Consider the following 113,617-nt stretch of genomic DNA (forward strand, 5'->3'; position numbering starts at 1 on the left):
CCTCGTGGTGCAGCTTGTAACCCTCGTATTTGTCGGCCTTGCCGGATCCGTCATTCGGTGTGAATAAACCCATCGGGATATAACCGCGATAATTCTTGCGCGTGATGGCCTGATCCCATTTGCGGGATTCATTGATGGCAAAGATCTCTCTTGTGGTTTGACGGACGTGATTCACTGTCCGCTGGGACACACCTGTCCCGGTGATGGACAGAAACCCGATTCCTGTGCAGGCCTCAATTATGCCTTGTACCGTTGCGGCAAAGGCTGCGCTGCCGGGATCGGACAGCGGCGAGATGTCTATGGTCGGAATTCTGTCCATCAGTGAATCCTGACCCCCTGACGTTGCAGTTCCGCGTGAACAGGTGCCAGATTCAGCTGGTCCAGCTCCTGATTGCTTTTCAATGATACCGCTGCGGCGATTCCCGCGCCCTGGCCCATGACGGCGCAGCAGGCCATGTTGCGCGTGGCGGCATGGGCCACCCGGTCCGCGCCATGCGACCGCCCGGCGACCAGCAGGCCCTTGACACCCCTGGGCAGCATCGAGCGGTAGGGGACCTGCATGTACCGCCCCGTGGTCGGCAGGATCAGAATGCCATAGCCGTCGATGAATTCGGGATAGATGCCGATCGTGTCCTCGAACCGGCCCTGATGGCGGGCGTCGTTTTCGGTCATGTTGTAGACCGCATCGATCTTGCGGGTGTCGCGGATACCGATGGTCATCCCGAAATTCCGAAGCCGCGCGTTTTCGCATCCCGGCATGAACCGGCGCAGCGCCTCGATGGCCAGCATGGTCTGACGGCGGCCTTCGATCTCGCCACGTGTCAGGCTGTCGGGGTCGGTCCCATCAATCTCGGCCAGATGGATGAGGTTCATGTAGGTCAGTTCGCCCGTGTCATGCATCGCGCCCCAGGTGCCGGCAATGGTATTCAGATGCGGCGGGATCAGCCCCTGATCGATGGCCTGCTGGAAGGGCTTGTGCACGAAGGGCGAGAACATGTCGTCCTCTTTGCCGCTGGTTTCGATGTTCCACTCACCACCGCCGCCCCAGTCCTTATAGGTCTGCGGGTCGGCCTTGACGCCCTCGATAAAGGCGCGCTTGTCCACCCCGGCCAGATGAAACATGACCGACGCCGCCATCATGTCCTCCCGAGCGGTTTTGTGCGTCGGGGCCCCCGCGCGATGGGCCACATCGGCGTCGCCGGTGGCATCGATTACCACCTTGGCCAGTATCGCCTCGCGCCCGGCCTTGGACTCGGTAATGATACCAGTGATCCGGTCCCCTTCCATGATGGGGGCGACGAATTGCCGGTGCAGCATCGGGTGAACACCCGCCTCTTCGACCAACTTGTCCGCCACCAGCTTGAACCCTTCGCTGTCCAGTTCATAACTGAGCGACTGGCTTTCGGGCACCGCCGCGCCCGTTTCTTTGGCGCGGGTTTCGAACTCCATCCCGATGCCGCCGGCCTCGACGGTTTGCTCGTGCCGGTACCAGGCGAATCCTTCGACGCCGACGGCAGTGATGTTGCCGCCCATACAGCCGAACCGGTCAACCAGCGACACGTCTGCGCCTGCACGGGCCGCTGCCAGCGCTGCTGCCAACCCGGCCGGGCCAGAGCCCACGACCAGAATATCGGTCTGGTGGATGACAGGTATCTGCCGGGCGGGTTCCTGAATTGTCTGCAACAGTGCCTCCTGGGGTTGGTGTTCCCGTCACAATTGAAATTCCCAATTGGCGGGTCAATCAAAAACCCGACTGACCTCGGGTCGCAAACGCGCCATTGCCGGGCGTCGCATTCACAGCCCGCCAGCGCAGAGAGCCGACGTACCGGGCCGAAACGTGCTATACTGACGCCCTGCCTTGGGGGACGAAGCAATGCCCGACATCTATCAGAGCCTGGATCAGCAGGGGGAAGACACGGTTCGCGTCGTTGCGGACCGTCTGGAATTTCGCGGCGAAATGCCGGATTTCATAAAAATGCGCGAACGCTATTTCGACCGGCTCGACTGGGCCTCGTGCCGCCGCATCGTCGATCTGGGCTGTGGCACGGGCGTCGTGACGCGGGCGCTGGCCGACCGGGTCGGCCCGGAGTGCGAGATTGTCGGGTCGGATCTGGCGGCGGAACTGATCAAGGTCGCAATGGAAAAGACGGACGCTGCGGGGTTGGCGGGGCGCATACGGTACGAGGTTGCGGATTCCCGGAACACCGGTGACGGCGAAGGTAGCTTTGATATCGTCATCGCGCATACGGTGATCAGCCATGTGGTGGACCCGGCGGCGATGCTGGAGGAAGCCGCGCGACTGACGCGGCCCGGCGGCACGATCGCCGTTTTCGATGGCGACTATGCGTCGTTGACGATCGGCGCTGGCGACCCTGACGCCAACGCGATGGCGGTGAACGCGATCTTGCAGACGGTGGTCGGCAATCCGTTCGTTCTGCGGCATCTTCCGTTCCTGGCCCGGCAGACGGGGCTGGAAGTTTCCGGTTTCATCCCGGAATTGCTGGCCGAGGCTGGCCAGACCTCGTTTTTCGGAAACATGATCGACGCCTATGTCGGCCCCTGCATTCAGGCCGGCGCAATCGACGCCGAGACCGCCTTGAAATGGGCCGAAGGTCAGAAAACAGCCGCGCGGGAAGGCACGTTCTTTGGTTCGTGCAACTATTACACTTATTTGATGCGCAAGCCTGAATGATGCGCCGCCTTGCCTAGCCTTTGTGGATCGCGTAGAGCATTCGGGCTTTCGCTAGACAAATAGGATCGTTCATGCGCCTCAGCCGTTACTTTCTGCCCGTTCTCAAGGAAAACCCGTCCGAGGCCCAGATCGTTAGCCACCGGCTGATGCTGCGTGCCGGGATGATCAAGCAGGCTTCTGCGGGGATTTATTCCTGGCTGCCGCTGGGCTTCAAAGTGCTGCGCAAGCTGGAAAACATCGTCCACGAGGAACAGGCCCGGGCTGGTCACATCGCGATCCAGATGCCCATCATCCAATCGGCGGATCTGTGGCGCGAATCCGGCCGCTATGACGATTACGGGCAGGAAATGCTGCGCATGAAGGACCGGCATGACCGGGACATGCTGTTCACGCCCACGGCCGAAGAACTGGTGACCGATATTTTCCGCGGTCACGTGAACAGCTACAAAGACCTTCCGCTGACCCTCTATCAGATCCAGTGGAAGTTCCGCGACGAAATCCGCCCGCGTTTCGGTGTGATGCGAGGGCGCGAGTTCTATATGAAGGACGGCTACAACTTCGACCTCACCAAGGAAGATGCGCTGCACGCCTATAACCGCCATCTTGTCAGCTATCTGCGCACCTACGAGCGTATGGGCCTTCAGGCGATCCCGATGCGCGCGGATTCGGGGCCCATCGGCGGCGATGACACCCATGAGTTCCTGGTGTTGGCTGACACTGGTGAATCCGAGGTCTTCTATGACAGCGCCGTCACCGATCTGACCTTTGGTGATCGTGAGATTGACTATGACAGCCGCGAACAGTGTCAGGCGATCCTGGAAGAGTTCACCTCGAAATACGCGCGCACGGATGAAACGCATGACGAGGCGCTGTTCAATCAGATCCCCGAAGAACGCCGCCGCGTGGCGCGTGGTATCGAAGTTGGGCAGATCTTCTATTTCGGCACGAAGTATTCCGAGCCGCTGGGCGCCACCGTGCAGGGCCCGGATGGAAAACCGGTTCCGGTGCATATGGGCAGCCATGGGATTGGTGTCAGCCGCCTGGTCGGTGCGATCATCGAGGCCAGCCATGACGACAAAGGCATCATCTGGCCCGAGGGCGTGACCCCGTTCCATTGCGGCATCGTGAACCTGAAACAGGGCGATGAAGAAGCGGATGCGGCCTGTGACAAAATCTACAATGCTCTGACTGCCTTGGGGCTGGAGCCGCTTTATGATGACCGCAATGAACGGGCAGGGGGCAAGTTTGCGACCATGGATCTGATTGGTCTGCCCTGGCGGATCACGGTCGGGCCGCGTGGCCTGAAGAATGGTGTCGTTGAACTGACTTGCCGCCGGACCGGTGAAAGCGAGGAACTGAGCCCCGAGGCGGCCGTTACCAAAGTTGCTGAAATCTACCAGCAGATTGCCTGAGCACCGTCACCGGTGACGGGTCTTGCTGTCACGCAACACAGATCCATTTCGCGAAGGTGGCCATGCGATTGGCTTGGCCACCAAATGTGAACTGACCAATTTGATTGGTTCAGACGTCAGTCTTGGTCTACCGTCGGGCGCGTTGCAAGGATGTCGCCGTTGGCGCCATCGCCGCGTGCGACCACGATCGGACGGCCCAGCCGGTTGACCAGGTCGCGAAACTCAAGACCCAGAAATCGCAACCCGCAAACCCGCGCGTCCGTAGTGCGATCCGTGATACACAGACGTCCTTGCCGGAAAACCAGACGGTACCCTTTGTCTTTCAGGATATCAGTCAAGTTGCCCCAGCTTGCCGCGCTGGCAAAGATCGGCCGAATGGCCGCACGCAGCAGCGCCGCTGTTTCACAATCCAGTTCTTTTGATGCTTGGCGAGACGGAATAACCCCCGCACCGTTGGTTGAAATTTGAAAATTCATTGAGCGACCCCCGCTCCTTAAATGTGTTCCCCCACATACAGGGTGACAAAGTTTCTGAAAATAATCAAAAAGAGTAATAAAATTTCGCGCCCATTGTTGCCTTTTCGATTCAGGAGCTCACAAAGCGCGACGATTAACTTCATACATGAAACAATACCAGTTTGTCTGTGATGCGCTTCACAACTCATGGTGTAGCGCCAGAATTCCAAGTCATCCGTTTGGCCCAGCCACAGTGCTGGGCAACCGGATTGATTCGGCTCGTTCAGGCTGAGGAACGGGTGCGGAATGACAACCGGCTTGACCATCGGGTGAAATGTCGAAACTGTCCCCGCGAACATGAACACCCCGGAGCAGGCATGGCCAAGACACCCCCGCCCTTTGCCCCTTTTGAATGGAAAATCGCATGGCGTTATCTGCGGGCCCGCAGGGCCGAGGGCGGCGTCAGTGTGATGACCTGGATTTCTCTGATCGGGATCACATTGGCAGTGTTTGCCCTGATCGCGACATTGGCGGTCCGGTCCGGCTTCCGTTCGGAATTTGTTGGCACCATTCTGGGCGCCAACGCGCATGTGACGGTCTATTCGTCAGGCGAGATTGATGCGCAGGGGCGGGTGGATCGCACAATCGCCGACTTTGAGGAACGCGCGGCCCGGGTCGCGCAAGTGCCCGGTGTTCAACGCGCGGCTCCCTTGGTAAAGGGGCAGGTACTGATCACCAACCGCGACCGCAGCAGCGGGGTCGAGGTGTTTGGAATCCGACCCGACGATCTGCGTGATCTGCCCGGAATTGCCCAGGCAGAGCAGGCTGTGGGGGACTTGTCTGAATTCCAGGCGGGTGAGGATGTCATCGCAATTGGTTCAGGCGTGGCGCGCAGCATCGGGGCAACGGTCGGGGATGTCGTCAAGTTGACGTCGCCCAACGGCGTCAAAACCGCCTTTGGTACGTCGCCCCGCGTGAATGCCTATCGCGTTGTCTATGTGTTCTCGGCCGGGCGCTATGACATCGACCGCACCCGCGTCTACATGCCGTTTTCGCAGGCGCAGGGCTTTTTCAATCGCGAAGGTGTGGCCGATGAAATCGAAGTGATGGTGGACAACCCCGAAGACCTGGGCCCGATCCTGATTTCGATTCTCGAAGCATCGGGCGAGCGCAGCCAGATCTGGACCTGGCAGGATGCATCCGGTGGGTTCCTGCGGGCATTGGAAGTTGAAGACAACGTGATGTTCATCATCCTTTCGATCCTCGTTCTGATCGCTGCGATGAATATCGTTTCGGGCCTTATCATGCTGGTCAAAAATAAGGGGCGCGACATCGGCATCCTGCGTACCATTGGCCTGAGCGAAGGGTCGGTTCTGCGTGTTTTTTTCATCTGCGGCGCTTTTACCGGCCTGATCGGAACGGCAATGGGGGTCATCCTGGGATGCCTTTTTGCGATCTACATCGATCCGATCTTTTCCTTCGTGAATTACGTGATGGGCGGCGGCGTCTGGGATCCGTCGATCCGGGGCATCTATGCCTTGCCCGCCGAGCTGCATCTGAGCGACGTGCTCAAGGCGATCGGCCTGTCGCTTGGCCTGTCCTTTGTCGTCACCTATTTCCCTGCCCGTCGAGCGGCGCGGCTGAACCCGGTCGAGGCGTTGCGCTATGAATGATGTCACATTGCGTCTGAAAGGTCTGACCAAGACCTATCTGAAAGGCAAACCGGGCGAGGTGCGGGTTCTGCGCGGAGTTGATCTGGATCTGCGCGCGGGTGAGGCCGTAGCGATGGTTGCGCCCTCTGGGGCAGGTAAATCAACGCTTCTGCATATTGCTGGTCTGCTGGACATGCCCGACGAAGGAACCGTTGAAATCGGCGGGCAGAACGTATCGGGCAAGGGCGACCGGACCAGAACCGCACTGCGTCGGCAGGATATCGGGTTCGTGTATCAATTCCACCACTTGCTGCCGGAATTCACGGCCTTGGAAAACATCACCCTGCCGCAACTGGCCAATGGTGTACCGGACAAGGCCGCACAGGCCCGAGCGCTGGATCTGCTGGACCGTGTCGGCGTGGCCGCACGCGCCAGCCATCGCCCCGCCGCACTCTCTGGTGGGGAGCAGCAGCGGGTGGCGTTTTGCCGGGCCTTGGCGAATGCGCCCCGTGTTTTGTTGGCGGATGAACCGACGGGCAATCTGGACCCCGAAACCTCGGATCAGGTCTTTGATACACTGATGAAGCTGGTGCGGGACGAAGGGTTGTCGGCGTTGATAGCAACGCACAATCTTGACCTGGCGGCGCGCATGGACCGGATGGTCCGGCTTGAGGGCGGAGTGCTCAGGCCAGTTGAGTGATCGCAACGCCAATGGCCATGACGGCGATCCCGCCCATCCGCATAAGCGTAAGCGGTTCGACCTGTGCGCCGAACAGGCCGAAATGGTCGATGGCCGCAGCGCTGATCAATTGCCCGAGCAGCACAAAGAACACTGCATTGCCCACCCCGAAATGTGGTGCGACATGGGTGATCGACAGGACATAGAAAGCAATCAGGACACCTGCAAGCAACAGGTGTTTCGGCGCATTGGCAACCTTGGACAAGGCCGCAAATCCGGGAAACAGCGCCATGACCAAGGCGGAGGCGGCGAAGGCAATGGCAAACAGCACAACAGCTGCCGCAGTTGGCGACCCGATGACTTTTCCCAGCGCCGCGTTGAGCGCGGCCAGGATCGGAATTCCAAATCCGGCGGCCAGCATGATGGCGGCGTATTGTGTCATTGCCCGAAACCTCTGTACCTTTTTCGTTGATCTGGATCATTGCGCCAAGACGGTCATCGGGCAACCCTGCAAATGCCAATCCAGGCAGGAGGATACGATGTTCAAGGCAACAATCAGTGTAATGGTTCTTGGGGTTTCGGCTGCTGCCTCGCAGGCCGCCTGGGCTCAGGACGCGAAGACCGGAGAGGAACTCTATGTGCACCATTGCGCGACCTGCCACGGAATCGATGCGATGGGTCAGGGTCCGATGGCAGCCGTGCTGGTGGTTCAACCAAGTGATCTGACCGCTTTGTCCAACGAAGAGGGCGTGTTCCCGACTGCGGGCGTTGTCGCCCGCATTGATGGTCGGGATCCGCTGGTCAGCCATGGTAGCCCTATGCCGGTTTATGGTCCTTATTTTGACGGGCAGGACACATCCATGAAAACGCCGCAGGGTCAGCCAATTCTGACGAGCCAGCCCATCGTGGATCTGGTGGCCTATCTGGAAACACTTCAGAAGAATTAGGTTCCGCTGCAAATCCCGTCGATCTCGGCCTCGCTCCAGGGAAGCAAGATCGCGCGCTCACGCCCTTTTTGCGGAAGCGGGGACAGATCAAAATGCGCACTCAGCATCCTGTGCAGCCGTTTGGTTCGGGTGGCCTGAGGGTCCAGCGCACGGCAGCAAACGTATTCCTCAACGATGGCGCCCTGCTGTTCAAACCCGTAGGACAGGAAGTCCGGCGAGGTTTCGAGGTCAAAAAGATACGGGTCGCTGCGCCCACCATGTTCCGCCGCTGCTCGCAACGGGTGGTAACCGGTGGTCCGGCGATTCTGCCACTGCCAGACATGCGTCAGTTCATGGGCCAGCAGCATCGCGGCCACCAGGTTCATCTGATCCGGAAAATCGGACATGTAGTCTTCCAGATACCAGTCGCGCGCAAAATAGACCTTGTTGAACAGGGCCACGGCTGCGGGCCTGCCGGTCACCGGCCCGGGTTCTACCGGAGGAAGGATGCGCTCGCGGCAGGCCAGACGTGGCCGCTCTTCGCGGAAATACGTCACATTGGTAACCGGCGCGCCTTGTACCAATCGCACGCTGTCCAGATTCAGGGTCTCGCCCTGAATGGCATCCGCAAAGTCGCGCTCTTGCTTTGTCAACGGACGGCCGCAAGAGGACAGCAAAAAAAGAGCACACAGGAATACGCGCAGAACCATGAGGTGAATCCTAGTCCTCTGCTTGCGATCCGCAAACGGTTTTCACAGGCTCATGGCCAGAACCCGGCTGATTTCCGTCAAAGACCGCCCGGATTGATCCATCCAGGAATTGAAGGCCCGTTGTACCGCCGCCATGGCTTTTTTCGACGTAGCGGGTTTGTCGATCACGCCCTCGGCGATCAGACGGGCGGTGACGTCCTGCGATAGAATGAAACTGTCGCGGCCCGCAAAACGCATTGCATATTGCGCCGAAGCCCCGCCAAGACGAGACCCGCGTTTGGCCAGCATGGCTAGAAGGTTGACATAGTCATCAGAGGGCCAGCCCCCCAGAACCTGGCCCGCGCCGCCTTCGTTGCGCAGTTCCAAAAGGAACGCCGCGTTGTCCCGCACTGCTGCGATCTTGGTTCCATTGCGGACAATGCGTGTGTCTTGCAGCAGGGAATCGAACTTTTCATCATCCATGAACGCACACCGGCCCACATCGAAGCCGTCAAAGGCGGCCTCGAATCCATCCCATTTGTTTTCGATGACCTTCCAGTTGAAACCGGCCTGAAAGACGCATTTCGTGATGATCGATAGCCACCGGTCGTCGGGCATCGCCGCCAGTTCTTCGTGGCTTTTGGGCTTGTTCAGCTGTGCTTCAAAGGCTTCGATCCCACCGTGGCGAGAGGCGGCAATATCAAAGATCTCGTCAAATGAACGCATGAACCCAACCTCAAAGCTGTCTTAGGAAGAGTGTTTTGTTTTGCCTTCCTTTTGCAATGGGAATTTTCGGTGTTCGAAAGCCACTTGACCGGAAATGAAACTCGGCCCGAACAAGAAAAACACTGAACTGTCAAAGAAATGCTCGACAAACGGGTTTAAAACGGTTTGTGATTGACTCGTCAGTCAACATTCCGTGCCCCGGGGCGGGGGATAATGGCGGGTTGGGCTGGGGTCCTTGCGGCGCCTGCGGGAAAAAATCAACGCTTCAGCGGCAAGAAAGCCGCGCTGTTACAAACTGATCACTTTCCTTTTCCGACCAAATTTGTGCATGTTGCGGCATGGTATTGTCATCAGACAAAGACACCGGCGGGAAACCCCTGCCGGGGTGGGCAAAACAAATAAGACAGGGAGAAAATCCATGAAAAAACTGAGTGTAAGCCTTATGGCCCTGACCGTTGCCGGTGCGGCGCATGCGGCGGATATGGGGGCCGTGGACGAGCCGATCAAACTGGCGATCAACGAATGGACCGGTCAGCACGTGACCACGCATGTGGCGGGTGAAATGCTCAAGGCCGCCGGTTATAACGTGGAATATGTGACCGCCGGCATGATGAACCAGTTTCAGGCGCTGGCCGATGGAGACATCGACGCGACGCTTGAAATCTGGTCGTCCAATGTTTCGGATGAATATGCAAAGAAGATCGAGGAAGGCACGGTTGTCGAAATCGGCGATCTTGGCCTGGATGCCAAGGAAGGTATCGCATACCCGGCGCATGTCGCTGATCTGTGCCCCGGCTTGCCTGCGTGGGAAGCGCTGAAAGACTGCGCGCAGGTGTTCGCCACGGCGGAAACTCTGCCCGGTGGCCGTCTGGTCGACTATCCGGCCGACTGGGGCACGCCTGGTGCGGATCGCATGACTGGCCTTGAGCTGCCGTTCAAGGCTGTCCCCGCCGGTTCCGAAGGTGCCCTGATCGCTGAACTTCGCGCATCGACCGAGCGTAAATCGCCGCTGCTGATCACATTCTGGCAGCCGCACTGGGCGATGTCTGCCTATGACGTGCAGTTCGTTGAACTGCCCGCAGGTGAAGAGGCATGTTTTAACGATCCGGCGTGGGGTCCGAACCCGAACGCGGTAAACGATTGCGACTTTTCGCCATCGCGCATCTTCAAAGCCGGCTGGAGCGGCCTGGAAGAAAAGTGGCCGGCCGCCTATGAGATCCTGTCCAACTATCAACTGGCGGTCGAAGACCAGCAGCCGATGATGGGCGCGATCGATGTCGACGGCGGTCAGGTCGAAGAAGTTGTCGCCGCATGGATGGCCGAGAACGAAGACAAATGGCGTCCTGTTGTCGACGCGGCGACCAAGTGAGCCACTTAGGTGACTGACACGACTGTGCCAGCCATCGCCTGCCGGAATCTCTGGCAGGTGTTTGGCCCGGGCGCTGACAAAGCCCTGACCGACGCGCTGTCTCGGTCAGGGAATGACGCCGACAAGGCTGCCGTCGCCCTTCGCGAACAGGGGCTGATCCCCGCCGTTCAGGATGCCAATTTCGAAGTTCAGGAAGGTGAACTTTTCGTCATCATGGGCCTGTCGGGCTCGGGCAAATCCACGCTGATCCGCTGTATCTCGCAACTGCTGCCGGGCACCGGTGGTGAAATTCGGGTGGATGGCGAGAATGTCATAGGCGCCTCAAAAAAGGCCCTGACCGAGCTGCGCCGGAAAAAACTGGGCATGGTGTTCCAGCATTTCGGCCTGTTCCCCCACATGACCGTTGCTGAAAACGTCGCATATCCTCTGCGCGTTCAGGGCGTGGGCAAAAAGGAACGGCTGGACCGCGCGCAGGAAGTGATTTCGCTGGTCGGTCTGGAAGGGCGCGAAGACAGCTTCCCGCGACAACTTTCCGGCGGGCAGCGGCAGCGGGTGGGTATCGCCCGCAGTCTTGCCGTAAACCCTGACATCTGGTTTCTGGACGAACCGTTCTCGGCGCTTGATCCACTGATCCGTCGCCAGTTGCAGGATGAATTCCTGCGCATTCAAGCGACGTTGAAGAAGTCGATCGTCTTCATCACCCACGATATTCAGGAAGCGCTTAAGCTGGCTGACCGCATCGCCATCATGCGGGACGGCAAGATCGTGCAGATCGGCACGCCCACGGATATCGTCCTGCGACCCGTCGATGACTATGTGCGCGAATTCTCGAAGGACGTCGCCAAGGGGCAGCATGCCAAGGTCGCCTCGGTCATGCGAAACGAGGCAGAGTGCGGCCCGGACGATCCCGGCCTGACCACATCGATGACACTGGACGCGGCCCTGGCCCATTGCATGGAACTTTATGAACCCGTGCCGGTGCGGGATGCCGATGGCAATGTCGTTGGCACGGTGCACCCTTCCGATCTGGCTGCCGCGCTTCAGGTGGACGAAACATGACTGCCGTAACTGAGGTTCCGACGCAGCACGGCGCGCGGCTGACGGCAGGCGCCAAGGCCGCCCTGATCACGGTTGTCGTCGGTGCGGTTTGCCTTGCACTCGAGGGCATCGCCCCATGGCTGGTTAAATGGCCCGCCGCGTGGGAACTGCCTGCAACCCAATGGGTGGGCACGTTTCTGGACTGGTTTCTGAACCTGATCAAACCGGCGATGCGGTTGTTCTCGGATTTGATGACCTATCCGATGAACTGGGCGAATTTCGTTCTTGGCAACACACCATGGCCCATTCTGATCGGGATCGTGACCGCGCTGGGCTGGTATCTGGGCGGTTTGCCCATGGCCGCGCTGGGCTTTCTGGGCCTCAGCTTTGTTCTGGCGTCGGGTTACTGGGCTGAGAGCATGAACACTCTGGCCTTGGTCGCAGTATCCGTTCCGGTGGCGTTGATACTGGGTGGTGGCATCGGCATCCTCGCCAACGAGGTACCGCGGGTGAAATCCTTCGTTCAGGCGGTTCTGGATGTCATGCAGACGGTGCCGACCTTCGCATATCTGACACCACTGTTGCTGCTCTTTGGCTTTGGCCCGGTTGTCGGTCTGATCGCCTCGGCCATCTATGCTGCGCCGCCCATGGCGCGCAACGTGATGCTGGGGCTGGAACGGGTGGAGCCCGAGATCAAAGAGGCCGCCATCATGTCCGGTGGCACGCGTTTTCAGCAACTGTTTCAGGTCGAAATTCCCGCCGCCACGACGCAGATCATGGTCGGTGTGAACCAGTGTCTGATGGCGGCCTTGTCCATGGTCATCATTGCCGCCGTCATCGGTGGGTTCAACGATATCGGCTGGGAGGTTCTGCTGACCATGCGCAAGGCGCAGTTCGGGGAGTCTCTGATGGCGGGTCTGGTCATCGTGGTCTTTGCCGTCGTCATAGATCGCATGAGCGGCACCTTGGCGACCGAGCGCAAACGTTATGACAGCCGGGTTGTCTGGGCGATGTTGGGTTTCGCCGTGGTCTTCACGGCCGCCTTCTGGGCGTGGTTGCCGAACCCATCCGAACTGACCTTGCTGGATCCGATGGCCGAGGCCGTGGACAGCGGCCTGACCGCGTTCACTCAGGCCAATGGCCCATGGTTGGATGCGCTCAAGAACAACTCACTTTTCTATGTGCTGCTGCCTTTGCGGATCGGTCTGGATCAGGCGGTGCTGCCCTTCACCTGGGGCTTCCAGTGGACGCCGGGCATGAGCTTTGGCCTGTTTGCCGCAGGTGCCGGGATCGCGCTGTTGATGGCATGGCGTGGGCGGCTGACGGGTGGTCTGATCGTCATGATTCTGATTGGAATGCTGGAAACCGGCATTGCCAACCTGCCGTGGCCCTTTGTCCTGACCGGCGCCGCTGCTCTGGGCTGGGTCGCGGGGGGCTGGCGTCTGGCGGCGCTGTGCGTGGGGCTGCTTTGCACTATCCTCGTTTCGGGCCTGTGGGAGAGAGCGCTCTTGTCGCTTTACCTCAGCGGTGCGGCGGTGTTTTCCTGTGCCGTGGTCGGCGGCCTGATCGGCCTTGCCAGCGCGGTCTGGGAACCGGTGTGGAAAGTGGTCCGTCCGATCTGCGACATGTTGCAGACAATCCCTCTGTTCGTGTTCCTGATCCCGGTTCTCATGGTGTTCCAGATCGGCGAGTTCTCGGCCTTTCTGGCAATCTGCGCCTATGCGATCGTGCCCATGATCCGCTACACGCGGCACGGGTTGGTCAACACGCCGGACGAGATGATGGAGGCCGCGATCTCAAGCGGTGCGACCGAGTGGCAGATCATGCGCGACGTGCGCGCGCCCTATGCCGCGCCCACGATCCTGCTGGGGTTGAACCAGACCATCCTCTACGCCTTTGCGATGCTGGTGATCGCCGCCCTTATTGGCACCACGGGTCTGGGGCAGTCGATCTATCTGGCGCTAGGTCAGGCAGATGTGGGGCTTGGCATTTCGGCCGGGGCCGCGATGGCGATTCTGGCGCTGATTGCCGACCGCATCGTGCAGGGGTTTGCCGAAGAACGCCGCGCGGCGCTTGGATTGTAAACAGGGCAGGGGCGATGCACCGCCCCTGCGCCGAACTTGATTTTGGACAAGGATACCAGTGCCGTCCTGATCTAGACCGATCCCAATAACGCGGAGATCACCATGACCGGTTGGGTCCTATTCCTTGCAGCGCTCGTCACATTCCTTCTCAGCCACGCGATTCCGGTGCGACCCGCCATACGCGGACGGCTGATCGATACACTCGGACGCCGGGGGTATTTTACGGCCTATTCGGTTCTGTCGCTGGCCGTCCTGGCGTGGTTGATCATCGCCGCTGCCAACGCTCCTTATGTCGAGGTCATTCCGCCATTTGCGGTTTTGCGCTGGGCGCCGATTCTGATCATGCCGGTGGTCTGCTGGCTGGCTGTTGCGGGGCTGATCATTCAGAACCCGTTCTCATTCGGAGGGCTGGGCAATCGGCCCTTTGACCCAGAACAGCCCGGTATCCTGCGCACCACCCGGCACCCGATCCTTGCCGCGCTGATGCTGTGGGCGGTGGCACATCTCCTTGCCAATGGCAGCCTGTCACATGTGATTCTGTTCGGCCTGTTTGCCGGTTTTGCAGCCATGGGCATGGCCCTTGTCGACCGGCGCAAGTCGCGGGAAATGGGCTTTGAATGGGTCCGCTTGTCCCGCAACACGGCGCGGTTCTCACTGCGCGCACCGCGTCCCTGGCCGCGTCCCGGGGTGTGGCTGGCCGCGCTGGCCGCCTATGCGGTTCTGCTTCACCTGCACGCTCCCGTGATTGGCCTGTCCCCGCTTCCGTGAACGAGGGAGTGGCCGGGCGGTGTCATGCGTGCTATTTGAAACGTCACAAACGAATTACAAGAGATCCAAGATGCATCTGGCCTATGTCACCACCACCGATCGCGGCGCGACGGACCGCCTGCTGAGCGCCGTTGCGGACCGCCTGCTGGCCTCCGGAGCAAAACTGGCCGGTGTCGTGCAAACAAACACGGAATGCGCCGACAGCAGCAAATGCGATATGGACTTGCGCGTGCTGCCAGACGGTGAAACCATCCGCATTTCGCAGTCTCTGGGCACCCAGTCGCGCGGTTGCCGTCTGGACCCGGCAGCGCTGGAACAGGCGGTGGGATATGTGACCGCCTCGCTGGAGGACGCCCCCCAATTGCTGATCATCAACAAATTCGGCAAGCATGAATCCGATGGACGGGGGTTCCGCCCCGTGATCGGCGAAGCACTGGCGATGGATATCCCGGTTCTGGTCGGCGTGAACGGTTTGAACGAAGAGAAATTCCAGACCTTCGCGGATGGCGAGGCGGAAGCCCTGCCGGCGGATCTGGATGCAATCGAGGCGTGGTTCAACAAGGTCTCGGAACTGCGCCCGGCGGCGGAATAGAACCTTCCAAACTCTTGGTTAAGAAACAAAAAACGGCGCTGACAAACAATCAGCGCCGATTTTTGATGCTGGGTGGAACTAGGAAGCCTTAAGCTTGCGGTACCCGAACAGGCCCAGAACGGCCCCGAACAAAAGCAGCCCGCTTGCGGGCAGGGGGACCGGTGCGACAACAAGATTGTCCACATGAAATTCACCGCACCATTGGCTACACCAAGCAGTGTTTGGTGTGGTAGGATAAATGCCCCAGGTCGGTGCCGGGCTGTTAAATGTGATCTGCAACGCATCAATTGCTGAGAACGCGCCGTTGAGGCCAACTGTGCTTAACGCCATAGGTGCGAAGGTTTGGCTTGCCACGACCGCACCATTCCTCAACCCGGAAAAAGTCAGTGTCGGAAAAGCGGCAGGGCCTCCTGTCAGCCATTGGTAATAAGCTGAAGTCCCAAAAGTAGGCGCGGGGCCGGATCCAGTTGTGTATGCTAGGGACCACCCGACCAAGTCTACGGTATGCGCCGCGAACCTTTTTCCATCAACCGGCCTGATTGTTGTAGAAAGAACCCCGTTGTCATCGTGAAGGTTTATGAAGTTTCCGAAGTTGTAAACCGTCGCGTAATTGAATGTGTAACCTTGGCTTGTGCCTTGATTTATATTGGGGCCAACAGTTTGGTCGTTCGCAAGATCAATATCGAACGTAACGGTCAGCGCATTCGCTGCGCCCGCGACACAAACGGCAAGCGCCGCCAAAAGCAGTCTCATAACAAATCCCTCGCAACTACGTGAACAGACTAGCGAGCGATGCCCGGTTTCGCAACTTTTACGAGTCTTTGCAGCCGTCATTGCGCATAAGCATGCACATAAGCACGCGTGGGCAATGCGTTCTGGCCATCTTTGAATTCTACGGGAAAGATGGTGGGCGACCCTGGAATCGAACCAGGCGTGCGTCTCCGCGAGGGAGTTACAGTCCCCTGCCACACCTTGCGGCCTGTCGCCCACTGTCAGGCGTTGCACCTGACGTGGAGGCGTGATTACTAGCGCACCAAAGGAGCGTCAACAGGAAAATTTCGCTTTGGCGCAGGAAACCGAATTCCCGGCCCGGAGGCCTGAAAAATGAAGAAACCTAAATGGGTCGTTGAGAAGGAACAGGCGCGCAAGGCCGCGGCTGCTGAAACCGTTTGGCTGTTCGGTCTGCATGCAGTTCGCGACGCTTTGATGAACCCCAATCGGCAGAAATTGCGCCTGATCGTAACGCGCAATGCGCGGGACAAACTGGCGGAAGCGATTGAATTCTCTGGTATCGAGCCCGAGATGGCCGATCCGCGCAAGTTCTCGGCGCCCATCGATGCAGGCTCGGTGCACCAGGGTTCCGCGTTGGAGGTAAAGCCGTTGGATTGGGGCGGACTGGCCGAAAATTGCATCGGTCGGGAAAATCCACGCGTTATCCTTCTGGACCGCGTTACGGACCCGCACAATGTCGGGGCGATTCTGCGCTCGGCCGAAGTTCTGGGTGCTAGTGCCGTCATAGGCACCCGCCACCATTCCGCGCCCGAGACCGGGGCCCTGGCAAAAACCGCCAGCGGCGCGCTGGAGCGTCAACCCTATCTGCGGATGCGCAACTTGGCCGACACAATTGTTGAACTACAGAATATGGGATTTCTGGTCCTTGGGTTGGATGGTGAAGCAGAGGTAACGATCGAAGGCGCGCTGAGCGACGGTCGGGACCGCCCCGTCGCACTTGTTCTGGGGGCGGAAGGCCCGGGATTGCGCCAAAAGACGAAGGAAACCGTGGATCAATTGGTGAAAATTGACGCAGCCGGGGGATTCGGATCGCTGAATGTCTCAAATGCGGCGGCAATCGCCTTATATGCATCCCGGCCCTGACAAAAAAAGGAGAGCGCTATTTCCGGTCCATCCAAAATTGCGACCTGCTGCTATTGCGGGACCCGGGCTGCGCTGGTCCTGAGGGGCAAAGAACGGCACGAGCTGAGCTGTTCCAGTTGTGGCGCACCTTTGCACGATCTGAAGATGCTGCCCAAGCGGAAGGCCGCGCCTGCCAAAACAGTGCGATCTGAGGTTTCTCATGCCCCTCCGCGGAAGGCCAAGCGAAAAAAGAAGAAAAAGAGCATGTTCTCGCGCGTGTTCGATGAAGCCTGGGATGTGATCGAAGACATTTTCGATTGAACGTTTTTGGGTGAAGATCGTTCACATCCACGTCAACAGGGGTTCCGCATGCAGCAAAAAATTGCATCTTGATACCCCAGTGATTTCTGATTCTGACATGGCAATGCTGACCCGACGTTCCACACTTGGCGCGCTGTGCGCTTTTTTTCTGGCGCCTGCCACGTATGCGCAGGAAAGGCCCGTTTACTACGCCACCGAAGGGGTGGCGTTGGCCGGGTATGACGCCGTGTCCTATTTCGACGGTTCTACGCCGATCATGGGCATGCCCGAGAATTCCGTGATGTGGAAAGGGGCGCGGTGGCATTTCACCTCGCAGGAGAACCGCGAGCTGTTCGAAAGCAATCCCCGTGCTTTCGCGCCGCAGTTCGGCGGGTATTGTTCATATGCAATGGCGATGGGCGTTCTGAAGAGCTCGGACCCCAAGGCCTGGAAAGTCGTGGATGGTCGTCTGTACCTGACACACTCGATCGAGATCGAAGAAATCTGGAAGCAGGATCAGGCAGAATACATTGAGTTGGCTGAAGAAAACTGGCCGGCAATCCTCTATCACGAATGAGCGGGAATCAGCTAATTGTGATGAGTCATCACAAAAATGCGCCGCCCCTCTTTTTTTTAACAAATATATGCCTAAATGACACAGTGACCGCGGAATGGAACTGCCGCGGGTCATTTCACTGTCCCTCGTTCCAACAACTGGCGCCCAAGGTTTCTTGGGCGCTTTTTTCTTTTTGGAACCCTGCTAAGGATAGGGCATGCCAGACTATTCCGATCAGCACCTGAGAACCATTCTGCAACGCACCAAGTCCGTTGCCGTTGTCGGGGTGTCCATGAACCCGGTGCGGCCCAGCTACTACGTCGCCCGCTACCTGTCGTTGAAAGGGTTCAACGTGATCCCGGTCAATCCGGGCCATGCCGGGAACGACTTGTTTGGCCAGACGGTACGCGGCAGCCTTTCGGAGATATCCGAACCCGTGGACATGGTAGACATCTTCCGACGGTCCGAATCCGTGCCGCCCATTGTGGACGAAGCGTTGGAGGGGTTCCCGTCCCTCGGAACGATCTGGATGCAGATCGGGGTTGAACACCCTGAAGCGGCAGCCAAGGCCGAGGCCCGCGGTGTGGACGTCGTGATGAACCGCTGTCCGAAGATCGAGTATCAGCGCCTGTTTGGCGAGCTGCGCATGGGTGGGTTTTCCACCGGGATCATCTCGTCCAAGCTTTAGGGCGTTGCTGGCTGATAGGGTTTCAGGCGGGCAACCTGTTCCTGTCGTCGTTTTTCCAGCACCACGTCCCGAGGGACCCAATCATATCGGGTATCCTCGACCAGAGGTGACCAGAACAAAACCCCGCCATAGCGCCACGGATCCAGCACGACGCCCTCATACAGCGATTCACCCTTGCGACTGATAATCGCGGTGCTGTGGTCGATCCTCAACGGATTGTCGGCGTTGGCGATGGCGCGGTGCAATTCCAGCGTCTGGAAGTTTTCCTGTTTCAGACGACGCTCGATATCCTCGGCCCAATGCCAGCACAGACCACGCGGGCGCAATCCCTTGTTGACCTTCGCATTGTGGATCAGCGGCGGGTCGGTGATCTGGTATTCGTCCACCAGCTGCGCGGTATAGGAATAGGCGACTTGCGCCGCCCGGCGGGCTTCTTCCGGATCGATATCCGGGCCAAGACGCTGAATCTCGGCTGTCAGGCGTTGCACCTCATCCCCGGTCGAAGGGGGAGGCGCCGCACATGCCGCAACGATGGCAAGCGTTGCCACAAGCATCAAAATTCGGATCATGTCGCGCCCTCGGCCTGTCATTCTGACGCCCGAGTATAACGGGCGTTGCGGCGGCGCGGAACCCGGCCGTTACCCTTTGGGGCGGGCGGCTTTTTCGGCAATGCCGCTGATGCCCTGACGGCGCGCAAGTTCGGCCAGAACATCCTCCAGCGCCACGTCCCGGGCGGCCAGCATGACCAGCAGGTGATACAGCACGTCTGCGGCTTCGGCGGTCAGCTTGGCCTGATCGCCCTTTGTGGCTTCGATGATGGCTTCGATGGCTTCTTCACCAAATTTCTCGGCGCATTTCTCGGGACCCTTTGCAAGCAGCTTGGCTGTCCAGCTTGAATCGGGATCAGCCCCTTTACGCGCCTTAATCGTGGCAGCAAGGTCGTGCAGAATGCTCATGTCAGCCTCATCGGAATGCCTGCGGCGGCCATATGCTCTTTGGCTTCGCGGATCGTGTATTCTCCGAAATGGAAGATCGAGGCTGCAAGCACCGCACTTGCGCCACCTTGGGTGACGCCTTCGACCAGATGGTCCAGTTTACCGACACCGCCGCTTGCGATCACGGGCACATCCACGGAATCGGAAATCGCGCGGGTCAGGGGCAGGTTGAAGCCAGCCTTGGTGCCGTCGCGGTCCATCGAGGTCAGCAGAATTTCCCCGGCGCCTTTGGCGACAACAGTTTTTGCGAACTCGACCGCATCAATGCCCGTTGGCTTGCGGCCGCCATGCGTGAAAATCTCCCACTTTCCGGGGCTGACCGTCTTGGCGTCGATGGCGCAGACGATGCACTGGCTGCCGAATTGATCTGCTGATTCCGCGATCACGTCGGGATTGGCGACGGCTGCCGAGTTGAAGCTGACCTTGTCTGCCCCCGCCAGCAACAGGGCGCGGACATCATCCTTGGTGCGAACTCCGCCGCCGACTGTCAGAGGTACAAAGCACTGCTCGGCGGTGCGCTGTACCACATCGAACATGGTGCCGCGGTTTTCGTGGGTTGCGTGGATATCAAGAAAACAGATTTCGTCCGCGCCTGCGGCGTCATACGCCTTGGCCGATTCCACGGGATCGCCCGCATCGCGCAGACCGACGAAATTCACGCCTTTGACCACGCGGCCATCGGCAACATCAAGGCAGGGAATGATCCGGGTCTTCAGCATCTGATCGTCCTTCGTTGCCGGACCTTTACCGACAAAGCGCCGCCGATGCCACAGACGTTTTGCCGCCCATGGCCCTGGTAGCACGGGCCATGGGCGGAGCGGGGGGCTTAGTGATCCCGGTTCTTCAGCAGTTTCAGTGCCGAAAGCAGGTTTGCCTTACCATCGGTCCATGGCAGCGCTCCGTCGGTTTCGACGATTTGCCAGTTTCCATCCTGCGCAAAACTCTCAATTCGGGATTTGTCGGGGCTCAGGATCACAACGCTGCTGGTGGCGGCTCCGGTTTCAACCTGCTCTTTACCCACGGCCAGCTGCTGATGCGCAGCGGTCAGGTTCAGGCTGTCGGCAATTCGGGCCAAAGGCTGGACCAGATCGTAGAACCGGTTTGTGATGTGGAACACCAAAACCCCATCATCGGCCAGACGGCTGGTGTACATCTCTACCGCCTCGCGTGTGATCAGGTGAAGCGGAATCGCGTCCGAGCTGTACGCATCCAAAACCAGGATATCGAAGGCAAAAGGCTTCTGCTTCAGAACGATCCGGGCGTCACTCAGATGGGTCTCGGAATCGGGCGTGCATTCCGACAGATAGGTGAACAGCGAAGGGTCGCGTGCGATCTGGTCAACGGTCGCGTCGATCTCGAAGAAGTCCCAGTTTTGAGCAGGCTGCCGATAGCAGGCCAGTGCACCTGTTCCAAGACCGACAATTCCGATGCTGTTGGATTGCTTGCCGAAGTCCGACGTGATGACCTGCGCCATCGGTCCTTCGGGGTGATAATAGGACAGCGGTGTGGGTCGAGTGCCATATTCGGATTCGCGTTGCCAGCCATGCACCGTGGTGCCGTTCTTGTAAAGACGGTAGCCCTTGCTTGAATACACGGAATGCACGCCGAAAAAGCTGCGATCTTCGAACACCGGATTGTTCTTTACCGCAAATGCGGGAAGCAGAACGACGGTAAGAACCACAGGGATACGCATGGCCTGCGCCCGGAACAGGTACAGCACTGCGAATATCAGCACGAACAGCGCGCCTGCTCGCGGGATATCCGCGCTCAGCGCCGCGACGCCGCGTGTCGCACCTGCGATGACGAGGATGAAAACACTTGCCGCGATGCCCATGATGACATGGCGAAGGGCAAATCCCGGGGCGCGGACAAGAAACAAGCCTCCGGCCAGAATCATGGTGATTGGCGCCTCCAACTCACGTGTGAAGGCAATTGGCGCAACGATCGAGTTGAACAGCCCGCCAATTGCTCCGCCCATGGAAAGGGCGATGTAGAACACGGTCAATTGCTCGGCGGATGGGCGCATGTCGTACAGCAGGCGGTGCGCAAAAAGGGCGATGATGAACAACACCGGGACATAGAGCAGAATAACCACCGGCGCGTCATGCTCGCTGACCACCTTGGACACCAGTAAGACACCCGCCGCCAGCGCCGCCAGCATGGGCAGGTTCAAGGCATCAAGCGTCAGGTGTTTCCATTTGGCAAACGCGATGATGAAGGACAGGATATAGACCGCCAGCGGAACAACCCAGATCAACGGGAGAGCACCCAGATCCGTGCTAACCCGCGTTGTGAAGGACAGCATCAAGGAAGAGGGGATGAAGGCGACGAACACCCAGACAGCGATCTGCCGCAGGGTCGGGAAACTGGCCTTGAGCGCCGTTTGAACCGACGGCTTCGTGTGCCGTGATCCCCGCAAGGCGATCATGCCACTGCCAAGCAAAAGCGCGCCGAACAGCACGAAGCCGACCAGCCAGGCACGGCTGATCTCGGCTGCGCCAAAAAATGGATCCGCAACCAGGGGGAAGGCCAACAACGCCAGCAAGGATCCGACATTGCTGGCGCTGTAGAGGAAATACGGATCATCCGCCGAAGGCCCGCCCGACCTGGCGTACCAGGCCTGCAACAGGGGCGCATTTGCCGACAATACCGCAAAAGGTACACCCACACCTACGGCGAACAGGCCAAGCGTTTGCAGCGCGGTCGAGGTCGCGGCGTCATAGCTCCAGCTTTCGCTGGTGGACAGCGGCAGGAAAGTCAGCGCCGCCACCCAAAAGGCAAAATGGGCGATGATCTGCCAGCGCAAGGGCAGAAACTTGGTCAACAGGTGCGCGTAAACATACCCGAATATCAGCACCACTTGGAAAAACAGCATAGCCGTCGTCCAGACCGCCGGGGCGCCGCCGATTTTTGGAAGAACCAGTTTGGCAAAAAGCGGCTGGACAAAGAACAGAAGACTGGCGCTCGTGAAAATCGCCGCACAGAAGATCGCAATGGTTGCCGATCCGAATCTGGACGTTTTGGGAACGTCTAGGTTGGAAACACTCACGTTTGCCACCCGGGTTGTTGTGTTTGATGAAGGAGTGAAGCGGGGATTCCGCCCGAATTATGGCTCAACCCAGTGAAATGTTTGGCTTCTGGTCGGATTGTTCTCCAAAGCCAGGATAAAATGGGCGTCATCAATTCTGGCAAAGCTTTGCTGATGCCAGACTTGTGATTGTCAGATTTCCAAAACCTGTGAGAATTGGAGTGAATATTACAGAAGGAATACCGACATGCGTAGCTTGATACTTGCTGCAATTTTTTCGCTCGGAGGGGCTTTGGCCGCCATGGCTGACGACATCATCAAAGTTCAAACGAACAAATCCGTAGCCGAGGCGCTGGATGCGCTGGAAGCAGCGGTTGGCAACGCAGGGGCCACTGTCTTCGCCCGTATCGACCACGCGGCCGGGGCGGAAAAGGTCGGTACGCCCATTCCGGCCAATCAAGTGCTGATTTTCGGCAATCCTGCGCTGGGCACGCCGGCCATGCAGATCGATCCGCGTGCAGGATTGTTCCTACCGCTCAAGGTGCAGGCGTTTGAGGATGGGAACGGTCAGGTCTGGTTGGCCTATGAAGACCCCAAGGAAACGATGGACGAGCTGGATGACGTCGAAAAGTCACCTGTAGTCGAGAAGATGCGCGGTGCGCTCGCCAAGTTGACCGCTGCGGCCGCGGGTTAGACCTTTTGGGTCATGTGCTTGCGCTTTTCACACGCGCAAGCGCGTTTCGCGCGATCAGGATGTGAAATGGCAGGATCGCAGCCAGGTACAGGCGCCCGCCAAGGTTATGGCGTCGGACCCATGTGGCCAGCGAGATGCGGCCGTTTTCCGACAGGACGGACACCCGGAAATCCAGGTGGCGATCGTTGAAACCTGCGATCACCTCGGTCCTGCCATCATGTTCAACCGGGAAGATCCCCAGCTTGTCGTCAGCATCCGGGCCGGTCGTGCTGAGGCCAAAGGGTGTCACCAACAGGCCGCGCAGCCGAACCAATGCCAGCACCCATCCGGGGAACGCGGTGATGATTTCCGCGGCCCGGCGCGGCGGAAGATTGGATTCAACACTGAAGCAGTCCAGAAAGTCGCCGGTTTTGAACCGTTCGTTCAGCAGGCTGTGCGCGGACAGTTCGGAACGCTTTACCGGCGAATGAAACATAAAGCTATCCTCTGAGCGTGGTCAGAGCCTCTTTCAGATCAATCGCTCCATCATAAAGCGCGCGGCCGGAAATGGCACCGTTCAAAGCTGCGCCACAATCGCGCAGGGCGATCAGATCGGCGATCGAGGACACGCCGCCAGATGCGATGACCGGAATATCGACCGATTTGGCAAGCTCTGCGGTGGCCTCGACATTGGGGCCCTGCATCGCGCCGTCCCGGTTGATGTCGGTGTATATGATCGCAGCCACGCCCGCGTCTTCGAAGCTGCGGGCCAGATCGGTTACCTGAACGTCGGTTTCTTCGGCCCAACCCTTGGTGGCAACCAGACCGTTGCGCGCGTCGATGCCCACGGCGACCTTGCCGGGAAAGGCTTTGGCCGCTTCGCGCACCAGATCGGGGTTCTCGACCGCGACCGTGCCCAGAATCACTCGGGCCAGACCTTTGTCGATCCAGGTCTCGATGGTGGCCATGTCGCGGATGCCGCCTCCCAATTGCGCGGGCACGTCGCAGGCTTTCAGAATCGCTTCGACCGGGGCGGCGTTGACCGGCTCACCTGCAAAAGCGCCGTTCAGATCGACCAGGTGCAGCCACTCGCACCCGGCCTCGACAAAGGCGCGGGCCTGCGCGGCGGGGTCTTCGTTGAACACGGTGGCCTTGTCCATTTCACCACGCAGCAGGCGCACGGCATTGCCGTCTTTGAGGTCGATGGCGGGGTAGAGGATCATGTCGGGCGGCCCTATATCTGTGTTGCACGCGCGGGATATCGCACAGGCGGGGCAGGGGATGCAACGCGACGCTGGGTCATTCTTGCCCGCAGCTGGTTGCCGGGTCAGACTGCCATCAAAACAGGGAGACAATCATGAAGAAATTTACGTTTGCAGCGGGTTTGATGTTTCTTGCGACCAGCGCGATGGCTGCGGATCCCGTCGACGGTCTGTGGAAGACTGCACCCGGTGATACCGGCGGCTATCTGCATGTGACGATTTCCGGATGCGGCAGTGCGATCTGCGGAACCATCGACAGCGCCTTTGATGCGGATGGCAACGAGCAGCTGGAATATGAAAACCTGGGCAAACAGATCATTTGGGACATGGTGCCCGATGGCGGCGGAAGCTATGATAGCGGCAAGATCTGGGCACCGGACCGGAACAAAACCTACAATTCAAAAATGTCACTGGACGGCCAGAACAAACTGACCGTCAAGGGATGTGTGGCGGGCGGTCTGATCTGCCGCGGTCAAATCTGGACGCGTGTTCAGTAAGCCTCAGGGTTTCCAGGTCAGGAAGTTGCCCAGCATGCGCAGGCCAACGTCCTGGCTTTTCTCGGGGTGAAACTGCATTCCAACCATCGTGTCGCGGCCAATGACGGCCGTGACCTCCTGCCCGTAGTCCACATAAGCCAATCTCTGTGCCGGGTCGGACACCCGGAAGTGGTACGAGTGGACGAAATAGGTGTGATCGCCGGATTTCACCCCGTTGAACACCGGGTGATCGCTGTCCAGAACAAGATCGTTCCAGCCCATATGCGGAACTTTCAGCGATGTGTCTGACGGCTCGATCCTGACGACATCGCCGGCAATCCAGTCCAGACCATCCGTTTCGCTGTATTCATGGCCCTTGGTTGCCATCAACTGCATGCCCACACAAATGCCCAGAAACGGGCGGCCTTTCTGTTCGACCGCCTCGACCATCGCGTCATAGATGCCCTTGTGCCCACGCAATTCGGCAGCGCATGCCGGAAACGCCCCGTCGCCGGGCAGAACCAAGCGATCCGCGCGTGCCACAACATCCGCGTCCGAGGTGACGACAACCTCACCGGCGCCGACCTCTTGCGCCATGCGCTGAAACGCTTTTTCCGCCGAGTGCAGGTTGCCGCTTTCGTAGTCGATAATGGCGGTCAGCATTTACAACGCGCCTTTGGTCGACGGAATCGCATCTGCCTTGCGCGGATCGGTTTCAACGGCGTCTCGCAGCGCGCGCGCTACGGCCTTGAATGCGGCCTCGGCGATGTGGTGGCTGTTGAAGCCGTGCACCTGGTCGATATGCAGCGTGATGCCGCCATGGGTGCTGAGCGCCTGAAAGAACTCGCGCACAAGTTCTGTATCGAATGCACCGATTTTCTGCGTCGGCAGGTCCACATTCCAGATCAAATAGGGGCGGCCGGACAGGTCCAGCGCACAGCGCACCTGAGCATCATCCATCGGTAGGTGGCATTCTCCGTACCGCCGGATACCCTTTTTGTCGCCCAGGGCCTGCGTCAAAGCCTGCCCCAGCGCGATGCCGGTATCTTCGACCGTGTGGTGATCATCAATGTGGTAATCGCCCTTGGCGCGGATCGTCATGTCGATCAGCGAATGGCGCGCCAGTTGATCCAGCATGTGATCAAGAAATCCAACTCCGGTCTGGTTGTCATACATGCCGGTGCCATCCAGATTGATCTCGACCGAAATTTCGGTTTCGGCAGTCTGGCGGCTGATCTTTGCGCTGCGCATGGGCGAATTCCTTTTGCTACAGGCGCGCTTATAGACGGGGAAGGTCGGGGGTTTCCAGACCGCGCGTTGCGATCGCTGCAAACTGTTGCAGGGGATTGCACCCGGCTTGGCCCCGTGTCAGCTTGCGAACAACACGAACCGATAGGGTCAAACCATGTCCACCTGCGTTTTCATCCAGATCCGCTGCAAGCCCGGCACCACCTACAAGGTCGCCGAGGAAATCGCCCTGCGCGAAATCCACTCCGAACTGTATTCCACCAGCGGTGAATATGATCTGCTGCTCAAGCTCTATATCCCCGAAACCGAGGATGTGGGTCATTTTATCAATGAACACCTGCTGGTGATTCCCAATATCGAACGCTCGCTGACCACAATGACGTTCAAGGCGTTTTAACCCAGTTCGAATGAGGTGACGCCAAAGACACGGCTCAGATCGATATCCGGCGCGTGGCCGGAATACATCCGGGCCGTTTCAAAGACCTTTTCAAGACCCAGCGCATCCGCCAGCGCAAAGGCGGCGGCGTTGGGCCGCGGCATGTCGATGAACACGTCATGCGTGGCGTGATCGTCGGGGATGGCTTCCAATACCGAGGCCAACAGGGCTTGGGCAATCTCGGCGTCGTCCGCGAACAACGGCCCGATCTTGTATCCGCTTTGACAGGGCCGCAGGGTCGCATAGCCCCGGATCACCCCGTTCTCGGCAATCACGCGCGAGGCGTGGCTGGGCGCGCTCAGCCAATCGCGAAGGAAGATGTCGCGCGGGGCAGGGAACATCTGCCGGTCATAGGCGGCTAGATCGTCCGAGAGGCTGTTCAGCTCCTCAGCCCGCGCAGCTGGTTGCGCCCCGAGCGCGGCCAGAATCCCGCGTTTTGTCCCGCCAAAGCGGTAGTTGTTATAGGCAAAGGAAAAACCGGACTTGCGGTAGTTATCCTGCTGCTCGACGACCCCATCCAGGCCGATGTTGTCCGCATTGCAGTTTTCCAAGGCGTGCCGCCAGATTTTCAACCCGTGGCCCGATCCGCGAAACTCGGGCCGGACGATGTAGAACCCAAGGAACGCAAAGGCGTCATCATACTGAACGACCGAGATGGAAGCGATCATCTCGCCATCCAGGAACCCGCCGAGAAACCCGCGGGTATCCGTGCCGTGGAAGCAACGAGCATCGTGATACCCCGGGTTCCACCCTTCGCGCCCGGCCCAATCGACGGCCTTTTGCACCTCGTCAACGGTAAGAGGGCGGATGACGTAATCAGACATGGGTGAATCCTGCGTTGGGCAATGCAACCAGAATGACGCAATGTCATGTGAAGAACCAGCATGTCTGGAGAATTTTGTATCTGGAGCGGGCGAGGCGATTCGAACGCCCGACCCTAACCTTGGCAAGGTTATGCTCTACCCCTGAGCTACGCCCGCATCAGATACATATGTGGTCCGAAGACCTCTCAATGGAGCGGGCGAGGCGATTCGAACGCCCGACCCTAACCTTGGCAAGGTTATGCTCTACCCCTGAGCTACGCCCGCGCCGTTGAGTGAGGAGGGATTTATAAATTCCCACGCGGGGCTGCAAGCGGAAAAACACAAAAAAGAGGAAAAATATTTCGACGGAACCTGGCATCCGGCCCGTTCAATCTCGAACACGGATCAAAAAAGGACACAGGCAGAGGGGCTTTCATGATTTCTGTTGCAGACATGAAGATAATGGCGCTGGCCGCAATGATCTTGCTGGTCACCGCGATGCCGAAATCGGACGATCACGAACACAACCGGATCACGCCCGTTTTGTTGAAAGCGCCCCTTGTGATGACGACGGATCTGACCGGATAACACCCGCCAGCCGACCTACAGCGCCAGAATCAGGTTGGCGATGGCCGCAACCAGAATGGCCAGGAACGTCAGGCTCATGCCAGCCTGCCGCAGGATGACGATCTGGGGCGTGCGCCCGAATCCGTACGCGTGCAGCAGACGCCCGGCCAGCAACATCAAGCCCAGTATATGCAAAAGCAATCCGCCCGCTCCCTGCAATTCCACCATGGCGATCAGCAAAAGGGCGATAGGGGCGTATTCGGCGCAATTGGAATGTGTCCGTATCGCCTTGATCATCAATTTGCTGCCCCCATCCCCGACTGAGATTTTGTCGCTGCGGCGCTGAAGGATCACTTTGACGCTGAGTGCCACGTAAAGAATAGCGATCAGGGCCGCATAGATCGGGGTGATGGCAAGCATGGTGGGTCTCCGTTCCAGCATAGAAAAAGGGCCGCGCGGTTTCCCGAGCGGCCCTTTGAACTGTAACCGGTTCGGCAGGTTATTCCAGCTCGACCAGAAGGTCCTTTGCGTCAATCTGGCCACCGGGCTGCACATGAACGGCCTTGACGGTCGCATCGCGCTCGGCGTGGATGCCGGTTTCCATCTTCATCGCCTCGATGGTCAGCAACATGTCGCCTTCCTTGACCTGCTGGCCCGCTGTTACGGCGACGGTGGCAACAACACCGGGCATCGGCGCACCGACATGATCCGGGTTGCCGACCTCGGCCTTGGGCCGCGCCTGCGTGGTCGAGGTGACCAACCGGTTCGGAACCCGGATCACGCGCGGTTGGCCGTTGAGTTCAAAAAACACTTTGACCTCTCCGTTTTCATCCGTTTCGCCAATGGCCTGACACCGGATTTCCAGCGTCTTACCGGGGTCGATTTCCGCGGTGATCTCCTCGCCCGGCTCCATGCCGTAGAAGAAGGTGCGCGTTGGCAGGGTACGAACCGGGCCGTAGATCCGGTGGCGACCCATGTAGTCCAGGAACACCTTGGGATACATCAGGTATCCGTTCAGATCCTCGTCATCGACCTCTTTGCCTTCCAGCTGCTTGGACAGCTCGGCGCGGGTGGCTTCAAGATCGACCGGGGGCACGTCCTTGCCGGGTCGCTGCGTGTTGGGAACCTCGTCTTTCAGCACCTTCTTGATGATGGTCTCGGGGAACCCGCCCGGAGGCTGACCCAGATTGCCGCGCATCATGTCCACGACCGAGTCGGGGAAGGCCACGTCGGTATTCGGGTCCTCGACCTGTTCACGTGTCATGTTCTGGCTGACCATCATCAGCGCCATGTCACCAACGACCTTGGAAGACGGCGTGACCTTTACGATGTCACCGAACATCTGGTTCACGTCAGCATACATCTGCGCCACTTCGTGCCAGCGTTCTTCCAGACCCAGGCTGCGTGCCTGCGCCTTGAGGTTGGTGAACTGACCGCCCGGCATTTCGTGCAGATAGACCTCGGACGCGGGGGCCTGAAGACTGGATTCGAAGGCCGCATACTGGCCACGCACAGCCTCGAAGTAATCGCTGATTTCACGGATGGCCTTGATGTCCAGCCCGGTGTCGCGGTCGGTATGGCGCAGCGCTTCGACCACGGTGCCCAGCGTCGCTTGGCTGGTGTTGCCCGAGAAGCTGTCCATCGCGCAGTCAACTGCATCGACGCCCGCCTCGGACGCGGCCAGAATGGTCGCGCTGGCAATACCGGCGGTGTCATGTGTGTGGAAATGGATCGGCAGCCCGACCTCTTCCTTCAGCGCCCGGATCAGGATTTTGGCCGAGGCCGGTTTCAGCAGGCCCGCCATGTCCTTGAGGCCCAGAATATGCGCGCCGGCGTCGCGCAGTTCTTTCGCCATGCCGACATAATATTTCAGGTCATACTTGGCGCGATCCGGGTCAAGAATATCGCCAGTGTAACAGACGGTACCTTCGCAAATCTTGCCGCTATCGACGACCGCATCCATCGCCACGCGCATGTTTTCGACCCAGTTCAGCGAGTCGAAGACACGGAACACGTCAATTCCTGTCGCCGCCTGACGCACGAACTCCTGCACTACGTTGTCAGGATAGTTCGTATAGCCCACGCCGTTTGCGCCGCGCAGCAGCATCTGGGTCATCAGGTTCGGCATCGCCTCACGCAGGTCCCGCAGGCGCTGCCACGGGCATTCCTGCAAGAACCGATACGCCACATCGAAAGTCGCGCCGCCCCAGCATTCGACCGAGAACAGCTGCGGCAGGTTCGCCGCATAGGAGGGAGCCACCTTGATCATGTCGATCGAGCGCATCCGGGTCGCCAGCAGAGACTGGTGCCCGTCGCGCATGGTGGTGTCGGTGATCAGCAGTTGGCGCTGCGCCTTCATCCAGTCGGCCACCGCCTGCGGGCCCTTCTGCTCCAGCAGGTTGCGCGTACCCATCTGCGGTTCGGCCTTCAGCGCCGGAGGCCTGGCCTCCTTCAGGTCGGCGCGCGGGCGCGGGCGGTCCTTGGTTTCGGGATGCCCGTTCACGGTGATGTCCGCGATATAGGTCAGAACCTTGGTGCCGCGGTCGCGCCGCTTCTTGAAGGTGAACAGTTCGGGCGTCGTGTCGATGAACTTGGTGGTGTATTCGTTCGACAAGAAGGTCGGATGCTTGAGCAGGTTGATGACGAAGTCGATATTCGTCGAAACCCCGCGGATGCGGAACTCGCGCAGGGCGCGGTCCATCCGAGAGATCGCCTTTTCGGGCGTGGGGGCCCAGGCCGTAACCTTGGTCAGCAGCGAGTCGTAATAGCGCGTAATCACCCCGCCCGCATAGGCCGTGCCGCCATCCAGACGGATGCCCATACCGGTGGCCGAGCGATAGGCGGTGATCCGGCCATAGTCGGGGATGAAGTTGTTCTGTGGGTCCTCGGTGGTGATCCGTGTCTGCAACGCGTGCCCGTTGAGCTGGATATCCTTTTGGCTGGCCATGCCGGTCGCCTCGGCCAGCGTCTTGCCCTCGGCGATCAGGATCTGCGCCTGCACGATGTCGATACCGGTGACTTCTTCGGTCACGGTGTGTTCGACCTGAACGCGCGGATTGACTTCGATGAAATAGAACTTGCCGGTGTCCATATCCATCAGGAACTCGACCGTGCCGGCACATTCGTAATTCACATGCGCACAGATCCTGCGGCCAAGCTCGCAGATCTCTGCGCGCTGTTCGTCGCTCAGATACGGGGCTGGGGCGCGTTCCACGACCTTCTGGTTCCGGCGCTGGACCGAGCAGTCGCGTTCATACAGGTGATAGATTTCACCGTGCTTGTCGCCCAGGATCTGCACCTCGACGTGGCGCGCACGAATGATCATCTTTTCCAGATAACCCTCGCCATTGCCAAATGCGGCTTCGGCCTCGCGACGGCCTTCCAGCACTTTCTCTTCCAACTCTTCTTCCGACTGGATCGGGCGCATGCCGCGCCCGCCGCCGCCCCAGGACGCCTTGAGCATCAGCGGATAGCCGATTTCGGCGGCCTCCTTGCGGATCGCGTCCATGTCATCGCCCAGAACTTCGGTGGCAGGAATGACCGGAACGCCTGCTTCGATTGCTACGCGTCGCGCGCTTGCCTTGTCGCCAAGCGCGCGCATGGTTTCCGCCTTGGGGCCGATGAAGGTGATGCCGTTCTTGACGCAGGCATCGACGAAATCCGGGTTCTCGGACAGCAGACCATAGCCCGGATGAATCGCGTCGGCGCCACATTGCTTGGCAACACGGATGATCTCGTCGATCGAAAGATAGGCGGCAACCGGCCCCATGCCTTCACCGATCTGATACGCCTCGTCAGCCTTGAACCGGTGCAGGCCCAGTTTGTCTTCTTCAGCGTAGACGGCGACGGTTCGTTTTCCCATCTCGTTTGCTGCGCGCATGACGCGGATGGCAATCTCGCCGCGGTTGGCGATCAGGATCTTGTTGAAGTCTGTCATGATAGGTCCCGGTCTTTTGTGTATGGGCGTCTTATTGGGCGGAGAATACGCGCAGGTATATCCGTTCTTCTGGGTAGAACCGGCATGTTATCGCTCGCAAACGCCCTATGATCGCAGCGCCCTTATACTTTTGCTGCGCCGCAGCATCAAATGTTTAACGTTAACTCTCAATCTGACACAGGCTTGCCAGGCCCATCTGGCCCATATTTGCATGCAGGTCTTGCCTGAGAATCTCGATGACATGTGCAGGCCCCCGCGCGCCAAGTGCCGCAAGACCATATAAAAAAGCCCGCCCGAGCATCACGAAGTCTGCGCCCAGCGACATGGCACGCAAAATATCCAGACCGCCTTCGACACCACTGTCGAAGATCAGGGGCAGGCGGGTTGCATCCCGGACAGAGGGCAGAACCTCGATGCTGGCCGGGGCCGCGTCAAATTGCCGACCGCCATGATTCGACACCCACAAAGCATCGACACCGACCTGTTCCAGCCTGCTCGTATCCTCTGGTCGCAGGACTCCCTTCAGGACAAGCGGACCGTCCCAATGGTCGCGCAGCCATTTGACATAGTCCAGATCCGGCGAGGTTCGAAGCAGGTAACCGATATGAGCCGTGGGCGGAAGATTCCCGGGGGTTTCGATATATTTGTCCAGCGTTCGCATATGCGGCACACCGTTGCGCAGCATGCCCATCGCCCAGGCGGGTCTTTGGGCGATCTGCGCCAGAATGCGCGGGGTCAGCTTTGGCGGTTGCCGCAGGCCCGATCGTGTCTGCCTTTCCCTGCGCGATGCAACGGGAACATCCGCGGTGAGGACCAGGGTTTTGAACCCAGCCTTGCGGACCCGGTTCAGCAGGTCTTTTCGAATATCCGGATCCCGGGGCGGGTAAAGCTGGAACCAGGCATTGTCCCCAAGATGCGGTGCCATGTCTTCAGGGCTTTGGCTGGCTACGGTCGACAGGGTATAGGGAATACCCGCCTCTGCGGCCGCGTTGGCAAGCAGTTGCTCGGCGCGGGGCCAGACCAGCCCGGACATTCCGATCGGCGCGATTCCGAACGGCAGCGGATACGAAGCGTCGAGAAACGACTTTGACGTATCAAAGTCCAGCTCGCCATGCAGGATCGAGGGGCAGAGGCGCACGTCATCCAGCGCCTTGCGGTTCCGGTGCAGCGTCGTTTCAATCCCGGTTCCACTGTCGATATACTCCCACACGAAATGCGGCAGACGACGGCGCGCACGGTGTTTCAGATCCGGTATACCGGGATAGGTGCTGTGCAAGTCCATGCAGATTGATCCGACCTGCCATGCGATTCGGCAAGTTTTTTAAGCTGCATCCTTAGGTGGTTGCCGGTTTTTAGGCGACGCATTTTCGGTCTTGTTCCTGGTGCCGCTTGCAACATGCACCTGGTTGCGCCCCTTGTCCTTGGCGACATAAAGCGCATCGTCAGCCGCGCGCATCAGGTCCTGCGGCATGGTGCCGTGGGCCGGGTAATGTGCAACCCCGACCGATATCGTAATGCGCGGCAATACCTTCTCGCCATATCGGACGGTTACGGCTTCAACCGCCTGGCGCAGTTGTTCGGCGCGGGTCATGGCATCTTCGGGGCTGTTGTCAGGCAGGATCAGCATGAACTCTTCCCCCCCGATTCGGCAGGCGACTTCGTCCCGGTCGCACCCCTGTTCCAGGGCGGCGCCGACGGCGCGCAATACCATGTCGCCCGCATCATGCCCATGAGTATCGTTGAACTTCTTGAAGTGATCCACGTCCACCGCGATCAGGCTTAGCGCGGCGCCCGTCTGCTGGCTGCGGCTGATGGACTTGCGCAGCGTCTCGGTCATATGGCGGCGATTGAACAGCCCGGTCAGGGGGTCTCGTACCGATTGGTCGTGAAGCTGATCCCGCATGCGGACGTTGGCGATCGCCATACTGATCTGTTCGGCGCATAATTGGGCCAGCTTGCGGCTCTTGTTGAAGCAGTCTTCGCGCCCCTCAAGTGCCCGCAAATGCAAAAGACCAACGGTTTCGCCATGGGCCAGAATGGGAAAGCAGAAATAGGGCCGCCCGTCATGCGGTTCGGCGTGCTCGCAGACAAAGTCAATCTCGGATGCGCCGAACTCGTAGGTCCGGCCGCGCCGCAAACCCCAGCAACCTTCGGGGTGAATGTGGGATTTATGAGTTCCACCGTTCCAGCTGGCGCAGCCATCCAGCACATCGCGTGAGTTTGAGTAGACATACACGCTGCCTTCGGCCTCTGGCAGGATGTGGGTCATGAAGCGAGACACCATGTCGAACAGTTCATCCAGCGACCGGCTTGATTGCAGCCATTCGTTCAACTCACCCAACAGACGGACCTCTCGGGCCAGGCGCAGCTGCTCGTCCATCAGCTCCCTCTCTTTCTGGGCCCGTTTGCGCAGGTCGCGAACCTGACGACGGTTGGTGCGATGGACAATCAGGATGACAGTCGTCAGCGCCAGCAGGGCGACGCCGCTCAACAGCGCCAGAGACAGGCGAACGCGCGTGATGAACAGGTTCCGCAGGTCGGTTATGTCGGAATAGAACTCGATCGCGCCCATGAACGTCGCATCCTTGATGATCGGCGTATAGACCTCGGCCACATGGCGGCTGCTCAGTTCCGTATCCCGGGAATTGTCGAAAACAAAGGAATCAACTTCGGTAACCGGCTTCTCTTCGTGTTTGTAAAAAAGGCCCCCAGCGGCGACGATCGACTGGAAATAGGGTTTCGTATTCACGAACCCGACGTCGCTGGCTCGGGTCGACCAGAACACCTGCCCCGAAGCATCAAACAGCTTGAAGCGGTAAATGTCCGTGGTTTCGGGCAGTAGCTCCAGAAACTCCTGGTCATGATCGGTCAATGCGTGAAAACGGAATGTCTGTTCAAGATCGTTTAGATGGCTTTCGACCTGGCGGCTCATCCGCATCGCGTTCTTTCGCAGGTCTGCTTCCAGCATGCGATCAACCACTGGCGCAGGGGCGGCATAGATCCCCCAGCCCGCCGCTGCCGTCAGCGCGAGCAGCATCAGGGCCACGCCTATCATTTTAAGCCTCGAGGACTGACCTGTCAGTTTCGCTTGTTTCATATGTCCGCTCCCACAACACACGGCCAAGCATCCCAGTCAGGGTTTTACAGAGAGTTAACGGGGGTGCAGGGCGGTGGCGTGTTTGTTTAGAATTGAACATAAAAAGAAGTGCGAAAAGTCTGCGAACAAGCCGTGAACAAACCCTTTCCCTTCGCGCTTTTCCAGCGTAGTTTGGGGCCATGAGCAGTTTTGACGAAATGGACGCCTTCGAGGGCGCTTCGCTGTCGGCGCGGGCCATGGCCGTGCCGACGTTTGGTGACTACTTGAAAGTTCTGAACCCTAGCCAACGAGAGGCGGTAGAACATTTGGACGGACCAGTTCTCATGTTGGCTGGTGCCGGAACCGGCAAAACCAGAGCGCTGATGTCGCGCTTGACCCATTTGGTAGCAAAGCGAAGAGCCAAGGCTGATCAAATACTTGCGGTAACTTTCACCAACAAGGCGGCTCGCGAGATGCAGGATCGGTTGCGTGAAGATCCCTATCTATTGAAAGAGCCGGTGAGGTGGATGGGAACCTTTCACTCAATCAGCGCCAAGCTTTTGCGCCGGCATGCAGAGCTGGTCGATCTGAAGTCGAACTTCACCATACTGGATACCGACGACCAGTTGCGCCTGCTCAAGCAGTTGGTGCAGGCCGCAAATATCGACGACAAACGCTGGCCTGCGCGGATGTTGCTGGGAATCATCGACGATTGGAAGAACCGAGCGCTGACACCCGACAAGGTGCCAGCCGCCGATGCCGGGGCTTATGACAACAAGGGCATTGAGCTATATGCCCAATATCAGACCCGCCTGCGCGAATTGAATGCGGTGGATTTCGGCGATCTGCTTCTGCACATGGTTACGATCTTCCAGACCCATCAGGATGTTCTGGAGCAATACCAGCGCTGGTTCCGCTATATCTTGGTGGACGAGTATCAGGACACCAACATCGCCCAATATCTGTGGCTGCGGCTGCTTGCGGGCGGGCACAAGAACATCTGCTGCGTCGGCGATGACGATCAGTCGATCTATGGCTGGCGCGGGGCCGAGGTGGGCAACATCCTGCGGTTTGAAAAGGACTTTCCCGGCGCGTATGTGGTGCGGCTGGAACAGAACTACCGCTCGACCCCGCATATTCTGGCGGCTGCGTCGAACGTCATTCGCGGCAATGAAAACCGTCTGGGCAAAGAGCTGTGGACCGAAGCCGAGGAAGGCCACAAGGTCAATCTGATCGGCCATTGGGACGGCGAGGAAGAGGCCCGCTGGATCGGCGAGGAAATCGACGCGATGCAGGGCGGTACGCGCGGTATTCGCCCGATGAACCTTGATGAGATCGCTATCCTCGTCCGCGCCAGCCACCAGATGCGCGCCTTCGAAGACAGGTTTCTGACCATCGGTTTGCCCTACAAGGTGATCGGCGGCCCGCGATTCTACGAGCGGATGGAGATTCGCGATGCCATGGCCTATTTCCGGCTGGTGGTCAGCCCCGAGGATGATCTTGCGTTTGAGAGAATCGTAAACACGCCGAAACGCGGCCTTGGCGACAAGGCGCAGCAAACCATCCAGATGACCGCGCGCGGAAATGGGGTTTCACTGGTCGAAGGTGCTCGGATTGCGGTCGATAACGGGTTGATCAAGGGCAAGGGAGGCAAGGCGCTGCGCGAACTGATCGACGGTCTGGCGCGTTGGAATGCGATGACACGTGGGCCGCGGATCGAGGTGGACGACGATTCGGTGATCGATGACGGTTCGCCCATGCGGTTCGGCGCACCCGAGCATACGCATATCGAACTTGCGCAGATCATTCTCGACGAATCCGGCTATACCGCCCACTGGCAGAACGACAAGACGCCCGAAGCGCCGGGGCGCCTTGAAAACCTCAAGGAACTGGTGAACCAGCTGGACAATTTCGAGAACCTGCAAGGGTTTCTGGAACATGTCAGTCTGGTCATGGACAACGAACAGGACAGCGACGGGGCCAAGGTTTCGATCATGACCCTTCACGCGGCCAAGGGGCTGGAGTTTCCCGCCGTCTTCCTGCCGGGCTGGGAGGACGGGCTGTTCCCCTCGCAGCGGTCAATGGACGAATCCGGGCTCAAGGGGCTCGAGGAGGAACGGCGGCTGGCCTATGTCGGCATCACCCGTGCCGAAGAAGTGTGTACCATTTCTTTTGCCGCCAACCGGCGGGTGTTCGGTCAGTGGCAGAACTCGATGCCGTCCCGTTTCATCGACGAATTGCCGGAAGATCACGTTGAGGTCCTTACGCCTCCGGGGCTCTATGGCGGCGGCCAGCCCGCTGCGGGCATTGAAACCCGCGCGGCCGAAGCGAATGTCTACAACTCGCCGGGCTGGAGACGGATGCAGGCGCGGCAGGGGCAATACGGCATGTCGCAGCCACGCGAATCCCGCAACACGGTGATCGACGCGACCGCCGTGGCCAGTTTCACGCTAGGGGAACGGGTGTTCCACCAGAAATTCGGCTATGGCGCGGTTGTCGGGATCGAGGGCGACAAGGTCGAAGTCGAATTCGACAAGGCAGGCACAAAGAAAGTGGTCTCGCGTTTTCTGACCAACAAGGATGACGTCCCGTTCTGAGGCGTCATATCACTTCGACCAGAACCAGATTGGTTGAGGCGGTGGCTTGCCGGACCTTCGCCAGCTCGATGTAATCAGGGTCGTCTTTCCAGGCTTTAGCCGCGGCAAGGTCCGGAAACTCCATCAGCACAATGCCACCTTTGGGCCAATCGCCTTCGACCCGTTCGACCGGTTTCGATGAAACCGTGAGCAGGCGTCCTTTGTGGCGGTAGAAGATCGGCATGAAACCCGCCAGATAATCCTGATACCCATCCGGGTGGTGGATGTCGATCTGCGCGATGAAATAGGCGGCCATTGTTTCCTGCGGATCAGAAATCAGAGGGCCATCTTACACCTATGTCAGAAAAACAAAAAAACGGCGGTTCCCAGGGAGGAGGAAGGGGAACCGCCGTCTTGTCAACATCAGAGCAGGGAGGAGGAGAGCCCCAATGTATTCGAACCCGGGTTTGAGCCCGGTATGGAGAAGACGCGGCGACGTCAGGGAGGAGGAAGGCGTCGCCGCGCGCTTTCAACATCAAGGCAGGGAGGAGGAGAGCCTCGATGTATCAGGATCCGGCGAGTTGAGGCCGGTATATGGTGCGGCAACGTCAGGGAGGAGGAGAGACGTTGCCGCTGATAACAGACCCTAAGGGAGGAGGAAGGGCCTGATCTCGATATTCGTGGCGCGCTTATTGCGCGATGTGATCGTTGGCGGCCTGCATGGCCACCCGACGGATCATGGAACGATGCAGGCCCAGATCGGCCAGTTCACGGTCCGACAGTCCTGCCAGCTCATTGACGGTCTGGCGATACATACGATAGCGGGCAAAACGCGCCTTTGCGTTTTCGATCAAAGTTGCGATTCCGAACGCCGGTGTGCTCTTCGATGCTGTATGTGTGCTTGCGACTGCCATGCTCATCATCCGTATTTATTTGCTTTGCCGATTACACTCGGCCCTTGCTTGAGGTTGAAAATAGGCAAATGCTGCGATTGCACAATAGGTCGCGTCGTCAATGCTGCTATGCAGCAAGCGCATAGATTGGTTCAGTTTTTTCCTTCAACTCGAAATGCACCTTGAAACATTGGGCCTTCCCTTGGGTCACGGGTGACAGCGGAAACATGGCCTTCTTATGGCTTGCCTTTTAATTGAGCGGTGTTGGCTGGAATATGTGCGCAATAAAACCATTCAAGACGTGCGTGTGACCGAAGCGCCAGGCAAGGCGTGGCGGTTCAGCTATTCCCTGATGCACGATTTGCCAGTTTCGCACGTCGCAGAGCAAACTGCCCGAACGCCACGGGATTTCATGGGCCAATGTGGTTGTCGAGGGGAAGTCCCGCCGAAATTGCGCTCAAAGTGCAAATGATTCTGCGAGATCGCTGCCCAAAGATGCCGGGTTTTTCCACCCTGAATGGCAATTCTTTAGATATTCCGGGAAATCGTGGGAAAAAAATTCCAACTTCGAATTGTCTATATCTGGGGTGTTGCGCGGAAAGACCTCCTACAATTGGTGTCATTATGATCAAATTTTATGGTGGTATTGTTGTTGGAGCGTGATTCATGGAACACGGTTCGCAAAATTCCTGTTGATTTCCATGAATTCCCATGGCATCCCTAATACATCCGATGAGGACGAGGCAGCAGGGGCGCCAAACGACCCCGACCAAAAATAATCAGGTTTCATACAGGCATCTCGCTTTCATCAATCAAGAGATCCGGCGCGCGGGCGAGCAGACATCCCCCCAGGTGGCGCGTGCAGCTGGACATCCCGCACAGCGGGTCAATGCGGCGGGTTGATCAGTGGCAGCAGATCAACCCGCCGTTTTTCATCCGGGGGGAACGCGAATTTCAAGTGGGGCGCAAGCGAAAGGGACAGTCGTCTTGGCGCGCAGGTTCAGAGGTGAAAGCCACCATAAGGTGGATGCGAAAGGCAGGGTGTCGATCCCGGCCTCGTTTCGCCGCGTGCTTGAAGCCTCCGATCCCAACTGGCAGCCCGGCGACAATCCAGAGCTTGTGATTGTCTACGGGGATCATCGCCGCAAATACCTGGAATGCTACACGATGGAGGCGATCGACGAGGTCGATGCCAAGATCGATGCGCTGCCACGTGGCGCGATGAAGCGCAAGATGTTGCAGCGCCTGTTCCATGGGCAGTCCTTCCCGACCAATGTCGATGAAACCGGGCGGCTGGTTCTGCCGGCAAAGCTGCGCAAGAAAATCGGTCTTGAGGGCGAGGCGTTTTTTATCGCCGCCGGGGATACTTTTCAGATCTGGAAGCCCGAGACCTACGAATCCGAGGAACTGGCGGCGACCGAGGAATGGCTGGACGGCCTTGGCGACGATGTTGATCCGCTGGAATTCCTCGATGAAGTCGAGGGCGGGTGACGGCATGGCGGCCGCGGATCATCCACAACCGGACGCGCCTCACATCCCTGTCTTGCTGCGCCCGCTCTTGGCGGCGGTGGCGCCGGTCACGGGCGTCTGGCTGGACGGAACCTTCGGCGCAGGCGGGTACACCCGCGGATTGCTGGAGGCCGGGGCCGACAAGGTGATCGGCGTGGATCGCGATCCCTTGGCTTTTGAGATGGCGTCAGACTGGGCGGGCGCCTATGGTGATCGGCTGGTGATGCAGCCCGGCGTGTTCTCTCGTATGGATGAATATGCACAGAACCTGGACGGCGTTGTTCTGGACCTTGGCGTTTCCTCGATGCAACTGGACCAGGCCGACCGCGGGTTTTCCTTCATGAAGGATGGTCCTTTGGACATGCGCATGAGCCAGGATGGCGAAAGCGCCGCCGATCTGGTCAATACCGCGACCGAGGCGCAACTGGCCGACATCCTGTTCCACTATGGTGAAGAACGCGCCAGCCGCCGGATTGCCAAGGCGATCGTCAAAGCGCGCACGGAAGAGCCGATCACCACAACCCTGCGTCTGGCCGCGATCATCGAATCCTGCCTGCCACGTCCGAAACCGGGGCAATCCCACCCGGCCACGCGCAGCTTTCAAGGGCTGCGTATCGCCGTGAATGCAGAATATGAAGAGCTGTTTCAGGGGCTGATGGCCGCTGAACGTGCTTTGAAGCCCGGCGGGCAACTGGCCGTTGTCACTTTCCATTCCATTGAAGACCGAATGGTGAAACGGTTTTTCCAGTCCCGCGCGGGCAAGACGGGGCGCGCGAACCGCTATGCGCCCGAGATTGAACAGGAACAGCCGCAATTCACACTGAAGACCCGCAAGGCGGTGGGGCCTGACGAACAGGAATTGCAGGAAAACCCGCGCGCGCGCTCGGCAAAACTGCGTGTGGCGATCCGAACCGAAGCTCCGGCGGGGGAAATTGAAGCGCGGGCCATCGGAATGCCGCAACTGGGGGGAAGGGCAAGATGAAGAGTGTTTTGTATGTGTTGACTGCTCTGTCCGTGTTCGGGTTGGCGTTGTGGGCCTATCAGGAAAACTACCGAACCCAGCAAGTGGTAAAGGAAACCCAGTCTTTGCAGCGCGAGATCGGAATGGCACAGGTGCGACTGGCTGTTCTGAACGCGGAATGGGCCTATCTGAACCGCCCGGACAGGCTGCGCGAACTGGCCGACCTGAACTTTGAACGCCTTGGTCTGCTGCCGTTGCGGGCCGAGCAGTTCGGGCGCGCGGATCAGATCGCCTATGCCGAAGACCCGGACCTGCCCGTCGTTGATCCGATTGAATTGCAGGCCATCACTGACATTCAGGCTTTGGGCGAGGTGCAGATTCCATGACACGCACCCCTCTGCGCCCCCTGGCCCGAATCCTAGATGCCCGCGCGCGGGGCGAAAACCCCAAGGCAATCGAGCGTGAGAACATCCGCAAGCGCCACGAAGAGATGAAGGATCGCGCCCGCGCCCGTGCCGAAGGGCGTCTGCTGGTGCTGGGCCTGTTCTTCTTCTGCGCTTTTTCAGTCGTCGGTGTCCGCATGGGCATGCTGGCGACCTCGGAAGCACAAGAGCCTCTGGCCAGCGCACCGGGCGCGGCGATTGCCATGCAGCGCGCCAACATCGTCGATCGCGAAGGGCGCATACTGGCCACCAATCTGGACACCTATTCCGTTTACGCGCAGCCCCCGTTGATGATCGATCCCGTCGCCGCTGCAGAGCAGTTGGTTGCGATTTTTCCTGATCTGGACAAAGAGCGGCTGATCAAGGACTTCACCGGCAACCGCAAATTCCTGTGGATCAAGAAACGCATTTCGCCCGAGCAGAAGCAGGCCGTGCACGACATCGGTGATCCCGGCATCCTGTTCGGTCCGCGTGAAATGCGGCTTTACCCCAACGGGCGGCTGGCCGCTCATATCCTGGGCGGGTCCGGTTTTGGTCGTGAAGGCGTCAGCGCCGCCGAAGTGATCGGCGTGGCCGGTGTGGAAAAGCAGTTCGACGATTATCTGCGCGATCCGGCCAACGGCAACAAGCCGCTGCAACTGTCGCTGGACCTGACGATTCAAGCCGCAGTTGAACAGGTTCTTTACGGCGGTATGAAGATCATGAATGCCAAGGGGGCCTCGGCCGTTCTGATGAACGCGCATACGGGCGAGGTTATTTCCGCTGCTTCGCTGCCTTCTTTTGATCCGAATGACCGCCCGCGCCCACCGACCTCGGGCTTTGACCCCTCGGACAGCCCGCTTTTCAACCGTTATGTACAAGGCGTGTATGAACTGGGATCTGTTTTCAAGATTTTCACCGCGGCCCAGGCCGTCGAACTTGGATTGGTGAATTCGAACACCATCATCGATACGTCCGGGCCGATGAAGATCGGCCGCTTTCCCATCGGCGAATTCAACGGCAAAAATTACGGCAAGATCAGCGTGGCGGATGTGATCGTCCACAGCTCGAACCGAGGCACGGGGCGTCTGGCCTTGCAAATCGGTGCCAAACGGCAGCAGGAGTTTCTGGACGCGCTTGGCATGTTCGATCCGACCCCATTCGAGATTGTCGAGGCCAAGGGCGGTGTGCCGCTGAAGCCGAAGAAATGGGGCGAGCTCAGTACCGTGACAATTTCTTATGGCCACGGCCTGTCGACCAGCCCGATGCATCTGGCCGCGGGATACGCGGCGATTGCCAATGGCGGGCATTACGTCAGCCCGACCATTCTGCGCCGGAACGGCCCGCAATACGGGCCTCGTGTCATGTCGCAGAACACTGCACGGCAGGCGCAAAAGATGCTGCGCAAAGTGGTAACGGACGGCACCGCCAGTTTCGCCGAGGTCAAGGGCTATGACGTGGCCGGCAAGACCGGTACGGCCGACAAGCCCAAACCGCGCGGCGGGTACTATGATGACAAGGTCATTGCCACCTTCGCGACGATCTTCCCGGCCTACGATCCGCAGTACGTTCTGATCGTGACGTTGGACGAACCTTCGATCGTGGCCTACGGTGAAAAACGCCGCACGGCCGGGTGGACCGCCGTGCCTGTTGCCGCCGAACTGATCGGACGCGTCGCACCGTTGTTGGGGTTGCGTCCCCGGCTTGAGCCTGAGGCGGGCGCTGCTATAACGCTGACCTCAAACTAGGCTGTCCGGCAAGAGGTGGGTCATGGGCATAAGGACGAAGAAACTCAGCCAGCTGGCCCTGACCGCAAGAGAGGGCGCAAACCCGGATATCACCGGTCTGGCCGTTGACAGCCGCGAGGTGAAAGAGGGCTTCCTGTTTGCCGCGCTGCCCGGGTCCCGCGTTCATGGCGCAGAGTTCATCCAGTTTGCCCTGCGCATGGGGGCCGCTGCAATCCTGACCGATGCCGAAGGGGCAGAGATCGCCGAGGCCGAACTGGCAGCCTCGGACGCAGCGCTGGCCGTGGTGGAAGACCCGCGACAGGCGCTGGCCGGTGCCGCGGCGTTGTGGTTCGGCGCGCAGCCGCAAACCATCGTGGCCGTCACGGGAACGAACGGCAAAACATCTGTTTCCACCTTCGTTCGGCAGATCTGGTCCGCGCTTGGCCACGCCGCCGTCAACCTCGGCACCACCGGGGTTGAAGGTGCGTGGACAGCGCCGCTGGCCCACACCACGCCCGAGCCGATCACCTTGCACCGCTGTCTGGCCGAGGCGGCCGAGAACGGCGTGACCCATGCCGCAATGGAGGCTTCGTCCCACGGCCTTGAACAGCGCCGCCTTGACGGCGTTCACCTGACCGCCGCCGGTTTCTCGAACTTCACGCAGGACCACCTGGATTACCACGAAACCTTCGAGGCCTATTTCAACGCAAAGGCCGGTCTGTTCGACCGGGTTTTGCCGCAGGATGGAACGGCCGTTGTCAACCTAAGCGACCCGAAAGGGGCCCAGGTCCGGCGGATCGCCGAGATGCGCGGCCAGTCGGTGCTGACGGTGGGGCTGGGCGATGCCGACCTGTGTCTGATCAACCAGCGGTTCGACGCCACGGGGCAGGACCTGCGCTTTGCGTGGCAGGGCCGAACGTTCCAGACCCGCCTGAACCTGATCGGCGGGTTTCAGGCCGAAAATATCCTGCTGGCCTGTGGCCTGGTGATCGCTGCCGGGGACAGCCCCGAACGGGTGTTCGAAACTCTGCCCCATCTGACGACGGTTCGCGGGCGGATGCAACTGGCCGCCACGCGTGACAATGGCGCGGCGGTGTTTGTGGATTATGCCCACACGCCTGATGCTGTTGCCACAGCACTCAGGGCGCTGCGCCCGCATGTGATGGGCCGTCTGATTGCCGTTATCGGTGCGGGCGGGGATCGCGACGCCAGCAAACGACCCTTGATGGGCAGGGCGGCAGCCAACCATGCAGACGTGGTCTTTGTCACCGATGACAACCCGCGCAGCGAAGATCCGGCAGTCATCCGCGCGGCCGTGATGGCAGGCGCGTCAGAGGCAGCAGGCGACGCCAGCGTGACCGAAGTCGGCGACCGCGCCGAGGCCATCCTGCGCGGCATCGATGCGCTGCAACCCGGTGATGCGCTGCTGATCGCCGGAAAGGGGCATGAAACCGGTCAGATCGTGGGAGATCAGGTTCTGCCCTTCGACGATGTCGAACAGGCCAGCATTTCCGTTGCAGCGCTGGACGGGAGGGTCGCATGACGCTCTGGACTGCATCCGAGGCTGCTCAGGCAACGGGTGGACGGGTCACGACCGACTGGGCCGCTGATGGTGTCTCCATCGACACGCGCACCCTTCAACCCGGTGATCTGTTCGTGGCGCTGAAAGCGGCACGGGACGGGCATGAGTTCGTAGCCCAAGCGCTTGAGAAAGGCGCGGGCGCGGCTTTGGTCTCGCATATTCCCGACAACGTATCGCCAGACGCACCACTGCTGATCGTCGAAGATGTGCAGGCGGCGCTCAAGGCTTTGGGGCAGGCGGCTCGCGCCAGAACGGATGCGCGTGTGGTGGGGGTGACCGGCAGTGTCGGCAAGACGTCGACCAAGGAAATGCTGGCCGTGATCCTCGAAACACAGGGCAGAACCCATGCCAGCGTGGCCAGCTACAACAACCACTGGGGCGTTCCGCTGACCCTTGCCCGGATGCCGCGCGACACTGAATTCGCAGTGATCGAGATTGGCATGAACCATCCGGGCGAGATTGCCCCGCTGGCCCGGCAAGCCCGCCCGCATGTGGCGCTGGTCACGACCGTGGCGGCGGTGCATCTGGAAGCCTTCGAGAATGTGGCTGGCATCGCCCATGAAAAAGCTGCGATCTTTGAAGGGCTCGAATCCGGTGGCGCGGCAATCGTCAATGCGGATATCGAGCACGCGGACATCCTGCGCCAAACGGCACTTGGGCAGGGGGCCGGGATCGTGGATTTCGGCCAAGGCGCAACGGATTACCGGCTGACCGACGTTCAGCAGGGGACGAGCGCCGTGAATGCCGAAGCTGCCGTTGGTGATCAGGTATTCCGCTTTGCGGTGAACTCTGCCGGTACGCATTTCGCCATGAACGCACTGGGGGCTTTGGCAGCCTGCGTTGAACTGGGTGTCGATCTGGATGACGCTATCGCGGGTCTGCGCGCATGGTCTCCGGTCAAGGGGCGCGGCGTACGGGAAAGCCTGCCTTTGCCCGGCGGCGGGCAGATCGAACTGCTGGATGACAGCTATAACGCCAACCCGACCTCGATGGAGGCCGCGCTGGATGTCTTGGCCGCCTCCAAAGGCACCCGCCGCGTTGCGTTTCTGGGTGACATGAAGGAACTGGGCGCCCAGGAAGAGGCCATGCATGCCGCCATGGCGGATATCGAGGCGATGGCGCGCGTGGATCAGGTTCATTGCATCGGGCCATTGATGCAGGCAATGCACCGCGCGCTGCCCGAGAAGAAACGTGGGCTCTGGTTCGCAACCAGTGCGGAAATGGCGGAACATCTGCCTGCTTTGATCCGGGATGGAGACACGGTGCTCGCCAAGGGCTCACTCAGCATGGCGTTGGCCGCGATTGTTGACGGTCTGCGCAAAATGGGGCAAGGGGGCGCGCTTGATGGGTGAACTTGCCCGCGCGCCTCGTGTGAGAAAGGTATTGTCATGCTGTACTGGTTGACCGCTCTGTCGGACGGAGGGGATTTCTGGAACCTCTTCCGGTATATCACCTTCCGCGCAGGCGGTGCCTTCATGACCGCGCTGATCTTTGGGTTCATCTTCGGAAAACCCCTGATCAACGTGCTGCGCAAGAAACAGGGCAAAGGCCAGCCGATCCGTGACGACGGCCCCGAAGGGCATTTTTCCAAGGCAGGCACGCCGACGATGGGTGGATTGCTGATTGTCGGAGCTCTGGTCACGTCAACCCTTGTCTGGGCGCGGTTGGACAACCCTTATGTCTGGATGGTTCTTTTTGTGACCTTGTCTTATGCGGCCATCGGATTCGCGGATGACTACGCGAAGGTCTCAAAACAGAATACGCAGGGGGTTTCAGGCAGGATGCGCCTGGCTTTAGGCGTGATTATCGCCGTGCTGGCTTCGCTTTGGGCGACGTTGCACCATCCCGAAGCGTTGCAGAACCAGCTGGCTGTACCCGTCTTCAAGGACACGCTGGTCAATCTGGGCATCTTCTATATTCCGTTCTCGATTGTCGTGATCGTCGGGGCCGCCAATGCGGTGAACCTGACCGATGGTCTGGACGGGCTGGCCATCATGCCAGCGATGATCGCAGCCTCGACCCTGGGCGTGATCGCCTATGCGGTGGGTCGGGTCGACTTTACCGAATATCTCGATGTGCATTACGTACCCGGCACCGGTGAGATCTTCATCTTCACCTCCGCGTTGTTCGGAGCCGGCCTCGGGTTTCTCTGGTACAACGCTCCCCCGGCGGCGGTGTTCATGGGTGACACCGGATCGCTGGCCCTGGGCGGCGCGCTGGGCGCAATCGCCGTGGCCACCAAGCACGAGCTGGTTCTGGCCGTGGTCGGCGGCCTGTTCGTGGTCGAGGCGCTGAGCGTGATCATTCAGGTCCTCTATTTCAAACGCACGGGCAAGAGGGTCTTCCTGATGGCCCCGATCCATCACCACTATGAGAAAAAAGGCTGGGCCGAGCCGACCATCGTGATCCGCTTCTGGATCATCTCGCTGATCCTGGCGATGATCGGTCTGGCGACGCTGAAGGTAAGGTAAGTGTCTAAGTTTCTTGAAGGACTAAGGCCACATTTAGAGTGGGTTTCCAGTGCATTCCAAGCATTGGTCAGCGCCCTAGCGCTAGCATGGGGGCTTTGGTTTTCAGCCAGTGTTTTTACAGATGCTAACAACCCCCGATGGTGGATAGCCTATTTTATTGCTCTGCTTTTTTTGGCGGTAATACTCTACTGCCTGTTGACCCATGCCGTTCTGGTTTCACTTCGTGGCTTACAGCAGATAAAAGAAGATGAAGGTTACGAAAAGGTTGAGGAATTAGGCTGGAAGGCTCAAGTGCGGATATTGGCTTTTTTTGTCGGATTTTCACTGGTTGTGTTACCCATCGTCCTTTCACAATTGTTCAACGCAAAAGAGGCGGCTTTCTTGATTGCATGGGGAAGTTTGTTCCTGTTCCCATTGATGATTTGGTTGATGGTGACAGGGTGTATGGCAAAAAAGGACCGAAGTGAATGATCCCGGTCAAAGGCTTTGCAGGACAGAAAGTGGCCGTTCTGGGGCTGGGCCGGTCCGGTCTGGCCACAGCCCGCGCCTTGCACGCAGGAGGGGCGGAACCGGTGTGCTGGGACGACAACCCGGCCGCTCGTGATACCGCCGAAGGCGAGGGCTTCTCCTGCGCCGACCTGCGCAAGCATGGGGCATTTGACGACATCGCATCGCTGATCGTCTCACCGGGCATTCCGCATCTCTATCCTGAACAGAACCCCGTGGTTGCGGCAGCTCTGGATGCAGGCGTGCCGGTGGACAATGACATCGGCCTGTTCTTCCGCTCCTTCGCGGGGGCGGAATGGAACGGTTACGACACGCCGCCGCGCGTGATTGCGGTGACGGGATCGAACGGGAAGTCGACCACGGCGGCGTTGATCAACCACATTCTGACCGAGGCCGGTCGCGAGGCGCAGTTGGCGGGCAATATCGGGCGCGGTGTTCTGGATATCGATCCGGGCGGTGATGGTTCGGTCGTGGTGCTGGAGCTTTCCAGCTATCAGACCGAGCTGGCCCGCGCTCTGACCCCCGATGTGGCGGTGTTCACCAATCTGTCGCCCGATCATCTGGACCGCCACGGCGGCATGGGCGGATATTTCGCGGCCAAGCGGCGCCTCTTTTCCGAAGGCGGCCCGGATCGCGCGATCATTGGCGTCGACGAAACCGAAGGTGCGTTTTTGGCAGGGCAACTGGCTGAAGGACCATCGGATGACCGGGTGATCCGTATCTCGGTGGCGCGGAAGCTGACTGGGCCGGGCTGGCAGGTCTTTGCGCGCAAAGGGTTCCTGTCGGAATACCGCAAGGGGCGGCAGGCGGGGTCTATCGACCTGCGCGCCATCAAGGGCCTGCCCGGTGCACATAACCACCAGAATGCCTGCGCGGCCTACGCCGCCTGCCGGTCGCTGGGCCTTGCCCCGCGCGTGATCGAGGATGCGCTGCATTCCTATCCGGGTCTGCCGCATCGCAGCCAGATCATCGCCGAGGCCGATGGGGTTACCTACGTCAACGACTCCAAGGCGACCAATGTCGACAGCGCCCTGAAAGCGCTTATGGCATTCAAAAAGATCCGATGGATTTGCGGCGGTCTTGAGAAAGAGGGTGGCATATCAGCCCTGAACATGGCGGCGGGCGAAGTCATCAAGGCCTATGTGATCGGTCGCGAAGCGGCCGGTTTTGCGATGCAGCTCGAGGCTGATGCGCAGGTCTGTACGACGATGTCAGAGGCCGTGGCGCAGGCCATGGCGGATGCCCGACCCGGCGAGACGGTCCTACTGGCGCCCGCGGCGGCAAGTTTCGACCAATATGACAACTTTGAACAGCGCGGCGAGGATTTTGCAACGCAGGTCAAGCGCCGGCTGACAGAATAGCCATTTGCAATAGACCGCCGGCTGGGCCAAACTTGGATGCTATCAGCTTGACGCGGCACCATTATTGGTTTTGCCTTCCAGCAGATTCAACACGAGGTTATGACTATGCCATTTCGTAGACTTTCTCTGATCCTACCTGCCATTCTTGTTGCGGGGGCCTGTACGAACACGGGTGCCAACTATCAGCCCATCGTCGACGGTCCGGTCGGCCCGAATTACAACGTGGACCTGCAGCAATGCCAACAACTGGCGGCATCGCAGAGCAGCGTTGATGGCTCTACCGCGGGGAATGCAGCAATTGGCGCAGCGGGTGCTGCGGCCGTTACCGGGATCGTTCAGGACAGCAGCGACAATCTTGGTCGCGCGGCTGTGGCAGGTGCCCTGGTAGGCGCTGGCGCAGACGTCATCAATAAAAACCAGAACAAAGAAGTGATCGTGCGCAACTGCATGCGCGGGCGTGGCTACAACGTCGTAGGCTAGCGTCCGGCGGCAATTGCAACACCTGCGGCATGGCCTGACGACCATGCCCACTGGAAGTTGTAGCCGCCCAACCAACCGGTGACATCAACTGCTTCGCCAATTGCATAGAGGCCGGGGACATCCCTGGCCTCCATCGTTTTCGAAGACAAGTCATCCGTGTTGATCCCGCCCAAGGTGACTTCGGCGGTGCGATACCCCTCGGTCCCCGACGGCACCAGTTGCCACGCAGACAAGGCCGAGGTCAGTTCGACCAGTTTCGCGTCCGACTGATCCGCCAGCTTCCCGGACATCGGAATGATCCGACACAGGTAATCGACCAGCCGGGCCGGCAGATGCCGCGCCAGTTCAGTGGTCAGCGCCTTGCGGCCAGCGCTTTGCCGCTGTGCGCGCAACAGATCCAACAGGGGCAGGTCGGGGATCAGGTTCACCTGGATTGCCTCACCTTCGCGCCAGTATGACGACAGTTGCAACACCGACGGCCCGCTGAGACCGCGATGGGTGAACAGCAGCGCCTCGTCGAAGCTGGCGCTATCATTCGACAGTCGCACGGGAAGTGAAACGCCGGACAGGTCCTTGAACCGCCTGTCCGAGAAGGTGAAAGGCACCAGCGCCGCCCGAGTCTCGGTCATCCGCAACCCGAACTGGCGCGCGATGTCATAGGCCAGCCCGGTAGCGCCCATCTTGGGAATCGATTTCCCGCCCGTCGCCAGCACCAGATTGGCGCAGGTCAGGTGCTGCCGTTGCTCGTCACGCTCCACCTCCAGCGCAAAGCCGCCTTCGGTCTTGCGCAGATCGCGCAGCAAGGTTTGAACCCACAGCTCTGCTCCTGCACCGCTCATTTCATCCAGCAACATCCGGATGATCTGTTTCGAAGAGCCATCGCAGAACAACTGGCCCAAGGTTTTCTCATGCCAGGCGATGTTGTGACGCTCGACCAGATCGATGAAATCCCATTGCGTGTACCGTGAAAGGGCGGATTTGCAGAAATGCGGGTTTCGCGACAGGAAGTTGCCCGGCCCGGCATACATGTTGGTGAAATTGCAGCGCCCCCCGCCCGAGATGCGGATTTTCTCGCCGGGTGCCTTGGCATGGTCAATCACCAGCACGCGCCCACCGCAATGGGCCGCACACATCATGCCGGCAGCCCCGGCCCCAAGGATGATCGTGTCGTAGGTCATGCGCGGGGGATGGCGTGGATTAAACAAGATGGCAAGAGCCCATGCCGAAGTCGCGCGGCGCGCGCTCGCCGCGTTCTCTCAAATTCGAAGTCGGCTGACAGGGCGATTGCCAGAGTTCCAGCGCACTGACATGCTGCGGCCATACCGCAAAGAGGTTTTGACAAGACAAACTGGCAAAAGGAACTCTGAATGCAATTCCCCGAATTTATTTCGTCATTTCCAAAACTGGATGTGCCTTTTCCTGAAGACGTGGTGCAGACGGCCGTCATTCGATCAGATGCAGGGCTGGTCGCTTTCTTCACTTTTCTCAAGGACATGGAGCTTCCCCTGCATTCGCATGGTGCCCAATGGGGGACGGTGGTTGAGGGTGAAATTGAACTCACGATCGGTGGCCAGACCCGCATCTACGGCCCCGGCGACAGCTACTCGATCCCAAGCGGAGTCGCGCACGGAGGGACCATCAAGGCGGGGTCTCGCGTCATTGACGTGTTTGAGGAACCCGACCGATATCCGATCAAGGAATAATGCATAGCAACCCGCCTTGTGGATCAACGCGCGCGGCTCCGCTAAGCGGCGTGTCCAAAGCTGCAATAACCACGGGCCGCCACGTGCTGCCGGGGGTGCTTTGGGCCTGGAAGGTCGATTTATGCCTTGTGGCTTCATCCTACTAGCCCAAACACAAAAATCCCTGTAGAGTCTCAATCAGACCCCGAAAACGGGGCGTTGACGAGGCAGAGAGTGGCGGTATCTCATGACTGAGATGGTGTATGGCGCGGTCCAGGACCAGCGCGGAGAACCGATTCTACCGAAATGGTGGCGCACAATCGATCGCTGGACGATGTCCTGCGTTCTGATCCTGTTTGCCATCGGTCTGTTGCTGGGGCTGGCGTCTTCGCCACCGCTGGCCGGGCGAAACGGGTTCGATCCGTTCCATTATGTCGAACGTCAGGCCATCTTCGGCGGATTGGCGCTGATTGCGATGCTTCTGACCTCGATGATGTCGCCGACGCTGGTGCGTCGTTTGGCGGTGCTGGGTTTCCTGGGGGCCTTCGTGGCACTGGTTTTCCTGCCCGTCTTCGGGACCGACTTTGGCAAGGGCGCGGTGCGCTGGTATTCGCTGGGGTTCGCCTCGCTTCAGCCGTCCGAGTTTCTGAAGCCCGGCTTCATCGTCGTTGCTGCATGGCTGCTGGCTGCCTCACAAGAGATCAACGGCCCGCCGGGGCGGATCTGGTCGTTTGCCCTGTGCATGGCGATTGTCGGTATGCTGGTGATGCAACCTGATTTCGGTCAGGCCTGCCTGATCCTGTTCGGCTGGGGGGTGATGTATTTTGTCGCCGGGGCGCCAATGCTGCTGCTGGTTGGAATGGCCGGGTTTGTTGTTCTGGGCGGTATGTTCGCCTATTCCAATTCTGAACACTTTGCCCGCCGTATCGATGGCTTTCTGAATCAAGAGGTCGATCCGACCACCCAGTTAGGCTATGCCACCAACGCCATCCGCGAAGGGGGGCTGTTCGGTGTCGGCGTGGGTGAGGGGCAGGTCAAGTGGTCGCTGCCGGACGCGCATACCGATTTCATCATCGCGGTCGCGGCCGAGGAATACGGCCTGATCCTGGTGCTGATCATCATCGCGCTTTATTCGTTGGTCGTGGTACGTTCGTTGCTGCGCCTGATGCGGGAACGTGACATGTTCATCCGCCTGGCGGGCACCGGTCTGGCATGCATGTTCGGCGTGCAGGCGATGATCAACATGGGTGTTGCGGTACGTCTGCTGCCCGCGAAGGGAATGACGCTGCCTTTTGTCAGCTATGGCGGCTCATCCCTGATTGCAGGCGGTATTGCGGTCGGAATGCTGCTGGCCTTCACCCGAACCCGCCCACAGGGCGAGCTTGGCGAAATTCTGCGCGGACGAGGATAATGGGGAACCCTTACCTGTTGATTGCGGCTGGCGGGACCGGGGGGCACATGTTCCCGGCTCAGGCGCTGGCCGAGGCGATGCTGAACAAGGGCTGGCGCGTGCGCCTGTCTACCGACCCGCGCGGCGCCCGCTATACCGGTGGTTTCCCACACTCGACCGAGATCGTCGAGGCATCATCGGCCACATTCGGGCGTGGCGGTCTGGCGGCCAAGGCCATGGCCGGCCCCAAGATCGCCGGTGGCGTGGCTGGCATGGTGTTCCAGATGGTGCGGGACAAGCCCGACGTCGTTGTGGGTTTCGGCGGGTATCCCTCGATCCCGGCGCTGACCGCTGCGACCATGCTCAAAATCCCCCGCATGATCCACGAACAGAACGGGGTGCTGGGGCGTGTGAACCAGTTGTTCGCCACCCGTGTCGCGCAGGTGGCCTGTGGTGTGTGGCCCACGGACCTGCCCGAGGGCGCGCATGGCATCCACACCGGAAACCCGGTCCGGTCCGCCGTTCTGGACCGCGCCGCGGCCGGTTACATTCCGCCCGGTGATTATCCGATGTCGGTCCTTGTCATGGGCGGTTCGCAAGGCGCACGCATCCTAAGCGATGTGGTGCCTGGTGCCATCGCCGCACTGCCCGAAGAAATCCGCACTCACATCCGCGTGGCGCATCAGGCCCGGGACGAGGATGGCGAGCGCGTCACAGCCTTCTACAACGAACACGGCATCCGCGCCGACGTGCAGCCCTTCTTTGATGATGTCCCCCGTCGCATGTCGGATGCCCAACTGGTGATCTCGCGGTCTGGCGCGTCCAGCGTTGCCGATATCTCGGTCATCGGGCGCCCGTCGATCCTGATCCCCTTTGCCGCCGCCGCCGGAGATCACCAGACAGCCAACGCACGGGGCTTGGTGCAGGCGGGCGGGGCCATCATGATCCCGGAAAAGGCTCTTGACGTTCTTGCGCTGACACAGCAAATCACCACGGTTCTCACGAACCCCGAAGCCGCACAGAAAATGGCCCATGCCGCCTTGTCCGTCGGGGCACCTGACGCCACCGAGCGTCTGACAGCCCTTGTTGAACAATTGGCGCAGAAGGAGACCACATGAACCCAGCAACCAAACTGCCGCAGGACGTAGGGCCGATTCACTTTGTGGGGATCGGCGGGATCGGAATGTCGGGTATCGCCGAGGTGCTGCTCAATCTGGGGTACCGGGTTCAGGGCTCGGACCTGAAGGCATCGAAGATCACCGACCGGCTGGCAAGTCTGGGGGCCGAGATCTTTGTCGGTCAGCGCGCGGAAAACCTTGAAAACGCGGCCGTTGTGGTGGTCTCGACCGCGATCAAACCGGGCAACCCCGAGCTTGACGGCGCCCGTGCCCGCGGCCTTCCGGTGGTGCGCCGGGCTGACATGCTGGCCGAACTGATGCGGCTGAAATCCAACATCGCCATCGCCGGGACTCACGGCAAGACCACCACGACCACGATGATGGCCGAACTGATGGTGGCAGGGGATTTTGACCCGACCGTGATCAATGGCGGCATCATCCATGCCTACGGCTCGAACGCCCGGATGGGACAGGGCGAATGGATGGTGGTCGAAGCGGACGAGAGCGACGGCTCGTTCAACCGCCTGCCCGCGACCATCGCCATCGTCACCAATATCGACCCCGAGCATATGGAGCATTGGGGCGATTTCGACAAGCTGCGCGCGGGTTTCCATGAATTCGTATCGAATATCCCCTTTTACGGGCTGGCTGTGTGTTGCACCGACCATGCCGAGGTGCAGGCGCTTGTCGGCCGCATCACCGACCGCCGCGTGCGCACCTATGGCTTCAACGCGCAGTCCGATGTGCGGGCCGAGAACCTGACCTACAAGGGCGGCGTCGCGCATTTCGACATTCACCTGCAATACGAAGACAAGGTGATCGAAGGCTGCACTCTGCCGATGCCCGGCGACCACAACGTTTCCAACGCTTTGTCCGCCGTGGCTGTTGCCCGCCATCTGGGCATGAAAGCCTCGGAAATTCGCGAGGCACTGGCCAATTTCGGCGGCGTCAATCGCCGCTTTACCAAGGTCGGAGAGGTCGACGGTGTCACCATCATCGACGACTATGGCCACCACCCCGTTGAAATCACCGCAGTCCTGAAGGCCGCGCGACAGGCGACCGAAGGCCGCGTAATCGCCGTGCACCAGCCGCACCGTTATTCGCGCCTGTCCAATCTGTTCGATGATTTCTGCACCTGCTTCAATGACGCCGATGTCGTAGCTATCGCCGATATCTTCGCCGCCGGAGAGGACCCGATCGAAGGCGCATCGCGCGACGATCTGGTGCAGGGTCTGATCCGCCACGGCCACCGCCACGCCCGCGCGCTGTTTGACGAAAACGATCTTGAGCGGCTTGTGCGCGAGCAGGCCCGCCCGGGCGATATCGTCGTCTGCCTCGGGGCCGGTACGATCAGCGCCTGGGCCAATGGTCTGCCTGAGAGATTGCAACGAAAACAAGCTGTTTGACTTCCCTTCTGTTTGGTGCACAACCTGAAGGTGTAGCAAATGCCCGCAGCCGCCGCATGTCCTCGGAGGGGACAGATGGACTATTCGATGATCATTGCCGCCCTTTGGGTGATCTGCGCCACGATCGTGGCGTTCTTGCCGATGCGAATGCAGTTTCCGCCGGGCGTGACCCTGCTGATCTGCGCTCCGGTACTGATCGTCTGGCTGGGTTATGATCACGGTTGGTTCTGGTCGGTTTTCGCCTTCGGCGGATTCGTTTCGATGTTCCGCAACCCCATCCGGTATTACTGGCGAAAATGGGTGCGCGGGGAGGTCATGGAATGAACTGGTCCATCGCCCTTGCCGGTCTGTGGGGCGTTTCCGCGAATCTGCTTGCAATGATCCCAAGCAAAGACAACCACTGGACACGCGCCTATATCCTGATCGCCGTGGGCATTCCGATTCTGGGGTATGTCACCTATCAGAACGGCCCGTGGATCGGCTTGCTGGTGCTGGCCATGGGTATGTCCGTGCTGCGCTGGCCCGTGATTTATCTGACCCGTTGGACAAAGATGAAAATGCAGGGCATGAAGGCGGCTGACGAATAACCGGCCAGTTTCAGGAGGTCCGCCATGGCGTCCGTCGCCACATTTGCCTATCTGCCAATTCTTTCTTTCCTGCTAGGTGCCGCCGCCGGTTTTACGGCGGGCCGTTGGCTGGGCCTGCGCGGCTTGTTGTGGCTGATCGGTCTGGCCTCGGCCGTCGGGCTGGCGTTGATCGTGGTACTGGCCGGTATTGGCACCGGCGAAGAAGAACAGGCGTTCGGCCCGCTGGTCTGGCTGACCGCCGGCGTTCTTCCCTTTCTGTTCGCTGCAATCATGGGCGGTGTGGGCGGACGCAGCCTGGCGGTGCGTGCAGACGCATGACAACGTTTCCCGTTCCGAAAGGTCGCCTGTCTCGGGCGCGACCTCTCTCTGAGCTCACATGGCTTCGCGTCGGCGGCCCGGCCGATTACCTGTTCCAGCCTGCCGATACCGAAGACCTGCAAGCCTTCCTGCGGGAACTGCCCGCACAAACCCCGATCTTTCCGATGGGTGTCGGTTCGAACCTGATCGTTCGGGATGGGGGGCTGCGGGCCGTGGTGATCCGGCTGGGGCGCGGGTTCAACGCGATCTCGGTTGACGGCAACACGGTTACGGCAGGGGCTGCGGCGCTGGACGCGCATGTTGCGCGAAAGGCGGCGGATGCCGGTGTTGACCTGACCTTTCTGCGCACCATTCCGGGCTCGATCGGCGGCGCGGTGCGGATGAACGCGGGCTGTTACGGCAGCTACACGGCGGATGTTCTGCGCAAGGCCACGATTGTCACCCGGCAAGGCGAACTTGTGGACCTGACGCCCGAAGACTTGAACTTTCGCTATCGCCAGACGGACCTGCCGGAAGGCGCCGTGCTGATTTCGGCTGTGTTCGAGGGCCCTTCAGGCAGTCCCCAAGAACTCCATGCCCGTATGGAGGCACAGTTGAAAAAACGCGACGAAACCCAGCCCACCAAAGATCGCAGCGCGGGGTCGACCTTCCGTAACCCGGCGGGGTTTTCTTCGACCGGGCAGGCGGATGACGTGCATGACCTCAAGGCGTGGAAAGTGATCGACGACGCCGGAATGCGCGGCGCGACGCTTGGCGGTGCGCAGATGAGCCCGAAGCACTCGAATTTCCTGATCAATACCGGCGCGGCCACCGCTGCAGACCTTGAAGGTCTTGGCGAAGAGGTGCGAAAAAAGGTTTACGAAACAAGCGGCATCACGCTAGAGTGGGAAATCATGCGGGTCGGTGATCCGCTGACAGAATAAAGCCCCGACCGTCAGACCATAACAGGCAAATTCAGGCGACGGATCAAAGGCATAAACGCAGTACGGACCACCACATAAGGTCCGGGGACATTGAGGCGCACATTGGGTATGTCGAGCAGGACAAACCCCAAAGTGGCGGTATTGATGGGTGGACCCTCGGCGGAACGCGAGGTGTCTCTCAGCTCTGGGCGCGAATGCGCGGCCGCCCTTGTGGGAGAAGGCTTTGAAGTGGTCGAACTGGACGCGGGTCCCGACCTCTGCGCGCGCCTTGTGGACATCAAACCGGATGTGGTTTTCAACGCCCTGCACGGCCGCTGGGGCGAAGATGGGTGTGTGCAGGGCCTGCTGGAATGGATGCGTATCCCTTACACCCATTCCGGTGTGCTGGCCTCGGCGCTGGCAATGGACAAGCAGCGCAGCAAAGAGATTTACCAGACCGAAGGGCTGCCCGTCGTACCGAGCGTGATCGTGCCCAAGGTCGAGGTGGTCGAAGCTCACGTGATGGAGCCACCCTATGTGGCCAAACCGAACAACGAAGGCTCCAGCGTCGGGATTTACATCGTCCATGAAAACGCCAACGGCCCGCCGCGGCTGTCCGAAGACATGCCCGATCAGATCATGGTCGAGAAATATGTTGCGGGGCGTGAACTGACCGTAACGGTAATGGGCGACCGCGCCCTGACCGTGACCGAGATCATGACCGATGGTGGTTGGTATGATTACGATGCCAAGTACAAACCGGGCGGATCATGGCATGTTCTGCCTGCCGATGTGCCACCGGACATCTTTGACCGTTGCATGGATTACGCCGTGCGTGCGCATGTTGCCTTGGGATGCAGGGGCGTCAGCCGCACCGATTTCCGCTGGGATGACAGCAAGGGTGCCGATGGGTTGTTCCTGCTGGAAACCAATACCCAGCCCGGCATGACGCCAACCTCTCTGGTCCCGGAACAGGCCGCTCATCTTGGAATGACATTCGGACAGCTCTGCGCCTGGATGGTGGAGGACGCCTCATGCGACCGCTGATCGCCAGTCGTTCATTGGAAATCCACCGCAGCAAACCACTTGCGGGGCCGGATGCCGATTTCGCCTCGGCCGACACGGACTCGCACGAGGCCGAACCGCTTTTGCGCCTGCGCGGTGCGCGTGTGTTTTCCCGCTCTGCGAGGCGCAGTGACCCTGCGCCGTCTCGTCTCAGCTATCGGCTGCAACGTTGGATGCTGACGCCGGGCATTCGCCTTGGTGTCAAGGTCGGCCTGCCGATCTGCGCCATCGCTGCCGCGGTTGGCATCTTCTTTGCCTCGCAGGACCGTCGCGACGCACTTGCCGCTTATATCGCCGATGTGCGCACTTCGATTCAGGAGCGCCCTGAATTCATGGTCAACCTGATGGCCATCGATGGGGCGGGAACCGACCTGTCCGAAGATATCCGTGAAATCGTTCCGCTGGATTTCCCGATCAGTTCCTGGGATCTGGATGTGGAACAGATCCGCGACACGATCACCGGGCTGGACCCGGTGAAATCCGCAACCGTCAGAATCCGCCCCGGAGGCATCCTGCAAGTCGATGTCGTCGAGCGTCAGCCCGTAATCGTCTGGCGAACGCGTGAGGGGCTTGAGCTGCTGGATGAGACAGGCGCGCATGTCAAGGAAGCCACCTCTCGCAAGGATAACGCCGATCTGCCGCTGATCGCAGGGATGGGCGCCGACGATCACGTCGGAGAAGCGCTGGAGCTTCTGCGGACTTCGCGCAGCCTGGGCAATCGCGTGCGCGGCTTGGTGCGCGTGGGAGAGCGGCGCTGGGATCTGGTGCTGGACCGTGGTCAGCGCATCATGCTGCCGACCGAACGCCCGGTGCGTGCGCTGGAACGCGTGCTTGCCGTGAACGAGGTACAGGACCTTCTGGAACGTGACGTGGCCGTGGTCGACATGCGCCTCGGGCAGCGTCCGACCATCCGAATGACCAAAGCCGCCAGCGAAGACTGGTGGAACACAAAAGTGACAGTGAGTAACGGGCAGTAACGACCATGATGACCGATCTTTATCAGTCCCAACGTGCCATGCGTCAGATGCGGCGGCAGGCATTGCAACGCGGTGTGATTGCGATTCTGGATGTGGGCAGTTCGAAAATCGCCTGTCTTGTGCTGCGCTTTGACGGAACCGGTCGGCTGAGCGAGGACAACACCATCGGTTCCATGGCAGGGCAGACAGGTTTTCGCGTCATCGGTGCCGCGACCACCCGGTCGCGGGGCGTGCAGTTCGGCGAAGTCACCGCCATGCAGGAAACCGAACGTGCCATCCGCACCGCGCTTCAGGCCGCACAGAAGATGGCCGACATCCGCGTCGACCATGTGATCGCCTGTTTCTCGGGCGCGAACCCGCGGTCTTACGGGCTGGATGCACAAGTCGATCTGGACGGTCAGATCGTGACCGAGGCCGAAGTAGGCCGGGTTCTGAACGCCTGCGACGTGCCGGATTATGGTGACGGGCGCGAAGTACTGCATGCTCAACCGGTGAATTTCGCGCTCGACAACCGATCGGGCCTGATCGACCCGCGCGGGCAGATGGGCCAGAGCCTTGCGGTCGACATGCATATGCTGACCGTGGATTCGTCAGCGATCCAGAACATCGTGCGCTGTATCAAGCGCTGCGATCTGGAACTGGCCGGGATTGCGAATTCGGCCTATGTCTCGGGCATCTCGGCGCTGGTCGAGGATGAGCAGGAACTGGGTGCGGCCTGTATCGACATGGGCGGCGGCACCACGAGCGTTTCGATCTTCATGAAAAAGCACATGATCTATGCCGATTGCGTGCGCATGGGCGGCGATCACGTGACTGCCGATATCTCGATGGGCTTGGGTGTACCTGCCGCCGTGGCGGAACGGATCAAGACATTCAATGGTGGCGTTCATGCCACCGGGGCCGACGACAGGGATATGATTGATATCGGTGGTGATACCGGCGATTGGGAACACGACCGCCGCACCGTCAGCCGTGCCGAGTTGATCGGCATCATGCGCCCGCGTGTCGAGGAAATTCTTGAAGAGGTCCGCGTCCGGCTGGACGCCGCCGGATTTGAACACATGCCAAGCCAGCAGATCGTGCTGACCGGCGGCGGCAGCCAGATCATGGGGCTGGACGGGCTGGCCACGCGCATCCTCGGTCAGCGCGTTCGCCTGGGCCGCCCCTTGCGCGTGCATGGCCTGCCCCAATCAGCCACCGGGCCCGGGTTCTCGTCCGCTGTCGGCCTCAGCCTGTTTGCAGCCCATCCTCAGGATGAATGGTGGGACTTTGAAATCCCGGTCGATACCTATGCCGCGCGCCCGTTCAAGCGCGCCGTGCGGTGGTTCCGTGACAACTGGTAGAGTCCTGCGCGGGTGTGCACTGGGCACGGCGCTGCTGCCTTGCTTGGCCTCGGCCCAGACCATGATCACGCCCAAGGCGTTTCTGGACGCGGCGGTCGGCAAAACTCTGACATTCTACGAAATCCGCAGCGGTGGCCTGGTGGGAACCGAACAATTTCTGAACCGCCGCATGTCGGTCTGGCGCGAAGAGGGGCAGGGCTGTGTCTACGGGCAGATCACGACGCCAAACGGTCAGTTGTGTTTTCTGTACGACAATGACCCGGACGGCATTCCGGTCTGTTGGTGGCCGTTTTTGCATGAAGATCGTTTGATGGTGCGGCTTGCCTCATTCGTCGATGGCGAAATACAGGAAGTGCGATCCATGACGGATCGCGGCCTGGACTGTCCAAATGCACCGCTCAGCTGAAGAAACCGGTTGCAGCGTTTCGATTTATCCCGCAAGATATCCACAAGGCCCGAAAGAGGCCTCGCGGCAGGACCTGAGCAGTTTTCCGCAATGTAGTTGACAGTCGATCAGAGCGCGATGAACGAATGTGTTCTCGCGTTCATGCCGGTTGTCTAGTAATGGTCGCCGTTGTTTCCGCTATATCTGGCGTGACCTGCGAAATGCCGCCGGTTTCTGCCTTATTTCCTCCATATTTTGTGGGAAAACGCGATTTTTGACGTGACCTTTTGGCATCAGGCCGCTAGAATCGAACAAGGATAGGTAAGAAAAACACCGCTTTGGCGGGACATAAATACAGGCGGACAGAGCATGACATTGAATCTTTCGATGCCCGGGCACGACGAACTGAAGCCTCGGATTACAGTATTTGGCGTTGGCGGTGCAGGCGGGAACGCCGTCAATAACATGATTGAAAAACAGTTGGACGGCGTTGATTTCGTGGTCGCCAACACCGACGCACAGGCGTTGCAACAAAGCCAGTCTTCGGCGCGGGTGCAGCTGGGCGTGAAAGTCACCGAAGGTCTGGGGGCAGGGGCCCGCCCGACCGTAGGCGCGGCCGCCGCCGAGGAAAGCATCGAACAGATCGTGGACCACCTTGCCGGCGCGCATATGTGCTTCATCACCGCCGGTATGGGCGGCGGTACCGGCACGGGGGCTGCTCCGATCATTGCGCAGGCTGCCCGCGAATTGGGTGTTCTGACCGTCGGTGTCGTCACCAAGCCCTTCCAGTTCGAAGGTGCCAAGCGGATGCGCCAGGCTGAAGATGGTGTCGAAGCGCTGCAACAGGTTGTCGATACGCTGATCATTATCCCGAACCAGAACCTGTTCCGTCTGGCCAATGAAAAGACCACCTTTACCGAGGCGTTCTCGATGGCTGACGACGTTCTGTATCAGGGCGTCAAAGGCGTGACCGACCTGATGGTGCGGCCCGGCCTGATCAACCTCGACTTTGCCGACGTTCGCGCCGTAATGGACGAGATGGGCAAGGCAATGATGGGCACCGGCGAGGCAACAGGCGAAGATCGCGCCATTCAGGCGGCGGAAAAGGCCATTGCAAACCCGCTGCTGGACGAAATCAGCCTCAAGGGTGCCAAGGGCGTGCTGATCAACATCACCGGGTCGCACGACTTGACCCTGTTCGAACTGGACGAAGCCGCCAACCGCATCCGCGAGGAAGTGGATCCCGAGGCCAATATCATCGTCGGCTCGACGCTGGATACCGCCATGGAAGGCGGAATGCGCGTGTCGGTGGTTGCGACCGGCATCGACGCCAGCGAAAAATCGACCGAAGTCCCGGTGGCACGCCGTTCGATGTCCGAACCGCTGACCCGCACGGTTTCGGCTGAAGAGCATATTCAGGAAGAAGCGCACGTAGCTGCCGACACAGCAGAGCCTGCCCCGCAGCCGGAAGAAAACCGCGAACCTTCGCTGTTCGAAGCCACCGAAGAGCCGGCGCAGCCACAATTCCAGCCGCGCGTCGAGCGTGACGATGACGGCTTGCCGCCACCCGCTTATCAGCCGCGTGTGGCCGAATTCGAACCGCAGCCCGAGCATGTTGAACCCGCGCCGGAGGCATTCGTGGCACCGCGCGGGCATGCTGCCGGCACCCCGTCGCCCGAAGCGTTGCAGCGTTTGCAGGCCGCTGTGCAGAAGGTTCCGTCGGCGCCACAGCGTCCGGCGGCGCCCCGTCAACCCGAAGCAGTTTCGCAGCCGGAACACGAAGAACGCTCGCGGTTTGGCTTCAATCGCCTGATCGACCGGATGACCGGGCACGCCTCTGACACACCGGCTCAACCGCCGCGTCAGCAGCCCGTTTTGCGACAGTCCGAGGCAACCGCGCCGCTTCAGGAAGAGGCCGATCCGGATCAGGACCGTATCGAAATTCCGGCCTTCCTGCGCCGTCAAGCCAACTGATCGCGGTAACAAAATCCACTCAAAGGGCTGCCATTTGGTGGCCCTTAATTGTTTATTAATAGTCACTTGCAACTATGTGAGCAGGGTTTTGCCGATCTGTTACATACATGTTTCAATCGGTTGCAAAGAGTGAGTTGAGCCTTGACGCGGGCTCCCTTAACTCAGTGTCCAACACGGCCCAAGCAGGCTGGACACTACTCACCGAGGCCTATTTTGCAACATACGCTCAAATCTCCGGTCACGTTTACAGGCGTCGGGCTGCACAGCGGCAAGCCGGCGACCATGGTCCTGAAACCGGCGGCAGCCGGTCATGGCATCTGGTTCAAGCGGACGGATATTCAACTGGGCGACGCGATGATCCCGGCGATCTACTATGCGGTTGAACGGACCCCGCTTTGCACGCGTCTGGTGAATGATGCCGGCGTTTCGGTTTCCACCGTCGAACATATCATGGCTGCATTGGCCGGGTGTGGCGTGCACAACGCGCTTGTCGAGATCGACGGTCCCGAAGTTCCGATCATGGACGGCTCCTCGATTGATTTCGTGCGTGGCATCATGGCCCGGGGTGTGCGCCGTCAGGCCAGCCCGGTATTGGCCTATGAGGTCTTGAAAACCGTCACCGCATCCCGCGAAGGCGCGAGCGCCAGTATTGCGCCCGCTGACGGGCTGATCATCGACTTCCATATCGATTTCGAAGACGGTGCCATCGGCAGCCAGAGCAAAACGCTTGATATGCGCAACGGTTCCTTCGCGCGCGAACTCAGCGATTGTCGCACGTTCTGCCGACGCACGGATGTCGAGGCGATGCGCGAAAACGGGTTGGCTTTGGGCGGCACGCTTGAAAACGCCGTGGTCGTTCAGGGCGTCGAAGTTCTGACACCGGGCGGTTTCCGCCGGGTCGACGAGGCCGTGCGCCACAAAATGCTGGATGCTCTGGGTGATCTCTATCTGGCTGGTGGGCCGATTTTGGGTCACTTCACCGGAAACAAGTCGGGTCATTCGCTGACCAACACATTGCTGCGCAACCTGTTCGAAACGCCGGGCGCCGTGCGTCCGGTACTGTGCACACCGGAACAGGCCGCGCGCCTGCCGGGGCAGGGGCTTGTGGTCAACGAAATTCCCGAAGTGGCCTGATCAGATCAACTCTGACGACATTTGCGCCGGAAGTCGCATAAGGCGTTTTGCACCGGAATTTTCTGTGCTAGACCATGGCTCAAATCGGGGCAAACCCCATTAAGCAAGACGACAAGGATGGGCGGTATGGTTGGCAGCAAAGCGGCAGTCAGACTCGCGGGTGCGATTCTTCTGGCAGCAGTTTTGACGGCATGCGGCAACGCCGGCGGCCTTTTTGGTCGCAAGGGCGCGGACCGTGAACAGAATCTGGAAGGGTTCACGCCGGAACAGATCTATACCCGAGGTGAATACGAACTGTCGCAGAATCGCTCGGACGACGCGGCGTGGTATTTCTCGGAAGTCGAACGTTTGTATCCGTATTCGGACTGGGCCAAGCGCGCGCTGATCATGCAGGCGTTTTCGTTCCATTCGGACCAGAATTACGAAGAAAGCCGCGCGGCGGCGCAGCGGTATATCGACTTCTATCCGACGGATGAAGATGCTGCCTATGCGCAGTATCTGCTGGCGCTCAGCTATTATGACCAGATCGACGAAGTCGGGCGTGACCAGGGCCTGACCTTCCAGGCGCTGCAATCTCTGCGGACCGTGATCGAGGTCTATCCCGACAGCGAATACGCCACATCGGCGGTACTGAAGTTCGATCTGGCCTTCGACCATCTGGCGGGCAAGGAAATGGAGATCGGGCGCTACTACCTGCGTCAGGATCACTATATAGCGGCGATCAACCGATTCCGAGTTGTGGTCGAAGACTTTCAGACCACATCCCACACCGCCGAAGCACTGTATCGTCTGGTCGAGGCCTATCTGTCGCTTGGCCTGCTGGACGAGGCGCAGACCGCAGGTGCCATTCTTGGCTACAACTACCAGTCCTCGGAATGGTATGACGATGCGTACAAACTGTTGACCTCTCGCGGGCTTGATCTCAAGAGCCGCGGTAACAACTGGCTCAGCACGATTTATCGTCAGACCATCAAAGGTGAATGGTTGTAATCGCGATGGCCTTTGGTCCGGGACGCTGAAGACCACATGCTGCGCGCCCTTGATATCCGCGATATGCTGATCATTGACCGGCTGGAACTCAGCTTTCAGCCGGGCTTGAACGCCCTGACCGGCGAGACCGGTGCAGGCAAATCGATTCTGCTGGATTCACTTGGCTTCGTGTTAGGCTGGCGCGGGCGCGCGGAACTCGTGCGGCAGGGTGCCGCGCAGGGTGAGGTCGTCGCCGAATTCGAACTCTCTGCCGATCATCCCGCACATGCGATTCTGGCCGAAGCCGGTCTGCCGGGTGGCCAGGAACTGATCCTGCGCCGCGTCAACACGGCCGAGGGGCGCAAGACCGCCTGGGTCAATGACCGCCGCTGCTCGGGCGAAGTTCTGCGGGCGCTGTCCGAGACCTTGATTGAACTGCACGGACAGCACGATGACCGCGGTTTGCTGAACCCACGTGGTCATCGGGCGATGTTGGACGAATTCGCACAGGTCACGGAGCAGCTGTCAAACGTGCGAACCGCCTGGGCCGCGATGTCCCGAACCCGCAAGGCGCTGGCCGAGACCGAGGCCGCTCTGGCTGCGGTCCGCAGCGAGGAAGAATTCCTGCGTCACGCGGTCGCCGAGCTAGACCAGCTTGACCCGCAACCCGGTGAGGATGCCGAACTGGATGCCCGCCGCCGCATGATGCAAGGGGCCGAGCGGATTCGCGACGATGTTGCGCGTGCCTTTGCCCTGTTGGCCGGGGACGGGGCGGAAGGGGCCATGTCCGACGCCATGCGCTGGTTGGAAGGCGTCTCGGACAACGCGGGCGGCCAGCTGGAAGAACCGATAGCAGCGCTCGGGCGCGCGATGATCGAGTTGGGCGAGGCGCAGGATGGCGTGAATGCCTGCCTTCAGGCGCTGGACTTCAACCCGGTAGAATTGGAACAGGCCGAGGAACGCCTGTTTGCCATCCGTGCGCAGGCCCGCAAACATGACGTGGCCCCGGATGATCTGGGTTCGTTTGCCGGCACTCTGCGTGACCGGTTGAACCGGTTGGAGGCAGGGGATGCCGACCTGGCAGACAGGCGAGCTGCCGTAGACGCGGCGCAACAGGCCTATGACGCCGCCGCAGCCGACCTCAGCGCCGCGCGCAAGGCCGCCGCTGGGCAGCTTGACGCGGCCGTCATGGCGGAACTGGCCCCGCTCAAGATGGAACGTGCCGTGTTCCAGACCGAGATCACCCCGGTTGAACCCGGCCCCGAAGGCACCGACGCTGTGGCCTTCACCGTGGCCACCAACCCCGGTGCGCCGGCGGGGCCGCTGAACAAGATCGCCTCGGGGGGTGAGCTCAGCCGCTTTCTGCTGGCCCTCAAGGTCTGCCTGTCTGGCGACGACAGTGCCCGGACGATGATCTTTGACGAAATCGATCGCGGTGTCGGTGGGGCAACCGCCGATGCGGTCGGACGCAGGCTGGCGTCGCTCGCGCAGGGCGGGCAGGTTCTGGTTGTCACCCATTCCCCGCAAGTTGCTGCGCGGGCAGCTCATCACTGGCGGGTGCAGAAACAGGTTACCGACGGACAAACCCTGTCCACCGTCATTCCTCTGGCCGAACCGGATCGGGTGGACGAGATCGCGCGCATGGTGGCCGGCGACACCATCACCGAAGAAGCCCGCGCCGCCGCCCGGGCTCTGTTGCAGGCCTGACGCGGCGATGGCGTGAATTGGTGCTCACACTGTCGCTATCTCACTTTTATATGGGCGCTCCGTGGCTTACTAAGGGTTAAGTGATGATCCTCGAGGGCCAATGACCCAATCGACCCGCACCGTTCTGCGCAACCAGTTCAATCAGGCTGTGGCCGCGATCAAGGATGCGTGGCGGGTCATGCTGCGCCGGGGGCCAAGCCAGATCCAGTTCTGGTTCATTGCGCTGGCCATCGGGATAGGGGCGGGTTTCATGGCGCTTGGCTTCCGCAAGGCCATCAGCGCATTGCAGGCCTATCTGTACGACACCAATGATATCCTGCTGCTGCACAGCCACGCCGAGAAACTGCCATGGTTCATGGTTCTGATCATTCCCATCTTCGGTGGCCTGGTCGTCGGCATCATCCTGAACCGGTTCACCAATGACGGGCGCGTCCGGTCGGTTGCCGACGTGATCGAAGGTTCGGCCATCACCGACGGGCGGGTCGAGGTCAAGGCGGGCATCGCGTCGTTCTTCGCCTCGCTGATCACGCTCAGTTCGGGCGGGTCAACAGGCCGCGAGGGGCCGGTGGTGCATATGGCCGGAGTGATTTCCACATGGGTCAGCAACCGCATACATGCGGACGGGATCACGGGGCGTGACCTGTTGGGATGTGCCGTCGCTGCGGCCGTGTCGGCCAGCTTCAACGCCCCCATTGCGGGGGCCTTGTTCGCGCTTGAGGTCGTACTGCGCCATTTCGCCGTTCACGCCTTTGCCCCGATCGTCATCGCCTCGGTCGCGGGAACGGTGATCAACCGGCTGGAATATGGCGACGTTACCGAGTTCACGCTGGAGACGCCGGGATCGCTGCAATTCTATGTCGAGCTTCCGGCATTCCTGATCCTGGGCCTGATCTGCGGACTTGTCGCGCTGCTGCTGATGCGGTCGATTTTCTTTGCCGAGGATATCGGCAGCCATATCCAGAACCGTCTGTCGATTCCGGCCTGGTTGCGCCCTGCGGTGTCCGGGGCAATGCTGGGGCTGATGGCGATCTGGTTCCCGCATATCATCGGCGTGGGGTACGAGACGACAATTCGCGCCCTGACCGGTGATCTGGTGCTGACCACGGCTATCCTGTTTGCGGTGACCAAAACGGTTGCGGTGGCGATTACCATGGGTGGGCGCATGGGCGGTGGGGTGTTCTCACCTTCTCTGATGGTCGGCGCATTGACCGGGCTGGCCTTCGGTCTGATCGCCACCGGGTTGTTGCCGGATGTGTCGGGCACGCATACGCTCTATGCCTTTGCCGGAATGGGCGCCGTGGCTGCGGCGGTGCTGGGCGCGCCCATCTCGACCACTTTGATCGTTTTTGAACTGACCGGCGATTGGCAGATCGGTCTTGCCGTGATGGTAAGCGTGTCCATGTCCACGGCACTGGCCTCGAGACTTGTGGACCGGTCTTTCTTCCTGACCCAGCTGGAACGGCGTGATGTCCACCTGGCCGCGGGGCCGCAGGCTTATCTGCTGGCAATGCTTCGCGCCGGTGCCGTGATGCGCCCGCTTGGGGATCCGCGGTCGATCACGAAAGAAGAGGCGCAGGGGCTGATCGACCAGGGCCTGTGCATTCAGGCCAGCGCCACGCTGGAAGCCGCCATGCCCTATTTTGATCGTGACGACATCCCCTGCATTCCGGTTGTCATTCTGGAAAACGACGGCTCTGAAACACCGGTTGGGGCGCTCTATCACGTCGATGCGCTCAAGGCATATAACAGGGCGCTTGCGGCCACGGCTGCCGAAGAGCATTCCTGAGTTTCACTCACCATACACGCTGGCTGCGTCGCCCAGATAATTGTCCCACGCAAACCAATAGGAAACATGACCGGCGACTCGTGGCAAACGCGTTCCATCCGGCCCGATCAAAGCCTCTTCCGTGACGGTCCAACCGTTCCCCGCGCTATCCTGCAACCCGCCTTGCGTCGCCCAGAACGCATGCGTTTTTCGCTCATAGGCCCGCACGCTGCGCTCTTTGGGATCGCCAATCAGAACCAGAGGTGTCCGACCGATTGCATCGTTGATCACCGGTTTGCCCTTGAACGCAACCAGAGGCCAGGCGCGGGCTGCACCAAACTGGCGCACGGCAAAGATGTAATCCTTCTGCCTAAGCCGGGACTGATCCACAACCGCCGGGAACATCAGCTCGCTCGAGGCGAAATAGTCGCGATAAACCACCCCTGATCCGTAATTGCGCCGATGCCCGGTGTTCAGCGACAGAACACGGGTTTTGGGATGCGAGGTCCTCCAGCTGTCCCATGTCGTGATCACCACAGGGCGTTGTTTCAACGTGATGCCGCTGTTCGCCAAGGGCCCCACAACAGGTTTGCCGGTATACTGGTTCCACAGCGAATGCGTCTCACGGTCAAACATCAGCTTGTTCGAGCGATAGAGGAAACCTGACGACCCGAAAATGAACGGCTTTCGCCGCCCCGCCACCTGGGTTTCAAACAGGATGCCAGACCCGCAAAGCGTGCAATAGGCCAGCGCCACGGGCACGCCACCGATCACCTCGTTGAACATCTCGTGCCAACCCATGATCCGCAGGGGATAGGCGCGCTCATCCCCGTTGATGGCGACGCCGAACACCAGATCATCGCCCTTCAGATACCCCGCATTCGAAGCAGAGATCAGGGTGGGATCGTCCAGGGACGGAATGCCATCCTTGTAGACACCGCCCCAGGCGATCTCTTCCAGGCGGATCTTCATCTTGTCGCGTTGCAAATATTCGGGCCGCAGGAACAGATCGAAATTCGGGTCGATCCCCAGAAGAACCTCGCGCTTGAACGGGATCAGCGACGGATGAGGGACAATCTGCGGGTTACGTTCCTGCCACAGCATCCAATCGAACCAGTCATTGCCATGGCGTTGCCCGGTCAGGGCCTCCATCACCTCGACAACCTCATCCCGTCGCCTGTCGGCATAACGCATCGCAGTCAGCAACCCGGCCACGACATCCGGCTGGCCACGGTCCTTCAGATACGCCATCTGCGCCTCAAACGCGGTCCGACGCCCGCTCAGCGTGCTGCGCAACGCGTCCAGAACCGGATCCTGCTGCGCCCACAGCACGCCGGGCGCCATTGCACCAGCCCCGATCATCCCAGCAAAACCGCGACGTGACGTCGACATGGAAGCCTCCGGTGTTACCCCGGAGCAAGTGTGCCGCAAATGCCGTTCACGTGCATGCCACAGCTGCGTGAGGTGGGCGCGGGGGCTGGCGTTAAATCTGCTCCACTTTCACCGATTCGACCGGGTAGAATGCCAGATGGTCCTTGATCTCGGCCACCGCCTGAATCGGATCCTCATAGCTCCAGACCGCGTTGTCGGTCACGGATGACTTGTTGACGATGGAAAAGTGCGTCGCCTCGCCCTTGCCGGGGCAGTGGGTCACCTTGTCAGTCCGATCCAGAAACGCCATCGCAATATCGTTGCGCGGGAAATAGATCACAGGATCCTTTTCGCCTTCAAGCAGTTCCAGCGCGTTGTTCGTTTCGCCCAGAATCGCACCGCCCGAGCGGACAGTCCATTTGCCCGGCGCTTTCCGGATCGTGATCTCAGCCATTCCTCTTCCTTCCGTCGTCGTATCAGGGTCACCCCTCTGCCTGTTTTATGTAACAGGCCAGTGTCAGATTGGGGCAGTTGCGGCATCCAACCACAGTTGTGCGTCATGTCCCAGCCTTGGGCGGATTTTTTCCGCAACGTCGCGGTGATAGGCATTCAGCCAGTCGCGTTCGTCAGGCGTCAACATATCGACCAAGATCAGTCTGCGGTCAATCGGCACAAAGGTCAGCGTGCGCCAGTACAGCATTGCGCGTTCGGCATCGCCACCGGGCAGCAGAGGAGCGTCTTCCACCACCACAAGGTTTTCGATGCGGATGCCAAAGGCACCTTCCCGGTAATACCCGGGTTCGTTTGACAGGATCATGCCGGGTTGCAGCGGTACATGGCTGACTTTGGACAGCCGTTGCGGCCCTTCATGCACGCTCAGATAGGCGCCGACCCCATGTCCGACCCCATGGTTGAAATCCTGTCCCGCAGACCACAGCGGCACGCGGGCCACACATTCGATATCCCGCCCGGAAAGGCCCGCAGGCCAGCGCAGCATCGACATGGCAATCATGCCCTTCAGCACCCGGGTGAAGCAGGTTTTTTCCTCGGTTCCGACGTCACCGATGGCGATGGTTCGGGTGATGTCGGTGGTGCCGTCCAGATACTGCCCGCCACTGTCCAGCACCAGAATATGGCCATTTTCCAGGCGGCTGTCGGTCTCTTCGGTCACGCGGTAATGCATGATCGCGCCGTTCGGACCCGTGCCTGCAATGGTATCGAACGAGATGTCCTGAAGCGCATTGTCCTTACGCCGGTTTTCTTCCAGCCGGGTGACAACCTGTGTTTCGGTCACGCTGCCCGGGGCCTGTTCGTCCAGCCAGCACAACGTCTCGATGACCGCCACCGCATCGCGCAAATGCGCCTCGGCGCTGCCCGCGATTTCAGCCGCATTCTTGCAGGCTTTGGGCAGGGCGCAGGGATCGCCGCCATCCGTCATCGCGTCACCCAGCGCATCGGCCACGAGCTGAGGCACCGAAGCGGCATCCACCTGCACCGGACCGGCCAGAGCCGCAACCGAAACCAGAAAATCGCCCACAGCGCGCAAGGTCACCTGAGAACACAGATGATCCCGTACCCCGGCCAGTTTTTCTGCCGCCATGAACAGATCGACCTGACCACCTGCATGAAGAATGGCAAAGCCGTGGGCCACCGGGTTATAGGCGATATCCGACCCACGGATATTCAACAGCCACATGATGGAATCCGGCAGGGTGATCACCGCTGCCTTGTGCCCGGCCCGCCGAAGGTCTTCGGCCAGACGGGCGATCTTGCTGTCCGCACCTTCCCCGGCAAATTCGATCGGATGCGCCTTGACCGGGTTCATCGGCGGTGCGGGTTGATCGGCCCAGATCCGGTCCACAAGGTTTTCGCACCTTACCAGTTCGATGCCCGATCCATCCAGATCACTCAATGTGCCGGAAATCTGCCCCGCCGCATGCAGCCACGGGTCAAAACCGATCTTGCCGCCGTTGGGCAATTGCTGTTTCAGCCAGGCGCTCAGGCTTACCTCGGGCCAGGGGACCGGGGTGAAATCTGCGGCAACTTGTGCCTTGACCTGGGTGCGATACCGCCCGTCGATGAAAACTCCGGCCACGTCGCGCAGGGCGGCGCAAAACCCGGCCGAGCCCGTGAACCCGGTCAGCCAGGCCAGACGTTCATCGCGCGCCGCGACATACTCTCCCTGATGCGCATCCGCCCGTGGGATCAGAAACCCGTCCAGCCCTTCTTGCACCATCTGTTCGCGCAAGGCGGCCAGCCGCGGTGGCCCCTGTTCCGGGCGGGCGGTCACTTCGAAGGATTGGAACATGGGCGGCCTCATTCACATCATTTGAGCGTGACCCTGAGGCGCATTTCAAAAAATGTCCAGACGGGAACACCCCGTCTGAACAGGCCGATGATCAGCAAGGAAAAACACGTCGCCCTCGGGGAAATACGCCCGCCGCGCAGAAGATCAGCCTCAGCCGGCCTTTCTCATCCCCATGACACGCGCCCGCGCCCGCGGGTCACTGTCAAACAGAGCCGCCAGTTGTTCGGTCATCGCGCCGGCCAGTTGCTCTACATCGGTAATCGTCACCGCCCGGTCGTAATACCGGGTCACGTCATGGCCGATGCCGATGGCCAAAAGTTCGACCATCTTGCGTTTTTCAACCATAGCGATCACGTCGCGCAGGTGTTTTTCCAGATAGTTGGCCGGGTTCACGCTCAGTGTCGAATCATCGACCGGCGCACCGTCCGAGATCACCATCAGGATCTTGCGTTGTTCGCGCCGTGCCAGCATCCGGCGATGGGCCCATTCCAGGGCTTCCCCATCGATGTTTTCTTTCAGCAGGCCCTCTTTCATCATCAGACCCAGATTGGGCCGCGCACGACGCCAAGGGGCGTCCGCGCCCTTGTAGATGATGTGGCGCAAATCGTTCAGACGGCCGGGCTGTTGCGGGCGGCCATCGTTTAACCACGCCTCGCGCGCCTGACCGCCTTTCCACGCCCGCGTGGTAAAGCCCAGAATTTCGACCTTTACATTGCACCGCTCCAGCGTCCGGGCCAGAACATCGGCACAGATGGCGGCGATCGAAATCGGACGTCCGCGCATCGACCCCGAATTGTCCAGCAGCAGCGTCACCACCGTGTCGCGGAACTCGGTGTCTTTCTCGACCTTGAAACTCAGAGGAGTGGTGGGGTTCGCGACCACACGTGCCAATCGACCCGCGTCCAGAATGCCTTCCTCGCGGTCGAACTCCCAGCTGCGGTTCTGCTGCGCCTGCAAGCGGCGTTGCAGCTTGTTGGCCAGACGCGACACCGCGCCTTTCAGCGGTTCAAGCTGCTGATCCAGATAGGCCCGCAGACGTTCCAGCTCGGCCGGTTCCGCTAAATCCTCAGCGGCGATCTCTTCGTCATGAGTGTCCAGATAGACCTTGTAATCCGGGTCCGCTTCGGATGCCGGCGGTGGGGCAGGCGGCTCCAGAGGCGCCTCGCCATCCGGCATCTCAGCCTCGTCACCCATCTCGTCTTCGGCCATTTCGTCCATCGAGACCTGGGCCTGAGACTGATCCTGCTGCTCTTCCTGCGTCTGCTCAGGTGTCGCGTCGGCGTCCTGTTCGTCCTGATCATCCTGACCGGTGCTGTCCGGATCGGGCTGCTCCTCGGCGTCTTCCTCGGCCTGGTCTTCCTGCTCGTCGTCCAGCTCATCTGGGTCATCCCCAAGCTGGTCGCCATATCCCAGATCCTTGATCACCTGACGGGCGAATTTGGCAAACTCCGCCTGATCCGAGAGAATCTCGTCCAGATTCTCCAACGTCCCACCCGCTTGCTCTTCAATGAACCCACGCCACAGGTTCATGATGTTTTCTGCGGCGGGGGGCAGATCGCGCCCGGTGGCCAGATGCCGGATCAAGTACCCTGCCGCAACCGACAAAGGTGCATCGGCGGGTTGCTTGCACTGATCATACCCACGCCGGATTGCTTCATGCCCGATCTTGACGTCAATATTGCTGGCGGTGCCCGGCATGTCCCGCGCGCCCATTGCCTCGCAGCGGGCGGTCTCCATCGCCTCGTACAGATCCCGCGCCATATCGCCCGGAGGCGCATAGCGCGCATGGGTCGCGTCGTCATGATACTTGCGATGCAACGCCAAGGCGTCCGCCGTGCCTCGCGCCAACAGCACTTCTTCGCGCGTCATCCGGCGCGAGACCTGAGGCAGCCGCATCGACTCGCCCGTCATGCCCGAAGGGTCCACCGTATAGGTCACCGACAGTTCGGGATCATCGGCCATGACCTTGGTGGCCTCGGCCAAGGCCTTCTTGAACGGATCGGCGGGGTTGTCGTTCTTCTGTGCCATGTCCTTAAGCCCTCATAGTACTGGCCTGCCCGGCGTCGAAAACAGCAACGGATCTGTCTTCATCTGGCCAAAAATATCCCCGCCGGAGGCATTGCGCCCGCTCCGGGCGCAATTCGGGTGCTTACCCCAAGCTTGCACTCGCGGCGCTTTCAGGCAACTCCTCATCAAAGCAGCGCTGATAGAACTCGGCCACGGTCTGGCGCTCCAGCTCATCGCATTTGTTCAGGAAGGACAGGCGGAACGCATAGCCCACATTGCGGAAAATCTCAGCGTTCTGGGCCCAGTTGATCACGGTCCGCGGGCTCATGACGGTGGACAGATCGCCATTCATGAAGGCGGTCCGGGTCAGGTCGGCCACGGTGACCATCTGGCTGACGGTCTTGCGGCCCTCGGCGGTGTTGTAATGCGGCGCCTTCGACAGAACGATCATCGTCTCGGCGTCGTGGCTCAGATAGTTCAGTGTCGACACCAGCGACCAGCGGTCCATCTGCGCCTGGTTGATCTGCTGCGTGCCGTGATACAGACCCGTGGTGTCGCCCAGACCGACCGTGTTGGCGGTGGCAAACAGGCGGAAATTGGGGTTCGGGGTGATGATCTCGTTCTGATCCAGCAGGGTCAGCTTGCCGTCATGCTCCAACACACGTTGGATCACGAACATCACGTCGGCGCGGCCCGCATCGTATTCGTCGAACACGATGGCAACCGGGTTGCGCAACGCCCAGGGCAGAATGCCTTCGTGGAATTCGGTCACCTGCTTGCCGTCGCGCAGTTTGATCGCGTCTTTACCGATCAGGTCGATCCGGCTGATATGGCTGTCGAGGTTTACACGCACGGCGGGCCAGTTCAGACGGGCAGCGACCTGCTCAATGTGGGTGGATTTGCCGGTGCCGTGATAGCCCTGGATCATCACACGACGGTTATGGGAAAAGCCCGCCAGAATCGCCAGCGTGGTTTCCGGATCGAACTTGTAGGTATGATCGATCACCGGCACTCGGTCGCTGCGCTCGGCGAAACCCTTGACCGCCATGTCGCTGTCAATGCCGAACACGTCACGGACCGAGATATCCTCGGTAGGTTTTGCGTTGATATCGATCGATCCGTCAGCCATGCGCCTAGTCCTTATCCTTTGGCCCGTTCACCGGGTATGAACCCGTGTGTGGTGCAACATATTGCGGGCAAGGGCAAGGGAAAGCGAAAGGCGCCCAAAGGTGCGCATGTTTTTCTTGCAAACTGGCCCTATCGTTACGCATGGGGTGTCATTCCAGAATGATAAACCACGCTACGATTTGGCACCTCGCGTTAACAAGCTTTGAGGCCGATTGCGCATAACCCAGAAGTCCTCGGTGAAAGGCTGGCAACGGCCTTTGCGCCTCGCTCAAATGCAAACATTAACATACTATCATTGAAATGCTTCTTCGGCGCGTTAACATGACTTCTAAATGTGGTTTTTTGGGCGGTCTTTGTGAGTTTGTGAGGGCTATGGTGTTCTGTTCAGTCAACACACGGAAGGAACTTGTTCATTGCGAGTTCCCTTTTGGTCCAACCTGCTTAGCGGATACAACGTATGTCGTTTGATGTCTTACTTCATTCGGTCAACACAAGCGGGCAAGGCGACTTGATCGTCCGAAACTTGACCGATCCAGCCACTGTCTCGGGTCAAACGATTTCGATCAACGGTGGTCCGTTCGTACCCTACACGTATCTTGGACAAGGTAACTACAGAGGTACCGGCGAATCTGGTGAGTTTATTCAGGTTGGAACCGAAATCTATGCCTGGGACACCAACAACCCCACCGGGCCAATGACAACCGGAAACTGGCAAATCACAACCGGAGATCTTGATCCAAACAATCCGCCCTGTTTTGTTGCTGGAACCCTGATAGAGACCGAGGCCGGTCCACGCCCGGTCGAGAACCTGATGATCGGTGACAGAGTTTGCGTGTCAGGTGGGAAAACGCTGCCGATTTTGTGGATCGGGAAAAAAGTGCTGAGTGCACAAACACTGGCTTTGCAACCGAAATTTAGACCCGTTCGCATTCGGCGCGACGCGATTTGCAAGGGTCAACCTAACCAGGATGTTTTTGTGTCCCCGCAACATCGGATCATGCTGGAAGGCTGGCGCGCCGAGTTGTTGTTCGGACAAGATCGGGTCTTTGTTGCGGCAATCCACTTGGTGAATGACGGAACAATTCAGCAGGTGCATACAGGTGAAGACATCACATATTACCACATTGCCTGCTCTCGACACGCGATACTGCACTCGCAGGGGCTACGTAGCGAAAGTCTTTTTCTGGGCGACACAGCGCTGAAGTCTTTCTGTCGTGAAGACGTCGAAGAATTGCTCGCACTGTTCCCCGAATTGCGTGACGGCACTGCAGAGTCGCAACAAACTCGCTTAAGTTGTTTGAAGCGCCGGGAAGCAATTGCATTGCGAAGCTCATACCCGGACTAAAGCGCGGATAGTTGTAATCCGAACCGCTCCTGATTTGATCCCTGGCCTCAACAAACCCCTTCAAATGTGTTCTCTGGGACCATTTACCATAGGCAATTTCTCAGTGCAGCACCGTTGAGATGGCCTTACATATCTGTGCCTTGGGTCAACCGTTGCTTGACTATAGCGAAAACCAAAGCTCGTCTTTGCGAAAGCCACCTTTTACCAGACGATCCGCGTTCAACACATCCGGAAACTCGTCCACCCAATCCCGAAACCGGTCATTTGTGACGATGCGTGCCTTGCTATCCCGCGCCGCCTGCAAGATCAGCGGGTCCGCAGGTGTCCCTTCGGGGGCCACCATGACCTGCTTGGATCGCAAGCCCAGGGCGCGGCTCAGCTTCCGGTCGTCCATATAGTGGCCTTCGACTTTGTACCCGACATTCGCATCGAACATGACGCCCGGTTTGAACCCTGCGCGCTTCAAAGTCTCAAGGACCTTCTTCAACGTACCCAGATCCGGGGTGCCATCTTTCCAGTGCATGACGTTCGAACCGTCCACGATGATCCATGTATTGGCCCGGCGCCACCTGAACCAGGCCCGTATGAACAGGATTGTGCTGGCCATCACGCAAATCAGCGCCAATAGGAACAGCCAATCCGCGTCTGTCTGAATGAAACTGGCAGCGATGAGCCCGCTTAGCGAGACGAGCAACAGGCAAATGGATGTGCGCACGAAACTGATCCCTGGAAACTCCTGCCCCCAATCCTCCACCACTTTCGCGTGGAATGAAACAGGGTTCCATACGGAACTTGCGCAGTTTTTTCAGGTTGTGTCGTCCGCGGCACCCCACCATTCAGGCAGGGCGCGCCGCGAACGCAAAGCAGGCAAAGCCGTGACCGCTACTTGAAGTTCCGGCTGTCCTTGATCTGATCCCAGGCCCAGACAACTTCCTGCAGCTGTTCTTCCTGTGAACGGTCTCCGCCATTCATGTCCGGATGCAGCACTTTGATCAGCTTCTTGTACGCTTTGCGAACCTCGGCCTTGGTCCAGCTGTCATTGGCCTCGAGAATCTCGATCGCACGGCGTTCGGTCGGCGGCAGGCGTCGTCCGCCGCCACCCGTCGTGCGGCCTTTGTTCTGCGTGCTGTTGGCACCAAGAACCTGATGCGGATCCTCGATCCCCAAACGGGCCCAGGCACGTGCTTCGGGGTCGCCCATCGGCTTGGTCTCGCGCTCCCAAACCTTGTCTTTCGATCGCTGCGCGTTCAGCTCGGCCTCGGTGGTGCCGTCAAAGAAATTCCACTTCTGGTTATATTCCCGCACGTGTTGCTGGCAGAACCAGAAAAAATCATCCAGGACATCCGGTGCTTTTGGCGCGCGGAACTTTCCCGGTTCTTCGCATCCCTCGTGGTCACAGATCCGGACCGAGGTTTCAGAGGCACCCGACATGCCCCGGCGTCCCCGCGGATTCTTCTTTTTGGCGCTGGAAACGGACATATCGAATCCGAAGGGGTCTGATTTCGCCATGCTCTAATCCTCAAGAACGCGTCTTTTCGACTCGGAGGCAGCAGTTTAATCTAAGCAGCCGAAAGTAGAAGAGGGGTGCGGCAATATTTTTGCCGCTGAGCAAAAAAATGAGTGTGACTGACGAGATCCGAACCCGCCTGCAAGCCGCCTTTGATCCGCGCGAGCTGGACGTGATCGACGACAGCGAAAGCCATCGCGGCCATGCGGGATTTCAGGACGGTGGTGAAAGCCACTTCAACGTCCGTATCCGCGCCAGTGCATTCGAAGGCAAATCCCGCGTCGCCCGCCACCGTGCCGTGCACAAGGCGCTGGGCGACATCGTGCCCCGCATCCACGCGCTGGCCCTTGATATCGGCGTCTGAAGACCTTTACGTGTCAACCCGCCTCCATCTTTGCGGACGGCGTCGATGCCGAGATGGCGTATTCCTCTTCCGTCATGCCCTCTTCTATTCCCTCGAACAGCGGGGTCGACAAGTATCGCTCGCCGGTGTCCGGCAACATGACCAGCATGACAGAGCCTGCCGGCGCGGATTCGGCCAGCTTCATGGCCACCGCAAAGGTCGATCCGCCCGAAATCCCGGTGAATATCCCTTCTTCGGCGGCAAGCCGGCGCGACCATGCGATTCCTTCGGGTCCGGGAATGGGGATCAACTCGTCATAGTATGAATTGTCGATGGCTTCCTGAAGAACCCAGGGGATGAAATCCGGTGTCCAGCCCTGAATCGGGTGGGGCTCGAAATCGGGGTGGCTTTCGGTCGGCTGATGGTCAGCGTTGCGCGTATTGACGTAACCTGATGATACTATTGCGGCATTTGCCGGTTCGGTCAGGATGATCCTGGTGTCGGGCCGCTCTTTCCGCAGTATACGCGAAACGCCCGAAACGGTGCCGCCGGTCCCATAGCCCGTCACCCAATAATCCAGCCGTTGCCCTTCGAAATCCGCAAGAATTTCCCGGGCAGTCGTGTTCTCGTGAATATCGGCATTGGCTGCGGTCTCGAACTGGCTGGCAAGGAACCATCCGTTTTCCTCGGCCAGTTCCTTGGCCTTGGTATACATGCCGAACCCTTTTTGCGCCTTCGGGGTCAGAACAACCTTGGCGCCCAGAAACCGCATCAGCTTTCGCCGTTCGACCGAGAAGCTCTCGGCCATCGTCACGACCAGAGGGTATCCCTTGGCCGCGCACACCATGGCCAGCCCGATCCCGGTGTTGCCGGATGTCGCTTCGACAACGGTTTGTCCGGGCTTCAGCCGCCCGTCACGTTCCGCCGCCTCGATGATGTTCAGCGCCAGCCTGTCCTTGACCGAGCCTGCCGGGTTGAAGGCCTCGAATTTCACATAGACGGTCACATGCTCGGGCGCGATCCGATTGACCCGAATGCAGGGCGTGTCACCGACCGTGTCGAGAATGCTGTCATACAGGCGTGTCCGCCCTTGTGTCTGTCGAATAGCCATTTCGATGTCCCTCCAGAATATCCGGCTAACATGCCACAGATTTCCCGAGGGTGTAGCCCTTATTGCTTTCCAATGTGGTTGGGCCGTCCCGGCTCGACTTGACGTATGTCAGAGCGAACACGGATGTCCTGCACAAGGCCACAGGGCATTTGCAATCGCTCTGGCGGTCGTACCAGCCCCCAAGCCTATGTTTTTGAAGGGTCGCTTTCATCAGCGGCGTCATCAGACCGCTTCAACGACAAAGGCGGCTCGTCCGCCTCTGCGGCAATAGGTTTTGGGGCCTGTACCTCGTCGGGGCCCGGAATCGGCTGGGCCAGCGGGGTGTCATCCATCTCAGGTACTGCGCCGACCCACGAGGCATCGACTTCCTCTTCCACCACGCGGCGGAACACCAGCACATTGCGCCAGTTCGTGGTCGATCCGGTCAGACCCGAGCGTTCTTCGCTGGGCAGCAACTCGGCCCGCTGGTATTCCCAGCCATCCTGCCCCAACTGATTCAGCAGTTGCTCGACCGAGACGGCAAAGCGGCCCTCGGCCGTTTTCACGCCTTTGGCTTTGACACCTTTTTGCGGGGCGGGGATGACCTTGTATTCGTAGCGCTTCATCTACTGTTCCTAAATGCGTTTCCGCGCCAACTTAACACGCTGCCCCCCGGGTGAAAGGGCCCTTGCTCATCCGGCGGAATTCACCTCTGACCATTCGCTTCGGCCTGTGCCGCCTTGGCCACAACCAACAGGCACAGTTCCGTCGCCAACGCCATGTCCTGCACTGAAATCCATTCCAACGGGCCGTGAACGCACTGCATCCCGGTGAAAATGTTGGGGCAGGGGGTGCCGAATTCGGTCAGGCGCGATCCGTCCGTGCCGCCCCTAATCGGTACCGACAGCGGTTCAACCCCCAACTCGCGACACGCATCGCGCGCCAGTTCGACCGGAGTCATGTCGTTTTCCAGCCAATACCGCATGTTGCGGTACTGGTGGCTGATGTCGCAGGTGATGGTCGCGCGCGGTTCCGTGGCCTGCACGGCGGCGCAGACCTGCCGCACGATGTTTCGTTGCGCTTCCAGCCCGTCCATCTCGAAATCACGCAGGATCAGCTTGATCTCCATCTCGGATGATCCGCCGTTCATGTCAGTGACATGGATGAAGCCTTCGCGCCCGTCCGTGGTTTCCGGCGTCATGGTGGCCTGAGGCAATGTCTGTACGATCTTTGCCGCCAGATGCGTGGCGTTCACCATCTTTTCCTTGGCCAGGCCGGGATGGATCGAAACACCCTCGATCCGGATCACGGCGCGGTCGGCCGAGAAACTTTCATACTCGATCTCACCCACTTGCTGCCCATCCAGCGTATAAGCAAAATCCACGCCCAGATCCTGGGGAAGTTGTTCCGTGACACCCCGGCCGATCTCTTCATCCGGAGTGAACGCGATACGAATCGGACCATGTGGAACATCCTGATTTTCGATCAGGTGCCGCGCCATCGTCATCAGAATCGATACACCGGCCTTGTCGTCCGCGCCCAGCAGGGTTGTGCCCGACGCAGTGATCAGGTCGTGGCCGATCTTTTCGGCCAGATAGGGGTGGTCTTCCGGAGAAAGAACCAGATCCGGGTTGTCCGGAAAGGTGATGTCGCCACCGTTGTAGCCCTTGATCACCCGCGGCTTGACGCCGGTTGCGTTGAACTGAGGGGCTGTATCGACATGGGCCAGAAAGCCCACGGTCGGCCCCGGCACCGTTCCGGGAATGGTTGCGACGACAACACTGTCGCCCGTCATCTCAACATCCTGCGCGCCGATCTGGATCAGCTCATCGCGCAACAGGTTCAGCATGTCGAACTGGATCTGAGTGCTCGGGGTCGTCGGGGATGTCTCGTCACTTTGACTGTCGATGGCGGCATAGCGCACCAGCCGGTCTTCGAGTTCCTGATCAAATCTGCTTTGCATAATACCTCACCTCTCTGTTGCGGAGGAAAGGGCCCAAACAGCAGGAAGTCAAGCCGATGGCTTGACCCCAAGTCTTAAGATTTTGTGAGAAACCGGATAGTACAAACCCGCCAAAGATTGCCGGCAGGCTTGTACAAAACGAAAGGTTTACGAGCCCAGCTTCTTGCTGACCAGTTCGTTGACGGCTTTCGGGTTCGCCTTGCCGCCGGTGGCTTTCATGACCTGACCCACGAACCAGCCCGCCAGTTTCGGGTTCACCTTGGCCTTCTCGACCTGCGCCGGGTTGGCGGCGATGATCTCGTCCAGCGCGGCCTCGATCGCGCCGGTGTCGGTCACCTGTTTCATGCCGCGATCCTCGACGATCTGCGCCGGGTCGCCGCCTTCGGTATAGACGATCTCGAACAGCTCTTTGGCGATCTTGCCCGAAATCGCGTCCGAGGCGATCAGGTCGATGATCCCGCCCAGCTGCGCGGGCGAAACCGGCGAGTCGGTGATGTCGCGGTCGTCTTTCTTCAGGCGGCCGAACAGCTCGTTGATGACCCAGTTCGCCGCCAGTTTTCCGTTACGGCCCTTGGCCACTTCCTCGAAATAGGCGGCGGATTCGACCTCGGCGGTCAGCACTGATGCGTCATAGTCGGTCAGGCCGAACTCATTGATGAAGCGCGCCTTTTTCTCGTCCGGCAGCTCGGGCAGCCTGGCGGCGATATCATCGACCCATGCTTGTTCGATCTCCAGCGGCAGCAGGTCGGGGTCGGGGAAATAGCGGTAATCATGCGCTTCTTCCTTGGACCGCATCGAACGGGTTTCACCCTTGTCCGGGTCATACAGACGGGTTTCCTGCTCGACCTTGCCACCACCTTCGACGATGGCGATCTGACGGCGGGCTTCGACCTCGATCGCTTGCTGGATGAAGCGCATCGAGTTCATGTTCTTGATCTCGCAGCGCGTGCCCAGATGCGAAAAATCCTGTGTTTCCTGATACTTCTCATAGGCGCCGGGCAAACAGATCGAGACGTTCACATCGGCCCGCAGGTTGCCGTTCTGCATGTTGCCGTCGCAGGTGCCCAGGTAACGCATGATCTGACGCAGCTTGGCGATATAGGCCGCGGCCTCTTCCGGCCCGCGGATGTCGGGGCGGCTCACGATCTCCATTAGGCAGACACCGGTGCGGTTCAGGTCGACGAAGGACATATGCGGATCCATGTCGTGAATCGACTTGCCCGCGTCTTGTTCCATGTGGATACGCTCGATCCGCACCTTGCGCGCGGTACCGTCGCCCAGTTCGACCAGCACTTCGCCTTCGCCCACGATCGGGTGATACAACTGGGAAATCTGATACCCTTGCGGCAGGTCGGGGTAGAAATAATTCTTGCGGTCAAAGGCCGATTTCAGATTGATATCCGCCTTCAGGCCCAGCCCTGTGCGCACAGCTTGCTCAACGCAGTATTCGTTGATCACCGGCAGCATCCCCGGCATCGCCGCGTCCACGAAAGCCACGTTTGAATTCGGTTCCGCCCCGAATTGGGTGGATGCACCCGAAAACAGCTTGGCATTGGATGAGACCTGAGCATGCACCTCCATCCCGATCACCAGTTCCCAATCGTGCTTGGCCCCGGCAATGGTTTTGGGTTTGGGCATTTCGTATGTCAGATCGAGCATGGCGCGCCTCATTTCCGCAGAAGTCTAAGCCTGCGTATTAGGCCCGGCAGGGCTTAGGGGCAAGGGGGAATCCTGTCGTGTTCAGTTCTGGGAAAACCGCAGGCCCGACGGTGTGAATGTCACATCCATACCGCTGCGCAGTTCTTCCCGGAACAGATCCGAGATGGCGCGCAAGGCATCGCGCTGACCGCGCGCTGCAAATCGTTCGGGCGAGTTTATGCGGACGGAATTGTTGAAACCGTTGGCCGCATGCGCCCAGATCAACGGGTGCAATTCAGTCAGGTGATCGCGGATAAGCCGGTTTGCCGTGTCACGCATCTGCGAACGGACAAGGTCGGCCTGATCATTCAGGCCAAATCCGTTCTGGACGGTGATCGCGCAGTAGGATGACAGCATGTTGATCATCTGCTGATCGGGCCGCAGGCGCAGGATATCACGCAGACCCTCAAGGAAATACTCGATATCGACGCGGGCACAGGCCTCTTCGTCCAATGCGATGGCGTCGAACTGAACCCATGTGTATCCGCCCGCGCCCCAGATATCCTGTGTCCTGGCGGCTGTACGCAAGGCTTGCAACTCCAGCTCTTCGTAGCTGCCGAACCACCGGGGCAGAAGGTGGCTGCCCATCGCGCGCATGTGGCGCTGATTGCATGGATCCAGCGTGATCAGCCGTTCATATTCTTCGGCCACCCGCGCGTTGGATTTGCGCTGACCAGCCAGCAGCGCACATCCGGTCGCTGCAATCAGGGGGCTGTCGGGGGCATCCTTCCTGCATTTGGGCAGGATTGCTGCGGCCCGGTCGAAATGCGCGGCGCAGCGTGACCGGTGCAAAGGTGGCAGCGTCGCGTCCGAGGCCGTACCGCGCCATGCCCACGCCAGATCGATATGGGCAAGGGCAACGACGGTGGCGATCATCGGGTCATAGGGGTTGTCTGCCATCTCGCCTTCAAGTTCCGAGATGCCACCCAACAGGTCGTAATCCGAGATGGCCGCGCCATCCGAGAGCGCATGTTCAGCGGCCAGAACAACGTCAGACCTGGCACCGAACGCCAGCAGATCGGCCACCGGCATACCATCCGCAACGGCGGCGCGATCCTGATCAGCCACGCGCATTTCCTGCGACAGCTCTGCCCAGCGGTCCTGCCGGGCGAGATAGCGGCCATGTTCGATCGTGGAATGTCCGATCAGATCATCGCGGTCGGTTTTTGCGACGGGAATATTCAGCTGACCCTGCTCGGGCAAGGCGGCCGCAAGCGCGGATTTTGTCGCGCACAGATCTGCTGAAACATTTGTAGGAGTAGCTGTGGATGGGGCGAACAGTGCCCTTAGCGACCGAAACATGGCGATACTCAAAACTGTAAAAACGTATAACTGACACCGAAGTCTGGCGGGATATCGGGTTCAAATCAAGTAAATTGCCGATTAATTTCTTCTTTTCGTGTCCAATTCACCATTCAAGGGTTCAGTGTTTCAGAAAACAGTGAAATGATGCCGTTCTGCGCGAAATCCGGCTTGTTTCAGAAGGGTTTCCAAATCCAGATGCGCCGGCAGCGACTCATCCGGCAGACGGATTCGTTTGCCGGAATGCAAAACGATCGACACTCGAACCGAGAAATCCCAACGGGTGTCAAAGCGGAAATGGTCGATGTCGCGCAGCGCGACCTCTGCCTGCCGGTTCCCCGTGAACCAGCTTAGCACATTCTGATCCAGCTGCATGCCCGCGCTGGTGTTCTGAACCACGTCCCAAAGTGCGGGCAGGGTGGCCAAAGACAGCAGCCCCGCGATCCACCAGGCCGCGTCAAACAGGACAACCAGCGCCAGCAACGCCGCATAAACGCCGGCCAGGATGGCCAGCGTTCGCAAATTCCGGTTGCTGCGGGCAAAGCTGTAAGGCGTCATGCGCCGAGGATGCGGGACACCATTTCGGTCGTGTCCCGCGACAGGTTCGGTGTTTCCGCGATGCGGGAAAGCTGCGCACGCATCAGGGCCTGACGATCCGGATCATACCGTTTCCAGGTCTGGAACGCCGAGCACATTCGGGCCGTGGTCTGTGGGTTTACCGGGTCCAGACGGATCAGCCAGTCGGCCAGCAGGGCGTATCCGGCGCCATCCGGCTGGTGGAACCCTGCGTGGTTCATCGCCAAGGCCCCCATGACGGCGCGGAACCTGTTCGGGTTTTTCCAGTTGAAATCGGAATGCTCGGTCAGGGTCGCGGCAATTGCGGGTGTCGCCTCGGGTGCTGCCATCGCGACTTGCAGGCCAAACCACTTGTCCATGACCAACCGGTCATGCTGCCACTGGTCGTAGAAGGCATCCAACTGCGCCTCACCCTTGCGGGCGCGTAAAAGGCAAGACAATGCCGTCAGTTGCAATGTCATGTTGTCTGCCTTGTCGTACACCTCGGCCGCCATCGCCCCGCCGTCCAGACGAGAGGTCAGTGCCAGCGCGGCGCTGCCAAGTGCACGTTTGCCGGACTGCTCGGCGTTCGGGCTGTAGGGGCCGTCCACCAAAGCCTCACTGTGCAGGCGGGGCAGCAAATCCTGTACGGTCTGGGCTGTTGCCTGCCGCAACGTTTCCACTGCGGTCCAGATCGCCATAGGGTCGGGCGAGTGGCCACGGTCGTGCAGGGCCGCTGCCAATTCCGATTGTGTCGGCAATCCCAGCATCAACGCACGATAGGCCGGGTCCAGTTCGTCATTGCGCAGCACAGTCAACACGCCGTCAAGGTAATCGGTATCCGGTGCCGCATCCTTAAGGATCATCCGCATCAGGGTGTCCTGCGCCAGATCCCGTCCTGCCTGCCAACGGTTAAACGGGTCCGTGTCATGCGCCAGAAGAAACGCGCGTTCCGCGTTCGACTGGTCATGTTCCAGAATGACAGGTGCCGAGAAATCGCGCAGGATCGATGCTGTGGGTTTCGCCGCCAGGCCAGTGAACGCAAAGCTCTGTTCGGCCTGCGTCAGTTCCAGCACTTCGGTCGCGCGAACCTCATCGCCGTTTGGCCCAATCAGGCCGACTGCAACCGGGATGACCTGAGGCAGTTTCTCATCCTGTCCCGGCGTGGGATCGGTTCGCTGTTTTAGCGTAAGTGTATAGGTGCCGTCGGCCCAGTCTTCCTGAACCCTGACGCGCGGAGTGCCCGACTGGCTGTACCAACGTTTGAATTGTGTCAGATCGCGCCCGGTGGTGTCTTCGAAAACCTTCAGCCAGTCCTCGATCGTGCAGGCCTGACCGTCATGGCGTTCAAAATACAGATCAAGCGCCTCGGCATAGGCCGCATCCCCGACCAACCGTTTCAGCATGCCGATCACCTCGGCGCCCTTCTCATAGACGGTGGCGGTGTAGAAGTTGTTGATCTCCTGAAAGCTTTCTGGGCGCACTGGATGCGACAACGGCCCGTTGTCCTCGGGGAACTGCCGGGCACGCAGGTCTATGGCATCGTGGATGCGCTTTACCGGGGCCGAGCGCATGTCCGAGGTGAATTGCGCATCCCGGAAAACTGTTAGACCTTCCTTGAGGCACAGCTGGAACCAGTCGCGGCAGGTGATGCGGTTGCCGGTCCAGTTGTGGAAATACTCATGCGCGATGATCGCCTCGATCCGTTCGAAATTGGCGTCGGTCGAAGTTTCGGGACTGGCGAGAACGGCCGACGAGTTGAAGATGTTCAGCCCCTTGTTTTCCATAGCGCCCATGTTGAAGTCATCGACGGCGACGATGTTGAAGACGTCCAGATCGTATTCACGGCCATAGACATCCTCGTCCCATTTCATCGACTTCTTCAACGCCTCCATGCCGAAGGCGCATTTCCCCTCGTCTCCGGGACGGACCCAGAGGTTTAGTTCGACGGTGCGACCTGATCTGGTGGTGAACTGACCGGGATGTGCAATCAGGTCTCCGGCGACCAGAGCGAACAGATAGGCGGGTTTTGGCCATGGATCGACCCATTCGGCCCAGCCATCGCCCTTGCCCGACGGGTTGCCGTTCGACAGCAGAACCGGCAGGTCGCCGTTGATCCGAACTGTGAAGGTGGACATCACGTCGGGACGGTCGGGATAGAAGGTGATCTTGCGGAACCCCTCGGCCTCGCACTGGGTGCAGTACATGCCGTTCGACATGTACAGACCTTCCAGCGCGGTATTGTTGCCGGGGTCGATTTCAACCTCGGCTTCCCACAGGAACGGGGCGTCCGGGACATCTGCGGTTAGTCCTTTGTCGGTCACGTCTGGCGTGATCTCGGCCCCGTCAATGGCGGCGCGGATCAAGTTCAGTTCTTCCCCGTGCAGAAAGAAGGTGCGGTCGGTTGCGTCAGGATTGGGCCGGAACGCAATGCGCGAGGTGACGCGCGTGGCGTGCGCGTCCAGATCAAAGGTCAGGTGCACGCTGTCCACCAGATAGCCAAACGGTGTGTAGTCTTTCAGGTAGATCGTGGTGGGGGCAGCGTCGCGCATCTTGGGCCTCGTATCTGTTCGGGACTGGCGCGACGTTAGGGGCTTCGTTCGGGCGCTGCAACCGGCCCTGCCATTGCCTTGAGGTTTTTGAAACAGCTTCAAGCCGAAGCGAATGCCCCAAATGACGGGATGAAAGTTGCCTATCGGAAACTTTCCGCCTAAGTCACAGTGCATACAATGGCGCACAATCGCAGGAGAGCAGGAATATGACGGACAGACAGACCCTGAGCGGACTGCAGATCGATCCGGTTTTGGCTGAGTTCATCGAGACGCAGGCGCTGCCGGGCACGGGCGTCTCTTCGCAGAAGTTCTGGGACGGCATGGCGCGGATGGTGGACGAACTGGGGCCGAAAAACCGTGAGCTGCTGGCCAAACGGGCCGAGATCCAAAGCCGCATCGATGGGTGGCACATGTCCCGAAAGGAGCAGAACACCGATGCCGCTGAATATGAGGCTTTCCTGAAAGAGATCGGGTATCTGGTCGAAGAAGGCGACGCGTTCCAGATTGAAACGGCCAAGGTCGACCCCGAGATCGCCCTGACCCCGGGCCCGCAACTGGTTGTTCCGATTACCAATGCACGCTTTGCCCTGAACGCGGCCAACGCGCGCTGGGGCAGCCTGTATGATGCGCTGTACGGAACCGATGCAATGGGGGATCTGCCGGCAAGCGGTGGCTATGATGCGGCGCGCGGCGAACGGGTGATCGCATGGGCCAAGGCGTTTCTGGATGATGCCGTGCCTCTGGCGTCGGGATCATGGGCGGATGTCACCGAACTGGGCATCACCGACGGTGCGTTGACCCCTGCGCTGGGCGATCCCGCTCAATTTGCCGGGTTTGGCGGTTCGGCGGACACGCCCGACTTTGTGCTGTTGAAAAACAACGGCCTGCACATCCAGATCATGATCGACTCCACAAGCAACATAGGCGCGACCGATCCCGCAGGCATTGCAGATGTCCAGTTGGAATCCGCACTGTCCACCATCATGGATTGCGAAGACTCGGTTGCCTGTGTCGATGCCGCCGACAAGGTTGTGGCCTATGGCAACTGGTTGGGCCTCATGAAAGGCGACCTGACCGAAGAGGTCACCAAGGGCGGCACAACGTTCACTCGGAAACTGGCCGAGGACCTGAGCTTTACCACTCCGTCGGGTGATCAGGCCAAGCTGAAAGGCCGGTCCCTGATGCTGGTGCGCAACGTGGGTCACCTGATGACCAACCCGGCCGTGCTTGACGCAGAAGGGCGCGAGATCGGCGAAGGCTTGATGGATGCTCTGTGCACCACCCTGATCGCCATGCACGACCTGAAGCAGGACGGGGGCAATTCTGTCGAGGGCTCTGTCTATGTGGTGAAGCCCAAGATGCACGGGCCCGAGGAAGTTGCGTTCTCGGTCGAGATATTCGACATGGTCGAAGACATTCTGGGCCTGCCGCGCAACACGGTGAAGCTGGGCATCATGGATGAGGAACGCCGCACCTCGGTCAACCTCAAAGAGTGCATTCGCGCCGCAAAATCACGCGTCGCCTTTATCAATACGGGTTTCCTGGACCGGACCGGCGACGAAATTCATACCTCGATGGAGGCCGGTCCGATGCTGCCCAAGGGCGACATCAAGAATACGCCATGGATTGCGGCCTATGAAGATCGCAATGTCGATATTGGTCTGGCCTGTGGCCTGAAGGGCAAGGCGCAGATCGGCAAGGGCATGTGGGCCATGCCGGATCGCATGGGCGATATGCTTGAGGCCAAGATCGGCCACCCCATGGCCGGAGCGACATGTGCCTGGGTGCCGTCGCCCACGGCCGCGACCCTGCACGCAACGCATTACCACAAGGTCGATGTGCTGGCCCGTCAGGACGAGCTGGCCGCAGGCGGCGCACGTGGTACGTTGAAGGATCTGTTGACCATCCCCTTGCTGGCTGGACGCAATCTGAGTGACGAGGAAATCACGCGTGAACTTGAAAACAATGCGCAGGGTATCCTCGGCTATATCGTGCGTTGGGTCGATCAGGGCGTGGGCTGTTCTAAGGTGCCCGACATCAACGATGTCGGTCTGATGGAAGACCGCGCGACGTGTCGGATTTCGTCGCAGGCACTGGCCAACTGGCTGCATCACAGCATCGTGGATGAAGCTCAGGTCATGGCCGCACTGCAAAAGATGGCCGCCGTCGTGGATCGCCAGAATGAAGACGATCCGAATTACACACCGATGGCGCCGGGATTTGACGGTATCGCCTTTCAGGCCGCATGCGATCTGGTGTTCAAGGGCCGGGTTCAGCCCTCGGGCTATACCGAGCCGGTCCTGCATGCGCGCCGTCTGGAATTGAAAGCCAGCCAAAGATAACACCGACAAAAGCCCACAGACCAATCGTTTGCGGGCTTCGTCGAACTTCAATCTGACGAGAGGACCTTCAGATGTCAGTTTCCCTACGCAAGGCCCGCACCATCATCCGCAAAACCCTGGAAAAGGGCCGAGAGATGGAGTTGAAGCCGCTCTCAGTCGTGGTTCTGGACGCCGGTGGGCATGTCATTGCGTTCGAGCGCGAGGATGGTGCAGCACCGGGCCGGTTCGGGATTGCACAGGGCAAGGCCTATGGGTCGGTCATGCTGGGAATGGCGGGCACCGCGCAGATGCAGCGCGCTGAAACACAGGCCTATTTCATGGCCTCTGTAAATGGCGTCTATGGTGGTCAGGTCGTGCCTGTTCCGGGTGGCGTGCTGTTGCGTGATCGCAAGGGGGCCGTGATCGGCGCCGTTGGGGTTACCGGAGACACATCAGACAATGATGCGCTGGCCGCAATGGCGGGGATCGAGGCAGCCGGCCTGATCGGCGAGATTTAACAAGAGCGTTGTATTTATACGTCTTTCCCGCTGAGTGGGGAAATTTTTTCCATCGCGCAGATGTTCGTTGGAAAATTTTTCCAATTAAGCGGGGCGGGCCAGAACGTACAGTGCGTCTTCGAACACGTCCCTGCGCTTTCATGCAGGGCGTGTATTCTTGCACGTTAAAACCGCTGCCGCTAGCTTCCTTGACAGGCACAACAACAGCAGGGAAAGCGGAATGTCTCGGCCTGTCGTCGGTATCATCGGCAACTCGTACCTCATGAACGATCAATACCCCACACATGCTGGGGGAACGATGAATTCGGATGCCGTGGCCAACGTGTCAGGATGTCTTCCGTTGTTGATACCCGCAGATCCGCGTTACGTGTCGGTAGATGAGTTGCTGGAGGTCTGTGACGGCTTTTTGCTGACCGGCGGTCGCCCGAACGTGCACCCGGAAGAATACGGGGAACCTGCAACCGATGCACATGGCGAATTCGACCGGGCACGAGACGCCATAACTCTGCCGTTGGTTCGGGCCTGCGTTGAAAGGGGGCAGCCGTTTTTGGGCATCTGCCGGGGGTTTCAGGAAGTCAACGTTGCCATGGGCGGAACGCTTTATCCCGAGATACGCGATCTGCCGGGGCGGATGAACCACCGGATGCCGCCCGATGGAACCCTGGAGGAAAAGTTTGCCCTGCGTCATGTGGTGACACTGGAAAACGGCGGCGTTTTCCACAAACTGTTCGGCGCAACCGAGGTCATGACCAACACCTTGCACGGTCAGGGCATAAAAACGATTGGGCAGCGCGTGGTCATTGATGGCCATGCACCGGACGGGACGCCCGAAGCGATCTACATCAAGGATGCGCCCGGCTTTACCCTGTCGGTTCAATGGCATCCGGAATGGGACGCGATCAATGACCCGGTCTCGCGCCCCCTGTTCGAAGCCTTCGGTGATGCGGTGCGTGGATGGGCCGCCGGAACGGTTCATCAGGCAGTTCAAAAATCTGCCTGAATGACACCGGCCCCGACGAGGGGGAAATCGGGCCGGTGCCGTGCGATCAGACCAGCAGGTTGAACTGATTGATCAGCGGAAGCGAGCGGGCGCGCTTGCCCGTCAGGTCGAAAAGCGCATTGCCGAGTGCCGGCATCGAAGGCGGTGTTCCGGGCTCGCCCGCACCACCCATATGCTGATTGGTTTCCAGCACGCGCACCTCGACCTGCGGGGCTGTGTGCATCCGCATCGCGTCATAGTCGGGGAAGTTGAACTGCTCGACTTCGCCTTCCGCAAAGGTGATCTCACCGAAATACGCGGCAGACAGGCCGTACATCATGCCGCCGAACATCTGCGCCTTGACGTTTTCCGGGTCCAGCGCCAGCCCCATGTCGCAGGCAATCCAGGCCTTGCTGATGCGGATGGTGCCGTCTTCGTCGACCACTTCGATGACCTGGGCCACCGGAGTGCCGAAGCTGTATGTGAAAGCCACGCCCCGACCGACGCCTTCGGTCGTCTGACCCGTCCAGCCTGACATTTCCTTCACCGCTTCCAAACATCCCGCCGACGGCGCGTGTTCGTTCCTCATCAGCTCCAGCCGGAACTCCAGCGGATCACGGCCTGCGGCATGAGCCATCTCATCCATGAATGTTTCATGAAAAAAGCCGTTATGGCTGTTGCCGACCGAGCGCCAGAACCCCACGGGAACAGCCAAATCAGCAATGTGGCCGCTCATGCGGTAATTCGGTACCGCGTAGGGCTGGTTGAAGAAGCCCTCGACCAGCACTTTGTCGGGCCCTCCGCCGGGGAACCCGGTGTAGCGCTCGACCGCCTGTTGGGTCGTAGATTGGGCCGCGACCTTCCCGTCAATGAGCACGGCCTTGCCGTCCTGAACCGCGCCGCGCATCCGGGCGATGGCGCCGGGGCGGAAATAGTCGTGACGCATGTCCTCTTCGCGGCTCCAGGTCGTCTGAACCGGTGTGCCGGGCATGGCCATGGCAACCTTGGTTGCGATTTCGCCGAAATCCAGTTCGCCCCTGCGACCAAACCCGCCACCCAGATAGGTGGTGTGGATTTGGACGGCTTCGGTATCCAGACCGGCAGTGTTGGCAACGCGGAACTGAATCAGTGTGGGGGCCTGGTTGCCGCACCAGAGTTCCAACGCATTTCCCGTGTAGAGCGCGGTGGCATTCATTGGCTCCATCGTTGCATGGGCCAGATAAGGCACGCGATACTCGGCGGTGATTTCTGTGGCGTTTTCCGGGCTCGCGCTGACATCGCCGTCGTCGCGCATGGTCGAGTTCGGTGCGTCGTCAAACGCCTCGGCGATCCTGGCAAAGATGTCTTCGGTTTCCGGCGGATAGGGCGCGTCGCCCCAATCGACATCAATGGCCTCGACTGCCTGATTGGCCAACCATGTGTTGCTTGCGATCACGGCCACGCCTGTGCCCAGATCGACGACCTTCTCAACCCCGGGCATGGATCTTGCGTCGCTGTCGTCAAAGCCGTTCATCGCGCCGCCCAGTTTGGGGTTCATTCGCACGCTGGCGAATTTCATGCCGGGCAGGCGGACATCGACGCCGAATTCAGCGGTGCCCGTCGCCTTGTCCACCATGTCGAGACGCGGTTGGCTTCGGCCCAGATAGCGCCATTCGGACGGGTCTCGCAACGGTACCTCAACGGGTTCCAGCCCGGCGGCATCCTCGGCAAGCATTGAATAGGCGATCTTGTCGCCGTTGGGGGCAATGACATGGCCTGACGCCGTTTTCAGATCCGAGGGGTCGACGCCCAACCGGTTTGCGGCAGCGCGTTTGAGTGTTTCACGGGCCGAAGCACCGGCTTGCCGCATCCGGTCGAACCCATCTTTCATCGAGGTCGAGCCACCCGTGACTTGCAGGCTAAGCGTCTTGCCCAGAACACCCAGTGCCTCGCCCAGATTGTGCTGGAAATTCGAGATATCGTATCCCTTGTTTGGCAACCCTTCGCCCACAAGGGCCGAATTGTAATAGGCCGCCGCAGCGGGGCCGTGCAGAACGGTGATCTGATCCAGATCGACATCCAGTTCCTCGGCGATCAACGCGGCCCATGTGGTTCGGACGCCCTGACCCATTTCCGCGCGGGGCGCGAACAATGTGACACCGTTCTGGTCAATCAGCACAAACGGGTTCAGTGCTGCCTCTCCTTCGCGGGGTTTCAAGGGGTTGGCCGCGGGGCGGGTCACGTAATAGGTGCCAAAGGCCACGCCGCCAACGATCGCGGCAGAGCCGATCAGGAACGTACGGCGGAGGATTTTTCCAACGGAAGCCATTGCTTACGCCTCCTTCAGCTTGGATGCCGCGTCATGGATTGCTGCGCGGATAAGGGGATAGGTGCCGCAGCGGCACAGGTTGCCCTGCATCGCTTCGTCGATGTCTGCGTCAGAGGGGGCCGGGTTTTCCACCAGCAATGCCGCGGCCTGCATGATCTGGCCCGACTGGCAGTATCCGCACTGCGCGACCTGATGATCGATCCAGGCCTGTTGGATCGTGGCCAGCGCGTCCGGCGAGCCGAGCCCTTCGATCGTGGTCACGTCACCCCAGACATCCGAAAGCGCCACCTGGCAGGAGCGCACGGCCTCGCCATCGATATGCACGGTGCAGGCCCCGCATGCGGCCACGCCGCAGCCGAACTTGGTGCCGGTCAGCCCGACCTCGTCCCGCAGAACCCAAAGAAGGGGGACGTCATCAGGCAGATCCACCTGATGTTGCTTGCCGTTGATCTTCAGGGTCGTCGCCATGGCGCACCTCGTGTTACTGTGGCTGGATTCTGACATAATTGTAGGAAAGTGTCAGGATGTCAATTGACAAATTGAACAAAAAATGTCAGGGCTTCGAATATGAAAGACAATGGTGACGGCTCACGGCAACAGGCGATCCTGAACTCGGCGTTTCAGGCGTTTTCCACTTATGGATATAGAAAGACCTCGATGGACGACATCGCGCGCGGCGCGGGGATGTCCCGGCCGGCGGTGTATCTGCATTACAAGAACAAAGAGGCGATCGTCAGCAAGCTGACCGAGCTGTACTATGCCGAAAAGAGTGTTGCGGTGGCCGAAGCGCTGGCGACGCAGGGGTCGGTGCCCGAGGTTCTGACCCGCGCAATTCAGGCGCAGACCGAGGGGATGGCAAAAATTCTGGCCTCGCCCCACGGGCTTGAAATCCTCGACAACACAAAATCTCTGTCTGGGGAAATCATCGCGGCGGGTGAGGCCAGGCTGGCCGCGCTCTATGCGGACTGGCTGACGCAACAGGAAAAGGCGGGCCGGGTTCGCCTGCTGGCTGACGCGGCAGAGACCGGTCGGACGATCACGGCCACGCTCAAAGGGCTGAAGCTGATTGGCGCCGGCGCCGAGGTCTATGAACAGCAGGTCGCACAGGTCGCGGCCCTTTTCGGCGCCGGACTCGAAGTCAGGTAACGCGCTGACGGATCCTGTATTCGGGCGTGTCCCACAGGCGATTCTGCATGATATCGGCCATAATCCCGACGGCGCGTTCGACATCGCCTTCGTCGATATACAAAGGTGTGAAGCCGAACCGCATTATGTCGGGTGCTCGAAAATCTCCGATCACGCCTCGGGCGATCAGGGCCTGCATGGCGGCATACCCTTCCTTGAAACGGAACGAGATCTGGCTGCCACGCTGCTGCGGATCACGGGGGCTGGCCAGTTGCAGATCCGGGCAGGTTGCCTCGACGCGTTCTATGAAAAGCTCGGTCAGTTCAATCGATTTGGCCCGGACGTCGGTCATGTCCGCCAGATCCCAGATATCCATCGCAGCCGACAAGGCCGTCATCTGGATGATGGGGGGCGTTCCCACCCGCATCCGTTCAATGCCGCTGCCGGGGCGGTAGTCGAGATCGAAGGCAAACGGCGCTTCGTGCCCCAGCCATCCGGACAGGGCGGGGCGTGCGTGTTCCGCCAACCTCGGCGCGACATAGATGAAGGCCGGCGCGCCGGGGCCGCCGTTGAGGTATTTGTACGTGCACCCGACTGCGAAATCGGCGTTGCACCCTGAAAGGTCCACCGGGATGGCCCCCGCGGAATGGGCCAGATCCCAGACTGTTATCACGCCGTTGGCATGCGCCAGTTCGGTCAGTGCCTTCATGTCGTGCATCCGACCCGAGCGATAATCCACCTCGGTCAACATAAGAACAGCGACCTCTTCGGTGATTGCACCGGCCACGGCTTCGGGATCAACGACGCGCAACTCATACGCGTCCCCAAGCGAGCGCAGCAAGCCATCCGCCATATACAGGTCCGAAGGAAAGTTGCCGTTGTCCGACAGAACCACTTTGCGATCCGGATTCAGTTCAAGGGCCGAGGCCACCGCCTGATAGACCTTGATCGACAAGGTGTCTCCGGTCACCACACTGCCGGGCTCAGCTCCGATCAGGCGGCCAATCCGGTCACCAAGCGCGGTGGGCAGGGCCATCCAACCAGCCTTGTTCCATCCGGTGATCAGCATCTGGCCCCATTCATCCGTCAGCATCCGTTGCACTCGGGCACCGGCCGATTTCGGCAGGGGGCCCAGAGAATTGCCATCCAGATAGATGACGCCCTCTGGCAGGTCGAACATGGCTTTGGTTGCCGCAAAATCAGTCATGAAGGCTCGCTAACTAGTGTGAACGTCGGTGATTGCTATTGAGGTAGTCGATCCTCGATATTGAGTCCATGCGATGCGACATACTGGTCTTTTGCCATTTTGGCTCAAAAGCGGTAGGACATCGCGCAGAAGCGACATGTGCTTGATCTTGTCGTCATTCAATGAGGGCTTTGCATGCGCTGGATGGACGTTCCGCCGGTTTGGTTGATTGCTTTTGCGGCTCTTGCCTGGTTGCAGGCCAGGTATCTGAAGCTGGGCCTGTCGCTTGAGGGTGGTTTGACGGATCTTCTGAGCGGGGTGTTGATCGGAGGTGGAATCCTGATGGCTGTTCTGGCAGTGGTCGAATTCCGCCGTCACAAGACAACCGTCATCCCACATGAAACCCCGTCGTCGATGGTGCAGTCCGGCATTTACAAGCGCAGTCGCAATCCGATCTATGTGGGCGACGTTCTGATTCTTGCGGGTCTTATCCTTCGGTTTGATGCCGTGCTGTCCCTGGTTCTTTTGCCAGTCTTTGTCTGGGTGTTGGAGCGTCGGTTCATCCTGCCGGAAGAAGACCGCCTGCGTCGTACCTTTCGCGCTGATTACGCTCGCTACGAACGCAAGACACGGCGCTGGATCTAGTGTGGATGCTGCAATGACATCACGTCAAAAATGCTGCGCTTGCGAAATAATGTTGCGCAGGATACATCTTTGCTTAACAAAGAATACCGATCACCCGCTCAGAACGAGTAAGAATTAGGGGGACTGCCAGTGAAGATAGGCACGCCAAAGGAAATACTGGACGGCGAGAACCGGGTCGCGATGACACCGGACTCGGCCGTGCAGCTGCAAAAACTGGGCTATGAGTGCCTGATCGAAAAAGGCGCAGGTGCTGCCGCCGGTTTTTCGGACGCGGCGTATGAGGCCGTGGGCGTTGAAGTTGTCAAGACCGCAGCATCGCTGTGGAAGGCCGCAGATATCATCGCCAAGGTTCGTATCCCGACCGAGACGGAACTGAAGCGTCTGACCAAGGGCAAGACGCTGATTTCCTTCTTCAACCCTGCCGGAAACGAAGAAGGAATGGACCTTGCCAAGTCCAAGGGCGCAAACGTGATCGCCATGGAAATGGTGCCGCGTATTTCTCGCGCGCAGAAGATGGACGCATTGTCGTCGATGGCCAACATTGCCGGCTACCGCGCCGTTATCGAGGCGGGCAACAACTTTGGTCGTTTCTTCACCGGTCAGGTGACTGCGGCTGGCAAGGTGCCGCCTGCGAAGGTTCTGATCGTCGGGGCCGGTGTTGCCGGGCTTGCCGCGATTGGTACATCGACCTCGCTGGGTGCAATCACCTACGCGTTCGACGTGCGCCCCGAGGTGGCCGAGCAGGTCGAATCGATGGGGGCCGAGTTCGTCTATCTGGACTTCGAAGAAGAACAGCAGGATGGTGCGGCCACCGGCGGGTATGCTTCCGTCCAGTCAGAAGAGTTCCGCAATGCGCAGCTGGCCAAGTTTCGAGAGCTGGCCCCGGAAATAGATATCGTCATCACCACGGCACTGATCCCCAACCGTCCGGCGCCAAAGCTGTGGCTGGAAGACATGGTCAAGGCCATGAAGCCGGGCTCGGTCATCGTTGACCTTGCGGCCGAACGCGGCGGGAACGTCGAAGGTACCGTGCCGGACGAAAAGGTGGTGACCGACAATGGCGTGACCATCATCGGCTATACCGACTTCCCCAGCCGGATGGCGGCGCAGTCTTCGTCTTTGTACGCGACCAATATCCGTCACATGATGACCGATCTGACGCCTGAAAAGGACGGCCAGATCAATCACGACATGGAAGATGACGTGATCCGCGGCGCGACCGTGACCTATGAGGGTGAGATCACCTTCCCGCCGCCACCACCCAAGGTGCAGGCAATCGCGGCGCAGAAAAAGCCCGAGGTCAAGGAACTGACCCCGGAAGAAAAGAAGGCGCAGGAAATTGCGGCCTTCAAGGCGCAGACCAAGCAGCAGTTCACCCTGCTGGGTGTTGGTGGCGTGCTGATGCTGCTGGTGGGGCTGATCGCTCCGGCCAGTTTCATGCAGCACTTCATCGTCTTCGTGCTGGCCATCTTTGTGGGCTTCCAGGTGATCTGGAACGTCGCACACAGCCTGCACACTCCGCTGATGGCGATCACCAACGCGATCTCGTCGATCATCATCGTCGGGGCCCTGATGCAGATCGGATCGGGGTCGTTCCTGGTCATTCTGTTGGCGGCACTGTCCGTCTTCATGGCCGGGATCAACATCTTCGGCGGTTTCCTCGTAACCCGGCGCATGCTCGCCATGTTCCAGAAATCTTAAGGAGGCCGGGCACATGGATTATGGCTTCACCACTGCCGCCTATGTTGTTGCGGCTGTCCTTTTCATCCTTTCGCTCGGCGGTTTGTCGAACCAGGAAAGCGCCAAGCGCGCGGTCTGGTATGGCATCGTCGGTATGGCGCTGGCGGTTTTCGCCACGCTGGTTGGCCCGGGCTCGGGTCTGTGGCTTCTGTCGCTGCTGCTGATCGCGGGCGGTGGTTTCATCGGCCAGTATGTTGCGCAGCGCGTGCAGATGACCGAGATGCCGCAGCTTGTTGCGGCGATGCACTCGCTGGTCGGTCTTGCGGCCGTGTTCGTCGGCTTCAACGCGCATTTCGAGATCGGCAACGTGGCGCAGGTCATGGCCATTGCGGACAGTGCCAGCCAGGCGGATCTGTCCGATCTGGGGTCTTTTGCCAAGTTGATTGCCAAGAAAACCCCGGCCGAGCTGGCAATCCTGCACGTGGAACTGTTCCTGGGCATCTTCATTGGTGCGATCACCTTCACCGGGTCGGTCGTCGCCTATGGCAAGCTGGCGGGCAAGGTGACCTCGGCAGCGACAAAGCTGCCCGGTGGCCATGCGCTGAACGCGGCGGCGGCGGGTCTCTCGCTGATCTGCCTGATCTGGTACACATCGACAGGGGGTCTGTTCCCGCTGATCCTGATGACGCTGGCAGCGTTGTTCATCGGCTATCACCTGATCATGGGTATTGGCGGCGCCGACATGCCGGTGGTTGTGTCCATGCTGAACAGCTATTCGGGTTGGGCGGCTGCGGCGATCGGTTTCTCGCTGGGCAACGACCTACTGATCGTGGTGGGTGCGCTTGTGGGCTCGTCTGGTGCGATCCTGTCCTACATCATGTGCAAGGCGATGAACCGCCACTTTGTCAGCGTGATACTTGGCGGTTTTGGCGGCCCGCAGGGCGAACAGATGGCCGTTGAAGGCGAACAGATCGCAATCGAGGCCGATGGCGTTGCTGCAGCCTTGAACGACGCGGACAGCGTGATCATCATTCCGGGCTATGGCATGGCTGTGGCACAGGCGCAGCAATCGGTTTCCGAACTGGTGCGCAAGCTGCGGGCCAAGGGCAAGAACGTTCGTTTCGCAATCCACCCTGTGGCGGGTCGCTTGCCGGGCCACATGAACGTTTTGCTGGCCGAAGCGAAGGTGCCGTATGATATCGTTCTGGAAATGGACGAGATCAACGACGACTTTCCGGACACGGATGTGGCAATCGTCATCGGCTCGAACGACATCGTGAACCCTGCGGCACAGGAAGATCCCAACAGTCCCATCGCCGGCATGCCGGTTCTGGAATGCTGGAAAGCCAAGCAGGTCTTTGTCTCGAAACGTGGTCAGGGCACCGGGTATTCTGGCATCGAAAACCCGCTGTTCTTCAAAGAGAACACCCGCATGTTCTACGGCGACGCCAAGGAGTCGCTGGACAAGTTGCTGCCGATGATCGATTGATCGTCGCGTTTGATCCGATTGCAAAGGGCGCCTTTGGGCGCCCTTTTCTTTTTTGAGTTTGTATGGAGGCGTTGCCCCCAAACCCCCAGGATATTTCCAGCCAGATGAAGCAGGCGGAGTGTGGTAGTCTGGGGTGGCGGCACAGATGGCAGGAGGTCGAGGATGGAGAAAGTGAATGGTATTGGCGGAGTGTTCTTTCGCGCCCGCGACCCTAAAGCGCTGAGCGCCTGGTATGAGAAGCACCTGGGCGTCAATCATTATGACCCCGTGCCTTGGAAGCAGCGTGAAGGCTATACGGTCTTTGCGCCATTCGCGGAGGACACCGCGTATTTCGGGCGGGCCGATCAGCAGTGGATGATCAATTTTCGTGTCGATGATCTGGGCGCGCTGACGGCGCAGCTTGAGCAGGCTGGAATCACGGTGGAAACCAATCCTGACTGGGACAGCGAAGTTGGAAAATTTGCCCGCATCCATGATCCTGAAGGCAACCCCATCGAGCTGTGGCAGCCAAATCAATGAGATAGCAGGGTTGTATACCGTTGTACCCCTGTAAGTACGTGAAATAAAAAGAGAATTGATGTGTCAATTATGTGCCGTATAGTGCGCGTGACGATGCGGAGCCTCACATGACACCGATAGATGACCATCCCCTTCGCTATGCGCTAGCCAATGAACTGCATGCTCGACCGTTTCCGGTCGCGTCAATGCCCTGTACGGTGGTCTTTCTTGCGATCAAAAAGCCTGAGGCCGCCGTGGCGCGCGATCGACGTGAGGATTTGGCTCATTTGATCGACCTGCTGGATCGCCACGGTGCGCAGCACCCTCGGCCGGACGCCACGCATTACGCGGGCCAGATTGGACGCCACTGGTTGAAGTGGGAGCAGCATACCGAATTCGTGACCTATACGGCGATCGCGCAGAATGTGAGTGAACGCGCCTTTGACCCGGCTGACTTTGAGGTCTTTCCGCCCGATTGGTTGATGGCCAGTCCGGGTCAAAGGGTTACGTCGGTTCTGGTGCGCGTGGTTGAACGCGAAAGTGACGACGTGGTGAAATCGAAACTGCTGGATTGGTTCGAGCCGGAAAGCCTGGCCGTGTCCAGGGTGTTGGACGATGCAGCGGTTTGTGCCAGTGATTTTCGGATCGATCCGGCAGGTCACATGCGCTTTGCCTTGTTCGTGGCCGAGGGCACCGGACGGCGTCGGACGGGACGGATTATTCAGCGTCTTTGCGAAATTGAAACGTATAAGGCGATGTCGATGCTGGGTTTTGCGCGCGTCAAGCAGCTGATGCCGCGTATCGGAGAGCTGGATGGGCAACTCACCCGATTGATGGGGCAGATGACAGGCAACTCGGCGCAGCCTGACGCGCTGTTGCAGGATTTGCTGGCAACGTCGATCGAGCTCGAAACATTGTCGGCACGGTGTTCTTTCCGGTTCGGAGCCACCGGGGCGTATGAGGCCATCGTCAACCAGAGGATCGAAGTGTTGCGAGAAGAACGTTTCGAGGGTGGTCAGAATTTCGCCGATTTTATGATGCGCCGATATGACCCTGCAATTCGCACCGTGAAATCCACGGAACGCCGCCTTGAGGCCTTGTCGGACCGGGCGATCCGCGCGGGTGAGTTGCTGCGGACAAGAGTGGATGTGGAAAGAAGCGCGCAAAATCAGGCGTTGCTGGAAAGCATGGACCGTCGGGCTGATCTGGCGCTGCGCTTGCAACATACGGTCGAGGGGCTTTCCGTGGTTGCCATCAGCTATTACGCGGTTTCGCTGGTCAGCTATCTTTTGTATCCGCTGACGGCCTCTGGCATCAGCAAGGGCATGCTGACGGCGGCGGTTACGATCCCGGTTGTCGCCGCGGTGTGGTACTCGGTGCGACGCATTCGCAAACGGCTCGGTTGAGCAGCAATTGCCAAGTTTTTTCTGACCTGTAGAACGGTGGCATTGGGTAAGCTGAGCGAGGGCATGGGATGGCAAGCATAGTTGCAGCATGGCGCGCTGTCGCCGCCATGTTCATTCTGAATGGTGCCCTGTTCGGAATCTGGGCGTCGCGCATTCCCGCCTTACGCGACCGCTTGGAACTGTCCCATGATGCGCTCGGGTTCGGCCTGTTGTTCATGGCTGCTGGGGCTGTCTGCTCTTTCCCGATAACTGGGCGGCTTACGGATCGTTTCGGCGCTGTTGCAATCACCCGGATCATTGCGATTCTGTATACGGGGTCGCTGATCTTGCTGGCCATGGCGGATGGGCTTTGGGGGCTGGCAGTGTTCCTGTTTGTCTTTGGCGCCTTCCACGGGTCGATGGATGTTGCGATGAATGCATGGGCCGCCGAGGTAGAGCAGGCATATGACAAACCCGTTATGTCCTCGTTCCATGCAATGTGGAGCCTTGGTGCAGGTCTTGGCGCGCTCAGCGGTTATGCCGCGGTTCAGATGGGGCTGACGGTTCTTGTGCACTTCCTGTTGGCGGGTGGCGTGGTTGTTGGCCTTGCGCTTGCGTCATCCTGGGTAAGCTGGACCTCGCGCCAATCCCAAGAGCCTCAGAGTACGGTCTTCGCCTTGCCATCCGGCGCGTTGATACTGGTTGGCATAGCCGCCTTGTGCGGAGCGTTGGGCGAAGGGGCCGTGGCAGACTGGAGCGCGATATATCTGCGTGACATTACGGGGGCGTCGGAAAGCGTCGCTGCCTTGGGCTATGCGGTGTTTTCAGTAACCATGGTGGCGTTTCGACTTGCAGGCGCGCTTGTTATTATCCGGTTCGGTCCAGTCGTTTCCGCCCGGTTCGGCGGTATTTGCGCGGCGTTTGGTGTTTTTACGGTGGTTTCAACAGCAACGATCCTGCCCGTGCTGGCCGGCTTTGCATTGATGGGAATAGGTTATGCCGTGATCATGCCACTGGCATTCAGCCGGGCGGCCAGCGATCCGAATGTGCCGCCGGGGCAAGCCATCGCAAGTGTTGCGACATTGGGGTATGGGGGGCTGTTGATCGGTCCGCCGTTGATCGGCTTTTTGGCGGAAGTGTTCGGCCTGCGTCTGGCATTCGCCGTGCTGTTGCCATTGGCCGTTCTGATCGTGCTGTTGGCCGGCGCGCTGAGGCGCGCCGACTGAACTTGTCTCAGCGTCCGCGAATGCGGGGATCCAGTGCGTCGCGCAGACCGTCACCCAGATAGTTGACGCTCAGGACAGTCAGCGAGATTGCCAGACCAGGCCAGAACACACGCTCGGGGTATTGCTGTAGGTAATCGACTCCGTCGAACAGCAGGCGGCCCCATGTCGGGAAGTCGGGCGGAAAGCCCAGACCCAGGAAGGAAAGCGCGCTTTCGGTAATGATCGCCGTGGCAATCCCCAGCGTCGCGGACACCATGATCGGTGAAAGCACGTTGGGCAGAATGTGCCGCGTGATGATCTGACTGTTACTGGTGCCGATGGAGCGTGCCGCCAGAACGAATTCGCGTTCCTTGATGGCCAGCACATCACCGCGCACGATCCGTGCGGTCGGCATCCATGAGGTGATGCCGATGGCGCAGACGATCAGGATGAAGATCCCACGCTCCAACCCGAACGCGGCCGACAGGGGCTCGCGGAACAGCAGCATCATGACCAGCAGCAAGGGCAGCAGGGGCAGGGCCAGAAACAGGTCTGTCAGACGCATGAGCGGACCATCCAGCCGTTTGAAGAACCCGGCCAGAACGCCGATGAACGATCCCAGGAACAGTGCCAGCAGCATCGCGGTGATGCCCACCGATACCGAGGTTTGACCGCCCGACATCATGCGCGCCAGAATATCCCGGCCCAACTGGTCGGTGCCGAAGGGATGCGCCCAGCTTGGCCCCTGATTGCGGGCCCGGATGTCGATCTGCGTTGGATCGATGCTCCAGAGATAGGGGCCCAGATAGACGCCCGCCACGATCAGGATGAACAGCACCGCACCCACCATGGCGCCCTTGTGCGTCTTGAACTGATCCCAGACGTCGCGCCATTGGCTGCGCGGCGGGGTCGTGAGTTCCTCCATCACATCAGCGGTTGGCAGCGCGGTGGATGCCGGGGCCAGACCTTCGTCGGGGATCAGCGTGTCTGATTTGTCGTGATCAGTCATAGCGAATCCTCGGGTCCAGAATGCCATACAGGACGTCGGCGATCAGGTTGAACAACACGATCAGCACGGCAAAAATGAAGGTCAGGGTTTGCACCATTGGCAGGTCATTGGCCTGAATGGCGCCAATCAGCAACTGGCCGATGCCATTCACCTTGAATACCTGCTCGGTGATGATGGCGCCGCCGAAGATGGCCGGAATGCCCAGTGCAATGACCGTGACCACGGGGATCATCGAGTTCCGCAGGACGTGGACCATGACGACCGTGTATTCGCTGAGCCCCTTGGCGCGGGCGGTGCGAACGTAATCCTGGTTGAGATTGTCCAGCATCGAGGCGCGCATGAAACGGCTGAGCTGTGCCGTGATCTGCAACGCCAGCACCATGACCGGCATGATCATCTGCTTTAGCTGCACGACGAAGCTGTCCCAGCTGTTGACCACATGGGTCGTGTCATAGATCGACGGGAACCAGCCCAACTGGACCGAGAAGATCACGATCACCAGAACGCCCGAGAAAAACGGAGGGACCGAGAAGCCGACCATCGACACGAAGGTGCCCATCTGGTCGAACCAGGAATACTGGCGATAGGCCGAATAGATGCCGATGGGCAGCGCGATCAGGATGGCGACAACATAGGCGGTGCCGACAACCCACAGGGTCTGCGGGATACGCTGAACGACGATGTCCATGACGGGCGAGCGGGTCTGCCAGGATATTACACGCAGGTCGCCTGCGGAAAAACTGGTGCCGAAGATGTGGTCTATCAGAACCTGCGGTTCGATCCAGAAGAATTGCACGATCCACTTCCAGAACCGGATATGCATCGGCTGGCCAAGGCCAAGCGCCTCGCGCATCTTTTCCTTGACTTCGGGGGGAACGGTGAGCGGAACCTGCGCCATCGGATCGCCGGGTGCGAGTTCGAGGAGCAGGAAGATGACGAGGCTGATGAACAGCAGCGTTGGAACGGCCAGCACCAGTCGTCTGATTGTGAAATTAAGCATTAAGAGGCGCCTTTATATGCGTCTTCTTGTTGGGGTGGGATGCAAATGACCGCGCCCCGATAACGATCGGGGCGCGGTTTTGCAAGGTCAGTGCTTAGGAACCGGTCTTGCGGTACCAGTCCGCAATGTTCCACAGCTCGCTGTCCCAAACGTTCAGGACAACGCCACCCAGGGTGTTTGCATGCGCCGACAGGCGACCACGGTGAACCAGCGGGATCATACCACCATTCTGAACCATGATGTCATTCAGCTGCTTGGCGATTTCCGCACGCGCTTCCAGACCAGCGGTTTCGGCCAATTGAGCGTGCAGCTTGTCGAACTCTTCGTTGCAGAAGCGGCTGATGTTTTCGCCCTGCCACTGCGAGTCAGGACGCGGAGCTTTGTCGCACAGGCCGTTGCCCAGATAGGACTGCGGGTCGGTGCCGTTGAAGGTGTTGGCGTACATTTCAACGTCGGCATAGAACTTCTGGAACGTGTCGGGCGAGCCCGGGTCACCACCGAAGAAGACCGATGCGTTGATGTTGCGCAGTTCGGTTTCGATGCCGATCTGGCTCCACCATTCCTTGATCAGCGCCTGGAAGTCCTGACGGACGGCGTTGGTCGAGGTCTGATAGACGATCTTCAGCGGAACGCCATCCTTCTCGCGGACGCCGTCGCCATCGGTGTCGACGATGCCGGCATCATCCAGCAGTTTCTTGGCGCCTTCGATATCCTGGGTGTCACAGGTCATCGAGGTCGAGTTGAACGCAGCAGGGGCCGGAACCCAGTTGCAGGTCACTTTACCAGCCTGACCATAGCCGATTTCCACCAACAGCGGACGGTCGATGGCCATGGACATGGCTTTGTAAACGGCCGGGTCCTTCAGGAACGGATGCGGATGCTTTGCTGTCGAACGCTCGCCTTCAGGCAGCTCGGGCGACGGGTTGGTCTGGTTCAGCATGATGCGCTCGACCAGCGGGCCGAAGCCTGCAACCGGCGTACCTTTGCCACCTTCCTGCATCTGAGCGATCACTTCCGGAGCCAGTTGCAGGTTCCAGGCATAGTCAAACTCACCAGTTTCCATGACAGCACGACCAGCAGCTGTCGCGTCACCGCCGCCTTTGAAGGTCACGGTCGCAAAGGCAGGTTTTGCCGGATCACGATAGTTGTCGTTGGCCTTGAAGGTGATCACGTCGTTCGGCTTGAACTCGGTGACGACAAAGGGGCCGGTGCCGATCGGGTTGAAGTTCTGCTCGGTGCATTCGGGGGCTTTGGCGCCCATGCAGTTTTCGAACTGGGCCTTTTGCAGGATCGGGCTTTCACCACCGACGAACGGGCCATAGGGGAAGGGGGTCGGTGCGTCGAAAGTGACCTTGACGGTCAGGTCATCAACAGCTTCGACCGAGGTGACGCCTTCGAACTTGGTGACCTGTGCGCAGCCACCTTCGGGGTGCATGCAGTAATCAGCGGTGAACTTCACGTCAGCAGCGGTGAACGGAGAGCCGTCAGACCACGTGATTCCCGGCGCGATTTTCCATGTGATCGACGTCAGGTCTTCGCTGACACCGCCATTTTCCACGGTCGGGATTTCAGACGCCAGAAATGGCACCATGTTGCCGTCCTGGTCGTAGCGTGCAAGTGGCTCGATCACAAGCGAGGCTGATTCCACGTCTTTCGTACCGCCGGACAGGAACGGGTTCAGGATCGACGGAGCCTGCCAATAGATGATGCTGACATTGCCGTCCGAACCGCGCTCGGCAAAGGCCATCGGGGCCATTGCCGTGCTTGCGATCGCACCAAGCAAAAGGGTTTTGATTTTCATAAGTCACTCCCGAATTGGACACGTTCGTGTCTCGATTATCTCCGCAAGGCCTGCGGGTTTGGCGTTGCCGCTTCGGGGTAAGATTTTGATCATTCACGATAATAGCGCTAACGGATTCCGTCGGCGCTGCTTCCCCAAGGCGGTTACGTTGGGTATCGAAACAGAACTTGAGAAAAATGCAAGTGGTGCCGTCGCGAAAATGTGTAATGGGTTTGACTTTTCCCGGTGGCCCGCCGTAGCGTTCGGCACTCAGAACAAGAATTACCTCGTCAAGGGAGCGCGCACGTGCTGGATCAGCCTATTGCTCAAATCAAAAAACTGCGGGTGGAGTTTCAGACAAAGGACGGTCCCGTTGTTGGTGTTGAGGACGTCTCGTTCGAGGTCAAACCAGGCGAAACCGTTTGTATCGTTGGCGAATCGGGCTCGGGGAAGTCGGTTTCATCTTTGTCTTTGATGCGTCTGGTCGAGTTTGGTGGCGGCGAAATCGCGGGCGGCGAACTGCTGTTTGATCGCCGCGATGGCGAAAAAATGAACCTGGCCAAGGCCGATCAGGATCTGATGAAACAGATTCGCGGCAACGAGATCGGGATGATCTTTCAAGAGCCGATGACCGCGCTAAACCCCGTTTTCACCGTGGGCCGGCAGTTAACCGAAGGTCTGCGCATCCACAAGGACATGACGAAGGCGCAGGCCGAGCAACGGGCGCTGGAACTGCTGCGTCAGGTCCGTATCCCAGAGCCCGAGCGCCGTCTGAAACAATACCCTCACGAGTTGTCGGGCGGGATGCGCCAACGTGTTGTCATTGCGATGGCGATGGCCTGTGAGCCGCGCCTGTTGATCGCCGACGAACCCACCACGGCGCTGGATGTGACCATTCAGGCCGAGATTCTGGCCTTGATGGACCGCCTCAAGCGGGAAACCGGAACTGCGGTGATGTTCATCACCCACGACATGGCCGTGGTTGCCCAGATGGCTGACCGCGTGGTGGTGATGTTCCGCGGCAACAAGGTCGAAGAAGGCACGGTCAAGGAAATCTTTGAAAACCCGCAGCACGACTATACCAAGGCGCTTCTGGCCGCGGTGCCGAAACTGGGCGAGATGCAGGGTAAATCTGCGCCCGAGCCGATGAAGCTACTGGGGGTCGAAGGGCAGAAAATTGCACCAATTCCGGGTACGGAAGAGGTTCTGCTGACCGTCAAGAACCTGACAACACGGTTCCCGGTCAAAGGCGGGCTTTTGCGGCGCACGATTTCGAACGTTCATGCGGTCGAGGATGTCTCGTTCACTCTGAACAAGGGTCAGACGCTCAGTCTTGTAGGGGAATCCGGGTGCGGCAAGTCTTCGGCTGGGCGCTCGATCCTGCGGCTGGTTGAGCCTTTGGCGGGCGAGATTGATCTGGACGGTGTCGATATCATGAAGCTTGATCCATCTGGTTTGCGCAAGGCGCGGCTGGACATGCAGATGATTTTCCAGGACCCGTTCGCGTCGCTGAACCCGCAGATGCAGCTGGTCGACCAAGTGGCCGAGCCGATGCGCAATTATGGTGTGGCATCGGGATCCGAACTTCAGGATCGCGTGGCACAATTGTTCGACAAGGTGCAATTGCCGCGCAGCTTCATGCGTCGCTTCCCGCATGAAATGTCGGGCGGTCAGCGTCAGCGGATTGCAATTGCCCGCGCTTTGGCCCTGAACCCCAAGCTGATCATTGCGGATGAGGCGGTCTCGGCCCTTGACGTGTCGGTGCAGGCGCAGGTTCTGAACCTGATGATGGAATTGCAGTCCGAGCTGGGCCTGTCATACCTGTTCATCAGCCACGACATGGCCGTTGTCGAACGCGTCAGCCATTATGTCGGGGTCATGTATCTGGGGCGCATTGTCGAACTCGGGCCCCGGGCGCGGGTGTTCGAGAACCCGCAACATCCCTATACGCAGGCGCTGATGAAGGCGGTTCCGATCGCAGACCCGAACAAGCGGAAATCGGAAAAGGATCTGAATTTCAAACCGATCCCTTCTCCTATTCATCCCACCAACTACACGCCGGAACCTTCGCAATATCAAGAGGTTGAGGCAGGGCACTTCATTCTGACCACGGACAGCGGGTATTGACCCAAATGGCGAAACGCCTGACTCCGCTTGAGATCATGACACTGCTGATCTCATTTCCGACCGTAAGCCGTGATTCCAATCTGCCGCTGGTGGATTGGGTTCAGGACTACTTGCAAGGCCACGGAATCGAAAGCCACCGCTGGCCAGATCCGGACCAACCGCACAAGGCCGCGATCTTTGCGCATGTTGGTCCATTGGAAGAAGGTGCGGTGGTTCTGTCCGGTCACACGGATGTCGTGCCGGTGGACGGTCAGCCGTGGGACACTGATCCTTTCACGGTGACCGAGAAAGACGGCAAGTACTTCGGTCGCGGCACCTGCGACATGAAGGGGTTTGACGCCCTGGCCATCTGGGCTCTGGTCGAAGCACACTATGCCAATATCAGCCGGCCGCTTCAGCTGGCGCTCAGCTTTGACGAAGAGGTCGGATGCACCGGTGCGCCGCCGATGATTGAAGCAATGCAACAGGTTCTGCCCAAGGGATCGGCAGTGATAGTGGGTGAGCCGTCGATGATGCAGGCGGTGACGGGGCATAAGGGCGGGTTCGGCATAGATACACATATCGTCGGGTTCGAAGTGCACAGCTCGATCATGCACACTGGCGTGAACGCGATCATGGCGGCGGCGCCTTTGATTGATTGGGCAAATCACCGAAATGCCGAAAGCATGGCTGCTGAGCCGAGCGAAATCGCAGCCGTATTTGACCCGCCGTGGACAACCTGTCATGTCGGCATGATTGAAGGCGGGACAGCCCATAACATCACCGCCAAAGACTGCACTTTCATGATGGATTTCCGCACGGTGCCGGACGAAACGCAGGCTGAATGGCGCGATGCCTATATCGAACAGGTCCGCCAGGTCGAAGCTCGGATGCAGGCCGTTCACCCCGATACGCGCATCGAACTGTCTGAACATTTCGCGATCCCGGGGCTGGTGCCCGAACAGGACGGAGAAGCCGAAGCTTTGGTGCGCGCCCTGACCGGGGACAACGCAAGTCACGTCGTCAGCTATGGGACCGAGGCAGGGCAGTTTCAGGCGGCCGGGTATTCAGCCGTGATTTGCGGCCCCGGCGATATCGCGCAGGCTCATCAGCCGAACGAGTTCATATCGATCGCGCAATTCGAAGCTGGGCATGGGTTCATGCAACGATTGGTTGAAAGGCTGAGCGCGGCGTAACATTCAACGTGGCCTCAGTGGTTCAGGGGAGGGTCTTGAGATGCCAGTCAAAAACAGACTTGCAGAGATGCATGGTGATATTACCAAGTGGCGCCGCCACCTGCACGCACATCCTGAACTGATGTATGACGTGCATGAAACGGCTGCTTTCGTTGTCGAGCGTCTCAAGAAATTTGGTGTGGATGAGATCACGCCGGGAATTGGCCGGACGGGTGTCGTGGCTGTGATCCGGGGACGGCAGGATACGACCGGGCGCGTGATCGGATTGCGCGCTGACATGGATGCATTGCCGATCGAAGAAGCGACGGGGTTGGACTATGCCTCGACTGTATCGGGCAAGATGCACGCCTGCGGGCATGACGGGCATACCTCGATGCTGCTTGGGGCCGCCCAGTACCTGGCTGAAACCCGAAACTTCGATGGCACCGTTGTTCTGATTTTTCAGCCCGCCGAAGAAGGTGGCGCAGGCGGTCTGGCCATGTGTCAGGACGGCCTGATGGACCGCTGGGGCATTGATGAGGTCTATGGCATGCACAATATGCCGGGGTTGCCGGTGGGCGAATTCGCGATCCGACCCGGCGCATTGCTGGCTTCATCTGATGAATTCGAAATCACGATCACCGGCAAGGGCGGACACGCGGCTGCACCGCATGACGCGGTAGACACCACGCTGGTGGCCTCGCATATCGTCGTGTCGTTGCAATCCGTCGTGGCGCGCACCGTGGATCCGATCAAACGCGTGGTGCTGACCGTGGGTACGTTTGAAACGGACAGTGTCGCGTCAAACGTGATCGCGCATACCGTCCGCTTGCAGGGGACCGTCCGGACGCTCGACCCCGAATACCGCGCCATTGCAGAAGAGCGCGTTCGCAGGATCGCCGAGGATACGGCCTCGGCCTTCGGCGCAAAGGCAGATGTCGTCTGGTCGCCCGGCTATCCTGTGACTGTGAATTCCGAGGCTGAGACGGCATACGCTGCCGAGGCGGCCGAGGCCGTGGCGGGCAAGGTCAATGACAGCACTGATCCGATCATGCCGTCGGAAGATTTCGCCTACATGCTTGAAGAACGGCCCGGAGCTTACATCTTTATCGGGAACGGGGACACGGCCATGTGCCATCACCCGGAATACAATTTTGACGACAATGCGATTCCCGCCGGTTGCAGTTGGTTTGCCGAGATCGTGGAACGACGATTGCCCGTGGCATAATTTGAGGGAGAGTGACATGCCGATCAAAAACCGCCTTGCAGAGATGCACGAAGAGATCACAGGCTGGCGGCGTGACATTCACCAACATCCGGAAATTCTGTACGACACGCATCGCACCAGCGCGCTGGTGGCGGAAAAGCTGAAGGAATTCGGCTGTGATGAGGTCGTTACAGGCATCGGTCGCACCGGCGTGGTCGGGGTCATTCGGGGAAAGAGCGACACGCAGGGCCGGGTGATTGGCCTGCGCGCCGACATGGATGCGCTGCCGATGCAGGAACAGACCGGGCTGGACTATGCCTCGAAGACATCAGGCGCGATGCATGCCTGCGGGCATGACGGGCATACCGCCATGGTTTTGGGGGCGGCAAAGTACCTGTCTGAGACGCGCAATTTCGATGGCACTGCAATCGTGATCTTTCAGCCTGCCGAAGAGGGCGGGAATGGCGCCGAGGCCATGTGCAAGGACGGTCTGATGGACCGGTTCGGCATTCAGGAAGTCTATGCGATGCACAACGTACCGGGCCTGCCGACCGGGCAGTTCGCGATCCGTTCGGGCCCTTTGCTGGCCGCAGCGGACGAGTTTGATATCCATCTTGAAGGGCGCGGCGGTCACGCTGCAAAACCCCATGAAACGGTCGATACGACGGTGATGCTGTCACAACTGATCGTGGCATTGCAGACGATCGTGTCGCGCAATGCCGATCCGATCCTGCAAGCCGTGCTTTCGGTGACGTCTGTCGAGACGTCATCGAAAGCGTTCAACGTGATCCCGCAATCGGCGCAGATACGCGGCACGGTCCGAACCCATTCCAACCAGATGCGAGATCTGATCGAACAGCGCCTCAAAGAGGTCGCCGAAGGGATTGCAGCAACATTCGGTGGTTCCGTGAACGTCAATTACTCGCGCGGCGTTCCGGTGACGATCAATGCCGAAACTCAAACCGGATATGCGGCAGAGGCCGCAGTCTCGGTCGGGGGCAGCTGCATCGAGGCGCCGATGGTGATGGGGGGCGAGGATTTCTCGTTCATGCTGGAGGAACGGCCCGGAGCTTTCATTGTTCTGGGCAACGGTGACAGCGCCGGGTTGCACCACCCTGAATACGATTTCAACGACGAGATCATCCCGATCGGATGTTCGTGGTTCGCAGAAATGGTCGAGCGCCGATTGCCGGCGGCTTGAACTGAATTAGGAGAGAATAGACATGCCAGTCAAAAACCGCTTTGCCGAATTGCAGAATGAAATCACGGAATGGAGAAGGGATCTGCACGAAAATCCAGAGATCCTGTTTGAGACCCACCGCACCAGCGCGAAGGTGGCCGAGAAGCTGAAGGAGTTCGGCTGCGATGAGGTGGTGACCGGTATCGGACGTACCGGTGTCGTGGGGGTGATCAAAGGCAAGTCGGACAGCAAGGGAAAGGTGATCGGCCTGCGCGCAGATATGGATGCGCTGCCGATCCATGAGGCGACGGGGTTGGACTATGCCTCGAAAACGCCGGGCGCAATGCATGCCTGCGGCCACGATGGCCACACGGCGATGCTGCTTGGTGCGGCGAAGTACCTGTCTGAAACCCGCAATTTCGATGGCACGGTTGTTGTGATCTTCCAGCCTGCCGAAGAGGGCGGCGGCGGTGGTCGTGAAATGTGTGAAGATGGCATGATGGACCGCTGGAATATTCAGGAAGTCTACGGCATGCACAATTGGCCGGGTCAACCTGTGGGCAAGTTCGCCATCCGCCCCGGTTCTTTCTTTGCCGCAACCGATCAGTTCGACATCACTTTTGAAGGGCGCGGCGGTCATGCTGCCAAGCCGCATGAAACAGTAGATACCACGGTACTGGCCGCGCAGGCGGTGTTGGCGCTTCAGACGATTTCCTCGCGCAATGCCGATCCGATCGATCAGGTCGTGGTGTCGGTGACGTCGTTCGAGACCTCGTCGAAAGCGTTCAACGTGATCCCGCAGACTGTTCAGATCAAGGGTACCGTGCGCACCATGAGCAAGGATATGCGGGATCTGGCCGAAAAGCGGATCAATGAGATCTGCAATGGTATGGCGGCAACGTTCGGAGGCACCGCCGATGTGACCTACATCCGTGGGTATCCGGTGATGGTGAACAGTGAAGAGCAGACTGAGTTTGCCGCAGCTGTTGCCCGGTCGGTATCCGGCGATTGCGACGATGCGCCTTTGGTCATGGGCGGCGAGGATTTTGCCTTTATGCTGGAGGAGCGCCCTGGCGCCTATATTCTCGTGGGTAACGGCGATACGGCCATGGTTCACCACCCGGAATACAACTTCAACGATGAGGCGATTCCCGCCGGGTGCAGCTGGTGGGCAGAGATCGTCGAGCAGCGGATGCCGGCGGCCTGATGGGGCGGGTGGGGGCTCTGCCCCCACACCCCCGGGATATTTTTGGCCAGATGAAGAGGGATCCCGCCTGATCACGTCAGGTTGAGCGAACAGCAAAGCGTTTCCACGACGGAGTCCAGTGCGTTGCTTTGCGTCTGGACGCAGGATTGGGCGGCGCTGCGGGCCCGGGTCAGGGCTTGATCGTCTGAAAGCCAAAGGTCGACCGCCGCAGAGAGATCTGTTTCGGTTCGAACCTCGATGGCGCCACCGGCTT

The 113,617-nt window shown here is 59.7% G+C and carries 108 protein-coding genes and 3 tRNA genes (2 of these 111 only partly in view); 63 read left to right on the forward strand and 48 right to left on the reverse strand.

The annotated features are described in order from the left end of the window. Both ACR0LI_RS01945 and ACR0LI_RS01950 read right to left on the reverse strand, forming a co-directional pair. Positions 1–319 carry the 5' end (the start) of an isopenicillin N synthase family dioxygenase gene (locus ACR0LI_RS01945; RefSeq protein ID WP_480717925.1) on the reverse strand. The gene continues 656 nt to the left of window position 1, outside the view, so the window shows 319 of its 975 coding nt (coding positions 1–319); the start codon lies at positions 317–319; its stop codon lies beyond the left edge, outside the window. Further along, the gene (locus ACR0LI_RS01950; RefSeq protein WP_480619911.1) at positions 319–1,683 is read right to left on the reverse strand and encodes an FAD-dependent oxidoreductase; all 1,365 of its coding nucleotides are present in this window, start codon (positions 1,681–1,683) and stop codon (positions 319–321) included. The genes ACR0LI_RS01945 and ACR0LI_RS01950 overlap by 1 nt, the downstream gene beginning before the upstream one ends. Positions 1,684–1,873: 190 nt before the next feature. Between ACR0LI_RS01950 and ACR0LI_RS01955 the strand changes: the two genes are divergently transcribed. Beyond that, the gene (locus ACR0LI_RS01955) at positions 1,874–2,692 is read left to right on the forward strand and encodes a methyltransferase domain-containing protein (protein WP_480717926.1); all 819 of its coding nucleotides are present in this window, start codon (positions 1,874–1,876) and stop codon (positions 2,690–2,692) included. Positions 2,693–2,763: 71 nt separating this feature from the next. Beyond that, a complete protein-coding gene (proS, locus tag ACR0LI_RS01960; RefSeq protein WP_152458706.1) occupies positions 2,764–4,104 on the forward strand; it encodes a proline--tRNA ligase in 1,341 nt (446 codons plus the stop codon). A 116-nt stretch (positions 4,105–4,220) separates the two neighbouring features. Here proS and ACR0LI_RS01965 read toward each other — a convergent pair whose 3' ends face one another. Together ACR0LI_RS01965 and ACR0LI_RS01970 are read right to left on the reverse strand one after the other, a co-directional pair. After that, positions 4,221–4,580, reverse strand: a complete 360-nt coding sequence (locus ACR0LI_RS01965) for a hypothetical protein (RefSeq protein ID WP_480619907.1) — start codon at positions 4,578–4,580, stop codon at positions 4,221–4,223. Positions 4,581–4,597: 17 nt separating this feature from the next. Next, complete coding sequence (locus ACR0LI_RS01970; RefSeq protein ID WP_480717927.1) at positions 4,598–4,918, reverse strand: hypothetical protein; 321 nt, start codon at positions 4,916–4,918, stop codon at positions 4,598–4,600. An 18-nt stretch (positions 4,919–4,936) separates the two neighbouring features. Between ACR0LI_RS01970 and ACR0LI_RS01975 the strand changes: the two genes are divergently transcribed. Together ACR0LI_RS01975 and ACR0LI_RS01980 are read left to right on the forward strand one after the other, a co-directional pair. Continuing rightward, positions 4,937–6,232, forward strand: a complete 1,296-nt coding sequence (locus ACR0LI_RS01975; RefSeq protein WP_171722891.1) for a lipoprotein-releasing ABC transporter permease subunit — start codon at positions 4,937–4,939, stop codon at positions 6,230–6,232. Further along, a complete protein-coding gene (locus ACR0LI_RS01980; RefSeq protein ID WP_480717928.1) occupies positions 6,225–6,911 on the forward strand; it encodes an ABC transporter ATP-binding protein in 687 nt (228 codons plus the stop codon). Before ACR0LI_RS01975 ends, ACR0LI_RS01980 begins: the two co-directional genes overlap by 8 nt. On the opposite strand, the gene ACR0LI_RS01985 is transcribed toward ACR0LI_RS01980, so the two are convergent. Then, a complete protein-coding gene (locus ACR0LI_RS01985; protein ID WP_171630917.1) occupies positions 6,895–7,332 on the reverse strand; it encodes a DMT family transporter in 438 nt (145 codons plus the stop codon). The genes ACR0LI_RS01980 and ACR0LI_RS01985 overlap by 17 nt on opposite strands. A gap of 97 nt (positions 7,333–7,429) precedes the next feature. Between ACR0LI_RS01985 and ACR0LI_RS01990 the strand changes: the two genes are divergently transcribed. Continuing rightward, on the forward strand, positions 7,430–7,837 hold the full coding sequence (locus tag ACR0LI_RS01990; RefSeq protein ID WP_209832486.1) for a c-type cytochrome: 408 nt from the start codon (positions 7,430–7,432) through the stop codon (positions 7,835–7,837). Here ACR0LI_RS01990 and ACR0LI_RS01995 read toward each other — a convergent pair. After that, positions 7,834–8,526 carry a hypothetical protein gene (locus ACR0LI_RS01995; RefSeq protein WP_209832488.1) on the reverse strand — a complete coding sequence of 231 codons (693 nt, stop codon included), beginning with the start codon at positions 8,524–8,526 and terminating at the stop codon, positions 7,834–7,836. The two genes, ACR0LI_RS01990 and ACR0LI_RS01995, sit on opposite strands and share 4 nt — an antisense overlap. A 42-nt stretch (positions 8,527–8,568) precedes the next feature. Next, complete coding sequence (locus tag ACR0LI_RS02000) at positions 8,569–9,231, reverse strand: DNA-3-methyladenine glycosylase I (protein ID WP_209832490.1); 663 nt, start codon at positions 9,229–9,231, stop codon at positions 8,569–8,571. Between the two features lie 418 nt (positions 9,232–9,649). Between ACR0LI_RS02000 and ACR0LI_RS02005 the strand changes: the two genes are divergently transcribed. The 5 genes from ACR0LI_RS02005 to ACR0LI_RS02025 all read left to right on the forward strand — a co-directional run bounded on the left by ACR0LI_RS02005 (position 9,650) and on the right by ACR0LI_RS02025 (position 15,082). Continuing rightward, entirely contained in the window at positions 9,650–10,600 is a 951-nt protein-coding gene (locus ACR0LI_RS02005; RefSeq protein WP_171630927.1) for an ABC transporter substrate-binding protein, read from the forward strand. A 9-nt stretch (positions 10,601–10,609) separates the two neighbouring features. After that, complete coding sequence (locus tag ACR0LI_RS02010; RefSeq protein ID WP_171630931.1) at positions 10,610–11,659, forward strand: quaternary amine ABC transporter ATP-binding protein; 1,050 nt, start codon at positions 10,610–10,612, stop codon at positions 11,657–11,659. Next, a complete protein-coding gene (locus ACR0LI_RS02015; RefSeq protein WP_209832492.1) occupies positions 11,656–13,722 on the forward strand; it encodes an ABC transporter permease in 2,067 nt (688 codons plus the stop codon). The genes ACR0LI_RS02010 and ACR0LI_RS02015 overlap by 4 nt, the downstream gene beginning before the upstream one ends. Before the next feature lie 102 nt (positions 13,723–13,824). After that, positions 13,825–14,490, forward strand: a complete 666-nt coding sequence (locus ACR0LI_RS02020) for an NnrU family protein (RefSeq protein ID WP_480717929.1) — start codon at positions 13,825–13,827, stop codon at positions 14,488–14,490. 70 nt (positions 14,491–14,560) lie between these two features. Next, a complete protein-coding gene (locus ACR0LI_RS02025) occupies positions 14,561–15,082 on the forward strand; it encodes a DUF2478 domain-containing protein (RefSeq protein WP_480717930.1) in 522 nt (173 codons plus the stop codon). A 78-nt stretch (positions 15,083–15,160) separates the two neighbouring features. Here ACR0LI_RS02025 and ACR0LI_RS02030 read toward each other — a convergent pair whose 3' ends face one another. Together ACR0LI_RS02030 and ACR0LI_RS02035 are read right to left on the reverse strand one after the other, a co-directional pair. After that, the gene (locus ACR0LI_RS02030; protein WP_480717931.1) at positions 15,161–15,835 is read right to left on the reverse strand and encodes a hypothetical protein; all 675 of its coding nucleotides are present in this window, start codon (positions 15,833–15,835) and stop codon (positions 15,161–15,163) included. A 151-nt stretch (positions 15,836–15,986) separates the two neighbouring features. After that, positions 15,987–16,070, reverse strand: a tRNA-Tyr gene (locus ACR0LI_RS02035). Positions 16,071–16,186: 116 nt separating this feature from the next. Here ACR0LI_RS02035 and rlmB point away from each other — a divergent pair. The 4 genes from rlmB to ACR0LI_RS02055 all read left to right on the forward strand — a co-directional run bounded on the left by rlmB (position 16,187) and on the right by ACR0LI_RS02055 (position 18,480). Beyond that, complete coding sequence (rlmB, locus tag ACR0LI_RS02040) at positions 16,187–16,957, forward strand: 23S rRNA (guanosine(2251)-2'-O)-methyltransferase RlmB (RefSeq protein ID WP_480717932.1); 771 nt, start codon at positions 16,187–16,189, stop codon at positions 16,955–16,957. A gap of 18 nt (positions 16,958–16,975) precedes the next feature. Next, complete coding sequence (locus tag ACR0LI_RS02045; RefSeq protein ID WP_480718338.1) at positions 16,976–17,257, forward strand: hypothetical protein; 282 nt, start codon at positions 16,976–16,978, stop codon at positions 17,255–17,257. A gap of 97 nt (positions 17,258–17,354) precedes the next feature. Further along, entirely contained in the window at positions 17,355–17,813 is a 459-nt protein-coding gene (locus ACR0LI_RS02050; protein ID WP_171630946.1) for a YHS domain-containing (seleno)protein, read from the forward strand. Positions 17,814–18,009: 196 nt separating this feature from the next. Then, positions 18,010–18,480, forward strand: a complete 471-nt coding sequence (locus ACR0LI_RS02055; RefSeq protein WP_171630948.1) for a CoA-binding protein — start codon at positions 18,010–18,012, stop codon at positions 18,478–18,480. On the opposite strand, the gene ACR0LI_RS02060 is transcribed toward ACR0LI_RS02055, so the two are convergent. The 4 genes from ACR0LI_RS02060 to ACR0LI_RS02075 all read right to left on the reverse strand — a co-directional run bounded on the left by ACR0LI_RS02060 (position 18,477) and on the right by ACR0LI_RS02075 (position 22,524). Next, positions 18,477–19,049 carry a hypothetical protein gene (locus ACR0LI_RS02060; protein ID WP_171114881.1) on the reverse strand — a complete coding sequence of 191 codons (573 nt, stop codon included), beginning with the start codon at positions 19,047–19,049 and terminating at the stop codon, positions 18,477–18,479. The two genes, ACR0LI_RS02055 and ACR0LI_RS02060, sit on opposite strands and share 4 nt — an antisense overlap. 69 nt (positions 19,050–19,118) lie before the next feature. Continuing rightward, on the reverse strand, positions 19,119–19,436 hold the full coding sequence (locus tag ACR0LI_RS02065) for a phosphoribosyl-ATP diphosphatase (protein WP_171630951.1): 318 nt from the start codon (positions 19,434–19,436) through the stop codon (positions 19,119–19,121). Then, positions 19,433–20,194, reverse strand: coding sequence for an imidazole glycerol phosphate synthase subunit HisF (hisF, locus tag ACR0LI_RS02070; protein ID WP_171630953.1), 762 nt, complete (start codon positions 20,192–20,194; stop codon positions 19,433–19,435). The genes ACR0LI_RS02065 and hisF overlap by 4 nt, the downstream gene beginning before the upstream one ends. Positions 20,195–20,301: 107 nt before the next feature. After that, positions 20,302–22,524 carry a fused MFS/spermidine synthase gene (locus ACR0LI_RS02075; RefSeq protein WP_480717933.1) on the reverse strand — a complete coding sequence of 741 codons (2,223 nt, stop codon included), beginning with the start codon at positions 22,522–22,524 and terminating at the stop codon, positions 20,302–20,304. 226 nt (positions 22,525–22,750) lie between these two features. Here ACR0LI_RS02075 and ACR0LI_RS02080 point away from each other — a divergent pair, with 226 nt between their 5' ends. Next, on the forward strand, positions 22,751–23,197 hold the full coding sequence (locus ACR0LI_RS02080; protein WP_480717934.1) for a DUF302 domain-containing protein: 447 nt from the start codon (positions 22,751–22,753) through the stop codon (positions 23,195–23,197). A gap of 10 nt (positions 23,198–23,207) precedes the next feature. Here ACR0LI_RS02080 and ACR0LI_RS02085 read toward each other — a convergent pair whose 3' ends face one another. After that, the gene (locus ACR0LI_RS02085) at positions 23,208–23,672 is read right to left on the reverse strand and encodes a DUF2867 domain-containing protein (protein WP_171630957.1); all 465 of its coding nucleotides are present in this window, start codon (positions 23,670–23,672) and stop codon (positions 23,208–23,210) included. 4 nt (positions 23,673–23,676) lie between these two features. Continuing rightward, positions 23,677–24,399: a 1-(5-phosphoribosyl)-5-[(5-phosphoribosylamino)methylideneamino]imidazole-4-carboxamide isomerase gene (hisA, locus tag ACR0LI_RS02090; protein WP_152458684.1), complete on the reverse strand. Its 723-nt coding sequence runs from the start codon at positions 24,397–24,399 to the stop codon at positions 23,677–23,679. Between the two features lie 134 nt (positions 24,400–24,533). Here hisA and ACR0LI_RS02095 point away from each other — a divergent pair, with 134 nt between their 5' ends. After that, a complete protein-coding gene (locus ACR0LI_RS02095) occupies positions 24,534–24,935 on the forward strand; it encodes a DUF2147 domain-containing protein (RefSeq protein ID WP_480619891.1) in 402 nt (133 codons plus the stop codon). A 3-nt stretch (positions 24,936–24,938) separates the two neighbouring features. Here ACR0LI_RS02095 and hisH read toward each other — a convergent pair whose 3' ends face one another. Beyond that, on the reverse strand, positions 24,939–25,577 hold the full coding sequence (hisH, locus tag ACR0LI_RS02100) for an imidazole glycerol phosphate synthase subunit HisH (protein WP_170343693.1): 639 nt from the start codon (positions 25,575–25,577) through the stop codon (positions 24,939–24,941). Next, a complete protein-coding gene (gene hisB / locus ACR0LI_RS02105; protein WP_480717935.1) occupies positions 25,578–26,165 on the reverse strand; it encodes an imidazoleglycerol-phosphate dehydratase HisB in 588 nt (195 codons plus the stop codon). A gap of 154 nt (positions 26,166–26,319) precedes the next feature. Between hisB and ACR0LI_RS02110 the strand changes: the two genes are divergently transcribed. Beyond that, entirely contained in the window at positions 26,320–26,559 is a 240-nt protein-coding gene (locus ACR0LI_RS02110) for an Lrp/AsnC family transcriptional regulator (protein ID WP_050602861.1), read from the forward strand. Here the strand turns inward: ACR0LI_RS02110 and ACR0LI_RS02115 are convergent. The 3 genes from ACR0LI_RS02115 to ACR0LI_RS02125 all read right to left on the reverse strand — a co-directional run bounded on the left by ACR0LI_RS02115 (position 26,556) and on the right by ACR0LI_RS02125 (position 27,686). Beyond that, positions 26,556–27,422: a GNAT family N-acetyltransferase gene (locus ACR0LI_RS02115; protein ID WP_480490652.1), complete on the reverse strand. Its 867-nt coding sequence runs from the start codon at positions 27,420–27,422 to the stop codon at positions 26,556–26,558. The two genes, ACR0LI_RS02110 and ACR0LI_RS02115, sit on opposite strands and share 4 nt — an antisense overlap. Before the next feature lie 81 nt (positions 27,423–27,503). Then, positions 27,504–27,578, reverse strand: a tRNA-Gly gene (locus tag ACR0LI_RS02120). 33 nt (positions 27,579–27,611) lie between these two features. Beyond that, positions 27,612–27,686: transfer RNA gene (locus tag ACR0LI_RS02125), tRNA-Gly, on the reverse strand. Between the two features lie 150 nt (positions 27,687–27,836). Here ACR0LI_RS02125 and ACR0LI_RS02130 point away from each other — a divergent pair. Continuing rightward, positions 27,837–27,989, forward strand: a complete 153-nt coding sequence (locus tag ACR0LI_RS02130) for a hypothetical protein (protein WP_171167198.1) — start codon at positions 27,837–27,839, stop codon at positions 27,987–27,989. A 15-nt stretch (positions 27,990–28,004) separates the two neighbouring features. Here the strand turns inward: ACR0LI_RS02130 and ACR0LI_RS02135 are convergent, their stop codons facing one another. The 4 genes from ACR0LI_RS02135 to ACR0LI_RS02150 form a co-directional block, all read right to left on the reverse strand. After that, positions 28,005–28,388, reverse strand: a complete 384-nt coding sequence (locus ACR0LI_RS02135) for an MAPEG family protein (protein WP_171630974.1) — start codon at positions 28,386–28,388, stop codon at positions 28,005–28,007. 79 nt (positions 28,389–28,467) lie between these two features. Then, positions 28,468–31,905: a pyruvate carboxylase gene (locus ACR0LI_RS02140; RefSeq protein ID WP_171630977.1), complete on the reverse strand. Its 3,438-nt coding sequence runs from the start codon at positions 31,903–31,905 to the stop codon at positions 28,468–28,470. Between the two features lie 160 nt (positions 31,906–32,065). After that, positions 32,066–33,187 carry an alpha-hydroxy acid oxidase gene (locus tag ACR0LI_RS02145; RefSeq protein ID WP_480717936.1) on the reverse strand — a complete coding sequence of 374 codons (1,122 nt, stop codon included), beginning with the start codon at positions 33,185–33,187 and terminating at the stop codon, positions 32,066–32,068. A gap of 39 nt (positions 33,188–33,226) precedes the next feature. Continuing rightward, positions 33,227–35,002, reverse strand: coding sequence for a sensor domain-containing diguanylate cyclase (locus tag ACR0LI_RS02150; protein WP_480717937.1), 1,776 nt, complete (start codon positions 35,000–35,002; stop codon positions 33,227–33,229). A 179-nt stretch (positions 35,003–35,181) separates the two neighbouring features. On the opposite strand from ACR0LI_RS02150, the gene ACR0LI_RS02155 reads away from it, so the two are divergent. Beyond that, positions 35,182–37,578 carry an ATP-dependent helicase gene (locus tag ACR0LI_RS02155; protein WP_480717938.1) on the forward strand — a complete coding sequence of 799 codons (2,397 nt, stop codon included), beginning with the start codon at positions 35,182–35,184 and terminating at the stop codon, positions 37,576–37,578. A 4-nt stretch (positions 37,579–37,582) separates the two neighbouring features. On the opposite strand, the gene ACR0LI_RS02160 is transcribed toward ACR0LI_RS02155, so the two are convergent. Together ACR0LI_RS02160 and ACR0LI_RS02165 are read right to left on the reverse strand one after the other, a co-directional pair. Then, a complete protein-coding gene (locus ACR0LI_RS02160; protein ID WP_480717939.1) occupies positions 37,583–37,873 on the reverse strand; it encodes a DUF1330 domain-containing protein in 291 nt (96 codons plus the stop codon). 373 nt (positions 37,874–38,246) lie between these two features. Continuing rightward, on the reverse strand, positions 38,247–38,471 hold the full coding sequence (locus tag ACR0LI_RS02165; protein ID WP_171630987.1) for a DUF1127 domain-containing protein: 225 nt from the start codon (positions 38,469–38,471) through the stop codon (positions 38,247–38,249). 966 nt (positions 38,472–39,437) lie between these two features. Between ACR0LI_RS02165 and mraZ the strand changes: the two genes are divergently transcribed. The 10 genes from mraZ to ACR0LI_RS02215 all read left to right on the forward strand — a co-directional run bounded on the left by mraZ (position 39,438) and on the right by ACR0LI_RS02215 (position 49,470). Continuing rightward, a complete protein-coding gene (mraZ, locus tag ACR0LI_RS02170; RefSeq protein ID WP_171630988.1) occupies positions 39,438–39,941 on the forward strand; it encodes a division/cell wall cluster transcriptional repressor MraZ in 504 nt (167 codons plus the stop codon). A 4-nt stretch (positions 39,942–39,945) separates the two neighbouring features. After that, the gene (gene rsmH, locus ACR0LI_RS02175; protein WP_171633764.1) at positions 39,946–40,941 is read left to right on the forward strand and encodes a 16S rRNA (cytosine(1402)-N(4))-methyltransferase RsmH; all 996 of its coding nucleotides are present in this window, start codon (positions 39,946–39,948) and stop codon (positions 40,939–40,941) included. Continuing rightward, positions 40,938–41,306: a cell division protein FtsL gene (ftsL, locus tag ACR0LI_RS02180; RefSeq protein ID WP_152458671.1), complete on the forward strand. Its 369-nt coding sequence runs from the start codon at positions 40,938–40,940 to the stop codon at positions 41,304–41,306. The genes rsmH and ftsL overlap by 4 nt, the downstream gene beginning before the upstream one ends. Then, on the forward strand, positions 41,303–43,090 hold the full coding sequence (locus ACR0LI_RS02185) for a peptidoglycan D,D-transpeptidase FtsI family protein (protein WP_209832510.1): 1,788 nt from the start codon (positions 41,303–41,305) through the stop codon (positions 43,088–43,090). The genes ftsL and ACR0LI_RS02185 overlap by 4 nt, the downstream gene beginning before the upstream one ends. Before the next feature lie 22 nt (positions 43,091–43,112). Further along, positions 43,113–44,612 (forward strand): UDP-N-acetylmuramoyl-L-alanyl-D-glutamate--2,6-diaminopimelate ligase, encoded by a 1,500-nt coding sequence (locus tag ACR0LI_RS02190; RefSeq protein ID WP_480619882.1) that lies wholly within the window; start codon positions 43,113–43,115, stop codon positions 44,610–44,612. Further along, positions 44,609–46,003, forward strand: coding sequence for a UDP-N-acetylmuramoyl-tripeptide--D-alanyl-D-alanine ligase (locus tag ACR0LI_RS02195; protein ID WP_480490639.1), 1,395 nt, complete (start codon positions 44,609–44,611; stop codon positions 46,001–46,003). Before ACR0LI_RS02190 ends, ACR0LI_RS02195 begins: the two co-directional genes overlap by 4 nt. A 36-nt stretch (positions 46,004–46,039) precedes the next feature. Then, positions 46,040–47,122 (forward strand): phospho-N-acetylmuramoyl-pentapeptide-transferase, encoded by a 1,083-nt coding sequence (gene mraY / locus ACR0LI_RS02200; protein WP_171630992.1) that lies wholly within the window; start codon positions 46,040–46,042, stop codon positions 47,120–47,122. Beyond that, on the forward strand, positions 47,123–47,593 hold the full coding sequence (locus ACR0LI_RS02205; protein WP_480717940.1) for a hypothetical protein: 471 nt from the start codon (positions 47,123–47,125) through the stop codon (positions 47,591–47,593). Beyond that, positions 47,590–48,990 (forward strand): UDP-N-acetylmuramoyl-L-alanine--D-glutamate ligase, encoded by a 1,401-nt coding sequence (gene murD / locus ACR0LI_RS02210; RefSeq protein ID WP_480717941.1) that lies wholly within the window; start codon positions 47,590–47,592, stop codon positions 48,988–48,990. The genes ACR0LI_RS02205 and murD overlap by 4 nt, the downstream gene beginning before the upstream one ends. 105 nt (positions 48,991–49,095) lie before the next feature. After that, the gene (locus ACR0LI_RS02215; RefSeq protein WP_245217959.1) at positions 49,096–49,470 is read left to right on the forward strand and encodes a glycine zipper family protein; all 375 of its coding nucleotides are present in this window, start codon (positions 49,096–49,098) and stop codon (positions 49,468–49,470) included. On the opposite strand, the gene ACR0LI_RS02220 is transcribed toward ACR0LI_RS02215, so the two are convergent. After that, positions 49,467–50,648 carry a BaiN/RdsA family NAD(P)/FAD-dependent oxidoreductase gene (locus tag ACR0LI_RS02220; RefSeq protein ID WP_480717942.1) on the reverse strand — a complete coding sequence of 394 codons (1,182 nt, stop codon included), beginning with the start codon at positions 50,646–50,648 and terminating at the stop codon, positions 49,467–49,469. The two genes, ACR0LI_RS02215 and ACR0LI_RS02220, sit on opposite strands and share 4 nt — an antisense overlap. A 189-nt stretch (positions 50,649–50,837) precedes the next feature. On the opposite strand from ACR0LI_RS02220, the gene ACR0LI_RS02225 reads away from it, so the two are divergent. The 17 genes from ACR0LI_RS02225 (at position 50,838) to ACR0LI_RS02305 (ending at position 68,213) form a co-directional block, all read left to right on the forward strand. Beyond that, entirely contained in the window at positions 50,838–51,173 is a 336-nt protein-coding gene (locus tag ACR0LI_RS02225; protein WP_209832518.1) for a cupin domain-containing protein, read from the forward strand. 226 nt (positions 51,174–51,399) lie between these two features. Next, on the forward strand, positions 51,400–52,563 hold the full coding sequence (ftsW, locus tag ACR0LI_RS02230) for a putative lipid II flippase FtsW (protein ID WP_171362489.1): 1,164 nt from the start codon (positions 51,400–51,402) through the stop codon (positions 52,561–52,563). After that, positions 52,563–53,660, forward strand: a complete 1,098-nt coding sequence (locus ACR0LI_RS02235; protein WP_480717943.1) for a UDP-N-acetylglucosamine--N-acetylmuramyl-(pentapeptide) pyrophosphoryl-undecaprenol N-acetylglucosamine transferase — start codon at positions 52,563–52,565, stop codon at positions 53,658–53,660. Before ftsW ends, ACR0LI_RS02235 begins: the two co-directional genes overlap by 1 nt. Next, positions 53,657–55,066 (forward strand): UDP-N-acetylmuramate--L-alanine ligase, encoded by a 1,410-nt coding sequence (gene murC / locus ACR0LI_RS02240; RefSeq protein ID WP_171630998.1) that lies wholly within the window; start codon positions 53,657–53,659, stop codon positions 55,064–55,066. The genes ACR0LI_RS02235 and murC overlap by 4 nt, the downstream gene beginning before the upstream one ends. Positions 55,067–55,141: 75 nt before the next feature. Next, positions 55,142–55,390, forward strand: coding sequence for a DUF2484 family protein (locus ACR0LI_RS02245; protein WP_171631000.1), 249 nt, complete (start codon positions 55,142–55,144; stop codon positions 55,388–55,390). Next, positions 55,387–55,653: a DUF2484 family protein gene (locus tag ACR0LI_RS02250; protein ID WP_171114920.1), complete on the forward strand. Its 267-nt coding sequence runs from the start codon at positions 55,387–55,389 to the stop codon at positions 55,651–55,653. Before ACR0LI_RS02245 ends, ACR0LI_RS02250 begins: the two co-directional genes overlap by 4 nt. Before the next feature lie 24 nt (positions 55,654–55,677). Then, positions 55,678–55,971: a hypothetical protein gene (locus tag ACR0LI_RS02255; RefSeq protein ID WP_152458656.1), complete on the forward strand. Its 294-nt coding sequence runs from the start codon at positions 55,678–55,680 to the stop codon at positions 55,969–55,971. Then, entirely contained in the window at positions 55,968–56,894 is a 927-nt protein-coding gene (murB, locus tag ACR0LI_RS02260) for a UDP-N-acetylmuramate dehydrogenase (RefSeq protein WP_480619874.1), read from the forward strand. The genes ACR0LI_RS02255 and murB overlap by 4 nt, the downstream gene beginning before the upstream one ends. Positions 56,895–56,996: 102 nt before the next feature. Next, positions 56,997–57,920 carry a D-alanine--D-alanine ligase gene (locus ACR0LI_RS02265; protein WP_480717944.1) on the forward strand — a complete coding sequence of 308 codons (924 nt, stop codon included), beginning with the start codon at positions 56,997–56,999 and terminating at the stop codon, positions 57,918–57,920. Further along, entirely contained in the window at positions 57,908–58,915 is a 1,008-nt protein-coding gene (locus ACR0LI_RS02270; RefSeq protein WP_480485259.1) for a cell division protein FtsQ/DivIB, read from the forward strand. Before ACR0LI_RS02265 ends, ACR0LI_RS02270 begins: the two co-directional genes overlap by 13 nt. 8 nt (positions 58,916–58,923) lie before the next feature. Next, on the forward strand, positions 58,924–60,258 hold the full coding sequence (ftsA, locus tag ACR0LI_RS02275) for a cell division protein FtsA (protein ID WP_170344711.1): 1,335 nt from the start codon (positions 58,924–58,926) through the stop codon (positions 60,256–60,258). Further along, complete coding sequence (locus tag ACR0LI_RS02280; protein WP_480717945.1) at positions 60,245–60,664, forward strand: hypothetical protein; 420 nt, start codon at positions 60,245–60,247, stop codon at positions 60,662–60,664. Before ftsA ends, ACR0LI_RS02280 begins: the two co-directional genes overlap by 14 nt. A 348-nt stretch (positions 60,665–61,012) precedes the next feature. Beyond that, positions 61,013–62,617 (forward strand): cell division protein FtsZ, encoded by a 1,605-nt coding sequence (ftsZ, locus tag ACR0LI_RS02285; RefSeq protein WP_480717946.1) that lies wholly within the window; start codon positions 61,013–61,015, stop codon positions 62,615–62,617. 213 nt (positions 62,618–62,830) lie between these two features. Next, positions 62,831–63,751: a UDP-3-O-acyl-N-acetylglucosamine deacetylase gene (lpxC, locus tag ACR0LI_RS02290; protein ID WP_171722921.1), complete on the forward strand. Its 921-nt coding sequence runs from the start codon at positions 62,831–62,833 to the stop codon at positions 63,749–63,751. 126 nt (positions 63,752–63,877) lie between these two features. After that, positions 63,878–64,741 (forward strand): outer membrane protein assembly factor BamD, encoded by an 864-nt coding sequence (locus tag ACR0LI_RS02295; protein ID WP_209832531.1) that lies wholly within the window; start codon positions 63,878–63,880, stop codon positions 64,739–64,741. Between the two features lie 36 nt (positions 64,742–64,777). Then, positions 64,778–66,427, forward strand: coding sequence for a DNA repair protein RecN (recN, locus tag ACR0LI_RS02300; protein WP_480490630.1), 1,650 nt, complete (start codon positions 64,778–64,780; stop codon positions 66,425–66,427). A 100-nt stretch (positions 66,428–66,527) separates the two neighbouring features. After that, positions 66,528–68,213, forward strand: a complete 1,686-nt coding sequence (locus tag ACR0LI_RS02305) for a chloride channel protein (protein WP_171631023.1) — start codon at positions 66,528–66,530, stop codon at positions 68,211–68,213. A gap of 3 nt (positions 68,214–68,216) precedes the next feature. Here ACR0LI_RS02305 and ACR0LI_RS02310 read toward each other — a convergent pair whose 3' ends face one another. The 5 genes from ACR0LI_RS02310 to cobS all read right to left on the reverse strand — a co-directional run bounded on the left by ACR0LI_RS02310 (position 68,217) and on the right by cobS (position 75,007). Continuing rightward, on the reverse strand, positions 68,217–69,584 hold the full coding sequence (locus tag ACR0LI_RS02310; RefSeq protein WP_480717947.1) for a DUF3179 domain-containing protein: 1,368 nt from the start codon (positions 69,582–69,584) through the stop codon (positions 68,217–68,219). A gap of 91 nt (positions 69,585–69,675) precedes the next feature. Continuing rightward, positions 69,676–70,017 (reverse strand): DUF427 domain-containing protein, encoded by a 342-nt coding sequence (locus tag ACR0LI_RS02315; protein WP_209832537.1) that lies wholly within the window; start codon positions 70,015–70,017, stop codon positions 69,676–69,678. 63 nt (positions 70,018–70,080) lie between these two features. Continuing rightward, positions 70,081–71,871: an aminopeptidase P family protein gene (locus tag ACR0LI_RS02320; RefSeq protein WP_480717948.1), complete on the reverse strand. Its 1,791-nt coding sequence runs from the start codon at positions 71,869–71,871 to the stop codon at positions 70,081–70,083. Between the two features lie 150 nt (positions 71,872–72,021). Next, a complete protein-coding gene (gene cobT / locus ACR0LI_RS02325) occupies positions 72,022–73,899 on the reverse strand; it encodes a cobaltochelatase subunit CobT (RefSeq protein WP_171167240.1) in 1,878 nt (625 codons plus the stop codon). Positions 73,900–74,020: 121 nt separating this feature from the next. Beyond that, positions 74,021–75,007 (reverse strand): cobaltochelatase subunit CobS, encoded by a 987-nt coding sequence (gene cobS, locus ACR0LI_RS02330; RefSeq protein ID WP_152458642.1) that lies wholly within the window; start codon positions 75,005–75,007, stop codon positions 74,021–74,023. Positions 75,008–75,463: 456 nt separating this feature from the next. Here cobS and ACR0LI_RS02335 point away from each other — a divergent pair, with 456 nt between their 5' ends. Next, positions 75,464–76,351 (forward strand): Hint domain-containing protein, encoded by an 888-nt coding sequence (locus tag ACR0LI_RS02335; RefSeq protein ID WP_171631035.1) that lies wholly within the window; start codon positions 75,464–75,466, stop codon positions 76,349–76,351. Between the two features lie 160 nt (positions 76,352–76,511). Here ACR0LI_RS02335 and ACR0LI_RS02340 read toward each other — a convergent pair whose 3' ends face one another. Beyond that, entirely contained in the window at positions 76,512–77,066 is a 555-nt protein-coding gene (locus ACR0LI_RS02340) for an NYN domain-containing protein (RefSeq protein WP_371732208.1), read from the reverse strand. A gap of 167 nt (positions 77,067–77,233) precedes the next feature. After that, a complete protein-coding gene (locus tag ACR0LI_RS02345; protein WP_171631037.1) occupies positions 77,234–77,860 on the reverse strand; it encodes a J domain-containing protein in 627 nt (208 codons plus the stop codon). Positions 77,861–77,967: 107 nt separating this feature from the next. On the opposite strand from ACR0LI_RS02345, the gene ACR0LI_RS02350 reads away from it, so the two are divergent. Continuing rightward, entirely contained in the window at positions 77,968–78,222 is a 255-nt protein-coding gene (locus ACR0LI_RS02350; protein WP_480717949.1) for a BolA family protein, read from the forward strand. A 13-nt stretch (positions 78,223–78,235) separates the two neighbouring features. On the opposite strand, the gene ACR0LI_RS02355 is transcribed toward ACR0LI_RS02350, so the two are convergent. The 7 genes from ACR0LI_RS02355 to pepN form a co-directional block, all read right to left on the reverse strand. After that, a complete protein-coding gene (locus ACR0LI_RS02355; RefSeq protein WP_480717950.1) occupies positions 78,236–79,312 on the reverse strand; it encodes a PLP-dependent cysteine synthase family protein in 1,077 nt (358 codons plus the stop codon). Positions 79,313–79,497: 185 nt separating this feature from the next. Further along, the gene (locus ACR0LI_RS02360; RefSeq protein WP_171631043.1) at positions 79,498–79,917 is read right to left on the reverse strand and encodes a DUF4177 domain-containing protein; all 420 of its coding nucleotides are present in this window, start codon (positions 79,915–79,917) and stop codon (positions 79,498–79,500) included. Between the two features lie 80 nt (positions 79,918–79,997). Beyond that, on the reverse strand, positions 79,998–81,254 hold the full coding sequence (gene pepT, locus ACR0LI_RS02365) for a peptidase T (RefSeq protein ID WP_480717951.1): 1,257 nt from the start codon (positions 81,252–81,254) through the stop codon (positions 79,998–80,000). Between the two features lie 147 nt (positions 81,255–81,401). Then, positions 81,402–82,913, reverse strand: a complete 1,512-nt coding sequence (gene gatB, locus ACR0LI_RS02370) for an Asp-tRNA(Asn)/Glu-tRNA(Gln) amidotransferase subunit GatB (protein WP_209832547.1) — start codon at positions 82,911–82,913, stop codon at positions 81,402–81,404. Positions 82,914–82,994: 81 nt separating this feature from the next. Then, entirely contained in the window at positions 82,995–84,254 is a 1,260-nt protein-coding gene (locus ACR0LI_RS02375) for a hypothetical protein (protein ID WP_480717952.1), read from the reverse strand. A 129-nt stretch (positions 84,255–84,383) separates the two neighbouring features. Next, positions 84,384–84,812 (reverse strand): hypothetical protein, encoded by a 429-nt coding sequence (locus tag ACR0LI_RS02380; RefSeq protein WP_480717953.1) that lies wholly within the window; start codon positions 84,810–84,812, stop codon positions 84,384–84,386. Further along, positions 84,809–87,361, reverse strand: coding sequence for an aminopeptidase N (pepN, locus tag ACR0LI_RS02385; protein WP_480717954.1), 2,553 nt, complete (start codon positions 87,359–87,361; stop codon positions 84,809–84,811). Before pepN ends, ACR0LI_RS02380 begins: the two co-directional genes overlap by 4 nt. 206 nt (positions 87,362–87,567) lie before the next feature. Between pepN and ACR0LI_RS02390 the strand changes: the two genes are divergently transcribed. The 3 genes from ACR0LI_RS02390 (at position 87,568) to ACR0LI_RS02400 (ending at position 91,200) form a co-directional block, all read left to right on the forward strand. After that, positions 87,568–89,703, forward strand: coding sequence for a malate synthase G (locus ACR0LI_RS02390; RefSeq protein WP_480717955.1), 2,136 nt, complete (start codon positions 87,568–87,570; stop codon positions 89,701–89,703). Positions 89,704–89,774: 71 nt separating this feature from the next. Beyond that, entirely contained in the window at positions 89,775–90,200 is a 426-nt protein-coding gene (locus ACR0LI_RS02395) for a GlcG/HbpS family heme-binding protein (RefSeq protein ID WP_152458631.1), read from the forward strand. 220 nt (positions 90,201–90,420) lie between these two features. Beyond that, positions 90,421–91,200 carry a gamma-glutamyl-gamma-aminobutyrate hydrolase family protein gene (locus ACR0LI_RS02400; RefSeq protein WP_171631058.1) on the forward strand — a complete coding sequence of 260 codons (780 nt, stop codon included), beginning with the start codon at positions 90,421–90,423 and terminating at the stop codon, positions 91,198–91,200. A gap of 46 nt (positions 91,201–91,246) precedes the next feature. On the opposite strand, the gene ACR0LI_RS02405 is transcribed toward ACR0LI_RS02400, so the two are convergent. Both ACR0LI_RS02405 and ACR0LI_RS02410 read right to left on the reverse strand, forming a co-directional pair. Next, positions 91,247–93,487 (reverse strand): xanthine dehydrogenase family protein molybdopterin-binding subunit, encoded by a 2,241-nt coding sequence (locus ACR0LI_RS02405; protein ID WP_480717956.1) that lies wholly within the window; start codon positions 93,485–93,487, stop codon positions 91,247–91,249. Positions 93,488–93,490: 3 nt separating this feature from the next. Next, positions 93,491–93,955 carry a (2Fe-2S)-binding protein gene (locus tag ACR0LI_RS02410; RefSeq protein WP_209832557.1) on the reverse strand — a complete coding sequence of 155 codons (465 nt, stop codon included), beginning with the start codon at positions 93,953–93,955 and terminating at the stop codon, positions 93,491–93,493. Positions 93,956–94,054: 99 nt separating this feature from the next. On the opposite strand from ACR0LI_RS02410, the gene ACR0LI_RS02415 reads away from it, so the two are divergent. Then, positions 94,055–94,633 carry a TetR/AcrR family transcriptional regulator gene (locus ACR0LI_RS02415; protein WP_209832559.1) on the forward strand — a complete coding sequence of 193 codons (579 nt, stop codon included), beginning with the start codon at positions 94,055–94,057 and terminating at the stop codon, positions 94,631–94,633. Here ACR0LI_RS02415 and kynU read toward each other — a convergent pair. Next, on the reverse strand, positions 94,626–95,819 hold the full coding sequence (gene kynU / locus ACR0LI_RS02420) for a kynureninase (protein ID WP_171722936.1): 1,194 nt from the start codon (positions 95,817–95,819) through the stop codon (positions 94,626–94,628). The two genes, ACR0LI_RS02415 and kynU, sit on opposite strands and share 8 nt — an antisense overlap. Before the next feature lie 174 nt (positions 95,820–95,993). Between kynU and ACR0LI_RS02425 the strand changes: the two genes are divergently transcribed. The 6 genes from ACR0LI_RS02425 to ACR0LI_RS02450 all read left to right on the forward strand — a co-directional run bounded on the left by ACR0LI_RS02425 (position 95,994) and on the right by ACR0LI_RS02450 (position 102,721). Next, complete coding sequence (locus ACR0LI_RS02425) at positions 95,994–96,443, forward strand: methyltransferase family protein (protein ID WP_480490611.1); 450 nt, start codon at positions 95,994–95,996, stop codon at positions 96,441–96,443. Between the two features lie 129 nt (positions 96,444–96,572). Continuing rightward, on the forward strand, positions 96,573–98,144 hold the full coding sequence (locus ACR0LI_RS02430) for a Re/Si-specific NAD(P)(+) transhydrogenase subunit alpha (RefSeq protein ID WP_171631071.1): 1,572 nt from the start codon (positions 96,573–96,575) through the stop codon (positions 98,142–98,144). 13 nt (positions 98,145–98,157) lie between these two features. Next, positions 98,158–99,612, forward strand: coding sequence for an NAD(P)(+) transhydrogenase (Re/Si-specific) subunit beta (locus tag ACR0LI_RS02435; protein ID WP_152458621.1), 1,455 nt, complete (start codon positions 98,158–98,160; stop codon positions 99,610–99,612). Between the two features lie 162 nt (positions 99,613–99,774). Next, complete coding sequence (locus ACR0LI_RS02440; protein WP_171631075.1) at positions 99,775–100,131, forward strand: VOC family protein; 357 nt, start codon at positions 99,775–99,777, stop codon at positions 100,129–100,131. A gap of 107 nt (positions 100,132–100,238) precedes the next feature. After that, positions 100,239–101,516, forward strand: a complete 1,278-nt coding sequence (locus ACR0LI_RS02445) for a DUF3422 family protein (protein WP_171631078.1) — start codon at positions 100,239–100,241, stop codon at positions 101,514–101,516. A 68-nt stretch (positions 101,517–101,584) separates the two neighbouring features. Further along, positions 101,585–102,721: an MFS transporter gene (locus ACR0LI_RS02450; RefSeq protein WP_480717957.1), complete on the forward strand. Its 1,137-nt coding sequence runs from the start codon at positions 101,585–101,587 to the stop codon at positions 102,719–102,721. A 7-nt stretch (positions 102,722–102,728) separates the two neighbouring features. Here the strand turns inward: ACR0LI_RS02450 and ACR0LI_RS02455 are convergent, their stop codons facing one another. From ACR0LI_RS02455 to ACR0LI_RS02465, 3 genes are all read right to left on the reverse strand, one after another. Further along, complete coding sequence (locus ACR0LI_RS02455; protein ID WP_171631083.1) at positions 102,729–103,709, reverse strand: ABC transporter permease; 981 nt, start codon at positions 103,707–103,709, stop codon at positions 102,729–102,731. Next, positions 103,702–104,709, reverse strand: a complete 1,008-nt coding sequence (locus ACR0LI_RS02460) for an ABC transporter permease (protein ID WP_171114986.1) — start codon at positions 104,707–104,709, stop codon at positions 103,702–103,704. The genes ACR0LI_RS02455 and ACR0LI_RS02460 overlap by 8 nt, the downstream gene beginning before the upstream one ends. Before the next feature lie 94 nt (positions 104,710–104,803). Further along, positions 104,804–106,510, reverse strand: a complete 1,707-nt coding sequence (locus tag ACR0LI_RS02465; protein ID WP_171631085.1) for a peptide ABC transporter substrate-binding protein — start codon at positions 106,508–106,510, stop codon at positions 104,804–104,806. Between the two features lie 285 nt (positions 106,511–106,795). Here ACR0LI_RS02465 and ACR0LI_RS02470 point away from each other — a divergent pair, with 285 nt between their 5' ends. From ACR0LI_RS02470 to ACR0LI_RS02490, 5 genes are read left to right on the forward strand one after another with little or no spacing between them, the layout of a single operon-like run. After that, positions 106,796–108,616: a dipeptide ABC transporter ATP-binding protein gene (locus tag ACR0LI_RS02470; protein WP_171631087.1), complete on the forward strand. Its 1,821-nt coding sequence runs from the start codon at positions 106,796–106,798 to the stop codon at positions 108,614–108,616. 5 nt (positions 108,617–108,621) lie between these two features. Then, positions 108,622–109,791 carry an acetylornithine deacetylase gene (gene argE / locus ACR0LI_RS02475; protein ID WP_480490604.1) on the forward strand — a complete coding sequence of 390 codons (1,170 nt, stop codon included), beginning with the start codon at positions 108,622–108,624 and terminating at the stop codon, positions 109,789–109,791. A gap of 40 nt (positions 109,792–109,831) precedes the next feature. Continuing rightward, entirely contained in the window at positions 109,832–110,998 is a 1,167-nt protein-coding gene (locus ACR0LI_RS02480) for a M20 aminoacylase family protein (RefSeq protein ID WP_480490603.1), read from the forward strand. 16 nt (positions 110,999–111,014) lie between these two features. After that, the gene (locus ACR0LI_RS02485) at positions 111,015–112,178 is read left to right on the forward strand and encodes a M20 aminoacylase family protein (protein WP_480717958.1); all 1,164 of its coding nucleotides are present in this window, start codon (positions 111,015–111,017) and stop codon (positions 112,176–112,178) included. Positions 112,179–112,200: 22 nt separating this feature from the next. Further along, positions 112,201–113,364: a M20 aminoacylase family protein gene (locus ACR0LI_RS02490; RefSeq protein WP_480717959.1), complete on the forward strand. Its 1,164-nt coding sequence runs from the start codon at positions 112,201–112,203 to the stop codon at positions 113,362–113,364. A gap of 71 nt (positions 113,365–113,435) precedes the next feature. Here the strand turns inward: ACR0LI_RS02490 and ACR0LI_RS02495 are convergent, their stop codons facing one another. Continuing rightward, a protein-coding gene (locus ACR0LI_RS02495; RefSeq protein WP_480490600.1) for a 3-deoxy-D-manno-octulosonic acid transferase crosses the window boundary here: on the reverse strand, positions 113,436–113,617 show its final stretch. It continues 1,117 nt past the right edge of the window; only the last 182 of its 1,299 coding nucleotides appear in the window; the start codon falls outside the window, past its right edge — the gene reads right to left on this strand; its stop codon occupies positions 113,436–113,438.

The sequence above is a fragment of the Ruegeria sp. CL7 genome (genome assembly GCF_056536445.1).

Coding starts and splice junctions, on each gene's coding strand:
- ACR0LI_RS02450 (WP_480717957.1), top strand. CDS start 101,585: ATGGCAAGCATAGTTGCAGCATGGCGCGCTGTCGCCGCCATGTTCATT.
- ACR0LI_RS01970 (WP_480717927.1), bottom strand. CDS start 4,918: ATGTTCGCGGGGACAGTTTCGACATTTCACCCGATGGTCAAGCCGGTT.
- ftsW (WP_171362489.1), top strand. CDS start 51,400: ATGACTGAGATGGTGTATGGCGCGGTCCAGGACCAGCGCGGAGAACCG.
- ACR0LI_RS02335 (WP_171631035.1), top strand. CDS start 75,464: ATGTCGTTTGATGTCTTACTTCATTCGGTCAACACAAGCGGGCAAGGC.
- pepT (WP_480717951.1), bottom strand. CDS start 81,254: ATGCAAAGCAGATTTGATCAGGAACTCGAAGACCGGCTGGTGCGCTAT.
- ACR0LI_RS02025 (WP_480717930.1), top strand. CDS start 14,561: ATGCATCTGGCCTATGTCACCACCACCGATCGCGGCGCGACGGACCGC.
- ACR0LI_RS02375 (WP_480717952.1), bottom strand. CDS start 84,254: ATGTTTCGGTCGCTAAGGGCACTGTTCGCCCCATCCACAGCTACTCCT.
- ACR0LI_RS02320 (WP_480717948.1), bottom strand. CDS start 71,871: ATGTTCCAATCCTTCGAAGTGACCGCCCGCCCGGAACAGGGGCCACCG.
- rlmB (WP_480717932.1), top strand. CDS start 16,187: ATGAAGAAACCTAAATGGGTCGTTGAGAAGGAACAGGCGCGCAAGGCC.
- ACR0LI_RS02345 (WP_171631037.1), bottom strand. CDS start 77,860: ATGGCGAAATCAGACCCCTTCGGATTCGATATGTCCGTTTCCAGCGCC.
- ACR0LI_RS02185 (WP_209832510.1), top strand. CDS start 41,303: ATGACACGCACCCCTCTGCGCCCCCTGGCCCGAATCCTAGATGCCCGC.
- ACR0LI_RS02155 (WP_480717938.1), top strand. CDS start 35,182: ATGAGCAGTTTTGACGAAATGGACGCCTTCGAGGGCGCTTCGCTGTCG.
- cobT (WP_171167240.1), bottom strand. CDS start 73,899: ATGGCACAGAAGAACGACAACCCCGCCGATCCGTTCAAGAAGGCCTTG.
- ACR0LI_RS02220 (WP_480717942.1), bottom strand. CDS start 50,648: ATGACCTACGACACGATCATCCTTGGGGCCGGGGCTGCCGGCATGATG.
- murB (WP_480619874.1), top strand. CDS start 55,968: ATGACAACGTTTCCCGTTCCGAAAGGTCGCCTGTCTCGGGCGCGACCT.
- ACR0LI_RS02405 (WP_480717956.1), bottom strand. CDS start 93,487: ATGGCTTCCGTTGGAAAAATCCTCCGCCGTACGTTCCTGATCGGCTCT.
- ACR0LI_RS02425 (WP_480490611.1), top strand. CDS start 95,994: ATGCGCTGGATGGACGTTCCGCCGGTTTGGTTGATTGCTTTTGCGGCT.
- ACR0LI_RS02485 (WP_480717958.1), top strand. CDS start 111,015: ATGCCGATCAAAAACCGCCTTGCAGAGATGCACGAAGAGATCACAGGC.
- ACR0LI_RS02410 (WP_209832557.1), bottom strand. CDS start 93,955: ATGGCGACGACCCTGAAGATCAACGGCAAGCAACATCAGGTGGATCTG.
- ACR0LI_RS02115 (WP_480490652.1), bottom strand. CDS start 27,422: ATGTCTGATTACGTCATCCGCCCTCTTACCGTTGACGAGGTGCAAAAG.
- ACR0LI_RS02480 (WP_480490603.1), top strand. CDS start 109,832: ATGCCAGTCAAAAACAGACTTGCAGAGATGCATGGTGATATTACCAAG.
- ACR0LI_RS02355 (WP_480717950.1), bottom strand. CDS start 79,312: ATGGCTATTCGACAGACACAAGGGCGGACACGCCTGTATGACAGCATT.
- ACR0LI_RS02055 (WP_171630948.1), top strand. CDS start 18,010: ATGCCAGACTATTCCGATCAGCACCTGAGAACCATTCTGCAACGCACC.
- murC (WP_171630998.1), top strand. CDS start 53,657: ATGAACCCAGCAACCAAACTGCCGCAGGACGTAGGGCCGATTCACTTT.
- ACR0LI_RS02310 (WP_480717947.1), bottom strand. CDS start 69,584: ATGTCGACGTCACGTCGCGGTTTTGCTGGGATGATCGGGGCTGGTGCA.
- ACR0LI_RS02455 (WP_171631083.1), bottom strand. CDS start 103,709: ATGACTGATCACGACAAATCAGACACGCTGATCCCCGACGAAGGTCTG.
- kynU (WP_171722936.1), bottom strand. CDS start 95,819: ATGACTGATTTTGCGGCAACCAAAGCCATGTTCGACCTGCCAGAGGGC.
- ACR0LI_RS02390 (WP_480717955.1), top strand. CDS start 87,568: ATGACGGACAGACAGACCCTGAGCGGACTGCAGATCGATCCGGTTTTG.
- recN (WP_480490630.1), top strand. CDS start 64,778: ATGCTGCGCGCCCTTGATATCCGCGATATGCTGATCATTGACCGGCTG.
- ftsZ (WP_480717946.1), top strand. CDS start 61,013: ATGACATTGAATCTTTCGATGCCCGGGCACGACGAACTGAAGCCTCGG.
- ACR0LI_RS02165 (WP_171630987.1), bottom strand. CDS start 38,471: ATGGCAGTCGCAAGCACACATACAGCATCGAAGAGCACACCGGCGTTC.
- ACR0LI_RS02050 (WP_171630946.1), top strand. CDS start 17,355: ATGGCAATGCTGACCCGACGTTCCACACTTGGCGCGCTGTGCGCTTTT.
- ACR0LI_RS02440 (WP_171631075.1), top strand. CDS start 99,775: ATGGAGAAAGTGAATGGTATTGGCGGAGTGTTCTTTCGCGCCCGCGAC.
- ACR0LI_RS02270 (WP_480485259.1), top strand. CDS start 57,908: ATGCGACCGCTGATCGCCAGTCGTTCATTGGAAATCCACCGCAGCAAA.
- ACR0LI_RS02015 (WP_209832492.1), top strand. CDS start 11,656: ATGACTGCCGTAACTGAGGTTCCGACGCAGCACGGCGCGCGGCTGACG.
- ACR0LI_RS02020 (WP_480717929.1), top strand. CDS start 13,825: ATGACCGGTTGGGTCCTATTCCTTGCAGCGCTCGTCACATTCCTTCTC.
- ACR0LI_RS02360 (WP_171631043.1), bottom strand. CDS start 79,917: ATGAAGCGCTACGAATACAAGGTCATCCCCGCCCCGCAAAAAGGTGTC.
- cobS (WP_152458642.1), bottom strand. CDS start 75,007: ATGGCTGACGGATCGATCGATATCAACGCAAAACCTACCGAGGATATC.
- hisF (WP_171630953.1), bottom strand. CDS start 20,194: ATGCTGAAGACCCGGATCATTCCCTGCCTTGATGTTGCCGATGGCCGC.
- rsmH (WP_171633764.1), top strand. CDS start 39,946: ATGGCGGCCGCGGATCATCCACAACCGGACGCGCCTCACATCCCTGTC.
- hisH (WP_170343693.1), bottom strand. CDS start 25,577: ATGCTGACCGCCATTATCGACTACGAAAGCGGCAACCTGCACTCGGCG.
- ACR0LI_RS02235 (WP_480717943.1), top strand. CDS start 52,563: ATGGGGAACCCTTACCTGTTGATTGCGGCTGGCGGGACCGGGGGGCAC.
- ACR0LI_RS02095 (WP_480619891.1), top strand. CDS start 24,534: ATGAAGAAATTTACGTTTGCAGCGGGTTTGATGTTTCTTGCGACCAGC.
- murD (WP_480717941.1), top strand. CDS start 47,590: ATGATCCCGGTCAAAGGCTTTGCAGGACAGAAAGTGGCCGTTCTGGGG.
- ACR0LI_RS02080 (WP_480717934.1), top strand. CDS start 22,751: ATGCGTAGCTTGATACTTGCTGCAATTTTTTCGCTCGGAGGGGCTTTG.
- ACR0LI_RS02350 (WP_480717949.1), top strand. CDS start 77,968: ATGAGTGTGACTGACGAGATCCGAACCCGCCTGCAAGCCGCCTTTGAT.
- ACR0LI_RS02000 (WP_209832490.1), bottom strand. CDS start 9,231: ATGCGTTCATTTGACGAGATCTTTGATATTGCCGCCTCTCGCCACGGT.
- ACR0LI_RS01955 (WP_480717926.1), top strand. CDS start 1,874: ATGCCCGACATCTATCAGAGCCTGGATCAGCAGGGGGAAGACACGGTT.
- ACR0LI_RS02140 (WP_171630977.1), bottom strand. CDS start 31,905: ATGACAGACTTCAACAAGATCCTGATCGCCAACCGCGGCGAGATTGCC.
- ACR0LI_RS02445 (WP_171631078.1), top strand. CDS start 100,239: ATGACACCGATAGATGACCATCCCCTTCGCTATGCGCTAGCCAATGAA.
- ACR0LI_RS02400 (WP_171631058.1), top strand. CDS start 90,421: ATGTCTCGGCCTGTCGTCGGTATCATCGGCAACTCGTACCTCATGAAC.
- ACR0LI_RS02130 (WP_171167198.1), top strand. CDS start 27,837: ATGATTTCTGTTGCAGACATGAAGATAATGGCGCTGGCCGCAATGATC.
- ACR0LI_RS02085 (WP_171630957.1), bottom strand. CDS start 23,672: ATGTTTCATTCGCCGGTAAAGCGTTCCGAACTGTCCGCGCACAGCCTG.
- ACR0LI_RS01975 (WP_171722891.1), top strand. CDS start 4,937: ATGGCCAAGACACCCCCGCCCTTTGCCCCTTTTGAATGGAAAATCGCA.
- ACR0LI_RS01965 (WP_480619907.1), bottom strand. CDS start 4,580: ATGAATTTTCAAATTTCAACCAACGGTGCGGGGGTTATTCCGTCTCGC.
- ACR0LI_RS02490 (WP_480717959.1), top strand. CDS start 112,201: ATGCCAGTCAAAAACCGCTTTGCCGAATTGCAGAATGAAATCACGGAA.
- argE (WP_480490604.1), top strand. CDS start 108,622: ATGGCGAAACGCCTGACTCCGCTTGAGATCATGACACTGCTGATCTCA.
- ACR0LI_RS01995 (WP_209832488.1), bottom strand. CDS start 8,526: ATGGTTCTGCGCGTATTCCTGTGTGCTCTTTTTTTGCTGTCCTCTTGC.
- ACR0LI_RS02030 (WP_480717931.1), bottom strand. CDS start 15,835: ATGAGACTGCTTTTGGCGGCGCTTGCCGTTTGTGTCGCGGGCGCAGCG.
- ACR0LI_RS02065 (WP_171630951.1), bottom strand. CDS start 19,436: ATGAGCATTCTGCACGACCTTGCTGCCACGATTAAGGCGCGTAAAGGG.
- ACR0LI_RS02435 (WP_152458621.1), top strand. CDS start 98,158: ATGGATTATGGCTTCACCACTGCCGCCTATGTTGTTGCGGCTGTCCTT.
- ACR0LI_RS01985 (WP_171630917.1), bottom strand. CDS start 7,332: ATGACACAATACGCCGCCATCATGCTGGCCGCCGGATTTGGAATTCCG.
- ftsA (WP_170344711.1), top strand. CDS start 58,924: ATGACCGATCTTTATCAGTCCCAACGTGCCATGCGTCAGATGCGGCGG.
- gatB (WP_209832547.1), bottom strand. CDS start 82,913: ATGCTCGATCTGACATACGAAATGCCCAAACCCAAAACCATTGCCGGG.
- ACR0LI_RS02255 (WP_152458656.1), top strand. CDS start 55,678: ATGGCGTCCGTCGCCACATTTGCCTATCTGCCAATTCTTTCTTTCCTG.
- ACR0LI_RS02460 (WP_171114986.1), bottom strand. CDS start 104,709: ATGCTTAATTTCACAATCAGACGACTGGTGCTGGCCGTTCCAACGCTG.
- ftsL (WP_152458671.1), top strand. CDS start 40,938: ATGAAGAGTGTTTTGTATGTGTTGACTGCTCTGTCCGTGTTCGGGTTG.
- ACR0LI_RS02190 (WP_480619882.1), top strand. CDS start 43,113: ATGGGCATAAGGACGAAGAAACTCAGCCAGCTGGCCCTGACCGCAAGA.
- ACR0LI_RS02225 (WP_209832518.1), top strand. CDS start 50,838: ATGCAATTCCCCGAATTTATTTCGTCATTTCCAAAACTGGATGTGCCT.
- ACR0LI_RS02110 (WP_050602861.1), top strand. CDS start 26,320: ATGTCCACCTGCGTTTTCATCCAGATCCGCTGCAAGCCCGGCACCACC.
- hisA (WP_152458684.1), bottom strand. CDS start 24,399: ATGATCCTCTACCCCGCCATCGACCTCAAAGACGGCAATGCCGTGCGC.
- ACR0LI_RS02060 (WP_171114881.1), bottom strand. CDS start 19,049: ATGATCCGAATTTTGATGCTTGTGGCAACGCTTGCCATCGTTGCGGCA.
- ACR0LI_RS02245 (WP_171631000.1), top strand. CDS start 55,142: ATGGACTATTCGATGATCATTGCCGCCCTTTGGGTGATCTGCGCCACG.
- ACR0LI_RS02465 (WP_171631085.1), bottom strand. CDS start 106,510: ATGAAAATCAAAACCCTTTTGCTTGGTGCGATCGCAAGCACGGCAATG.
- proS (WP_152458706.1), top strand. CDS start 2,764: ATGCGCCTCAGCCGTTACTTTCTGCCCGTTCTCAAGGAAAACCCGTCC.
- ACR0LI_RS02145 (WP_480717936.1), bottom strand. CDS start 33,187: ATGGACTTGCACAGCACCTATCCCGGTATACCGGATCTGAAACACCGT.
- ACR0LI_RS01980 (WP_480717928.1), top strand. CDS start 6,225: ATGAATGATGTCACATTGCGTCTGAAAGGTCTGACCAAGACCTATCTG.
- ACR0LI_RS02380 (WP_480717953.1), bottom strand. CDS start 84,812: ATGACGCCTTACAGCTTTGCCCGCAGCAACCGGAATTTGCGAACGCTG.
- ACR0LI_RS02135 (WP_171630974.1), bottom strand. CDS start 28,388: ATGCTTGCCATCACCCCGATCTATGCGGCCCTGATCGCTATTCTTTAC.
- ACR0LI_RS01990 (WP_209832486.1), top strand. CDS start 7,430: ATGTTCAAGGCAACAATCAGTGTAATGGTTCTTGGGGTTTCGGCTGCT.
- hisB (WP_480717935.1), bottom strand. CDS start 26,165: ATGCGCAGCGCAAAGATCAGCCGCCAGACTGCCGAAACCGAAATTTCG.
- ACR0LI_RS02315 (WP_209832537.1), bottom strand. CDS start 70,017: ATGGCTGAGATCACGATCCGGAAAGCGCCGGGCAAATGGACTGTCCGC.
- ACR0LI_RS02295 (WP_209832531.1), top strand. CDS start 63,878: ATGGTTGGCAGCAAAGCGGCAGTCAGACTCGCGGGTGCGATTCTTCTG.
- ACR0LI_RS02160 (WP_480717939.1), bottom strand. CDS start 37,873: ATGGCCGCCTATTTCATCGCGCAGATCGACATCCACCACCCGGATGGG.
- ACR0LI_RS02005 (WP_171630927.1), top strand. CDS start 9,650: ATGAAAAAACTGAGTGTAAGCCTTATGGCCCTGACCGTTGCCGGTGCG.
- ACR0LI_RS02195 (WP_480490639.1), top strand. CDS start 44,609: ATGACGCTCTGGACTGCATCCGAGGCTGCTCAGGCAACGGGTGGACGG.
- mraY (WP_171630992.1), top strand. CDS start 46,040: ATGCTGTACTGGTTGACCGCTCTGTCGGACGGAGGGGATTTCTGGAAC.
- ACR0LI_RS02305 (WP_171631023.1), top strand. CDS start 66,528: ATGACCCAATCGACCCGCACCGTTCTGCGCAACCAGTTCAATCAGGCT.
- ACR0LI_RS02415 (WP_209832559.1), top strand. CDS start 94,055: ATGAAAGACAATGGTGACGGCTCACGGCAACAGGCGATCCTGAACTCG.
- ACR0LI_RS02150 (WP_480717937.1), bottom strand. CDS start 35,002: ATGAAACAAGCGAAACTGACAGGTCAGTCCTCGAGGCTTAAAATGATA.
- ACR0LI_RS02215 (WP_245217959.1), top strand. CDS start 49,096: ATGCCATTTCGTAGACTTTCTCTGATCCTACCTGCCATTCTTGTTGCG.
- pepN (WP_480717954.1), bottom strand. CDS start 87,361: ATGCGCGACGCTGCCCCCACCACGATCTACCTGAAAGACTACACACCG.
- ACR0LI_RS02395 (WP_152458631.1), top strand. CDS start 89,775: ATGTCAGTTTCCCTACGCAAGGCCCGCACCATCATCCGCAAAACCCTG.
- ACR0LI_RS02250 (WP_171114920.1), top strand. CDS start 55,387: ATGAACTGGTCCATCGCCCTTGCCGGTCTGTGGGGCGTTTCCGCGAAT.